The 115,343-nt window shown below is 45.4% G+C and carries 91 protein-coding genes and 1 tRNA gene (1 of these 92 running past the window's edge); 51 read left to right on the top strand and 41 right to left on the bottom strand.

The window, feature by feature from the left end; all coding sequences use genetic code 11:
- The 8 genes from QUB37_RS09595 to gatB all read right to left on the bottom strand — a co-directional run.
- Positions 1–62, bottom strand: partial view of a type II toxin-antitoxin system RelE family toxin gene (locus QUB37_RS09595; RefSeq protein WP_216670338.1) — the beginning only. 70 nt of this gene lie to the left of the window's left edge; the window shows 62 of its 132 coding nt (coding positions 1–62); it begins with the start codon at positions 60–62; its stop codon lies beyond the left edge, outside the window.
- Positions 49–204 (bottom strand): hypothetical protein, encoded by a 156-nt coding sequence (locus tag QUB37_RS09590; RefSeq protein WP_333161332.1) that lies wholly within the window; start codon positions 202–204, stop codon positions 49–51. Before QUB37_RS09590 ends, QUB37_RS09595 begins: the two co-directional genes overlap by 14 nt.
- Positions 201–404, bottom strand: a complete 204-nt coding sequence (locus QUB37_RS09585; RefSeq protein WP_172186847.1) for a hypothetical protein — start codon at positions 402–404, stop codon at positions 201–203. The genes QUB37_RS09590 and QUB37_RS09585 overlap by 4 nt, the downstream gene beginning before the upstream one ends.
- A 187-nt stretch (positions 405–591) precedes the next feature.
- Positions 592–1,824, bottom strand: coding sequence for a pentapeptide repeat-containing protein (locus QUB37_RS09580; protein WP_333161284.1), 1,233 nt, complete (start codon positions 1,822–1,824; stop codon positions 592–594).
- Positions 1,825–1,932: 108 nt separating this feature from the next.
- A complete protein-coding gene (locus tag QUB37_RS09575) occupies positions 1,933–2,571 on the bottom strand; it encodes a Uma2 family endonuclease (RefSeq protein ID WP_333161282.1) in 639 nt (212 codons plus the stop codon).
- 97 nt (positions 2,572–2,668) lie between these two features.
- On the bottom strand, positions 2,669–3,253 hold the full coding sequence (locus QUB37_RS09570; RefSeq protein ID WP_333161280.1) for a Uma2 family endonuclease: 585 nt from the start codon (positions 3,251–3,253) through the stop codon (positions 2,669–2,671).
- Between the two features lie 43 nt (positions 3,254–3,296).
- Positions 3,297–4,463, bottom strand: coding sequence for a pentapeptide repeat-containing protein (locus tag QUB37_RS09565; protein WP_333161278.1), 1,167 nt, complete (start codon positions 4,461–4,463; stop codon positions 3,297–3,299).
- A 458-nt stretch (positions 4,464–4,921) separates the two neighbouring features.
- On the bottom strand, positions 4,922–6,424 hold the full coding sequence (gatB, locus tag QUB37_RS09560) for an Asp-tRNA(Asn)/Glu-tRNA(Gln) amidotransferase subunit GatB (protein WP_333161276.1): 1,503 nt from the start codon (positions 6,422–6,424) through the stop codon (positions 4,922–4,924).
- Positions 6,425–6,964: 540 nt separating this feature from the next.
- On the opposite strand from gatB, the gene QUB37_RS09555 reads away from it, so the two are divergent.
- The 4 genes from QUB37_RS09555 to QUB37_RS09540 all read left to right on the top strand — a co-directional run bounded on the left by QUB37_RS09555 (position 6,965) and on the right by QUB37_RS09540 (position 16,180).
- Positions 6,965–10,237 (top strand): PAS domain S-box protein, encoded by a 3,273-nt coding sequence (locus QUB37_RS09555; RefSeq protein WP_333161274.1) that lies wholly within the window; start codon positions 6,965–6,967, stop codon positions 10,235–10,237.
- 407 nt (positions 10,238–10,644) lie between these two features.
- On the top strand, positions 10,645–13,818 hold the full coding sequence (locus QUB37_RS09550; RefSeq protein ID WP_333161272.1) for an EAL domain-containing protein: 3,174 nt from the start codon (positions 10,645–10,647) through the stop codon (positions 13,816–13,818).
- A 541-nt stretch (positions 13,819–14,359) separates the two neighbouring features.
- Positions 14,360–15,949, top strand: coding sequence for a glycoside hydrolase family 57 protein (locus QUB37_RS09545; protein WP_333036521.1), 1,590 nt, complete (start codon positions 14,360–14,362; stop codon positions 15,947–15,949).
- A gap of 54 nt (positions 15,950–16,003) precedes the next feature.
- On the top strand, positions 16,004–16,180 hold the full coding sequence (locus QUB37_RS09540; RefSeq protein WP_333161270.1) for a hypothetical protein: 177 nt from the start codon (positions 16,004–16,006) through the stop codon (positions 16,178–16,180).
- A 26-nt stretch (positions 16,181–16,206) separates the two neighbouring features.
- On the opposite strand, the gene QUB37_RS09535 is transcribed toward QUB37_RS09540, so the two are convergent.
- Both QUB37_RS09535 and QUB37_RS09530 read right to left on the bottom strand, forming a co-directional pair.
- Positions 16,207–16,539: a type II toxin-antitoxin system PemK/MazF family toxin gene (locus QUB37_RS09535; RefSeq protein ID WP_333161268.1), complete on the bottom strand. Its 333-nt coding sequence runs from the start codon at positions 16,537–16,539 to the stop codon at positions 16,207–16,209.
- Complete coding sequence (locus QUB37_RS09530) at positions 16,524–16,718, bottom strand: hypothetical protein (protein ID WP_333161266.1); 195 nt, start codon at positions 16,716–16,718, stop codon at positions 16,524–16,526. The genes QUB37_RS09535 and QUB37_RS09530 overlap by 16 nt, the downstream gene beginning before the upstream one ends.
- A gap of 565 nt (positions 16,719–17,283) precedes the next feature.
- On the opposite strand from QUB37_RS09530, the gene QUB37_RS09525 reads away from it, so the two are divergent.
- From QUB37_RS09525 to QUB37_RS09510, 4 genes are all read left to right on the top strand, one after another.
- Positions 17,284–17,451 (top strand): hypothetical protein, encoded by a 168-nt coding sequence (locus QUB37_RS09525; protein ID WP_333161264.1) that lies wholly within the window; start codon positions 17,284–17,286, stop codon positions 17,449–17,451.
- A gap of 570 nt (positions 17,452–18,021) precedes the next feature.
- Positions 18,022–18,816 (top strand): ABC transporter permease, encoded by a 795-nt coding sequence (locus QUB37_RS09520; RefSeq protein WP_445299851.1) that lies wholly within the window; start codon positions 18,022–18,024, stop codon positions 18,814–18,816.
- 225 nt (positions 18,817–19,041) lie between these two features.
- Positions 19,042–19,905, top strand: a complete 864-nt coding sequence (locus QUB37_RS09515; RefSeq protein WP_333161262.1) for an aldo/keto reductase — start codon at positions 19,042–19,044, stop codon at positions 19,903–19,905.
- A 137-nt stretch (positions 19,906–20,042) separates the two neighbouring features.
- Positions 20,043–20,720 (top strand): GIY-YIG nuclease family protein, encoded by a 678-nt coding sequence (locus tag QUB37_RS09510; RefSeq protein ID WP_333161260.1) that lies wholly within the window; start codon positions 20,043–20,045, stop codon positions 20,718–20,720.
- A gap of 145 nt (positions 20,721–20,865) precedes the next feature.
- Here the strand turns inward: QUB37_RS09510 and QUB37_RS09505 are convergent, their stop codons facing one another.
- Positions 20,866–21,714, bottom strand: coding sequence for a DUF3598 family protein (locus QUB37_RS09505; protein WP_333161258.1), 849 nt, complete (start codon positions 21,712–21,714; stop codon positions 20,866–20,868).
- 18 nt (positions 21,715–21,732) lie between these two features.
- Between QUB37_RS09505 and QUB37_RS09500 the strand changes: the two genes are divergently transcribed.
- On the top strand, positions 21,733–22,542 hold the full coding sequence (locus QUB37_RS09500) for an SAM-dependent chlorinase/fluorinase (RefSeq protein ID WP_333161256.1): 810 nt from the start codon (positions 21,733–21,735) through the stop codon (positions 22,540–22,542).
- A gap of 102 nt (positions 22,543–22,644) precedes the next feature.
- Here QUB37_RS09500 and QUB37_RS09495 read toward each other — a convergent pair whose 3' ends face one another.
- Positions 22,645–23,649 (bottom strand): site-specific DNA-methyltransferase, encoded by a 1,005-nt coding sequence (locus QUB37_RS09495; protein ID WP_333161254.1) that lies wholly within the window; start codon positions 23,647–23,649, stop codon positions 22,645–22,647.
- A 171-nt stretch (positions 23,650–23,820) separates the two neighbouring features.
- On the opposite strand from QUB37_RS09495, the gene QUB37_RS09490 reads away from it, so the two are divergent.
- Complete coding sequence (locus tag QUB37_RS09490; protein WP_333161251.1) at positions 23,821–24,624, top strand: helix-turn-helix domain-containing protein; 804 nt, start codon at positions 23,821–23,823, stop codon at positions 24,622–24,624.
- Between the two features lie 82 nt (positions 24,625–24,706).
- On the opposite strand, the gene leuS is transcribed toward QUB37_RS09490, so the two are convergent.
- The 3 genes from leuS to aat all read right to left on the bottom strand — a co-directional run bounded on the left by leuS (position 24,707) and on the right by aat (position 28,910).
- Positions 24,707–27,262 carry a leucine--tRNA ligase gene (gene leuS / locus QUB37_RS09485; RefSeq protein WP_333161326.1) on the bottom strand — a complete coding sequence of 852 codons (2,556 nt, stop codon included), beginning with the start codon at positions 27,260–27,262 and terminating at the stop codon, positions 24,707–24,709.
- A gap of 250 nt (positions 27,263–27,512) precedes the next feature.
- Positions 27,513–28,214 (bottom strand): Uma2 family endonuclease, encoded by a 702-nt coding sequence (locus tag QUB37_RS09480; RefSeq protein WP_333161249.1) that lies wholly within the window; start codon positions 28,212–28,214, stop codon positions 27,513–27,515.
- 99 nt (positions 28,215–28,313) lie between these two features.
- The gene (gene aat, locus QUB37_RS09475) at positions 28,314–28,910 is read right to left on the bottom strand and encodes a leucyl/phenylalanyl-tRNA--protein transferase (RefSeq protein WP_445251267.1); all 597 of its coding nucleotides are present in this window, start codon (positions 28,908–28,910) and stop codon (positions 28,314–28,316) included.
- 46 nt (positions 28,911–28,956) lie between these two features.
- Between aat and QUB37_RS09470 the strand changes: the two genes are divergently transcribed.
- On the top strand, positions 28,957–29,286 hold the full coding sequence (locus tag QUB37_RS09470; protein ID WP_190740107.1) for a hypothetical protein: 330 nt from the start codon (positions 28,957–28,959) through the stop codon (positions 29,284–29,286).
- A 125-nt stretch (positions 29,287–29,411) separates the two neighbouring features.
- On the opposite strand, the gene rpsN is transcribed toward QUB37_RS09470, so the two are convergent.
- The 4 genes from rpsN to QUB37_RS09450 form a co-directional block, all read right to left on the bottom strand.
- Positions 29,412–29,714: a 30S ribosomal protein S14 gene (rpsN, locus tag QUB37_RS09465; protein WP_190740106.1), complete on the bottom strand. Its 303-nt coding sequence runs from the start codon at positions 29,712–29,714 to the stop codon at positions 29,412–29,414.
- A 260-nt stretch (positions 29,715–29,974) separates the two neighbouring features.
- Positions 29,975–30,637: an endonuclease III gene (gene nth, locus QUB37_RS09460; RefSeq protein ID WP_333161247.1), complete on the bottom strand. Its 663-nt coding sequence runs from the start codon at positions 30,635–30,637 to the stop codon at positions 29,975–29,977.
- 279 nt (positions 30,638–30,916) lie between these two features.
- Positions 30,917–32,011: an RIP metalloprotease RseP gene (gene rseP / locus QUB37_RS09455; protein WP_333161245.1), complete on the bottom strand. Its 1,095-nt coding sequence runs from the start codon at positions 32,009–32,011 to the stop codon at positions 30,917–30,919.
- 35 nt (positions 32,012–32,046) lie between these two features.
- Positions 32,047–32,208 carry a hypothetical protein gene (locus tag QUB37_RS09450; protein WP_333161243.1) on the bottom strand — a complete coding sequence of 54 codons (162 nt, stop codon included), beginning with the start codon at positions 32,206–32,208 and terminating at the stop codon, positions 32,047–32,049.
- A 57-nt stretch (positions 32,209–32,265) separates the two neighbouring features.
- Here QUB37_RS09450 and QUB37_RS09445 point away from each other — a divergent pair, with 57 nt between their 5' ends.
- From QUB37_RS09445 to QUB37_RS09425, 5 genes are all read left to right on the top strand, one after another.
- On the top strand, positions 32,266–32,943 hold the full coding sequence (locus QUB37_RS09445) for an ATP-dependent Zn protease (RefSeq protein WP_333161241.1): 678 nt from the start codon (positions 32,266–32,268) through the stop codon (positions 32,941–32,943).
- A gap of 115 nt (positions 32,944–33,058) precedes the next feature.
- Positions 33,059–33,610: a hypothetical protein gene (locus QUB37_RS09440; RefSeq protein WP_333161240.1), complete on the top strand. Its 552-nt coding sequence runs from the start codon at positions 33,059–33,061 to the stop codon at positions 33,608–33,610.
- 178 nt (positions 33,611–33,788) lie between these two features.
- On the top strand, positions 33,789–34,346 hold the full coding sequence (locus QUB37_RS09435) for a Uma2 family endonuclease (RefSeq protein WP_333161238.1): 558 nt from the start codon (positions 33,789–33,791) through the stop codon (positions 34,344–34,346).
- Positions 34,347–34,559: 213 nt separating this feature from the next.
- The gene (locus tag QUB37_RS09430) at positions 34,560–35,990 is read left to right on the top strand and encodes an MFS transporter (RefSeq protein ID WP_333161236.1); all 1,431 of its coding nucleotides are present in this window, start codon (positions 34,560–34,562) and stop codon (positions 35,988–35,990) included.
- A 1,040-nt stretch (positions 35,991–37,030) separates the two neighbouring features.
- The gene (locus QUB37_RS09425) at positions 37,031–39,388 is read left to right on the top strand and encodes a polysaccharide biosynthesis tyrosine autokinase (protein ID WP_333161234.1); all 2,358 of its coding nucleotides are present in this window, start codon (positions 37,031–37,033) and stop codon (positions 39,386–39,388) included.
- 364 nt (positions 39,389–39,752) lie between these two features.
- Here QUB37_RS09425 and QUB37_RS09420 read toward each other — a convergent pair whose 3' ends face one another.
- Positions 39,753–42,212, bottom strand: coding sequence for a CBS domain-containing protein (locus tag QUB37_RS09420; protein ID WP_333161232.1), 2,460 nt, complete (start codon positions 42,210–42,212; stop codon positions 39,753–39,755).
- A 268-nt stretch (positions 42,213–42,480) separates the two neighbouring features.
- Here QUB37_RS09420 and QUB37_RS09415 point away from each other — a divergent pair, with 268 nt between their 5' ends.
- The 19 genes from QUB37_RS09415 (at position 42,481) to urtE (ending at position 61,583) form a co-directional block, all read left to right on the top strand.
- Positions 42,481–43,155: a HEAT repeat domain-containing protein gene (locus QUB37_RS09415; RefSeq protein WP_333161230.1), complete on the top strand. Its 675-nt coding sequence runs from the start codon at positions 42,481–42,483 to the stop codon at positions 43,153–43,155.
- 177 nt (positions 43,156–43,332) lie between these two features.
- Positions 43,333–43,587, top strand: a complete 255-nt coding sequence (locus tag QUB37_RS09410; protein ID WP_333161228.1) for a hypothetical protein — start codon at positions 43,333–43,335, stop codon at positions 43,585–43,587.
- Between the two features lie 231 nt (positions 43,588–43,818).
- Positions 43,819–44,934, top strand: a complete 1,116-nt coding sequence (locus QUB37_RS09405) for an inorganic phosphate transporter (protein WP_333161227.1) — start codon at positions 43,819–43,821, stop codon at positions 44,932–44,934.
- 139 nt (positions 44,935–45,073) lie between these two features.
- Positions 45,074–45,415, top strand: coding sequence for a metalloregulator ArsR/SmtB family transcription factor (locus QUB37_RS09400; RefSeq protein ID WP_333161225.1), 342 nt, complete (start codon positions 45,074–45,076; stop codon positions 45,413–45,415).
- A gap of 104 nt (positions 45,416–45,519) precedes the next feature.
- The gene (locus tag QUB37_RS09395; RefSeq protein WP_333161223.1) at positions 45,520–46,224 is read left to right on the top strand and encodes an MIP/aquaporin family protein; all 705 of its coding nucleotides are present in this window, start codon (positions 45,520–45,522) and stop codon (positions 46,222–46,224) included.
- Between the two features lie 7 nt (positions 46,225–46,231).
- Positions 46,232–46,891, top strand: a complete 660-nt coding sequence (arsH, locus tag QUB37_RS09390; RefSeq protein ID WP_333161221.1) for an arsenical resistance protein ArsH — start codon at positions 46,232–46,234, stop codon at positions 46,889–46,891.
- Positions 46,892–46,955: 64 nt separating this feature from the next.
- Positions 46,956–47,351 (top strand): arsenate reductase, glutathione/glutaredoxin type, encoded by a 396-nt coding sequence (arsC, locus tag QUB37_RS09385; RefSeq protein ID WP_333161220.1) that lies wholly within the window; start codon positions 46,956–46,958, stop codon positions 47,349–47,351.
- A gap of 231 nt (positions 47,352–47,582) precedes the next feature.
- Positions 47,583–48,569: an arsenosugar biosynthesis radical SAM (seleno)protein ArsS gene (gene arsS / locus QUB37_RS09380; RefSeq protein ID WP_333161219.1), complete on the top strand. Its 987-nt coding sequence runs from the start codon at positions 47,583–47,585 to the stop codon at positions 48,567–48,569.
- A 119-nt stretch (positions 48,570–48,688) separates the two neighbouring features.
- Positions 48,689–49,414 (top strand): TVP38/TMEM64 family protein, encoded by a 726-nt coding sequence (locus QUB37_RS09375; RefSeq protein WP_333161218.1) that lies wholly within the window; start codon positions 48,689–48,691, stop codon positions 49,412–49,414.
- Positions 49,415–49,709: 295 nt separating this feature from the next.
- On the top strand, positions 49,710–52,268 hold the full coding sequence (locus QUB37_RS09370; protein ID WP_333161217.1) for an ATP-binding protein: 2,559 nt from the start codon (positions 49,710–49,712) through the stop codon (positions 52,266–52,268).
- A gap of 258 nt (positions 52,269–52,526) precedes the next feature.
- Positions 52,527–53,426: a methyltransferase domain-containing protein gene (locus QUB37_RS09365; RefSeq protein ID WP_333161216.1), complete on the top strand. Its 900-nt coding sequence runs from the start codon at positions 52,527–52,529 to the stop codon at positions 53,424–53,426.
- 136 nt (positions 53,427–53,562) lie between these two features.
- Complete coding sequence (locus tag QUB37_RS09360) at positions 53,563–54,291, top strand: HAD family phosphatase (RefSeq protein WP_333161215.1); 729 nt, start codon at positions 53,563–53,565, stop codon at positions 54,289–54,291.
- 120 nt (positions 54,292–54,411) lie between these two features.
- Positions 54,412–54,484 (top strand) — tRNA-Ala (locus tag QUB37_RS09355).
- A 539-nt stretch (positions 54,485–55,023) separates the two neighbouring features.
- The gene (gene urtA / locus QUB37_RS09350; RefSeq protein WP_333161214.1) at positions 55,024–56,343 is read left to right on the top strand and encodes an urea ABC transporter substrate-binding protein; all 1,320 of its coding nucleotides are present in this window, start codon (positions 55,024–55,026) and stop codon (positions 56,341–56,343) included.
- A gap of 332 nt (positions 56,344–56,675) precedes the next feature.
- Positions 56,676–57,830 (top strand): ABC transporter permease subunit, encoded by a 1,155-nt coding sequence (locus tag QUB37_RS09345; protein WP_333161213.1) that lies wholly within the window; start codon positions 56,676–56,678, stop codon positions 57,828–57,830.
- A gap of 27 nt (positions 57,831–57,857) precedes the next feature.
- Positions 57,858–59,000, top strand: a complete 1,143-nt coding sequence (urtC, locus tag QUB37_RS09340) for an urea ABC transporter permease subunit UrtC (RefSeq protein ID WP_333161212.1) — start codon at positions 57,858–57,860, stop codon at positions 58,998–59,000.
- Between the two features lie 186 nt (positions 59,001–59,186).
- A complete protein-coding gene (locus tag QUB37_RS09335; RefSeq protein ID WP_333161211.1) occupies positions 59,187–59,909 on the top strand; it encodes a TIGR00266 family protein in 723 nt (240 codons plus the stop codon).
- 135 nt (positions 59,910–60,044) lie between these two features.
- Positions 60,045–60,791, top strand: a complete 747-nt coding sequence (gene urtD / locus QUB37_RS09330) for an urea ABC transporter ATP-binding protein UrtD (protein WP_333161210.1) — start codon at positions 60,045–60,047, stop codon at positions 60,789–60,791.
- A 93-nt stretch (positions 60,792–60,884) separates the two neighbouring features.
- A complete protein-coding gene (urtE, locus tag QUB37_RS09325; protein WP_015175091.1) occupies positions 60,885–61,583 on the top strand; it encodes an urea ABC transporter ATP-binding subunit UrtE in 699 nt (232 codons plus the stop codon).
- A gap of 273 nt (positions 61,584–61,856) precedes the next feature.
- Here the strand turns inward: urtE and QUB37_RS09320 are convergent, their stop codons facing one another.
- The 6 genes from QUB37_RS09320 to QUB37_RS09295 all read right to left on the bottom strand — a co-directional run bounded on the left by QUB37_RS09320 (position 61,857) and on the right by QUB37_RS09295 (position 73,481).
- Positions 61,857–62,597, bottom strand: a complete 741-nt coding sequence (locus QUB37_RS09320; protein WP_333161209.1) for a pentapeptide repeat-containing protein — start codon at positions 62,595–62,597, stop codon at positions 61,857–61,859.
- 66 nt (positions 62,598–62,663) lie between these two features.
- Positions 62,664–63,140, bottom strand: coding sequence for a chemotaxis protein CheW (locus QUB37_RS09315; RefSeq protein ID WP_333161208.1), 477 nt, complete (start codon positions 63,138–63,140; stop codon positions 62,664–62,666).
- A gap of 207 nt (positions 63,141–63,347) precedes the next feature.
- Positions 63,348–66,239 (bottom strand): hybrid sensor histidine kinase/response regulator, encoded by a 2,892-nt coding sequence (locus QUB37_RS09310; RefSeq protein WP_333161207.1) that lies wholly within the window; start codon positions 66,237–66,239, stop codon positions 63,348–63,350.
- A 231-nt stretch (positions 66,240–66,470) separates the two neighbouring features.
- Positions 66,471–72,263 (bottom strand): PAS domain S-box protein, encoded by a 5,793-nt coding sequence (locus QUB37_RS09305; protein WP_333161206.1) that lies wholly within the window; start codon positions 72,261–72,263, stop codon positions 66,471–66,473.
- Positions 72,264–72,353: 90 nt separating this feature from the next.
- Positions 72,354–72,857, bottom strand: a complete 504-nt coding sequence (locus tag QUB37_RS09300) for a chemotaxis protein CheW (protein WP_333161205.1) — start codon at positions 72,855–72,857, stop codon at positions 72,354–72,356.
- A gap of 258 nt (positions 72,858–73,115) precedes the next feature.
- The gene (locus QUB37_RS09295) at positions 73,116–73,481 is read right to left on the bottom strand and encodes a response regulator (protein ID WP_333161204.1); all 366 of its coding nucleotides are present in this window, start codon (positions 73,479–73,481) and stop codon (positions 73,116–73,118) included.
- 930 nt (positions 73,482–74,411) lie between these two features.
- On the opposite strand from QUB37_RS09295, the gene QUB37_RS09290 reads away from it, so the two are divergent.
- Both QUB37_RS09290 and QUB37_RS09285 read left to right on the top strand, forming a co-directional pair.
- The gene (locus tag QUB37_RS09290; protein ID WP_333158602.1) at positions 74,412–75,146 is read left to right on the top strand and encodes a phosphoadenylyl-sulfate reductase; all 735 of its coding nucleotides are present in this window, start codon (positions 74,412–74,414) and stop codon (positions 75,144–75,146) included.
- Between the two features lie 294 nt (positions 75,147–75,440).
- Positions 75,441–76,418 carry a class II fructose-bisphosphate aldolase gene (locus tag QUB37_RS09285; RefSeq protein WP_333161203.1) on the top strand — a complete coding sequence of 326 codons (978 nt, stop codon included), beginning with the start codon at positions 75,441–75,443 and terminating at the stop codon, positions 76,416–76,418.
- A 53-nt stretch (positions 76,419–76,471) separates the two neighbouring features.
- Here the strand turns inward: QUB37_RS09285 and QUB37_RS09280 are convergent, their stop codons facing one another.
- On the bottom strand, positions 76,472–77,311 hold the full coding sequence (locus tag QUB37_RS09280; protein ID WP_333161202.1) for a Uma2 family endonuclease: 840 nt from the start codon (positions 77,309–77,311) through the stop codon (positions 76,472–76,474).
- Positions 77,312–77,473: 162 nt separating this feature from the next.
- Here QUB37_RS09280 and QUB37_RS09275 point away from each other — a divergent pair, with 162 nt between their 5' ends.
- Both QUB37_RS09275 and QUB37_RS09270 read left to right on the top strand, forming a co-directional pair.
- A complete protein-coding gene (locus tag QUB37_RS09275; RefSeq protein WP_333161200.1) occupies positions 77,474–79,681 on the top strand; it encodes a Tex family protein in 2,208 nt (735 codons plus the stop codon).
- A gap of 92 nt (positions 79,682–79,773) precedes the next feature.
- The gene (locus QUB37_RS09270; RefSeq protein ID WP_333161198.1) at positions 79,774–80,346 is read left to right on the top strand and encodes a Uma2 family endonuclease; all 573 of its coding nucleotides are present in this window, start codon (positions 79,774–79,776) and stop codon (positions 80,344–80,346) included.
- Between the two features lie 293 nt (positions 80,347–80,639).
- Here QUB37_RS09270 and QUB37_RS09265 read toward each other — a convergent pair whose 3' ends face one another.
- Positions 80,640–81,719 (bottom strand): PIN/TRAM domain-containing protein, encoded by a 1,080-nt coding sequence (locus tag QUB37_RS09265; protein ID WP_333161322.1) that lies wholly within the window; start codon positions 81,717–81,719, stop codon positions 80,640–80,642.
- Positions 81,720–82,118: 399 nt separating this feature from the next.
- Between QUB37_RS09265 and hemW the strand changes: the two genes are divergently transcribed.
- The 4 genes from hemW to QUB37_RS09245 all read left to right on the top strand — a co-directional run bounded on the left by hemW (position 82,119) and on the right by QUB37_RS09245 (position 86,086).
- Positions 82,119–83,462: a radical SAM family heme chaperone HemW gene (hemW, locus tag QUB37_RS09260; RefSeq protein ID WP_333161196.1), complete on the top strand. Its 1,344-nt coding sequence runs from the start codon at positions 82,119–82,121 to the stop codon at positions 83,460–83,462.
- Positions 83,463–83,689: 227 nt separating this feature from the next.
- On the top strand, positions 83,690–83,950 hold the full coding sequence (locus QUB37_RS09255; protein WP_333161194.1) for a hypothetical protein: 261 nt from the start codon (positions 83,690–83,692) through the stop codon (positions 83,948–83,950).
- Positions 83,951–84,051: 101 nt separating this feature from the next.
- The gene (locus tag QUB37_RS09250; protein ID WP_333161192.1) at positions 84,052–84,324 is read left to right on the top strand and encodes a DUF1830 domain-containing protein; all 273 of its coding nucleotides are present in this window, start codon (positions 84,052–84,054) and stop codon (positions 84,322–84,324) included.
- A gap of 196 nt (positions 84,325–84,520) precedes the next feature.
- A complete protein-coding gene (locus tag QUB37_RS09245) occupies positions 84,521–86,086 on the top strand; it encodes an FAD-dependent oxidoreductase (protein ID WP_333161190.1) in 1,566 nt (521 codons plus the stop codon).
- 84 nt (positions 86,087–86,170) lie between these two features.
- Here the strand turns inward: QUB37_RS09245 and QUB37_RS09240 are convergent, their stop codons facing one another.
- A complete protein-coding gene (locus QUB37_RS09240; protein WP_333161188.1) occupies positions 86,171–87,040 on the bottom strand; it encodes a lipid kinase in 870 nt (289 codons plus the stop codon).
- 223 nt (positions 87,041–87,263) lie between these two features.
- Between QUB37_RS09240 and QUB37_RS09235 the strand changes: the two genes are divergently transcribed.
- Positions 87,264–88,556 carry a HEAT repeat domain-containing protein gene (locus QUB37_RS09235; protein WP_333161185.1) on the top strand — a complete coding sequence of 431 codons (1,293 nt, stop codon included), beginning with the start codon at positions 87,264–87,266 and terminating at the stop codon, positions 88,554–88,556.
- A gap of 135 nt (positions 88,557–88,691) precedes the next feature.
- Here QUB37_RS09235 and QUB37_RS09230 read toward each other — a convergent pair whose 3' ends face one another.
- From QUB37_RS09230 to QUB37_RS09180, 11 genes are all read right to left on the bottom strand, one after another.
- Entirely contained in the window at positions 88,692–89,828 is a 1,137-nt protein-coding gene (locus tag QUB37_RS09230; protein WP_333161183.1) for a DegT/DnrJ/EryC1/StrS family aminotransferase, read from the bottom strand.
- Between the two features lie 180 nt (positions 89,829–90,008).
- Positions 90,009–90,620, bottom strand: a complete 612-nt coding sequence (locus QUB37_RS09225) for a sugar transferase (protein WP_333161181.1) — start codon at positions 90,618–90,620, stop codon at positions 90,009–90,011.
- A 61-nt stretch (positions 90,621–90,681) separates the two neighbouring features.
- Positions 90,682–91,914: an ATP-grasp domain-containing protein gene (locus QUB37_RS09220; RefSeq protein ID WP_333161178.1), complete on the bottom strand. Its 1,233-nt coding sequence runs from the start codon at positions 91,912–91,914 to the stop codon at positions 90,682–90,684.
- Complete coding sequence (locus QUB37_RS09215; RefSeq protein WP_333161176.1) at positions 91,889–93,031, bottom strand: glycosyltransferase family 4 protein; 1,143 nt, start codon at positions 93,029–93,031, stop codon at positions 91,889–91,891. The genes QUB37_RS09220 and QUB37_RS09215 overlap by 26 nt, the downstream gene beginning before the upstream one ends.
- Entirely contained in the window at positions 93,024–93,866 is an 843-nt protein-coding gene (locus QUB37_RS09210) for a methyltransferase domain-containing protein (RefSeq protein WP_333161174.1), read from the bottom strand. Before QUB37_RS09210 ends, QUB37_RS09215 begins: the two co-directional genes overlap by 8 nt.
- 113 nt (positions 93,867–93,979) lie before the next feature.
- The gene (locus QUB37_RS09205) at positions 93,980–95,149 is read right to left on the bottom strand and encodes a glycosyltransferase (RefSeq protein ID WP_333161172.1); all 1,170 of its coding nucleotides are present in this window, start codon (positions 95,147–95,149) and stop codon (positions 93,980–93,982) included.
- On the bottom strand, positions 95,139–96,512 hold the full coding sequence (locus QUB37_RS09200; RefSeq protein WP_333161170.1) for a hypothetical protein: 1,374 nt from the start codon (positions 96,510–96,512) through the stop codon (positions 95,139–95,141). The genes QUB37_RS09205 and QUB37_RS09200 overlap by 11 nt, the downstream gene beginning before the upstream one ends.
- Positions 96,513–96,569: 57 nt before the next feature.
- Positions 96,570–97,721 (bottom strand): glycosyltransferase, encoded by a 1,152-nt coding sequence (locus QUB37_RS09195; protein WP_333161168.1) that lies wholly within the window; start codon positions 97,719–97,721, stop codon positions 96,570–96,572.
- Positions 97,722–97,756: 35 nt separating this feature from the next.
- Positions 97,757–99,115, bottom strand: coding sequence for a lipid II flippase MurJ (gene murJ, locus QUB37_RS09190; RefSeq protein ID WP_333161165.1), 1,359 nt, complete (start codon positions 99,113–99,115; stop codon positions 97,757–97,759).
- Positions 99,116–99,168: 53 nt separating this feature from the next.
- On the bottom strand, positions 99,169–100,590 hold the full coding sequence (locus tag QUB37_RS09185; protein ID WP_333161163.1) for a DUF4832 domain-containing protein: 1,422 nt from the start codon (positions 100,588–100,590) through the stop codon (positions 99,169–99,171).
- A 105-nt stretch (positions 100,591–100,695) separates the two neighbouring features.
- Complete coding sequence (locus tag QUB37_RS09180; RefSeq protein WP_333161161.1) at positions 100,696–103,497, bottom strand: polysaccharide biosynthesis protein; 2,802 nt, start codon at positions 103,495–103,497, stop codon at positions 100,696–100,698.
- Positions 103,498–103,544: 47 nt separating this feature from the next.
- Here QUB37_RS09180 and QUB37_RS29820 point away from each other — a divergent pair, with 47 nt between their 5' ends.
- The 3 genes from QUB37_RS29820 to QUB37_RS09175 all read left to right on the top strand — a co-directional run bounded on the left by QUB37_RS29820 (position 103,545) and on the right by QUB37_RS09175 (position 106,635).
- The gene (locus QUB37_RS29820; RefSeq protein ID WP_445300012.1) at positions 103,545–103,832 is read left to right on the top strand and encodes a transposase; all 288 of its coding nucleotides are present in this window, start codon (positions 103,545–103,547) and stop codon (positions 103,830–103,832) included.
- A 311-nt stretch (positions 103,833–104,143) separates the two neighbouring features.
- Entirely contained in the window at positions 104,144–104,359 is a 216-nt protein-coding gene (locus QUB37_RS29815) for a transposase (protein ID WP_445300015.1), read from the top strand.
- A 59-nt stretch (positions 104,360–104,418) separates the two neighbouring features.
- Positions 104,419–106,635: a polysaccharide biosynthesis tyrosine autokinase gene (locus QUB37_RS09175; RefSeq protein WP_333161159.1), complete on the top strand. Its 2,217-nt coding sequence runs from the start codon at positions 104,419–104,421 to the stop codon at positions 106,633–106,635.
- Between the two features lie 20 nt (positions 106,636–106,655).
- On the opposite strand, the gene QUB37_RS09170 is transcribed toward QUB37_RS09175, so the two are convergent.
- Entirely contained in the window at positions 106,656–110,084 is a 3,429-nt protein-coding gene (locus QUB37_RS09170) for a PAS domain S-box protein (protein ID WP_333161157.1), read from the bottom strand.
- A gap of 591 nt (positions 110,085–110,675) precedes the next feature.
- Here QUB37_RS09170 and QUB37_RS09165 point away from each other — a divergent pair.
- The 4 genes from QUB37_RS09165 to QUB37_RS09150 all read left to right on the top strand — a co-directional run bounded on the left by QUB37_RS09165 (position 110,676) and on the right by QUB37_RS09150 (position 114,900).
- A complete protein-coding gene (locus QUB37_RS09165; RefSeq protein ID WP_333161155.1) occupies positions 110,676–111,650 on the top strand; it encodes a LysR family transcriptional regulator in 975 nt (324 codons plus the stop codon).
- A gap of 121 nt (positions 111,651–111,771) precedes the next feature.
- A complete protein-coding gene (locus QUB37_RS09160) occupies positions 111,772–112,836 on the top strand; it encodes an anthranilate phosphoribosyltransferase family protein (RefSeq protein ID WP_333161153.1) in 1,065 nt (354 codons plus the stop codon).
- 159 nt (positions 112,837–112,995) lie between these two features.
- Positions 112,996–113,601, top strand: a complete 606-nt coding sequence (locus QUB37_RS09155) for a molybdenum cofactor guanylyltransferase (RefSeq protein ID WP_333161151.1) — start codon at positions 112,996–112,998, stop codon at positions 113,599–113,601.
- Positions 113,602–113,724: 123 nt separating this feature from the next.
- Positions 113,725–114,900 carry an aminotransferase class V-fold PLP-dependent enzyme gene (locus QUB37_RS09150; protein ID WP_333161149.1) on the top strand — a complete coding sequence of 392 codons (1,176 nt, stop codon included), beginning with the start codon at positions 113,725–113,727 and terminating at the stop codon, positions 114,898–114,900.
- The last annotated feature ends 443 nt before the right edge of the window (positions 114,901–115,343 follow it).

Below are 115,343 nucleotides of genomic sequence, written 5' to 3'. Positions count from 1 at the left end.
AAATAAAAACCTATTCGATAGTCGCCAACCCGAAACCGATACGCATTATCATCGCCTTTCAATTTTTTTTAAGTTAACTATTGTCTGTAAATCATTAACATTGGGAATTTCCCCAAAAGCAAACTCCTTGATTTGCTGAAAAACAGGCGTACTTTTAAGAGTTTTTAAATCCTTCACAAAACTGGGCAGATATTCTACTTTCATTCTGTTTCCAGTTCTGCAAGCGCTTGCCGTAAATTTAACGGCTTTTCATTTTTTACTTCGCGCATAGCCAACAGAAGTCCTCTATCTTCGATAGCTTCTAGGAAATACTGATAGTCGGTATAATCTAGAATGACTTGACTAATGTTGCCTTCGGCATCTAATATTAATTTTTTGGCAAGTGGATAATCTTCTATCTTCATATAATTTTATGTTGAGATGAGTTGGGAGGAAATGATGGTTCTATTTTAACAGCGATTTTTTTTACAAGGTTTGATGATGGTCGATTCCCTACGGGATAGCTACGCTTCACGCTTTTTTTGAACCGCAGATGCAGACGGATAAACGGGGATGGACGCAGATGGATGAAAGGGATATCGTACTTACGGACTAAACCTCCTCAAAAATCGCGCCTCGCTGCTGTAGATTCACCTGCGTCTCCTCATCGATTCCTGAATTGTTCCCAAATCGGGCTGACTCGACATTCGCACCGCTGAAATTAGTATTTGTTAAGTTCACTTCCAGCAGATTGGCGCCGCTCAAATTGGCACCGCTGAGGTTAGCTAAAGCTAGACTTGCTTTGTGCAAATCTGCGCCACTTAAATCAGCATTTCCTAAGAAAGCCCCACTCAAATCTGCACCGCCGAATTTGGCATTTTGCAGGTTGGCGTCGCTGAAATCGGCATCGCTTAAGTTTGCACCCCGGAAATTTGCCCGATCGAGATTTGCGCTGCTAAAATCCACTGCACTTAAAGTCGTTCCGCGCAAGCTGCTACCCGCGAAATCTAGTGCTGGATTGAGATTGGCGATTTGGGCCAACTCCACAAAGTTGTCGGTTTCAGCGGAGATTATGCGATCGACCATTTCCTGCAATTGAGATTCAGCTTCCGGGACTATTTCCACTTGGCGCGGTTCAACCGGAGGCAAATTGTAGGACAATAGCGCCCAACTGAGGGCAGGTTGGAGTTTATTTGCTTGCAGGTATATAGTCAGGATTCTTTCTAAAACCGAATGTTGATTTGGCGTAATATCGTGCGGCCACAAACCCTCCGCATCTGTGAGATTAATATCTTCTTTAGCAACTTCAAAAGCCGCCGCCATCCGAAATTCTTTGCCAGCCAATTCTCCCAGCTTAGCACTTTTTAGCAAACCTTTTAATACTGATTTGCCCTGTTCTACTGCAAAAATCCAAGCTGGCGTTTTATCATCGCTGATTGTGGAAACGTGACAAAATATGCTCTCTGTTTCCTTAATTTTTTCCGCCTTCTCCCCGCCCTCAACTCCCCGCTGACTTTCAGTTACTAAATTTTCTGCACTGCTTTGAATGGGCAGGCTTTCTCCTATCGGCAAAAGCTTGAAAGAACCGACTAACTGACGTGATGCTACGGGAATTTCGCAGTTTTCTAGATAGAGTTTGAGCGTCCCGCCTTGCAGACCAAATTTGACGCGACCACCTAGCAGGGGTTCCCAATGCTCGTTAAAATTCAGGCTCAAGTGAATGTCTAGCTGCTGGGTTTGGGGTGCAACCGATGGAACTGGGATTGCTTCTAATTGCATCCACAAGCAATCTGGGTATTTGTTGTGAGACTCTAGCGATCGCATATCGGGTAGAATTGCTGGCACTACCAGCCTGTAATTGATATTTAAATTAGTTTATCATCTCTATTTTATCACAACACAGTTGTTTTTATGGGGCTAAAATTGTAAATTTTGTTTAATTCTCTCCGCCCTTCATTGGTTTTGCTGAATTTGGCTTTTTACCCAAGTGCGAAATGCTTTCACTAATTCCAAATAGTCCATTGTTTCTGCTTGTTCCAAAAATCTGACAATCTCTAATATCGGTAAGCTGGGAAAGGCTAAACTGATCTCGCCCTCAACGTATTCTCCATTTTCTAATCTGTTGATTCTGAGTCGCGATCCATTATAAATCCAAACTTCCGGCACTCCCAGATCCGCATAAACCTGCAAGCTATTTTCCGAACGGCTGGTAATATCAATTTCCACCACTAAATCCGGCGGCGGATCTTGAGCCAGGTCGATTCTTTTTTTGCCTTTAACTGCACTAATATTCTGGATGTAAAAACATTCATCAGGTTCTGCACCGCTAAGTTCAGGATGCTTGAATGTGGTAGATCCAAGAGGTTCAATTTTCACATCTAATTCTTCAGCTAAGGTTTCAACAAATCGACCCATTATTGTTTTGAAGCGTTCGTGTTCTGGAGAAGGTACTATAATTTTAAGATTGCCGCGATTATATGTCAGTCGAATTTGCCGATCGCCGATTTCGGCAAGCAAATTTTCGTAGGTTTGCCAACTGATACCCGATAGCTGGACGCTTTGTTCTGGCAGAGCGAGAGTTTGAGCAGTCATAAGGCTACTTTGGTGAAGAGTTCAATCGCACTTTTGCATTATATCATCAATCCGGGCGATGGCTACGCCCCGGCCCCGGCCTACGCACTCCTCACCTTCACTCACCCATCTGCGCCGGAAATACCGCAGATAAATCGAGAGACAAATCTGGGAAACCTGGAATTACCACAACCTCATTCAGCAAAACCACTCGTTTGACTCGATAATCGAAACCACCTCTTTGTTTTTGATAAGGTTCGCTGTGCATTTCCAGTTGAATATCTACCAAATTAAATATCCAATAATCAGAAATTCCCGATTCAGCATAGAGAGATAACTTGGTTCTCCTGTCGTATTTCAAAGTAGAATCAGAAACCTCAATTACCAACAAAATATCAGCGGCTAGAGGGTGAGGAGATAAATAATTGTCAGAACGGCGGGCAATAACTAGATCGGGTTCTGGTTCGCTATCATCAGACAAAATAATCGGTTCCTGTACACGCAGGCGAGCGCGTCTTGCCAGTAAAAGGATTAACTCCTCAACTAAAAGAGTATTGCACTCCGAGTGAAACCTACCTTTAGCAGCCATTTTGATAATTTCTCCACGAATCAATTCAAATCGGTTATCGGACTCAAAAAATCCCAGTTCTGCCAAACGGTGATATTCGGCGATCGAGAATCGTTTTGCAGTTACGGCACTCATAGCTTTTCTTACCCTCTACAATTACCAACCTTTCCAATTAATTCTACTCAAAAATCCCGCCCCGTGCCATCAATTCAACCTTCAGGGCTTCCGAAATTCCGACACAACCAGAAAAATTGGCATTTTTAACCACCGTATTTTTCAAATCAGCGCGGCTCAAATCAGCACCGTTTAAATTCGCACCACTCAAATTAACACCGCTTAAATCAGCATTTCTGAAATCAGTATTTGTCAAATTTGCATTTACTAAAAGCGCATTCGGTAAATAAGCACTGCTCAAATTGGCCCCGGTTAAATTTGCACCGCTCAAATTCGCCCTGGGCAGCTTTGTCCGCAAATCTGCACCGCTTAAATTCGCGCTGCTGAGTTCAGCATCCCGCAAATTAGCATTGCACAAATTAGCATCAATTAAAATAGCAGCGCTCAGCAAAGCACCGCTGAGATCGGCTAAAGTCAAATCTGCGCCTCGGAGGTTGGTTTCGCGCAAATCCGCACCGTTAAAATCAGTGTAGTGCAAGTCAAAACCGCTTAAATTAGCCCCAGCAAAATCCTCAATCAAATTCAAACCAACTGTTTCTGTCAGTTGTACAAAACTCTTATTTTTATCAGTTAAAAACAGTTCCCGGACGATCGCCAATTGCTCCTGTCGGTACTGGTTAGCCTTCTCGTAATCTGCTAAATACTTGTAACCGAGCTTCAAATACTTGAGAGCATTGCGCTCAATGCGATCGTCCTTGCTGGTGCGGGCGATCGACAACTGCTCGTGATAGCATTCGATCGCACCAGGCAAATCACCCTTAGCATCGTAAGCTAGCGCCAAATTGCCCAAAGTTTCCAATTCAGAGCGCCCGTCGCCAGTGTCCCGCGCGATCGCCAAACGCTGTTGCTGGTAATCAATAGCACCAGAAAAATCCTCAAGAGCACAGCAAGCATTGCCCAGATTTCCCAAAGCATTGGCCTCGCCCCGGCGATCGCCAATTTCGCGCGCTAACACCAAATGCTGCTGGTAGCAGTCGATCGCCTGAGCGTAATTTCCCAGGGCTTCGTAAGCTACGCCCATATTACCCAGCGCCGCCCCCGATCGCCGCTTATCGTCCATTGAGCGATACAGCCTCAGCGCTTCCTGCCAAGAATCCAGCGCCGCCTCAAATTGACGCGCCTGATATTGCGAAATCCCCTGCTTGATTAGCTCGCTAGCTTGTTCGCTCATACTGTCAAAATTAGTTAATAACTAAAGTTGATATTAATCGACTCAAAGCGGTAATTGCTAATCGGTAATCGGTAATCGGGGATCAGTATGGCCAATCCCCCTCTCCCCTCCGTATTTTCACATCCGTGAAAAAAAAAAGACAAAAAAAAGAGAGAGCTACCTAAGTAACTCTCTCTGCCATCAGGGTGCATCTACATAACACAATATAACACGCTCGGCATGAGGGGTGTCACCCCCAAACGTGAAGATGTTGTAAAGAAATGTAGATTAATTATAAAGTTACGAGCCAGCGAGAAGGGTAATTCGATTTTAGATTTTAGATTTTGGATTTTGGATTGACCCCACGGATAAATTCGGGGGCTTGTACCATCAAGAAATTCTTGGCCAGAGGGCGGCGGGATCGGGAAAAACCGATCGCCCGCCGCTGTATCCGCTACACGAGTCCCTTAACGAGTTGCTTAGCCTGGGCCGTTAAGCTTCGCCGTCAGCAGCTCATTCGTCAATTTGGGATCGGCTCGGCCGCCCGTTTCCTTCATCACCTTGCCGACAAAAAAGCCCAGCAGCTTAGTTTTACCGGCTCGGTACTGTTCGAGCTCCTTGGGATTGGCTGCCAACACGGCATCGATCGCTCGATCGATCGCCCCAGTATCCGAAATTTGAATCAAACCCTTGCTCTCAACGAACTTCTGAGGCGAACCACCGTTTGCCAGCAACTCTGGCAAAATATCCTTAGCGATTTTGCCGCTGATGGTGCCGGCATCAATTAGCGCCAGCAGTTCTGCTAAATCCTGCGGTTGGAAAGGAATTTCTGCGATCGCCAGCTTTTCATTTTTCAGATAAGCAGTGATATCGCCCATCACCCAATTCGCAGCTTGTTTCGCACCAGCACCGGCGGCGATCGATTTTTCAAAATACTCCGCCACCGCTTTGTCGTCAGTCAGCACCCGCGCGTCGTAGGGAGAAAGACCCAGCTCAGTTTCGTAGCGATTGCGCTTCATTGCCGGCAATTCCGGCAGGTGAGCCTTCCAATCCTGCAATTGCTGAGCCGAAACTTTGATCGGAGGCAAATCCGGTTCCGGGAAATACCGATAATCGCTCGCACCTTCCTTAACCCGCATACTGAAAGTACACTGCTTGTTTTCATCCCACAGCCGGGTTTCTTGGATGATGGTTTCGCCATTTTCCACAGCTTGAATTTGCCGCTCGATCTCATAATCGATCGCCCGTTCGATCGCATTAAAAGAGTTCATATTTTTAATTTCCACCTTCGTGCCGAACTCTTTTCTGCCAACGGGGCGCACCGAAATATTCACGTCGCACCGGAGCGAACCTTCCTGCATATTCCCGTCGCCAACACCGATGTAGCGCACGATCCGGCGCAATTCTTGACCGTATTCGGCAGCTTCCGCGCCCGATCGCAAATCCGGTTCCGAAACAATTTCGATTAGAGGCACACCGGCGCGGTTGTAATCCACCATTGAATAAGTTGAACCGCTCAACCGATCGCTGCCGCCGTGAACCAATTTTCCGGCATCTTCCTCCATGTGCAAGCGAGTGATACCGATTTTTTTTCTAGTAGAATTTCCAGTCTCATCCACGAGTTCAATTTCTAGCCAACCGTTAGTTGCGATCGGCAAATCGAACTGAGAAATTTGATAATTTTTCGGCAAATCGGGATAGAAATATTGCTTGCGGTCAAACTTACTGTAAGGTGCGATTTCGCAGTTGAGAGCCAGCCCTGCTTTCACCGCATACTCCAGCACTTTTTGATTTAATACTGGCAACACTCCAGGCATTCCCATACAAATTGGGTCAATGTTAGTATTTGGAGCATTGCCAAATTCTGTAGAAGAACTGGAGAAAATTTTAGTATTGGTACTTAATTGACAATGAGTTTCGAGGCCGATAATGGCTTCGTACTGAGTTTGGTTTTTTATCGAAGAGGGTGCAGCAGCAGTCATAAGCAATTTTAAAGACTGAATAACTTTAGATTTTATTTTAGCTTTTTATTGACCAAAGTGATTGAAGATTATTTGTAGGTAGGGGCGGTTTCATTGGTGTCAACAAGCGCGTCAAACCCTTTGTTCGGCAGGTTTAAACCCCTATCGGACTTTGAGAAAGCGTGTTTAGTTGAGACATATGGGGTTCTGCATACGCAACACCCTGCTACAGATTCGCGATCGACCCACGCCTGCAGCGACGCCGATCTCCTTTTGATAGCCCGCAAACAACAACCCTGTGCAAAAATATATTTAGCGCCAGCTCCGGCCCACACCCTTCTTTCGGGAGACTTTTAGATCGAGATCGACCAGGATTGCCGATCGATCTGCACCCCAAATCCTTTGACTGGCAGTCTTTAATAACGCCCGCCGCCTCCAACGATCGGCTCCACGCACAGACTAAAAATTAAAAATGTATAATTTAACAGGAAATTACATATTTTTATTTTTTAAACTTTAATTTTGAATTCTCAAAGTAACACTTGCCTAAGTGTCAAAACTATGCCTGAAATTCCAGTTGAAAGTGCCACACTGTTTCAGAACAGCACCACTGAGCTAGAGCAGGCGGAATCAGCCCTCGAACTAGCTTGGAACGAACTCGAAAAACAAACAGCAGAAACCATTGCTCACATTGCCAACCTCGGCTCAGCAAACACACAGGAAATCAGCGATCGCTTGGCCGAGGCGAAGCAACTGCGCCAGCAACTTCAAAGTCAAATAAAACAAGCCAACTCGCGGCTGGAATTTCACCTAAAAAACTCGCCAATGGCAGTTATAGAGTGGGACAGGGAATTTCGGGTAGTGCGGTGGTCGCCAATGGCAGAACAAATATTTGGCTGGAGTGCAGCAGAAGTAATCGGCAAATACTGGCACGAATGGTCAATAGTTCATCAAGAAGACTTCGAGGAAGTGTGCGCCGTCACAAATCAACTGTTACAGCGCAGAGAACCCCGCAACATTTGCCGCAACCGCAACTATACCAAAGATGGCTCGGTAATTTACTGCGAATGGTACAATTCTGCACTAATCGATGAATCGGGAGTAGTTTCAATTCTCTCTTTTGCCAGAGACGTAACGGATCGCCACCGCATTCAAGAAGAACTGCACAGCCGCGAAAAAGCTTTCAGCACCATAGCCGAAAATGCGACCGATATCATCGCCCGGTTCGATCGACAATTCCGCCACCTTTACATCAACCACGCAGTAGAATCAGCAACCGGAAAATCCCCCGCAGAATTGATTGGCAAGAGCAACAGAGAATCAGGAATGCCACCACACTTGTGCGACCTGTGGGACAAGACTTTTTTGAAAGTTTTTGACACCGGCAAACAAGAAACCATAGAATTTGAGTTTCCCACTCCCGATGCCATAAAACATTACCACTGTCGAGTCATTCCCGAGTTTTCTGAAGACAATTCAGTAGAAACAGTTTTATCCATCGCCCGCGACATCACAGAACTAAAACAAGTCGAATCACAGTTGCGACAAAGCGAATCCAAATTTAAAGCCATAGTTGATTCTAACATGATTGGCCTAATTTTTTGGGATCTTAACGGCAGCATTACAGATGCCAATGCCGCCTTTTTAAACACGGTAAACTATACGCGGGACGCTCTGCTTGCAGGAAGAGTTAACTGGCAAGAAATGACACCACCAGAATACGTGAGTATAGATACAGAAAAAGTTGCCGAACTGAAGGCTAGAAATACGGTTGTTCCCTTTGAAAAAGAATTTATACGTTCGGATGGTAGTCGCGTTCCGGTGCTGCTGGGCAGCACATTTTTAGAAGGAACGAAGCAGTTAGGCGTCAGTTTTGTGCTGGACTTAAGCGAGCGCAAGCAGGCAGAAGCCGAACTGCACAAACATCAGCAACTTTTAGAGAGTATTGTTACAACAATACCTAATTTTCTCTACATTTACGATGCAGTAGAAAACAAAAATATTTATGCCAATGAATCGGTCACAGCCATGCTGGGATACACTCCCCAAGAATTGCAAGATTTGGGTACACACGCTGTCGCTAACTTAGTTCATCCCGATGATCTGTTAAAGCTAATTACAGGTATGGAGCGACTAAAACAAAGCAGGAATCCCTATGAAACGAATGACAGAGACTACAGAATCAAACACAAAAATGGGGAATGGCGCTGGGTGCACGCTCGCTCTAAAATTTTCAAAAGAACCCCAGACGGAAAAACGATGCAAATTATCGGTTCCGTACTCGATATCAGCGATCGCAAACAAGCCGAAGAATCATTAAAACAGCAAAAAGAACTGCTGCAAACTATCTTCGACAACGTGCCGATTATGCTCGCATTCTTAGACCAAAACGGTCAAATAAACTGGGTAAACTCCCACTGGGAACAAGTGCTCGGCTGGAGTTTGGCGGAAACCAAAGACCGCGATATCTTGGCGGAATTTTATCCGCAGCCAGAATATCGTCAATATGTTTTGGATGAAATCCAAGCAGCAACTCAGAAGTGGAGCGATTTCAAAACACAAGTTAGAGACGGGCGAATTATCGACACTTCTTGGGCAAATGTTCGCCTTTCCGACGGCAGGTGTATCGGCATTGGTCAAGATATCACCGAACGCAAACGAGTAGAAGCTGAACTCAAAGAACTCAACGAAACTTTAGAGGCTCAAGTTGCCCAGCGTACCGCAGAATTAGAGACTTTTTTTGATGCTTTGCCCGACTACATTTATGTTGTAGAACGGGACAATATGCGCTTGTCTTTTGTCAACCATCCCCTTGCCGAATTTTCTGGCTTCGACAGCAGGCAGCAGATGCAGGGCAAAACTATTTTTGAGTGCTATCCCAGCGAACTCACAGAACGATTTTGCCGCGAAAATTTGCACGTCTTTGAATCAAGTAAAACTCTGCATTACGAGGAAAAATTTGTAAGACCGGGTGGCAATGCTTACTTCGACACGTTTAAAATTCCGCTGAGAAATCTCAACGGCGAGGTTTATGCTTTAATTGGGACTGCTCGCGATATCACTGAGTTGGTAGAGACAAAACAAGCTTTGTCAGAACGCACAGAGCAATTAGAAGCTGCCAATCAAGAATTAGAATCTTTTTCTTACTCAGTTTCCCACGACTTGCGCGCACCTTTGCGACACATTTCAGGTTTTGTAGAAGCTTTGAAGCAGCGACTAGAATTAACTGAGGCTTTGAGCGATCGCAAAATAGTTCACTATATGGAAGTAATTGAAGACAGCAGCCAAAAAATGAGCCTGTTGATTGACGGTTTGCTCGCCCTGTCGCGGGTGAGTCGCACCGAGTTGAGGCAAATTCCGATCGATCTGAGCCGTTTGGTACAAAATGCGATTAAATTGACTAAACCACCAACTGTCGCAGATCCGGCCCAAACTCCCCACAGCGTTGAATTTGCCGTCGGAGATTTGCCGAAAGTAATGGGAGATCCAACCTTGCTGCAACAGGTGTTCAGCAACTTGATTAGCAACGCCGTCAAGTTCAGTCGCGGACGCACTCCAGCTACAATAGTTATTGAGGGTTTACCGGATGGGACGATTTTTGTCAAGGATAACGGGGTGGGTTTTCCGATGGAATATGCCGATCGCCTGTTTGGAGCCTTTCAGAGGCTGCACTCCCAGAGAGAATTTGAAGGTACGGGCATCGGTTTGGCGATCGTCCAGCGGATTATTCACCGCCACGGCGGCACGGTTTGGGCCGAAAGCCTACCTAGTCAAGGAGCCACCTTTTACTTTAAACTAGGGCAAACAATCTCAAGCGGTAATATAGATTCATAAGTTAAGTGTATAAGAGTTTTAAATTCAAAATTTAAAACTCTTATACACTTAAATAAGTCACAATCGGTGAGAGCATCAGAATTTTGGTATGACAGGAGTGTTCACTGTTAGGGATGGAAGCGAAAGATCTAGGCTTGGCTGTGCAAGATGCTCGTACTCCTAAAAAACGCTCTTTTAAAAAGAGGGATGATCCCCAATCGGTTCGATCCGCCCTCGACTGCCGGTGCTAAATAAAGGTCTGGCGAGTAGAGTATATAATTGATTTTGCTAAAAAGAACTAAAAATATCGAGATAAAATTAACAACCAAATTCAGTCTAAAAAATTAGTAGCAAAAACACGAATAACCAATTGAAAACGGCCCCACTACCTTATGTTAGATATAAATCAGACTAACTATCTACTAAAAATGGTTGCGGAATCAACATTAAACTTGTTGATTATCGAAGACATGGCAGAAGATATGGAATTAATAGTGCTTGCCTTAGAAGCGGGGGGGGTAAATTTTAAGTGCGACACTGCCGAAACAGCAACAGAGTGCAGAAAACTGCTCGAAAATTGCCAGTACGATGCTGTACTCTCAGATTACCGCCTCCCCGGCTTCAACGGTTTAGAAGTGTTGAAATTAATGCAGGAATTAGGGCAAGACATACCCTTGATTTTAGTAACGGGAAGTTTGGGAGAAGAAGCGGCAGTTGAGTGCATCAAAGCCGGAATGACCGATTACGTATTAAAAGGGCGACTGTTTAGGTTGCCAACAGTTTTAGAACGATCGCTCCAAGAATACAAAATGCGGCGCCAGCAACAAGAAGCGATCGCTCAAATTCAGCGGCAAGCTCAGCGAGAAGCGATCGTCAACCGCATCCTCCAAGCGATGCGCTTCACCCTTGTACTCGACGAAGTGCTGCAAACCACCGCAGATCAACTGCACGAAGCTCTAGACATCAGCGCCTGCGCCATCTTGCAGCCAGATGCTGAAGGCGGCATCAGAGTTCGCTACATCAGTAAAGCATCCGACAGAGAACGGTTTGTCGGGCTAAATTGCCAAGTGGCCGAGCACTACAGATCGGGGCTCGCGGCCGGCGAAACCCTGATTATCGACGAGGTATCGACCCTGTGCCCGTCACTGGAAGAATCAGCAGGGTTGGTAGGGTTTCGCTCCGTCGCGATCGCCCCACTGCTCTACCAGGAGTCATTTTTGGGAGGAATTAGCCTCTATCAGTGCGATCGGGCGCGCTCTTGGAGCGCAGAAGAACTGTCGCTACTCAAAGCCATAGCCGATCAGTGCGCGATCGCGATCCACCAAGCCGAACTCTACCAACAAGCCCAAACCGAACTTGCAGAACGCAAGCGCGCCGAAGCAGCAGTCTGCGGCATCCAGCAGCAGCTAGCCACAATGGCAGCCAACATTCCCGGCTCAGTCTACCGCACCGTGCTGCATCCAGATGGCACAATGTCCCTGCCCTACATCAGTCCGGGCGTGCGTGAAGTTACTGGGATCGGGGCCGAAGAAGTGATTTCGCACCCGGAACTCTTGACCGAAATCATCCATCCAGAGGACAAAAGCTCGTGTGACAGCAGGGTAGCAGCATCGAAAGCGAGTCTTTTGCCGTGCGATCGCCAGTACCGCATCGTTCTGAGATCTGGGGAGGTCAAGTGGGTGCAAGACAGCGCTAAATTTTCCAAAAACGAAAACGGCGACGTAATTATAGACGGAGTAGCCCTCGACATCAGCGATCGCAAACAAGCAGAATCAGCCCTGCGCCAAAGCGAACAGCGATTTCGCTCGCTGATTGAAAACGCCACAGACATCACGATCATTCTCGACGCCGAAGGAATCTTCCGCTACATCAGCCCTTCCGTCAAGCGAATTTTAGGATACCCGCCCCACCAGGCGATCGGCCGCAGCGCCTTAGAAATAGTTCACCCCGACGACAGCGCCACGATCACCGAAACCCTCCACAAAGCCATTGAAAACCCCAAAAGAAGCCAGTGCCCAGTTGAGTACCGAGTCCGCCACCGCAACGGTTCCTGGTGTTATGTAGAAGCTGTAGCCACCAACTTGCTGTACGATCCCGCAGTCAAGGGAATCGTGATTAACTGTCACGACATCACTCAGCGCAAACTCGCCGAAGAACAACTGCTGCACGATGCTTTTCACGACGCCCTCACCGGATTGCCCAACCGATCGCTATTTACCGATCGGCTGGAACACGCTCTGAGGCTGGCCAAACGGCGCAAAGACTACTTGTTTGCCGTGCTGTTTCTCGATTTAGATAGATTTAAAGTAGTCAACGATTCCCTCGGCCACGCCATCGGCGATCAATTGCTAGTATCGATCGCGCGGCGTCTGGAAGCTTGTCTGAGACCCGGAGATACAGTGGCCCGCCTCGGAGGAGACGAGTTTGTGCTGTTGCTAGAAGACATCGAGGGCATCAATGAAGCTACCACCATTGTCAACCGCCTGCAAAAGAAAATCACCTCCCCTCTTCTTTTAGACGGACACGAAGTATTTATCACTGCCAGCATCGGCATAGCTTTGAGTTCTAGCGAATACCTGGAACCGACAACCCTGCTGCGCGACGCCGACACAGCAATGTACCGCGCCAAAGAACTCGGCAGAGCCCGACACGAAGTTTTCAACAGTTCCATGCACGCCCACGCTTTGCGGCTGTTGCAGCTCGAAAACGACCTGCGGCGGGCGATCGAATCAATTAGAGAGCCGGTCAGAGAAGAAGACTTTCCCTCATCCCCCGAATCAGCCTTACCTCCCTTATCCGCAGCGCCCCAGTTTATTATTCACTACCAGCCGATCGTGTCGATCGCCAATAACACAATTACCAGTTTTGAGGCCCTAGTGCGCTGGCAGCATCCAGAACGCGGCTTAGTTTCCCCCGGTGAATTCATCACCATCGCGGAAGAAACCGGCTTGATCGTACCCCTCGGCCGCTGGGTACTCCGCACAGCTTGCCACCAAATCCGCCAGTGGCAGCAGCTATTTCCCAGCAATCCCCCCTTAAGCGTTAGCGTCAACATTTCTGTAAAACAGTTTTCTCAGCCAGATTTAATTGAATACATCGACCAAGTTCTTCAAGAAACTAACCTCGACGGCAGCAGTTTAAAACTCGAAATTACCGAAAGCGTACTCATAGAAAATTCCGAATCAGTAACAGCAATGCTGGTACAGCTCAGAACCCGAAACATACACTTGTGCATTGACGACTTCGGCACCGGCTATTCCTCGCTCTCCTACCTGCACCGCTTCCCCACCAATACCTTAAAAATAGACCGCTCTTTTGTTAGCAGGATGGGAGGTGAGTTCGATTTCAGTAAAGGAGGCATTGACCCCACAGAAATTGTGCGGTCGATCGTTACTTTGTCTCACAATTTAGGCATGGATGTAGTAGCCGAAGGAGTCGAAGAATCCTCGCAACTATCTATACTAAAAGGGTTAAAATGTGAGTACGCCCAAGGATTCTTTTTCTCAAAGGCAGTAGACTCTCAAACAGCAGCAGCCCTAATCCGACAGCAAGCAGAAAATCAGAATTTGCTGACATTTAGTTTGTTAGAGAAAGGCCATTAAAAAAACACGGCATTTTGTGAGTCCCGTTTCAGCATAAAATCTTAAAATATTTTAAAGCTGTCCCTAAATGGCGTCAGTTAATAACTACGGCATCCAAATCACTGTCAACGACCCATGTCTAAAGATACTGGGCTTCCAGCCTCAGACTTAAACGATAGTTGACCAGATGTGTAGCTGCGTACTACGTTAACGGTAAGAGTTAAAGACCTACCAGGGAGTGCGAAGCTAGTTCCTGGCCAAGCGAAATTTAGGATTAAATAGACTTATTGGGTTAAATCACTGTCCTAAATATAGTATCGGCCCTTAACTAAGGCGCCAGCTAACATTACCCCTCTCATAGAGGCTCCTTATGGAGCGAACATTATGCGTACAGGATTGCGAGGTTGGATGTGGTAATTGTCCCACTGAAAGTACATTACAAAAGTACACTCCCATCTAGCAATCCTCGTGTAATGGAAAGATTCACGGCGGTTGAAACCGCCTAGCCGTTGCCCACGAGCGGTCTAAAGACACGCTCGTTTCCCACTTACCAAATTTTTTTATGACTATTGGCTACCTCGCACTCGTTCTCCACGCCCACTTGCCTTTTGTCCGCCACCCCGAAAGCGACTATGTTTTAGAAGAAGAATGGCTGTTTGAGGCGATCGCGGAAACCTACATTCCCCTGCTGCAAGTCTTTGAAGGGCTCAAGCGCGACGGCATCGACTTTAAAATTACCATGAGCATGACGCCGCCGTTGGTGGCAATGCTGCGCGACCCCTTGCTGCAAGACCGCTTCGACGACCACTTGGCTAAACTCGAAGAATTAGCCGATCTCGAAATCGAACACAACAGCGGAAACGGTCACCTCCGCTATTTGGCAGAACATTACGCCGCCCATTTCTCTCAAGTCCGCAACTTTTGGGAAAAGTACGATCGAGATTTAGTCAAAGCCTTCAAAGAACACCAAGATACCAACAACCTCGAAATCATCACCTGCGGTGCCACCCACGGCTACCTACCGCTGATGAAAATGTACCCCGAAGCAGTTTGGGCACAAATTCAAGTAGCTTGCGACAACTACGAAGCAAACTTCGGCCGCCGACCAAAAGGCATTTGGCTGCCCGAATGCGCCTACTATGAAGGCTTAGAACGGATGTTAGCCGACGCAGGCCTCCGCTACTTTCTCACAGACGGTCACGGCATCCTCTACGCCCGCCCGCGTCCCCGCTACGGCAGCTACGCCCCAATTTTCACCGAGTGCGGAGTAGCAGCCTTCGGCCGGGATCACGAATCCTCGCAGCAGGTTTGGTCTTCCGAAGTCGGCTATCCAGGCGCCGCCGAATACCGCGAATTCTACAAAGATTTGGGCTGGGAAGCTGACTACGATTACATTAAGCCCTACATCATGCCCAACGGCCAGCGGAAAAATACCGGGATTAAATATCACAAAATCACCGGTCGCGGATTGGGTTTAGGCGATAAACAGTTGTACGATCCTTACTGGGCAAGGGAAAAAGCAGCCGAACACGCCAGCAACTTTGCTTTTAACCGGGAACGCCAAGTCGAACACCTCAACGGCATTATGCAGCGTCCGCCGATTATTGTTTCGCCTTACGACGCCGAACTTTTCGGTCACTGGTGGTACGAAGGGCCTTGGTTCTTAGATTACCTGTTCCGCAAGAGTTGGTACGACCAAAATACCTACGAGATGACGCACTTAGCCGATTATTTGCGGGGAAATCCGACTCAGCAAGTGTGCCGCCCGTCTCAGTCTAGCTGGGGTTTCCGGGGTTTCCACGAGTATTGGCTCAACGATACCAACGCTTGGATTTACCCGCACTTGCACAAAGCAGCGGAACGGATGATTGAGTTGGGAAGCATGGAACCTGCGGATGAATTGCAGTGGCGCGCTTTGAACCAAGCCGCGCGGGAAGTGCTGCTAGCTCAATCTTCTGACTGGGCATTTATCATGCGTACAGGGACGATGGTGCCCTATGCGGTGCGCCGGACTCGATCGCACTTAATGCGCTTTCACAAGCTTTACGATGAAGTGAAAGAAGGGAAAGTTGATTCGGGTTGGTTGGAGAAGGTTGAGGAGATTGATAATATTTTCCCTGAAATTAACTATCGCGTTTATCGATCGCTTTAAGTCTCGTTTCCCCTTCCATCCTGTCCCCCCAGCCCTGCTTAAGAGAGGGACAGGATGTTAATTAAAATTATAGGTGATGCGGCGATCGCCATGAGTGGAATGAGAAAGGCGATCTGTGGTTTAGAGTGTGAGGGCGATCGCATTTTGGGATGGAAAGGTCGATCGCACTTTATCTCTTTTTCTCAACGCGCCGGCGATCGCACAACACAATCTAGTCAAACAGCATTTTGAGCTGAGGAACGCTGGACAATAGAGAATTACTGGTGAAGAATTTCAACTATCTTGGCGATCGCCTCGTTCAACTTCTCAGGTTTAAGCTTACCAGCTTTATAAAGTATAATTTCTCGATCGGCGGTAAACAAGCGATTAGGTCTAATGTTGCTCGTTTGGTTAAGTCCGCCCTCGCTAAAATCACTACTTTCAAGGGTAATAGCATAGCGATCGGCGAGCGTCTGGCTAGTAATCTGACAAAGAATTAGATCGTCTCCTGCCAAAGTTGCTATGACTAAAGCCGGTCGGCGCTTGGCTTGTGTTAAATCGGAAAATGGGAAAGGAACAACTATCACATCACCTTTTACAAATTCTGCCATGCTTCATCCTCCTCTGACTTTAACCAGTCTTTTTGCAAAGAAGATTCACTGAGCAGGATTGCTTCTAACTTATCTTTATCATACTTTGCTTTGAGGAATTGCAGAAAATCCCAAACTTCTTCTAATATAAATTCTGGAATATTATCCACTTCTTTAAGGAGCAATTCTTTAGCGTTCATGTCATTTACCTATAAAGACATAGTAACTGTTAATCTATGATAGCATCCTTGAGATTAACAGCGCTTAGTTGCGATCGCTCCCAATCTTCATGACCGACGGACAACCGCAAGCAGCCCGCCAAATTCCGACCGAGAGGTAGCTCCATGCAGACTACTAATCTAGAGCAATTATCTGCTGCTGACGCTCAATCCATCCTCGCTTACCTACCCGATCGCATCCGCATCGCCCTCATTACCCGCGCGGCTGCTATTTAGTATCCCATAGAAGCTTTCGTAGAAATGGATCTCGCCAGTTTTCTTGACTCGCTTAGCGTTGGGGTTTGCAGACTGTAAGCCAGGGCGCGGTAAGTAGTTGTCGATCGAGACAGATTTTAACATTTAGTTGGTAACGGCATTTTTTTGGCGAAAAGTAGAGCGAGTGCGCTCGACTAACCTACTAATTCAACGCGCAGGCGATCGCATTTTGGGATGGAAAGGTTGATCGCACTTTATGTCTTTTTCTCAACGCGCAGGCGAGCTCCTTTTTGGTATGGAAAGGTCAGTGCGATCGCGAACAAATAGAATTATGCAAGCAAAAGGAACAATAGCAGAAAGATCGCGATCGAGAACAAATGGAAATCGGCAGGAAGAACGAAGACAAAGAGAAAAGCAATATCGCCAAATTGAGAATATCATCTTTTTGTCGGAACTGCGATCGGCGGTGGACAAATCTTTTGGGTTAGCTATCCCCTAATCAAAGCTAAACCCATTAAATGGCAACCCGATTTTTTGTCTTCCGCTTCATTCCTTAACGGCAACGATTATCTGGAGTTTGCTTTTCGGTTTAATATTTGGCCGATTGATACTGGGTATCCGGCCGCTGGCGAGAAAAATATCCCCCAGAATTCTGTGGCTGGTAAGAAAAATATTATCCAGGTAAAGCGGTGCGTGATAGTCAATAGTAAAGGGCTGCGGTGCAATCATTGTTCACCGTCACCCACCCTATGGTTAGATATTTGTCAAATTATTATAAGATTAAGAATTGTAACATATTAGTCTTTCCAATCAATCAATGGATTGTTGGTGTAAAAACATCAATTATTCTTAATAATTGCCAAAATATATGGGCTTATGATTGACTTAAATTAATAATTGTAATTTTTGTTTAAATATTGTTAGATAAGTTAATACTGCGTGTTAGTAAAACAACTTAACTAAGGGGGCTCAATAATTTAAAATTATAGTGAAAAGAGCAGCCTGTACAGCAGTTAACTTAACACAAGCTTTACAATAGGATGAAATCTAAGTATTTACACCGCAAAAAATGGCTATAAACATGGGACGATATTTGCACGTACTGAAATTGTTCTGGGGTGCGGCGATCGCAGCGGAACTAGAATACCGCATCAACTTTGTCCTCGCGACCATCAGCAGTCTCGGAAATCTTGCGGGCAGCTTGTTTGGGCTATTTTTGTTCTATCGTACAGGCTACACTTTTTCGGGATGGAAATGGGAAGAGGCTTTAGTTGTACTCGGCATTTTCACGATTTTGCAGGGGTTTTCGTCAACGTTTCTAGCACCTAATCTCAGCCGTATTGTCGATCGAGTTCAGCAAGGTACTCTCGATTTCGTACTCCTCAAACCGATCAGTTCTCAATTTTGGCTATCTGCAAACACAGTTTCGCCTTGGGGAATGCCAGATTTAATCTTGGGCACTGTATTGCTGCTGTATGCTGCTAACAAATTGGGAGTAGCAATCGGCAACTATTTTTTAACAGCAATACCGCTGTTATTCGGAACTATTACTCTTTACAGTATATGGTTTATGTTAGGGGCAACCAGCATTTGGTTTGTCAAAATTTACAATGTTACCGAAGTTCTCGAAGGATTGTTAGAAGCGGGTAGATTTCCCATGGCAGCTTATCCTGCAGCTTATCGATTTTTCTTCACTTTTGTGGTTCCCGTTGCCTTCTTGACGACTGTGCCAGCAGAAGCCATGCTGGGGAGAGGTGAAATCGTTTGGATCGCAGGGGCGGGAATATTGGCGATCGGGCTGTTATTTTTTTCCCGCTACTTCTGGCAATTTGCACTCCGCTTTTACACCAGCGCTTCCAGCTAGTTAAGCAGGTAGGTAGGCTGCTGCCGATCTAGATTGTCTATTATGTTTGAGAGGGAGAGGATTTGACACGTGCGGAATAGGGAAGTGAAATATACATTCTCAAGACAAAACAGCTTATCTAAAAAATATTTGTTTCTATTTACTTAGATAGTTAAATAAATGTAAGATTTCAACTTATCCTTGAAATGTAAACTGGAAATAAACCACGCAAACGCAGGCAAACCAATGAAAAGAAAAAAACTGGGTAACAGTAATTTTACTATCAGCGCGATCGGTCTTGGAGGTATGCCAATGTCCTTAAGCGGCCGGCCGCCAGAAGATCAATCAATTGCAGTAATCCACCGCGCCCTAGATTTGGGTGTCACCCTAATTGACACCGCAGATTCCTACTGCCAAGATCAATCCGACAAACACCACAACGAGCACCTGATTGCCAAAGCTTTGGAACAGTATAGCGGAGATGTTAGGGCCGTTACTGTGGCAACTAAAGGCGGCTTAATGCGGCCTCAAGGTGCTTGGACGCGGAACGGCAACCCTCACCATTTACGCAAGACAATTCGCGAAAGTTTTGAAGCATTGGGGGGCAAGGAACCGATCGACCTTTGGCAATATCACTCGCCCGATCCCGCTTATACCATCGAAGCAGCCCTAGCACCTGCAAAAGAAGCAGTAGAAGCAGGAATGATTCGATTTGTTGGAGTTTCCAACTTTTCTGTAGAGCAGATCAAACGCGCCCGCGATACAGTAGAAATTGTCTCTGTTCAGAATCAATATAATCCGTGGCACAGACAGCCGGAATCAGACGGCGTGCTGGAATATTGCGAAACCGAAAAACTGACATTTTTTCCCTGGAGTCCTTTGGGAGGAAGCCGCCGCGTCACCAGCTTGCAAGATATGCCCGCGATCGCCAAATTAGCCGCAGAAAAAAACGTTTCTGTTTACTGTATAGTATTAGCTTGGTTGATGGCAAAATCGCCCTGCATTGTTCCCATTCCCGGTGCGACCAAAGTATCGAGTATTGAGGACTCTGTGCGGGCGCTCGAAGTTAAATTGACTGACGAGGAATTGCAACAAATTGCCGTAAGTTAAGTATATAAGGGCAAAAACACCATAGAACAGGCTTTTCGGCCTGTTCCACAAGAACTTTATTGTGGGTGGGCATCTTGCCCGCCCTTGAAAGTGGGATTTAATGAGTAAAGTTGACATTTTTTGAGGGATTGAATTTAATGGAAGCTAATCAAGTGAATGCCGATCGAGACGTAGCAATTGAACATCAAAACGTACCTGTCGCCCATGAAGGACTGCACAACTTTTTATACAGTTCCGACTCAGAACACAGCGCAGCAGCCGCTATTTCTGAATTAGAAAATGACGGCACGCAAGTAATGTCGATCGATACCTGGCGCGATTTGGCAACTAACGCGAAAGTCGCCGGCGTTTACGCTGTCATGGATATTTCCCGCAACACTCAGTTTATCGGTTATTCGCGAAATATCCTGCTTTCAATCAACGGTCACATCGCCCAAAACGGCGTCGAAAATTGTGCTTTTCTGCGCGTGCAAACTTTCAAATTCCCGAAGCGGGAAGAAATGGAAAGTTTGCGGGATGCTTGGATAGCAGAAATTGGCAGCATTCCACCTGGAAACGGTGCTGAAAGCGAAATGTGGGCGGCTACGGTAGGCCAAGCAGCGCGCGCTGCTATGTCTGCTGAGGAACAAAAAGCTTATGAGGAAAAGAAACTGAAATTACGGAAAGCAATGGCAGATTCCACTCTTACCAAAGAGTTAGAAACAGCGGCCAAAAGTGACGGCGAACAGGCTAAGGATTTGGAAGCGGCTGTTAACAATGATGACTGGAGTGCGGTGATTCAATCACAAACCCAGGAAACAAAATCCGGTTCCTAAATTGGAAAAATGTTTGTAGTGCTGATATCTTGTACTATTTTTAGAACGGGCAAGATGCCCGTTCCACAATATATCAATCTTATGGTGGGGCGGGCATCTTGCTTGGGCAAAAGACTCAATCTTAATCCTCAACAACTGCTCGGAATTAATGACTAACTTTGCGTTCAGTAACTAAAGTCAAACTTACCCATTCACCGCGCTCATTGTAACTGCGAATCATCCGAAACCGCAAGTCAGGTTCTACTAACCAACCAGCCTCGAAAAATATAGGTTTTCTGGATTCAATCTTAACAGGTAAAGTGCAAGAACCGCCGTCAGGAAGGAGCACAACTTGCACGGGCGAAGCACCTTCGTTAAAATTTAATACAGAACCGTCAATGCTGGCGCTAGAACTGATAACAGTAGCATTACTGCCAAAAGTAATTTTCTGCACTAGGCGATCGCTACTTTCCAAATGCAATTGCATTTTGGTTGAATAAATGTCAGGAGAACGCCCATCTGGATACATTGTCACGGCTTCACCCTGCCACTCTCCCAGCAAATCTTCAACAGTTAAATGCGGACGTTCGGGGACATTTTTATCAAGCTGTTTTTCCCGAATTAATGTAAGTTTGGATAAATTGCCGTCGGTATTGTAGATCATAGGGAAGCGCAACCGGCGATAATTGTAGATAAAACCAAACTCGGCACCGCACTCAGAATAAGGCGCTAGTTGAATAGTTCCCTGACAAAAAGCTCCATTCTCAAAAAACAGGATATCTCGTCCCAAACTTTGAAATTCTCGAACAAGTTCGTTGACTTCCGGTTCGCCGACACCGCTAGGATTTGGGTAAAACCGACGGAGTTTTAATCGCACTGTTTTGTTGTCATTGAAACCTTCGAGAGAAATAATGCTAGGAGTATCTTGAAGTACCTCTCCTCGCGGCGATAACTGGGTAAAGGAACCGTGCCATTCTCCTAAGTTTTGCAGAAAGTTTTCCCATTGTGATACCATATTTTAACCTTTGGATATATGTCTAAAAATAGAATTATAACTCTGCTTACGGATTTTGGATTAACCGATGTTTATGTGGGAGTGATGAAAGGTGCGATCGCCCAAATTAACCCGCAGTTAAAAGTCATTGACATTACGCACCAAATACCCTCTCAAAATATTGCGGCGGGGAGGTTTTGTTTGATGACTGCTTTTGCTTATTTTCCGCCGGAAACCGTACATATTGCTGTCGTCGATCCGGGGGTGGGAAGCAAGAGACGCCCGGTTGCGATTAAATGTGCTAATTGCTTTCTTGTCGGGCCCGATAACGGGTTGTTTAGCGGGGTGTTGAGTCGGGAAAGCGCGATCGCCTGTGTCGAACTCACGAATTCTCAATACTGGCGCACACCTCAACCCAGCAGCACTTTTCACGGTCGGGATATTTTTGCAGCAGCGGGCGCTCACTTGGCCAACGGGGTGGCGTTGGAAGACTTGGGGGAGGATCTCGACCCTGCGAGTTTAGTGCAGTTAGAGATACCAAATTGTGCCGTTATAGCCACAGGTATAGAAGGCTGTGTTCAATATGTCGATCGCTTCGGCAATCTCATTACTAATATCCCGAATAATTGCATTATAGGTAACAATTGGTCATTGACAATTAGCAATAGTTCTGATGCAATTCGCATCCCCAGCGGTAAAACCTACAGCGACACCGAACCGGGCGATTTAATTGCCATAACTGGTTCTGACGGTTGGGTAGAAATTGCCGTTAATGGCGGCAGCGCTCAATCTGTATTAAAATTGGAATGCGGAGCGATCGTGCAATTGCTTTTTGAAACTAACAATTAAAACCATCTTTTTCAGTCCCTCTCTGCTGGAAATTGGTTCGTGTAGAAGCGATTTCAATATACTGTTTAATATCTGAAATAAAAATTCGACTCTTTAGCCAAATTAAAAACAATAATTATTAACTTCAAAAAGAAGCCTATTTTGAGGTAAAATCACTCCTGATGCTTCCTCAGTTAACAATTGGTTGTATATTGTATTCGCTTCACCAAAAGATTCTTGAGGCAAAAATCTAAATATTGATGCAGCAACATATTGTTTTTCTTTTTCAAAGCTTATCCAGTTTCTTGATAATTGTTCTGCTGCATAACCCGTAGTATTAGAACCCGAGAAAATATCTACTACCAAGTCTCCCGCTTCAGTAAGAAAATTTATAAAAAATGACGGTAATTTTTGGGGAAAACGTGCCGGATGCGCCTTAACATTAAACTCTTTGCACCAACGCAAGTATTGAGAATTACTTTCCGAATTAGAAATTTCTAGCAAATTAGATGGAATAGCACCTCCGTTATCTTTGGCAAATCGATCGCTAATATTGTGACCGGAAGGACGTTCTTTGGGGGTGTAAAATTCATCAGCATTTTTTAAAAGTTTTTTCATTCTCTCAGAATACTCTACTTTGACTTTAGTAATATTCGCTTGAGGCTGATTAGTTTTGGAAAGCCACCAAACAGTATTCACCGAATCTTTAGCCCGGATTTTCTTTTTATTCACCCACTCTATAGGAGAAGGAAGTTTGGAAGGATTAAACCAGAAAAATTCTTGAGCAAGTTTAAACTCATATTCGTCACATAACCTAATAAGTACGCGGTAATTATACAGCGAGCGTACAGGTATCCCTTTTTGATAAGCACCTCCAAGGTCTATAACAAAACTTCCAGTATCCTTAAGAACTCTTTTAATTTCCGGAGCAAAGCCCAGCAGCCAATCAACATATAAATCTTGATCTTCATTTCCATAACTCTTTTGGCGTTGCAATGCAAAAGGAGGGGATGTAATCACCAAATCTACAGAATTGCTAGCAAGACTATTCAGGAGATGAAGAGAATCTCCCAAATAAGATTGACCGTATTGGGTGGTGTAAATTGGGGCGGGCAAAAAGTTACTCATGCTTAATTTAGATTAGTTTAAGGTACAACAGACACAGCCTACTGTCATTATATCAAAATCCGTACTTTCAGTCATAGTAAATCCGTACTTTCAGTACGTGGTGTTGTGTATAAATTCTTCGTACCATTCACAAAGCGAACTTTCAGTTCGTTTTTATCAATTGTGAGGGATATGAATTACAAAGAAGCCAGACAACAATTTGCGGCCAAGGTAAGTCAGTTACGCAGAGAAAAAAGGATGACACAGGACGAGTTAGCAGAACTCATAGACAAGACTACTGACTATATCAGCTTATTGGAACGCGGTGAAAGATCGCCATCCTTTGAAGTTATTTTCGCTCTAGCTGAAGCGCTCGATGTACCCGCTACTTATTTAATCAGTTTTAGCCAAAGCGGCGAGAGTACACCTCTCATTAGCACCCTGATAGCTGAACCAGTTTCTCCGTCAGTTGTAGAGCCTGTTGAAGAGGCTGTTACCACGGAAGCAGAACGCATTTCAGATGCTAAACGGCTAGAAAATGCTATGAAAAGCATCCAAGAATTGCAAAATCTGGCTAGTGAATATGGTATTGCGGATATTTTTCAAGATAACGGGGGAAAGACTTTACAGTTATTAATCCTTTTAGGGCTGCGGATATCACCTGGACGTGAAGGAAACGATGCTATTGATGCTGAAGGAAAAGAATATGAACTTAAAACAATAAATATTGCTCTCAATAGAAGCGGTGGGGTCACTACTCACCATCATTTGAATGAAATTATACTTGACAAATATCGCAGAGTGGAAGCTTGGTATATTGGACTGTATGAAGGCATAACTCTCAAAGAGATTTATAAACTTACACCTGAAATGCTGGAACCTAAATTTAAAGAATGGGAAGAAAAGGTAAGGTTAAGGAACGAGCCGCTAAACAATCCTAAAATTCCCTTAAAGCTAGTAAAAAAAGGGCAACTTGTCTACTCTTACAGTAAATAACAGTTGCCCGATAGTGTTTAAAGGGGATTAGGTTGTGTTTGTGTAGAAAGGATACGTTGCCTACAGGTAGCGACTTTTACACTCAAGCTACCACGAAATTAACCAACTTTCCAGGCACCACAATTACCTTTTTAATCTCCTTACCTTCCAGATGACGCTTGGCCAATTCCGACTCGCGAGCAAACTTTTCCAAAGCAGCTTTATCAGCACCAGAAGGGACTTGAATTGTGCCGCGAGTTTTGCCCATAACTTGAATTACCAGCGTAATTTCATCGGTAATTAACGCAGATGGATCGACACTCGGCCAAGTTTGCGTATGCACCGATTCACTGTTACCAGTATTGTGCCACAATTCATCAGCAATATGCGGCGCAAAAGGCGCTAACAAGCGAATCAAAGTGTTAATTCCTTCTGCATAAATTGGCGAATCTTTACATTTAGCATCATTCAAAGCATTACTGAGTTTCATCATTTCAGAAACAGCAGTATTGAACTGATAATCACCCTCCAAATCTTCGCTCACTTCCTTAATTGCAGTGTGAATCGCCCGCCGCAAATCCTTCTCAGGTTTACTTAAAACCTCTTTCTCCCCCCCTTCGCAAGGGGCGGCTGGGGGGGGTGAACCAAACTCTGTCACTACGCGCCAAACGCGATTTAAAAAGCGAAATTGCCCTTCCACATCAGCGTCGTCCCACTCCAAATCCTTCTCTGGTGGCGCTTTGAATAAAATAAACATCCGCGCCGTATCTACCCCATATTTGCCCATAACTTCCAAGGGGTCAACGCCATTGTATTTTGATTTGGACATCTTCTCGTAGAAGACTTGCAAAGCTTCGCCAGTTTGAGGATCTTTGGGATTTGCGGGGTCTATATCTGCTGGGGGAACGTATTTGCCAGTAACGGGGTTTTTGTATGCCATTGCTTGTACCATGCCTTGAGTTAACAGGCGTTTAAATGGTTCGTCACAATTGATCAAACCCCGATCGCGCAAAACCTTGGTAAAGAACCGCGAATACAGTAAGTGCAAGATTGCGTGTTCGATGCCGCCCACATATTGGTCTACGGGCATCCAATCATTTGTCTTAGCCGTATCGAAGACTTGCTCTTGATTTTGAGCATCGGGATAGCGCAAGAAATACCACGAAGAATCGATAAAAGTATCCATCGTATCTGTTTCTCGCTTCGCCGCAGTGCCGCAACTCGGACAAGGAACGTTTACCCATTCTTCCATCTTTGCCAAGGGCGAACCTTTGCCCGTAAATTGTACATTCTCCGGCAACAATACGGGCAAATCCGATGCGGGGACGGGGACTGTCCCGCAGGTGGGACAGTGAATTACGGGAATCGGAGCGCCCCAATAACGCTGTCTAGAAATTAACCAATCTCTCAAGCGATATTGCACTCGCGCTTTGCCATAACCTTGATTTTCGGCATGGTCAATAATCGCTGCTTTGCCTTTAATTGAATCCATGCCGTTGAAGCTTTCGGAATTAATCATAATTCCTGGTTCTGTGTAAGCTTCGGTCAGCGGAATCTCATCATCATCTACAATTACTACTTTAATTGGCAGTTGATATTGATTGGCAAATTTGAAATCTCGCGTGTCGTGGGCGGGTACTCCCATGACTGCGCCGGTGCCGTATTCGTACAATACATAATCGGCAATCCAAATGGGAATTTCTTCGCCGTTGAAAGGATTGATTGCTTTGCCACCTGTGGGGATGCCGCGCTTTGGTTTGTCTTCGGCTGTGCGATCGATCTCGCTTTGGGCGGCGACTTCTTTGATGAAGGTTTCTACGGCGGCTTTTCTGTCTTCCGTTGTCACGCGCTTAGTTAGAGGATGTTCCGGCGCTAAAACAAGGTAACTGACGCCGTAAACTGTATCGGGACGTGTGGTAAAAACGGCGATTTTTTCATCCATTCCGACAATCGGAAATTCTAAGTAAGCGCCGACTGATTTGCCGATCCAGTTGGCTTGCATTAATTTGACTCTTTCAGGCCAATCTGGCAATTTGTCTAAGTCGTTTAATAACTGTTCGGCATAATCGGTAATTTTGAGGAACCACTGCCGCAATAATTTGCGCTCGACTTTGGCACCGGAACGCCAGGAACGACCTTCGTTATCTACTTGTTCGTTTGCTAAAACTGTTTGGTCGATCGGGTCCCAATTAACTGCCGCTTCTTTTTGATATGCTAATCCTGCTTCTAAAAATTGCAAGAAAATCCATTGAGTCCACCGATAATAATCGGGAGAACAAGTTGTAACTTCTTTTGTCCAATCAAATGAAATGCCCAAACGCTGAAATAAGGCTTTCATTTGGGAAATGTTTTGATAAGTCCATTGTGCAGGTGGAATTCCTCGCTCAATAGCTGCATTTTCTGCGGGCAAACCAAAAGCGTCCCATCCCATCGGATTCAATACCCGATAACCTTGCATTCGCTTGAGTCTGGCAATTACATCGATGATTGTGTAGTTGCGGACGTGGCCCATGTGCAAGTTTCCCGACGGGTAGGGGAACATGGATAAGGCATAAAATTTAGGCTTTTGGGTATCTTCTGGCATCTGGTCTAAGTTTTGCTCAGCCCATGTCTGCTGCCATTTTTCTTCTATGGATTGGGGGTTATATCTGGAATCCACAACAATTGCTCCGTGCATGGTTTAGTAATGTTTGCTTCAGTATTTTTACACATTCAAGGGGCTTCGATTCTGATTTTTCTGAGCTCCAAGGATTTTGGCTCAAATCTCTGTATTATATATTGTAGTATATGTAATTTTAGCTGGGGGGCGATCGACCCAATATCCCCATTCGCCCTGAAAAAAGTAAATAACTGCAATCCCCAGAAACCCGATTTCTTTGACAAACCGGGTTTATTCTCCTAGTTCGAGCTTAGATGCTATCTGGATCGATGTTCAATTCGCGCAGTTTGGCGGCTAAACGTTCGGCTTTTTGAGCTTCTTGTTCGGCCCGCTGCGAGGCTTCTTCTGCGCGCTGAAATTCTTGTTCTGCGCGCCGTCGCTCTAATAGCCGCTCTGCATTTATTTCGGAATAGGAAAGAAACTTTTCTCCATCAGGGCGATAGATTTCTAACCCTTCTTCTGGTAACTCAAACCGCACTCCCAGTCTGGGACTTATCCATCCCTCCATCGGTTCAATTGGTTCTAAGATTCCTTCAATTCTTTGCCAACCTTCTAACTGATTTCTTTCGGGATCGTAAAGGTAATACTCCTCGACTCCGTAGCGATTGTAAAATGAAAATTTCTTGTTCATTTTTATTTGGCTGTCGCTGAAAGAGCGAATCTCAAACACGACTTTGGGAGGGATATTATATTCACGAAATTGGAGGTAAGAACGCCGATCGCCCTTTGGCCTCCCAAATACCACCATTACATCGGGCGCTTGAGAAATATCTGTTCTACCTTCAACCGGATACCACAGTAAATCGGCGGCTATAAACACGTTTGGGTCATCTTTCAACAGCGACTCGCAACCTTCTTTGATTGTGACAATTAATTTGTATTGAATTGTGCTATCTGCCAGAGGTTGACCGTCGCTGCATGGATAAATAATTTCTTCGGTTGTGACTTGCATTGTGGTTGTCTCCGAGAAGTATCTCAGCTTAATTATAATATTGTTTGAAGCAACTCTACGCGCGAAAATGGCAGTGCAGTTTCCCTAATTACAGAATATTCAAAATAGCGTGCAGCGGCGCTTCAAAGCTGCTTGCAAAAGAGTGTTGTACAGTTTTTCCTTAACAGTATAAGCTCCGAATCTTTCCAAGTGCGGATTGTTCATTTGAGCGTCGAAAAGTAGATAAGATCGATCGCGCAATCTCTCCACCAACTTCACCATCGCCACCTTAGAACCCTCGGGAATTCGGTAAAACATCGACTCCCCAATAAACGCACCGCCGATCGACAATCCTAAAATACCGCCCGCCAATTCGTCCCCGCACCAAGTCTCGAAGCTGTAAGCCCAACCGGCCTCATACAAACCCCAGTAAATCTTCTTGAGTTCCTTAGAAATCCAAGTCGTTTCGCGATCGGCACAACCCTCAACCACCGCCCCAAAATCGCGGTTCACAGTCACCGAAAATCGATTTTGATTGATTTGGCGACGCAGGGATTTCGGATAGGTAAATCTTTCATCCAGGGGAATCAGCGCCCGCTGCCGGCTGGAATACCACCCCAAACTTTCCTCGCCCTCATTTGCCATCAAGAAGTAGCCTTGGGCATATCCTTGTATAATTGTCGGTATATCATATTGCATATATTTATCAGTTGTCATTTCTCAGTTAACTTTTCAAAGTCAACATTAGCAATTAGGAATAATCATGTCTGAAACCATTGAACCTATTACCTTACCGCCCGCCAAAAACCCTGAACAAGAAGGCCAATGGCTCCAACAAACGCTGCTGGCATGGCTAGACTCCGAGTTTATCCCAGAAGCAGCCAACCAGCAAATAGCTAAAAGAGCTGCCCAAATCTATGTCCGCCAGCGCATGGAAGGCGAAAATGACGTGGGCAGCCTCGTAATTGCGATCGTCACCGAAATGCAGGCCTATGATTTTTCTAAAAGCTTCTACGGCGAATTTGCGATCGCCAACGCCGTCAGCGACTTGTTACTCGAAAGTCTCGGCATTGATAAATGCTGCGGCCAGTGAAGCAAGAAGGAGGAAAATTTAACTCATAAGTCTGAAACAAAAATCAACCCCAAACCTAATCCTGCCGATTAATTGTGAGTTTTTTTCTTCCTTCTTCCTTCTTCCTTCTTCCTTCTTCCTTCGTGCTACCAGCTAGACTTCACAACACCGGGCAAAAGACCTTCGTGAGCCATTTCTCGCATCATGTTGCGAGACAGTCCGAAGTCACGATAGACACCTCTGGGGCGTCCAGTTGCCCAGCAGCGGTTCCGCAAGCGAGTCCGTGAACTGCTGCGGGGTAGCTGTTGTAGTTGGCGGTGAATCGCCATTTTGTCCATCTGATTGGTAGCTTGGTCAAACTGGTCTTTCAGGTCTTCCCGCTTGTCGGCGTACTTGTCTACGAGTCTCTGGCGCTTTTTCTCGCGCTCGACCATGCTCTTTTTAGCCATAATCTGTTGATATCCTTAGATAAATCACAATCTACTATTTTACTATATTTTGGTGATTTCGGCTCGCTTTTATTTGAATTATTTCTTTTGTCAACAAGATTTTTAGCAACAGGCAAGATGCCTGTTCCACAATAACTCAACATTTTTGTGGTACAGGCAAGATGCCTGTACTTAACATTGGTGCAACACCTAACTATTAGCAAAAGGACACAAATCTGCAATAACTCAACATTTTTGTGGTAAAGGCATCTTGCCTATACTTAACCTTGGTGCAACACCAAACTATTAGCAGAAGGACACAAATCTGCAAGTTCGCAAATATTGCAAGCCGGATTTCTCGCATTACAAACGGCCCTGCCGTGATAAACCAACCGAATCGACCAATTTTCCCAATCCGGCTGCGGCAACAATACCATCAAATCTCGCTCGATCCTTATAGGATCGGTATGTTCGGTCAATCCCAACCGTTGAGTCAAACGTTTGACGTGAGTGTCTACCGTCACGCCCATATTAATACCAAAAGCGTGGGCGAGAACGACATTAGCCGTTTTGCGGGCAACTCCGGGCAATTCTAGCAGCAGTTCCATCCGCTGCGGCACTTGATTGTTAAATTTATTGACGATCGCCTGACAAGCACCTTTAATATTTTTAGACTTATTGCGGTAGAAACCAGTCGATCGCACCAGACTTTCGAGCTCTTCTAAATCAGCATTTGCCAAAGCAACCGCATCGGGGAAACGCTCAAACAAAGCGGGCGTTACCAGATTTACTCGATCGTCCGTACACTGAGCCGAGAGAATCGTCGCCACCAGCAACTGCACGGGAGTTTCGTAGTTGAGAGTGCAAGGAGCTTCTGGATAGAGGCGTTTGAGGCGAATCAGAATTTCGAGCGATCGTTGTTTTAAACTGAACTTTTTAGTCATTAGTCATTAGTCATTAGTCATTAGTCAGTAGTCATTAGTCATTAGTCATTAGTCATTAGTCATTAGTTTTTAACTGGTTCCCAGGCACGACCGGGGAACCCATAACCAGAGGCTCTGCCTCGCTTGCGTAGGAAAAAAAGAGAGGGAAAAATAGGAAAATAGGAAAACGGAAAACTAGACATAATTCTTCCTTCTTCCTTCTTCCTGAAATCCGTTACATCCGTTACATCCGTTACAGAATCCGTTGCCGAACTTCCTTCTTCCCTCTGCCTTCATTTACTATTGCATGAAATTTCGCAAATCAAAGCCAGCCAAATTAGCAGTATCGCGAATAATCAAGAAAACTCCCAAACCCAGCAACAACACCAAACCAGTCTGCATGACATTTTCCTGAATGCGGTTCGGCAGAGGCTTGCCCCGCAGTCCTTCTATTAACAGAAAAGCTAGCTGACCGCCGTCCAAAGCAGGTAAAGGCAAGATATTAATCACAGCCAAATTGACGCTAATTAACACCGCATACTGAAACAAACTCGCAGCATCCGATTTGGCAATCCCTGCACCAATCGCCACAATCGCCACAGGCCCGGACAACTTGTCGGCAGTCTGGCTGAAATTGCTAAGTAACTGCCCGAAACCTTGAACCGTCAGCACCACAACCCGCTCAAATTCTTTGGCGGCCTTGCTAAACGCCTCTACAAATCCGGCCCTCTGCCGCACCACAGTGCCGTTAGAAGTTAGCTGCACGCCAATGCGACCTTTGCCGTCGGGCGACTCTTCAGGAGTTACTGTCACCACAAATTTTTGTTCTTGGCGCTGAATTTCCAACGCTAGGGGTTGGTTGGGATGATCTTGGATTGCTGTGACCAATAATTTGATTGCTTCGCGGGAAGCGCCCAATTCCTTGCCGTCAACAGACAGAACAACGTCGCCCGATCGAATTCCCGCTTGTTTGGCGGCCGAACTGACTTCCGCAGCGACTTCCGGGACTTTAACTCCCGGTAGGTAGTTCATTTCTGCCGCGCCGACAGTACCCAATTGCACCACCAACAGGAAGTAAGCAAAAATTAAATTGGCAATTACCCCTGCGCTAATGACGATCGCCCGATCGAGCACAGGGCGATTTTTGAGCAAATTCGGGTCATTTGGGGGAATTGTACTGTCTGGATCGTCGTCCGGGAAACCCACGAAACCTCCCAGGGGAAAGGCGCGGAGGGCGTATTCAGTTTCCGGGCCTTGGTACTTCCAGAGGACGGGCCCGAAACCGATAGAGAAGCGGTTGACGTGGATGTGTTGAAGTCTCGCCGCCAGGAAGTGGCCGAGTTCGTGAACGACAATCAAGATACCTAAAACTGCGATCGCTGCCAAAACTGACATGAAGGATTCCACTAACACTTTTACTGGACTTTGATTTATTTTAATATCTTTTTAATATCGGTGGCTTCGGAGAGACAATTTTCAGTCAAACTGGAAGGTGGTGTTTTTGTCGGAAGTCCCAGGTGCTGCGCTCGACCCGACGCTGCCAAACCGATCGCGCGATCGTACCTGAGTTTACCTCTAAAACCAATTCCCATTACCAATTCCCTATTACAAATTACCCATTACCAATTCCCAGTTACCAATTCCCCATTATGAAAGACACTTCTTTGAATATTATCGCTATTTCTATCTTTGCCATCACCATTTCAATATTGTTGGGGCCCCTATTCAACTTGCCAGAAGCCGTACCTGCGATCGCCACTTTTTGCCTGTTGGGGCTAGCCACCCTCGACAGTTTCCAGTGGCAAGGTCAAGGCGGTACAATTTTATTAGATTGGCTGGGAGGAACTTCCAAACAAAAGCGCGATCGAATCCTTCACCACGAAGCAGGACACTTCCTAGTTGCCCACCTTTTAGGAATTCCCGTAACCAGCTACGCCCTCAACGCTTGGGAAGCATTTAAACAAGGTCAAACAGCCCAAGGCGGCGTCCGATTTGAAGACGAACAATTAGCATCTCAACTCCAAAGTGGCACACTTTCCGCCCAACTTTTAGACCAATATTGTACCGTGTGGATGGCCGGAATAGTCGCCGAAAAATTTGTTTACGGCAGCGCACAAGGAGGAGCAGAAGACCGTACCAAAATTAGTGCAATTTTAACACAACTGCGCCGTCCCAGTTCCGAAATTCAACTTAAACAAAACTGGGGTTTGCTGCGAGCAAAAAACCTGATCGAAAGCCACAAATCAGCTTATGAAGCCCTAGTAGCAGCAATGAAAGAAAGAGCAACTGTTGCCGAATGCTGCGACATAATCCAGCAAAATTTATAGAAAAAAAATTACGCACTCTTGCCTTATCAACCCGGTTCCTCTGTAGATTTCTCACAAAAACAAAAGAATTGCGTAGAAACCGAGTTTAAGAGCGTATTATAGGGATTAAAAATTCATGTCAGAACCAAATATTTTCCCAACAACACTGCAAACAGCGAGCCCAAATACAGAAAAATTGTTGTGGCTGTTCGGTTTCCGGATCGACCCCGGCACCGAAATACCAAATCTATATACTCTAATTGTCTATGGAGAACAAGAGCCGCCCTTAGTAGCCGGCGGTCAACTTGTATTTTTTACCCGTCCAGAACTAGCGATTAACGCTCTCCAATTGTGCAATATCGATGTCAGCAAACTGGGAAAGCCACCCACAGAAATAGACGCTATTTGCGACATTGCAGAAACGCTGTACTTGCTCGATGCCGAAGATTTTGACGAGTCAGCTACTATCCTCAACTGTTTGAACGCGCTTTTCGATTTAGTGAAAGCTACTTTAATACCTATGCCAACTGAATACAAGCGCATACTTTATGATTTTGCCGATCATTTGAATATTGAGGAAGAGTTTGCAAGTTTTTTAGACGCAGAAGATATTCAGCGATCGGAAATTGTCAATGCCATTTTGTGGTGTGTGGGAGCAATTACAGCTAAATCTAGATTGCTGACCTAGCAATTTTAGATTTTAGATTTTAGATTTTAGATTGGGGATTTGGGATTTAAAGTCGTCCGGGAATCTACCAAAGAAACCGGGTTTTTTACCAGTGTTAAAGTCTCTTATCCAGTATTTTGATAAAAAAACGGTTTCGGCTTTTAGGATAATAGATAATATCGCAAAAGGAAATTGTGCCATGACTGTAACAGATTTACGCTTGTGGACTGTAGAGGAATATCGCCGCATGACCGAAACAGGTATTCTCAATCCCGATGAACGAGTCGAATTAATTGACGGGCAAATTATTTCAATGAGTGCAAAAAATCCTCCCCACGCCGCAACTAATCTCTGTGCAGCCGACTATCTGAGAAATCTGCTGGCAGGACTTGCTTTAATTCGCATCCAAGACCCGGTTACTCTAAGTATAAATTCAGAACCAGAACCGGATATTGCTGTAGTGCAAATTGACCCTCGGCTGTACCAAGATTTTCATCCCGCACCAGACAATATTTTCTTATTAATAGAAATAGCTGACACGACTTTAGAAACAGACCGCAAGCGAAAAGCACCGGCTTATGCTAAGGCAGGAATTACTGATTATTGGATACTTGATGTTAACACGCGGCAAGTTTATGTTTTTCGCGAACCGGGCGAGGCAAACTACCGACAAGAAACATTATTTAATGAAGATGATGTTTTGTCAATGCTGGCATTTCCAGAAATAGAAGTTCAGATTTCGCAACTTTTTCCTTAAGTAGGGGCAGGTTTTACCAAGCATAATTGCCTAAGACAAATAATCTGGTAAACCCGCCCCCACTAACCTATCAATTACCAATTACCCAATTATCAATTACCAAATGTTCAAGCTTATCCCGATCGCTACAAAAAACTTAGTATTAGGGCGTAGCGCGAGTTATACTCCTACTGGAAAGACTGTGACTGCCAAAAAATCTCGAAATCAAAGTTTATGACCAACACTTCCGGGCCTCGACCAGCCGCCGACAACCCCAAAACACAAAAACTCAGTTTCTCAACAAAATTAGCTTACGGTGCCGGCGACCTCGGCCCGGCAATTACCGCTAATGTTTTGGCATTTTACCTCCTAGTTTTCTTTACCAATGTCGCTGGTTTACCTGCCGGCTTAGCCAGTAATATTTTGGTAGTTGGCAAGGTTTGGGATGCCATAAATGACCCGATTGTGGGGGTTTTGAGCGATCGCACTTCTCACCCTTGGGGCCGCCGATATCCTTGGATAATATATGGTGGAATTCCCTTCGGCATATTCTTCTTATTGCAGTGGATTGTACCTAGCACGGATCACACAGTGTTATTTTGGTACTATGTTGGGATCAGCATTTTGTTCAACACCGCCTACACGGCTGTCAATCTTCCCTACACTGCCCTGACTCCAGAACTTACTCAAGACTACAACGAACGCACTAGCCTTAATAGTTTTCGGTTTGCTTTCTCCATTGGCGGCAGCATTTTTTCATTAATCTTAGCCCTAATTATCTTTCGTGTATTTGAAAATGACCCCAATCAACAATATTTAGTATTAGGTGCAATCTGTGCAGTTATCTCTGTCTTGCCTTTGTACTGGTGTGTTTTGGGAACTCGCAAGCACGTCGCAGCCCAACTATTAGAAAACGCCGAACTAGATAATTCTACATCTTTGCCACTAAAAGAACAGTTGCAGATTGCTTTTAGCAATCGCCCTTTTTTGTACGTAATTGGAATTTATCTTTTTTCTTGGCTGGGAGTGCAGTTGACTGCTACTATTATTCCCTACTTTGTTGTTAACTGGATGCAACAGCCACAGTACGTTTTTAGCTTGGTGGCGATCGCAGTTCAAGGCACTGCATTAATCATGCTATTTGTTTGGAGTAAAGTCAGCGAGAGATACGGCAAAAAAGCCGTATATTTTATGGGTATGAGTTTGTGGATTATTGCCCAAGCTGGACTATTTTTTCTGCAACCAGGACAAGTATTGCAAATGTACGTATTAGCAGTCATGGCAGGTGTCGGAGTTTCCACGGCTTATCTAATACCTTGGTCAATGATACCGGATGTGATCGAACTCGACGAACTGCAAACAGGAGAAAGACGCGAAGGCGTTTTCTATTCGTTTATGGTACTGCTGCAAAAAATCGGATTGGCAGGGGGTTTGTGGTTGGTAGGCCAAGCATTAGAAGGAGCTGGATTTCTATCTACAGTTCCGGGACAGCCTGCACCCGTACAGCCAGAGTCGGCACTGTTTGCGATTCGAGTTGCGATCGGGCCGCTGCCCACAATTGCTTTAATTGCTGGCATGATTCTTACATATTTTTATCCTATAACCCGCGAAGTTCATGCAGAAATATTGCTGAAACTGCGAGAAAGAAAAGCACAAAATCAGTAAGCGCTAATAATGAGTAGTTGGTAAGTAGTCAAATCAAAAAACAACAACTACCGATAGCTAATCTGATCAAGATCAATAGCAATCCTCCCACCCTGTGCGAACTCTTTTTTTTCTTTAACAATGTGTCATCTTCTTATGGCATTGGTTAATTTCCCAAAAAGCCCGTTGCGCGTTTACCGAAAGGATTGCTATAGCTTGCTTGGAGGGCGAATAACAGGGAGAGTTTTAGTAATAGCCCCGCAACCCAGAAACCTAGTTTTTTTACGAAAATACATAAATCGCGCCGCCCCATCCGCCCCGGTAGAAAAACCCCGAATGCTTGAGTTGTTCGATATGTCGATCGGGCTTGAGAACACAAATTATTAAATTTTATGTCTGTCGCGCACTATAGAGAGTAGTTTGTGATATAATTATCACTATCAGTAAATATATATACTTAATCAGTCATCCAGCCCCTCAAAAAGTTTATAATTAAAAGAAGAAACAGATTTTTATCGGAAATTGATTGGATTAGTTGCCGTTCCAAAAAATCTCCTGAATGTGGCTAATTATATCTACATGGGAAATGCAAAACCTTTTAGCCGGTCAGTTAGCGGATAAGTTAACAAATGCTTCTGCCCTGGACTGCGAACCGAAAAATGGCATAGAGGATAAACCAATATCAGCGCCAGCAGCGGCTGAGGTGTTACGGTCAATTGTAAAAGTTTGGTAAAGTTATTGAACCCCCTGTCGCGAAGCTGAGCAACACCTGCAAAAGTTGGCTTCGTCGCCCGGAAACCCGAAATACAAGCACAACGCAGCAGAGCCAAATGCAGTCTGATATAACTCTCCAGCAGTTGTAAAAGAAGTTTTACTGCCTGCCTAGCATAGGGATTTAACTATTTTTGTATACTATGTGAAAGTAGTGAGAAATATTAGAAGGAAGTGGGCTCAACCAACCAATAATTTCGTGTGATATCCTTAAGCCAATGCTCAAAGTATCAACCCGAAGGCTCGCAGAAGAAAGCTGATTTTACCCACAAAATATCCAAGAGGTCAACATGGAAAGAGAACAGGACGCTCATATCGTACCCATTAGCAACCAGAGCCGACAGGTGCAGCAATTTTCCGTTGACGAGGGAGAAGAGTTAAGCGCGCAGCCTCAGAAAGGATTGAATGTAAAGCCGTTGTTGAGGACTTTTCAGCGACAAGCCCTAATCATTATTGGGATTATAGGTCTAGTAGGCGCTGGAGCTGTTTATCAGATCAAGGGAGGCAAGAAAACATATCAAGGCGATTTTCGGATGCTAGTGGAACCCGTGACAACGGAGGCCAGAATTGCTGATCCATCTGCCCTAGCCAATCGCAGTGAGGGGGGAGGAGTACCTAGTAGAGATTTTTTTAGTTTGGACTACGCAACTCAACTTGAAATTCTCAAGAGTCCTCAGATGCTGTCGGCTATTGTTAAACAAGTCCAAAAACGATATCCAAAAGTTACCGAAAAAATTCTTGAAAAAGAATTAATCGTTTTGCGGATAGGAGAAGATGAGAGGACGCTGACTAAAATTTTGGAAGTTCGCTTCATGGCGAATGATACTAATTTAGTTGAGTTCGTTTTACAAGAAACTAAAAAGAAATATTTAAAGTACAGTCTTGATGAACGCAAGACTCGGATTGGTGAAGGTGTTAAATTTATTGAAGACCAGCTTCCGGGACTCAATAAGCGCGTAAACGACCTGAAATCGGAGTTACAGTTGATACAGCAGCAGCAAAAGATTACCAATCCTCAAGAACAAGGCACGCAATTAATCCAGCAAGTTCGTACCGTAGAAACTTTAGAGTTAGAAACTCAAAGGCTACTGCAAGAACAGAAAACGCTGTACGCTAACTTGCAAAAACAATTAGATTTTACACCAAATGAAGCTATTGCCGCTTCAGCTTTAAGCGAAGAGCCTCAATATAAAGAGTTGCTGACCAAGGTTAAGGAAGTAGAAGGTCAGATTGCTGTAGAAACAGCTCGTTTTAAATCTGCTAACCCTATAGTGGAAGCTTTAGAGCGCAAGCGGGCAAATTTAGTAGCTTTGCTCAACCAGCAAACTGATCGAATTTTGGGGCAAAATTTAGTCGGCACCCAAGCTAATTCTAAAGTTCAAAATTTTCAAAATTCTATTCGCATAGGCTTGATTAAACAATTGGTTGATACTGCTAACCAAGTTGAAGTCTTAGAAGCTCGCCTTCAGGCAATCACTCAAACTAAAAACAATTTAAACAGGCAAGCAACAGAATTCCCCACCATAGCCCGCCGCTACAACGAACTGCAACAGCAATTAGAAGTAGCCGCCCGCACCCGCGATCAACTTTTAAGCCAGCGGGAAACTCTGCGCGTCCAAGCAGCTCAAAGCCAAGTACCTTGGGAAATAATTTCTGAACCACGGATACCGCGAGATGAGAAGGGCAACCTGATACCAGTTCCATCGAAAGCTAAAAACAAATTAATGATGGCAGTTATTGGAGCGCTAGTTTTGGGTCTGGGAGCTGCTATCCTCATTGAAAAGTTTCGCAATATTTTCTACTGTGCTGATGACGTTAAAGATGCGGTTGATGCGCCTTTATTGGGAGCAATTCCTCTGGACAAAAATGCTAGAAAATTGCCGCCTTCTATTGCTAGTGCCTATGCTTATCTTGAAGGAAAAGAGGGTAATAAGAAAAATGCTGCGGAATTTATAGAAGCTTTTGACTCTCTTTATACTAATATTCGCTTTCTTTCTTCAAATCGAACGATTAGCTCTTTGGCAATTGGTTCGGCTAAAGTTGGCGAAGGCAAATCTACCGTTGCTTTAAACTTAGCTTACGTGGCAGCGCTGGCGGGTCAGCGAGTGCTGTTAGTAGACGCTAATTTGCATTCGCCCAGCCTGCACTTGCTGTTGGAACTCCCTAATGTCAAGGGATTGAGCAACTTGCTCGACCATAAAAACGAACCCAATGAAATTATCCAACGATCGCATCTAGCAGATAATCTTTTTGTATTAACTGCTGGTGTCCCGAATCCTGGTACTGCCCGACGGCTGGCATCATCTCAGATGCAGTATTTAATGGAAGAACTTCACGCAAAATTTGACTTAGTTATCTATGATACGCCGCCGCTGGCGGACAGTAAAGATGCGAATTTTTTAGCGGCGCGCACCGATGGCATACTGATGGTTGTAGCAATTCAGCAGGTTCCCTTTTCTTTAGTCCAAAAAGTTTTCAGTCAATTAGAAAATTTTGGCATACCATGCTTGGGAACAGTTGCGAATCATGCCCCTAAACGCAAGAAGTATCCAGCATCTCGATCATCAGTTGTTGAAGATAAAAATGAATATTTGAATTTGACACCAGCACCGTCTCGTATCCGCAAACTAGCTCCTAAGAAAGAGTGACAACCAACAAAGATGACCTCAAAAAAAAGGATACCAGCCCCCGACAGGAGTCAATCGATTTTAGATTTTTGATTTTCGATTTTAGAGGCGACCCCACGGATAAATGCTCTTTCTTGAGGATTTTTGATTTTCGATTTTGGATTGATTCCACGGATAAATCACGTGGCGGGTACCACCTTTGAAATTCGTAGTCATGGAAATCCCAAAATTTTAGACTCTAGTTCAATCTCCCAGATTTGTCTGTGGAGTAAATCGAAAATCTAAAATCGTTCGACTGAGCGCGACTTGACGCTCGCGCTCGCCGAACCTCTTACGCCGAAGTCTAGAATCTCAAATCTCAAATCTAAAATTGACTGATGGCGGACTAATTTCCATCCGGGTTGGTAGGAAATGTGACGATAAAATTAGTCCAGCCATTCCTACTTTCAACCTCAATTTTTCCTTGCAACTGTTCCACAAGTTTTTGAACCAAAGCTAAACCCAAACCTGTACCTCCTTGTTTCCAAGGATCTGCGTTGGGAACTCGATAAAATTTCTCAAAAATTCGAGGCAATTCCTCTATGGAAATGGACGATTGATTGCTGAGTGTAAATTGGATTTCTGAAGCCACAGCACTTGCTTCTCGCGAATTTTTCCTTTGTCCTCCTTGTTCCCAGTCTCCGTTTTTGCACTCAACTTTCAGAAAAATTTCGCCGTCATTGGCAGTATATTTGCAGGCATTGTTGAGGAGTTCGGCTAAAATTCGTCCCAAACTAGCGCGGTTGGAACTGATCGTGGGGAGGTGGCGAGCGCACTCTACTCGCAAATCCTGGTGGCGGTCGTGGGCCCGGGTGTAAAACGGGTCGATAATAGTAGGCAGCCAGACTTCTAAGTTTACTGGTTCGAGGTCGATCGGACAAGTTGCGGCTTCGAGCCGCTGCAAATCTAGCAAAGCATTAATCAAATCTGTTTCTCTAGTACATTCTGTTTCTAAAATTTCTAGGTAAATCTGGCGTCGATCGACTGTGGGAGAAATTCTCAGCATATGAATAGCCATTTTTATATTAGCTAAAGGCGTCCGCAGTTCGTGAGAAACTGTGCTGAGAAATTCATCTTTGAGGACATTTAAATGCTGGAGTTCGTGAACTTTTTGCTGCAATTCTGCGGTGCGTTCTTGGACTTGGCGTTCGAGGTCGGTGTTGAGATTTTGGACTTGCTGATAGAGTTGGGCTTGCTGAATGGCGATCGCGATTTGAGTTGCCAGTTGCAGCAGCAAATCCACTTCCGAAGGCTGCCACTGACGGGATTGGGAACACTGATGGACACACATCATCCCCCACAAATTGCCGTCTTGCAAAATTGGTACAATCAAATAAGCTTTGATTTGCGCTTGCTGAAACCGCGCATATTTTTCGGGGATCAAACAGGCTTGGTCGATGTCGGGGACGGCATAAATTTCCTGTTCAATCACCGAAGCAGATTCTTGCCAAATATTATCCGGCATGATTTCTCCCAAGATTGAAGGCCAATTTTCGGCAACGGATTCTGCGACTACAATGCCGTAATTGCTGGACTCTAAATGCAGGATTGCTACTCGGTCAGCTTGCAAAACTTGGCGGACTTCATCGACGCTGGCGTTGAGAATTTCTTCGAGGTTTAAGGATTGGTGAATCCGCAAGGAAATGTGAGTTAACAGGCGATCGCGCTGCAATTGTTCATGGAGTTTTGCAGTCCTTTCCCGCACCTGCTGTTCCAGTTTGGCATTGCGGCTTTGCAGCAGTTCCACTTTTTCGGCTTGCAATTGATAAACCGACTGCTGCAACTGTTTGACAACTCGGTACATTTCGGTGGGGTCGAGGACTCTGAGCAAGCTGGTCTGAGTAATAATCCCCAACAGTTCTCCGCGCCCGCCGCACACGACCAACCGCTGCACTTGTTGCTGCTGCATTTCTTTGTGCGCCGTCCATAGGGAATCGGAGGGTTGAAGAAATTGCAGGGGAGTTCTCATGACTTTTTGAGCTGGGGTTTGCTGGAAATTTAGTTCGAGAAACTGTGCCTGCACAAGGTCATATTCGGTAATAATTCCCAGGGGTTGGTGAAAGGAATAGTGAAAAATGGAGGTATAGTCATCTTTGGGCTTCTCCATTGTTAATTCTTTGTTTTTTGTAATCACTACGCAACTGACTTGATGCTCTGACATCAGTTCGGTTATGCTCTGCAGCGAGGCGGTGTGGGGCGCTGTAATTGGCGTAGTCATTAATTCTGCTACCCGCCGCAATTTAAGAATGTTTGAAGGCTGCAATACTTGGCGAATTCTTTCCCGCGTCAGCACTCCTACCAAGTGGCGAAATTGATTGACGATCGGCAAATAGCGAATCTTGTGCTGGCGAAATAAGGATAAAGCGGTAAACACGTCTTGGTCATCGGATTCTGTGAGGGAGACCGACACCGGGGACATCACTTCGGAAATTGGTATTTTGTGCAGGCCTACTTTGTGCTGGCTGTCTATTTTGCCAGAAGCTATCAGCCTCACTAGGTCGGCGGGAGTTAATATGCCGATTAACAGTCCGCGGCTGGGGTTGTCGGATAAGTTGCCTGTGGTAATAGTCTGCTGGTTCTGTACGACGAACACGCAGCGGGCCCGCACCTTTTCCGGCGCGGATGTTTCGGTTATCGCCCCCCGGTCTGAGGGTACAGGTGTTTTGACTAGGGGACAACTGTTTTGCAACTGACTCATCAGGGCGATCGCCACTGCTAAGGAAGTTTCTGGCCCGGCAGTGAGGGGGTAGCGATCGATCGCTTGTTCTAAGGCTGAGGAGTAAAAGGGCGGGTGGTAGAACGGCATAGTTGATTGCAGGTTGTCAGAGGGCGGCTAACTATCGGGCAAAGCCTTAGGGAACGGCAGAAACACCTCGCCTGTGCTTGGGATTTAAATAATAAACTTTCTCTTTGATTATTTCCACGCAATCTGAACTTTAGATTAATCGTGCCACTAATTCGCAATCTCACTGATCTCAAATTCTTGGGCGGTTTTTACTGCCTGCTTTTCTCCTGAGACTCCCCTATAATCAAAATAACCCGAATGTAAAGTTTTACTACAAGATTTATCCATAATGACAACTTTAAGCTTAGAGCAAATTGCAGCCAAGTTAGAAAGCCAAAATTCAGCCGATCGAATGGTGGCTTTGGCCAACTTGCGGAACGTGCCTGCTGCAGAGGCGGTGCCTTTGATTAAAAAGGTCTTGAACGACGAAAGTTTGCAGGTGCGATCGATGGCTGTGTTTGCTCTCGGGGTCAAACCGACAGCAGAGTGCTATCCTATTCTAGTCAAATTGCTAGAAACTGACCCGGATTACGGCATTCGCGCTGACGCTGCGGGTGCTTTGGGCTATCTGGAAGATATCAGAGCTTTTGATGCTTTGGTGCGGGCTTTTTACGAAGATACTCAATGGCTGGTGCGCTTCAGCGCTGCTGTTTCTCTGGGAAATCTCAAAGATCCCCGGGCCCGCGATGTGCTGCTGAAAGCTCTCGACAGCGAGCAAGTAGTGATCCAGCAGGCGGCAATTTCGGCTTTGGGGGAAATTAAAGATCTTGGGGCGATCGATCGCATCCTCAATTTTGCTCAGTCGGAAGATTGGCTGATCCGCCAGAGGCTGGCTGAAGCTTTGGGCAATTTGCCGAGTGTTAAGAGCGTTTCGGCTTTGAAATACTTAGAAAAAGATAGTAATTCTCAAGTATCTGAGGCTGCAACAATTTCTCTCGATCGCCTGTCAAAAGCAGAAGCGTGACATAAAACTTTTAGTATAATGATTAACCCGGTTTATTGAATAAACCGGGTTAATCAGTATTTTAGCAATCTTAATAAAATTTATAGAGTATTCAGTAAAACCCGAATGTATTATTTAAGCTGCGAGGCTAAATCGCAAGTTAAAATAGTTGTCGAGCTCCTTTAACCTAAACTAACCATGAATCAAGCGCCCAATCCCTTTAACTCAAATCCCTCCAATCCGCTAGACCCTTTGGAGCAAGAAGTTGACGAGCAAGGTGAAGAATTGCCGAGACAGTACCACCCGGCAACTAAAAAAACTCTGCAAAAAGTCTTTATTATCCTGGTAGTTGTCGGAGCAATTATTGGGGGAATTCTATCTATAGGGGTGATTTCGCTGATGCAGAAAGCTGGACTCACTGATGTGCCTGCGCGGGTACAAAATCCTAAGTGAATGGGTGGGTTGAGCGTACCTGAAGCGATCGCCGCCCCTTAATTATAGTATCCTTCAATATCGCGCCCATGTTGCGCGAAATTAAGATGCGCTCGCTCGCCTAGTCCCCAACAAATCTTAATATTTTTATTTTTTTTTTTGATGCACCTGTGTCTATACAATCAAATTCGGTGCTCTAGGGGCTTGAGCAAAAAACGGTTTCAAATAAACCACACTTATTCTTAGTAAGATATGTTACTTATTGGGCTATTTCTCGCCACCTTTTTTTTAGCATACTGCAATGGTGCTAATGATAATTTTAAAGGCGTGGCGACACTGTTTGGCAGTCAGACGACCAACTATAAAACAGCAATTGGTTGGGCAACGATCACAACTTTTGCAGGTTCAGTATTTTCTATTTTTATAGCACAAACCCTGGTAAAAAGCTTTTCTGGAAAAGGGCTAGTTCCAGACGATATCGCCAATGGCACAGATTTTCATTTGGCAGTCGCGATCGCTGCGGGTTTAACCGTTATTCTTGCTACCTTAACTGGATTCCCTATTTCCACAACTCACGGTCTTACAGGTGCTCTTGTCGGTGCAGGTTTAGTAGCACTTGGTACTCAAGTTAATTTGACTGCATTGCAGAAAAATTTTCTAATGCCTTTGTTGCTGAGTCCCATGATTGCGATTCTATTAGGAGCTTTAATTTATGCGCTGTCTCGCTACCTGCGAGTTTATTTAGGAATCCAGAAAGAATGGTGTATTTGCGCTGGTCAAATTCAACAGATTATTCCCATTCCCCAGCCCGATGCAACTAACATACTGAAGTGCATCACGACGGCTGATGTCGCGGTTGATTCTCTAGAAAAATGCACGCAAAGGTACCGGGGAAATTTCTTACAAATTCCCAGCCAAAAATTAGTGGATGTTTGCCATTTTATGAGTGCTGGAATAGTCAGTTTTGCCAGAGGATTGAACGATACTCCGAAAATTGTTTCGCTGATGTTAGTCGGTCAATCAATATCAGTTCAGTGGGGAAGTTTAGCAGTAGGTTTGGGAATGGCGATAGGCGGTTTATTGAATGCTAAAAAAGTTGCCGAAACAATGAGCAAAAAGCTGACAGCCATGAATACCGGTCAAGGGCTTGTGGCAAACTTAGTGACGGGATTTTTAGTTATTGCTGCCAGTCGCTATGGACTTCCAGTTTCTACTACCCATGTTTCGGTAGGTTCAATCTTTGGTGTAGGATTGATTTCAAAAAAAGCTAATGTGCGCGTTTTCTATCAGATTCTACTATCATGGATGTTGACCTTGCCAATTGCTGCTGCAATCAGCGGCTGCGCTTACTGGGTGTTGCATCGGTAAGAGAATTAATCGTTAGTCCTAGAAGAGAAAGAGTTCGCAGTTGGTTTGGGATTGTCATCAAATGATAACCCGCTCAAATCTAACGGTAAAAACAAGAAATCGCACTGGGAGTTTTTGAATAAAAAATTAAGGGTAATTTATGGTTAAAAATTCTCCGATCGCGCCACCTGTTGCAGATAAATTGATTGCTGCTGGCTTTCACGCACTTTCTGACCCCCTGCGGATTCAGGTTTTGGAGTTGCTGCGGGAACAGGAGTTGTGCGTGTGCGATTTGTGCGATCGACTCAATGTCCCTCAGCCTAAACTCTCTTTCCACCTCAAAGCCTTGAAGGATGCAGCTTTAGTCCGCAGCCGCCAAGAAGGGCGCTGGATTTACTACAGCCTCAATTTAGGCCAGTTTGTCGCCCTCGAACAGTACCTCGCCGAATACCGCCGCTTCAGCCAGATCCTGCCGGCGCGGCCTTGTTCCGACGCGGGTTAACCCATCAACATTTCTTAATCACTCAAATACTGATATGGCTGTTTTGATGATTGACATATCAAATTTTATTGATATGATGTGATGGAACCAATTAGTTGAGAGCGATGGATGCAACAGCTCATAGGTTAGCTTGTGCTCGGCCCGATTGCAGGCGAGAGGCGATCGCCGAATTTCTAGGTACATTTATTTTGGTTTTTGCAGGCACCGGCGCGGTGATGGTTAACAAAACTAGCACTGGTTCCGTAACTCATTTAGGCATCAGTTTTGTATTTGGGGCAGTAGTAACTGCGATGATTTACGCCCTAGGACACATCAGCGGTGCACACTTTAATCCGGCCGTAACTTTAGGGTTTTGGGCGAGCGGTTTTTTCCCAAAATACAAAGTTTTGCCTTACGTTTTAGCGCAGTGTGCGGGTGCGATCGCAGCTTCTCAACTGCTGCTAATTACCCTAGGAAAAGTAGCAAATCTCGGTGCAACTCTCCCTCTCAATGGTAACTGGTTGCAGTCTCTAATTTTAGAAACTGTTTTGACCTTTATCTTAATGTTTGTTATCCTCGGTTCAGGACTTGACAGACGCGCTCACATCGGATTTGCCGGGATAGCAATTGGGTTAACTGTAGGGTTAGAAGCTGCATTTATGGGGCCGATTACCGGAGCGAGCATGAATCCGGCACGCTCTCTCGGCCCGGCTTTAATTGGCTGTATTTGGGAACACCACTGGGTTTACTGGGTTGCTCCTATTTGGGGAGCACAATTAGCAGTCGCAATTTATCGGGAAATATCTAACGGATTTCGGGATTTTAATTGAAAGCATTATGGCAAATTTTACGCACAAACCGAGAATTTTGTTTCTATACGGCTCGTTAAGAGAGCGTTCTTACAGCCGCTTATTGGCAGAAGAATCGGCTCGAATTATTGAGGGCTTCGATGCCGAAGTTAGGTTTTTTAATCCTCTAGAATTGCCGATTTATGGTAGCGTTCCCGATACGCATCCGAAGGTTCAAGAATTACGGGAATTGAGCCTGTGGTCGGAGGGTCAAGTGTGGTCGAGTCCAGAAATGCACGGCAATATTACCGGCATTATGAAAAATCAAATTGACTGGATTCCTTTAAGTATTGGGGCTGTCAGACCGACTCAAGGCCGAACTTTGGCGGTGATGCAAGTTAGCGGTGGTTCGCAGTCTTTTAATGCTGTCAATACTTTGAGAATTTTGGGTCGCTGGATGCGGATGTTTACGATTCCGAATCAGTCTTCGGTTGCTAAGGCTTATCAGGAGTTTAATGAAGATGGGACGATGAAGGATTCGCCTTATCGCGATCGCGCGATCGACGTGATGGAGGAACTGTACAAGTTTACGTTGCTGTTGCGGGAGCAAACCGACTATTTGACCGATCGCTACAGCGAACGCAAAGAACAAGCCGCTAAAGAGGCGATCGCCCTAGCAAATCGCGCCCTGGAATTACCGGGCCCTTAGAAACCCCTGGAACCCCGACAACAACCAATAACCAACAACTCACAACTAACAACCAACAAAAAGCATGAAAAAAGTAATGTTTGTTTGCAAAAGAAACTCCTGCAGATCGCAAATGGCTGAAGGATGGGCTAAAACCATCGGAGCCGGCAAGATTGGAGTCACCAGTTCCGGGTTAGAATCAAGCAGAGTTCATCCGACAGCAATTCAAGTCATGTCAGAAATCGGCATTGATATCACAGATCAAACATCAAACCCATTAAGCGAATTCAATGCAGAAGACTACGACGCCGTAATTTCTCTGTGCGGCTGCGGCGTGAATTTACCCGAAGCGTGGGTATTGCGAGAAGTGTTTGAAGATTGGCAACTCGACGACCCCGACGGACAACCCATCGAAACTTTTCACCGCGTTCGAGATGAAATTAAAGCACGAGTTGAAACATTAGTTGACTCTCTAAAGTAAGATTAAGTAGACGGGCGGGCAGGATTCCCACCCCACAAGAAAATTAACTTTTGTGGAACAGGCCGGAAAGCCTGTTCTTAAGAATGGTGCAAGATGTGAGTTTCAATTAAATTTGTTGCCAATCATTCAAATTAGTCGCTGTCGCATCCAAAGAATTAGTGCTAAATTATGAGAGGCGTTCCGCCGGAACGCCTCTACATTCGTTGCGAGAACAGACCAAAAGGTGAGCACATGATTCAGACAGCAGTCACGCCTTTCAAAAACAAAATTAACTCAGCTTTAACTAAAAAGCAGATTAAAGTTTTACAAATTAATCTCGGCAAACGCTGCAACCTCGCTTGCACTCACTGCCACGTAGAAGCTAGCCCGAAACGAACAGAAGAACTTTCCCCGGAAATTTGCGACCAATTAATTGAAATCATTCGCCGCTTTCCTCAAATTAAAACAGTTGACCTCACCGGCGGTGCTCCCGAAATGCTTTACGGTTTTAAACCGCTAGCGGAAGCTGCCAGGGCGGCAGGTAAAGAGGTAATTGTTCGTTCTAATTTGACGATTTACTTTGAAAAAGGTTTTGAAGATATTCCCGAATATTGCGCGCAGCACCAACTCAGAATTGTGGCGTCGCTTCCCTGCTACCAAGCTGACAATGTGGACAAAATGCGCGGCAACGGTGTTTTTGACAGTTCGATTCGGGCGCTGCAAAAGCTAAATCTGTTGGGATACGGGAAAAACCCAAATTTAACTCTGGATTTGGTGTACAATCCACAAGTGCCTGCAACAGACAAGTTTTCGCTAACACCGGAACAAGGCAAGTTAGAGCAAGATTACAAGATTTATTTAGCAGAACATTTTGGGATTTGTTTTAATCAATTGTTCGCGATTACTAATTTGCCGGTGGGACGGACTAAGTTTCATTTGGAACATAAGAAACTGCACAAGCCTTATCTCGGGTTTTTGGAGGAGAATTTTAACCCCGGTACTCTGGAACATTTAATGTGCCGTAACGAATTGTCGATCGACTATTTGGGCAATGTCTACGACTGCGATTTTAACCAAATGGAAAATTTGCCCGCGAAAACTGGCAGCGGGGAAAAGATAACTGTTGCTAAATTGCTCGAATCTGGCAGTTTAGATGTGATTCAAGAGGTGCAAACGGCTGCTTATTGTTACGGCTGTACGGCAGGTTGCGGTTCTAGCTGCGGCGGTACTTTGATTTGAGAAGGAAGAAGGAAGAAGGAAGAAACTATGCTTTTGGGCCCGATTCCCGATTCCCGATTCCCCATGCTTTTGGGCCAAATGCCCCATGCCCATATTATTGAGAGTGGAGAGTTGAGGTAATGAATGATTCGCGCTCGCCCGGTGAAAATCCCCCAACATCAAATAGGTGGAAGCTGATTTTAGCGATTGGTTTAGCTGTGGCTTTAATTGCAGCGACTAGGTTTTTTAACTTCCAAGGAATTTTGAAAAATGCGCTGGAGTCGATCGCGAGTCTCGGCCCTTGGGGCCCGGCAGCTTTTATTCTAATTTACATTGTAGCAACGGTTCTATTTATCCCCGGTTCTTTGCTGACTCTTGGTTCTGGCGTTTTGTTCGGAGTCGTTGGCGGTTCGGTTTGTGTTTCCATCGGCTCGGTTTTAGGCGCAACTTGCGCTTTTTTGGTAGGGCGGTATTTAACTCGCGACTGGGTTTCCAAACAGATAGAGGGCAATCAAAAATTTAAGGCGATCGACTCCGCAGTTGCTTCTGAAGGATGGAAAATTGTGCTGCTGACGCGACTTTCTCCCATTTTTCCGTTTAATTTGCTTAACTATGCTTTTGGAGTCACGCAGGTATCTCTAAAAGACTATTTTTTCGCATCTTGGATCGGCATGATTCCCGGAACTGTCATGTATGTTTATATCGGTTCCCTGGCTGGGAGTTTGGCTGCACTCGGATCTAGCGGACGATCGCGCACTGCTGCTGAGTGGACTCTCTATGGCATTGGTTTGCTAGCAACGATCGCCCTCACCGTTTATGCAACCCGCTTGGCAAAAAAAGCTTTAGACGAAAAAATTTCCCATTGAAACCACAGCACAAATTAGTAAAATTGTCAAGAGAGTTTTGCTCATACATTATAATACATTGGTAATCTAAAAAACTCCGTATTTTCTCTGTGTTATTTACAATTATTTTGTTATACAAACGAGATAGATGTTAAAGATATCGTAAAGCACAAACCTCCAATAGGTAAATCGAAGGTCGAAATATAAAATTGATGCCAAAATAGAAGGCGAGTGCCCAACCATAAGAAAAATTGTTTGCAATCCGGAATGTAAGTCATATTATTTTAAATTTTAGATTTTAGATTTTAGATTGCGAATGACTGATGACTACGAGGGTTTGAATCTTGGCTACAGTTGCATTCTTTTCTTAAATTGTCTCACTACTTGCCTGATATTAAATCTGCCGAATGACGAAGACCGTTTGATGAAGTTGACTCTGAGGGAACATTTGATGATGCAAAACCCAGCAAATCAAGCCGGATCTGTGTCTGCGCCGCCACACCAAGCAAAAAACCTGCGCCACTTTTGGGACAACATCAGCAATTCTGCTCAATCGCAGTGGCAGCAAGCGCACAGTCTTTGGCAACACAGACGGCAGCGCCGCCATTTGCTGACCCTGCTAATTCTGGGCACCACCGCTTTAACCATTAGCACAACTGCTTGCATCAGCTATTTTTTCGTGCGCGGACTAATCCTTGATAATTTAAAGCAAATAGCACTATTAAAACTAGAAAAAGGCACCGATGAAATCGACCGCTGGCTAAGCAGCCGCAAAGCAGAAATAGAAACCATTGCTTACGATCCTACGGTTGGCACTCTCAATTGGCAATTAGTCGAGCCCCGGTTGCAAGGAGAAATATACAGATTAAAAGAGTATTTCGTCCTGTCCTTAACTCAACGCGACGGCTTATTTATCAACACTTTAGGCAACCGCGCGAACAGCAAAGACCGCCAACACTTTCAAAAAGCAATGGCCGGACAGATCAACGTTTCCGACCCGCTGATCGGCCGCAGTACAAAAGTTTCTACAATTATTATTTCAGCTCCTATTTGGGCCTTGCCTCCCGCTCCCAATAAAGTAATTGGAGTCCTCTCAGGCAGCATTAAATTAGATCGAGTAACATCTGTCGCTAACAGCTTGCTGTACGGTTCCGATAGTTATGCTTTTGCTCTCAATTCACAAGGAGTGCCAATTGTTCATCCCAACAATAACTTAATCGGAAATATCGACCGGGAGGCCCCAAGCTTTTTACAGTCAAAAGACCCCGCACTCTCCACAATTGCGCGGCAAATGATCAACCGCCAGACGAACATCGAACTCGTAAAAATAGATAACAAATGGGTGTATGTGGCTTATGCTCCACTCAAGGAAGTTAACTGGTCGATGGCTTTAGTAATTCCCCGCGAAAATATTGAATCCCAACTGCAAGCATTAAATTTGCTGACATCCGTAGTCGCCGGACTGCTCATCCCGGCAATGCTAGCAGCCATTTGGCTAATTTACTCCTCCGAAAACAATCGCGCTCAAGCGGAGCGCGAAGCCATGCTCAACCGGATTGCTGGACGCATTCGCGCTTCCCTGGAATTAGACAAAATTGTGCAAAGTACAGTCGAAGAAATAGTAAGTTTGCTGCACCTAGAAGGGGCGGCTTTTGGTTGGTACAAACCGCAAGAAAAAACGTTACAAATCCTGTGGGAATGTTGCCCATCTCATTCTGCGACACAAGGCATAAAGTTTGAGTCTTACTTTCTCGAAAATGTGTTAGTACGGAGTGGTCAAGGCGAACCAATTATTCTTTCGAGCGACACTTGGGCGAAGGGTGTAATTCAACCGCCGGAACTTAAAGCTAATAGCTATTTAGCCGTACCTGTCCAGACTCAGAACCAGCCGCAGGGTTATTTAATTTGTAGCCACGCTACTCATTGGCTTTGGAGCCGGGAGGAAATTCAACTGTTAAAAGCTGTAGCAGACCAATTGGCGATCGCAATTACTCAAGCTCACCTTTACAGTCAAACCCAAGACCAAGTAAAGCTGCTTAATAGTGCCTTAAATGAACTGAAAAAAACTCAAACTCATTTAGTGCAGAGCGAAAAAATGTCATCCCTAGGTCAAATGGTGGCTGGAATAGCGCACGAAATCAACAACCCCGTTAACTTCATTTCGGCTAATTTGCCTCACACTAGCAAATATACTAAAGATTTATTAGAATTGGTGAGTTTATACAAAGAAGCCTTCCCAGAGGTTCCCCAGGAAATCGCAGATTTTAGCGAAGAAATCGAGTTAGAATTTATCGAGGAAGATTTGCCGCATATATTGAATTCTATGAAAATAGGAACCGAACGCATTCGCAGCATAGTTCTTTCTTTGCGAAACTTTTCTCGCCTGGATGAATCTGACAAAAAGCTGGCCGACATTCACGAAGGTATAGAAAATACCTTGCTGCTGCTATCTAACCGGATCAAAAATAGAATTTATATAGTCAAGAAATACGGAAAAGTGCCTTCAGTCGAGTGCTATCCTTCTCAGCTCAATCAGGTATTTATGAACTTGCTGAGTAATGCGATCGATGCTTTGAATGAGATCGATCGCCTGGATAAAATTATTACTATTTCCACAGGAGTAGTTCGCGAACATGGCGGTAAATTTCTGAAAGTGGCGATCGCCGACAACGGCCCCGGCATCCCCGACAGCGTTAAAGACCAAATTTTTAACCCATTTTTTACTACTAAAGAGGTGGGCAAAGGCACGGGTTTGGGGTTAGCAATTAGCTACAAAATTGTAGTAGATGGACACGGCGGCAGCATCAAAATTTCTCAACCTCCGGGCGGGGGTACGGAGTGTTTGGTAAAAATTCCTATTACTAACGGAAAGTAATACGATTTGAGATTTGAGATTTGAGATTTGAGATTTGAGATTTGAGATTGGGGAATGACTGATGAAATAAGAGTTTAGAGCGTGTCTATAGTTGCATTTTTTAAACTCGTATAAGCAGGAAGTGGGAAAGGAAGCCCACGGATTTTGTAACGGAGGTAATGGATAGAGGGAAGAGGGAAGAGAGGCTCAACACTTTTAATTAATGCTAAATTTACGGCCGTTGGCTAAAATTAGAAGAGTTTTTGTTAAAGGTGTTTTATGGCTGTTGGCAAGGATACAATTTTCGAGCGCTTTTTGTCGCCCCTGATTCGACTGGCGATCGACGAACAAGCACTGAAACGACTCTACGAAGGTATCGACTGGGAAACAGCGGGCGATCGCTACCGACAACCCGACTTAGTTTATCCCGAATATTACAGCAGCCAAAACTTTCACGGCATTAAACGCGGCTACCTCAACCCCAGTGCCGCCGTTTCCTACGATCCAATCACGCAATATGTTTTGCCTCCCCACGAAACAGTCGTCAGGCAAGGCTTAATTGACGCTGTGCGGGTGAAACCGCGCCGAATTATCGATTTGGGATGCGGCACGGGTTCGACAACCCTCATGCTCAAGCAAGCCTTTCCCGAAGCGGAAGTTGTCGGCTTGGACTTGTCGCCTTATATGCTGGTAGTTGCCGACATGAAAGCGCAAAAAGCCGGCTTAAATATCCAGTGGTTGCACGGAAATGCCGAAAGCGTTGCTTTTGGCGATGCCAGCTTCGATTTAGTCGCAGCTTCCTTGCTGTTTCACGAGACGCCGCCTGCTGTATCGCGGGCAATTTTGCGAGAAAGCTTCCGACTGCTGAAGGTTGGGGGACAAGTGGCAATTTTGGACGGAAACCAAAAAACTTTGCGGCAGACACAGTGGCTGACTGATATCTTTGAGGAGCCTTATATTAAGTCTTACGCGGCTGGCAGCCTCGATGCTTGGGCGGGGGCGGCTGGATTTGCGGCGGTGCAAACTCACGAACACTGGTGGACTAATCAGGTGACGCAGGGCGTGAAACCTTTGCCGGGGGAAGATTTGGAGCAGGCAAAGGTGGCGAGGGGGTGGAATTGGGGCGATCGAACTCCTGATTTTGATGGCGATTTACCAGGCATTCCAGCTCCCGCTTGATGTATTGTTGAGGTGTATTTTTCGCCCTTTGGGGGCGGGTTTTATAGATGGTTAGTTTTAGGTTGAGATGGTTGGTAAAACCCGCCCCTACTAACTTGCTAATGACTGATGATTAATGACTAATGACTAATGACTAATGACTCTAAAAGCAGTTTTATTTGATTTTAATGGTGTGATTGTTAATGACGAGCCGATTCACGAGAAAATAATCGATCGATTGATGCTCGATGAAAATCTCCAGCTCAAACGTGGGGAGGTTCGAGAAGTTTGTTTAGGAAGGAGCAATCGCGCTTGCATTACCGCACTGCTAGAGCGCCGGGGACGATATCTAACAGAAACATATCTCGATCGGCTGCTGCGGCGCAAGGCCGAAGCTTACAAAGCTCAAATAGATACTTTGGAGAAACTGCCGATTTATCCGGGTTTGGCAGAATTTATTGACAAAATTCGGGTTGCCGGACTGAAAATGGCCGTAGTTAGCGGGGCCATGCGATCGGATATAGAATTGGTGTTAGATCGGGCCGGTTTGGCAGCAAACTTTGAGTTAATTGTCGCAGGCGACGACTTGACGGCGAGCAAACCAGCACCCGACGGCTATCTATTGGCTGTGGAACTTCTCAACCAGAAATATCCCGACTTTAACCTGCAACCGATCGAGTGTTTGGCGATAGAAGATACTTTTGCGGGGATTGAAGCGGCGAAAAAAGCGGGGATTCAGGTTGCGGGTGTGACTCACACTTACCCGTTTCACATGATCCAGCGCCAAGCTAATTGGACGGTGGACTATTTTGCTGATTTAGAGTTGGATAGAGTGGCGGCACTTTGCTCGATCGCTCCCACTGACTCGGCTGCCGAAAAAACTTGACCTTTTTAGCAGTTACGTGCTAGTGTAGGTGACGGTCTGCGAACGTGAGAGCAAGCAAGACCTGTAAACCTTTTAGATCCGGCAATCCGGCATCTAAAATGCTAAATTAAAACTCAATCAGGGGAATTAGCTCAGTTGGTAGAGCGCTGCGATCGCACCGCAGAGGCCAGCGGTTCGAGTCCGCTATTCTCCATAAATCAAGGGCATTTCTACAGGTGACGATCTCACTTCGCTTTGAGCTCAAAGCGAAGTGCGATCGTCACCTGCTTTGATACTCGCCTATGAGTGTGCGATCAACCCGGTTGCTGCCTAAGTTTTAGCATCAATAACCTGTGGAGAGCGAGAAACCCGCTTTCTATTTTGTGCGATCGACCCGGTTGCTGCCTAACTGGTAGCATCAATAAGATAATTTATGTAAAGAAACCCGGTTTCTAATTACACACTAATTACTGAAAAGACGTATTTTGGTGTCTAAACCAGGTTTCAGAATAGAATGCAACGGTAGGTAAACTCCAAAGCCTTATGTCATCAGTCAATCTTAAATCTAAAATGGTATCCGCCCAGTTTTTGCAGCAGTAGCCATCAATCCCCAGAAAAGCTTCATTTTGTCAACATATCATAATTTTTGTATCTAAAAATACAACAGTATTCTGAAGCGAGTCTTAATATCAAGTCGCTATGTGTTATTATTCTCAATCATCTGACTCATCTATTCAAGAGTAACAAGAAAAAATGACAAAGCGATTCGATAGACGGAAATTTCTTTTATACGGTTCTGCTACCCTCACATCAAGTTTATTTCTAAAAGCTTGTAGAACTCCCACTCCAACAGGAACTCCCGCCGCTTCTCCCACATCAACAGGAACTACACCAGCCGCAGCCGGGGGCGGAAACACAATCAAAGTAGGAATTTTGCATTCCTTGAGCGGCACGATGTCAATCAGCGAAAAAAGCGTTGTTGATGCCGAACAATTAGCGATCGAAGAAATTAATAAAGCTGGTGGTGTCCTCGGAAAACAAATCGAAGCAGTCATAGAAGATGGCAACTCAGACTGGCCGACTTTTGCCGAAAAAGCCAAAAAATTGATCGACCAAGATAGAGTGGTCACCGTCTTCGGATGCTGGACTTCCGCCAGCCGCAAAGCAGTATTACCGGTATTTGAAGAAAAAAATCATATGCTCTGGTATCCCGTACAATACGAGGGTCAAGAGTGTTCCAAGAATATCTTTTATACTGGGGCGGCGCCGAACCAGCAAATCGAACCAGCAGTTGACTGGCTGCTAGAAAATAAAGGCAAGAAATTCTTCTTAGTCGGGTCGGACTACGTTTTCCCCCGCACGGCAAATACCATTATCAAGGCACAGCTAGCAGCCAAAGGCGGCGAATTAGTTGGGGAAGATTACATTCCTTTGGGCGGGACAGAAGTCACGCCAATCATTAGTAAAATTAAGGCTGCTTTACCAGACGGCGGCGTCATTTTCAATTCCCTCAACGGCGACAGCAACGTAGCATTTTTCAAACAGTTGCAGGGTGCAGGTTTGGGCCCGGACAAATATCCGTCAATGTCGGTCAGTATTGCGGAAGAAGAAGTAAAGGCGATCGGCGTAGAATATCTTAAAGGCCATTACGCCGCCTGGAATTACTTCATGACTGTAGAATCTCCGGCCAATACAAAATTTGTGGAAGCTTTCAAGGCAAAATACGGCAAAGATAGAGTGACCAATGACCCGATGGAAGCAGCTTACATCATGGTTTACCTGTGGAAGCAAGCTGTCGAAAAAGCAGGGACAGCCGACGATTTGGAAAAAGTACGGGCTGCCGCTTTGGGTCAAACCTTTGACGCGCCGGAGGGCAAAGTTACGATGGAAAACAACCACCACATCTCTAAATTTGTGCGCTTGGGCGAAGTGAGAGAAGACGGTTTGTTTAACATCGCTTATGCTACACCAGAAGCAGTGAAGCCGGTGCCTTGGAATCAATTTGTCGCTGAAACACAAGGCTTTGCTTGCGATTGGTCAGACCCCGCAAAAGGTGGCAAATTCAAAGCTTGATAAGTAGGTAATGCCAATTTTGTTCAGGTTGGCAACGTATCTTTTATCCCCCCCAATGGCGTGTTTTTAAACCCGGAGATCCCCCCCAGCCCCCCTTAATAAGGGGGGAGTAAGAGCATTCTTTCGTCAATCCCTACTCCCTTAATCAGGGGGAACTGGACTCTTCAAAGTCAACCCCTACTCCCCTTATTAAGGGGAATTTAGGGGGATCGAGACTCGGCTACAAGCGAGATATACAGAGAGTTTTAGTTCTAAGTTGGCACTAATGGGGTAAAACCAGCCCCTAATTATCCGCGAACAAACTTAACCGACTTGATGCAGGAGGAACAAAATTGGCGATATTAGATGGTTTATTTAACGGCATTAGCATCGGCGCAGTTTTACTAATTGCAGCCCTGGGATTAGCAATTATTTTCGGGCTGATGGGCGTGATTAATATGGCTCATGGCGAGTTGATGATGCTGGGGGCTTATACAACTTTCGTGGTGCAAAATGTCTTCAAAGGTATGGGAGGATTTGCCTTTGAAACCTATATTTTATTTGCGATTCCCCTAGCTTTTTTAGTAGCTGCATTGGTAGGATTGATTCTCGAACGCGGAGTGATTCGCTATCTTTACGGGCGGCCGCTAGAAACTCTGCTGGCAACTTGGGGTGTAAGTTTAATTTTGCAGCAGTTTGTCCGCAGCGTTAGTTGGGTTCTGGTAATTGGGATTGCGGTGTTTTGTTTGCTGTTTTTTGGCGGTTTGCGGTTGCTGAAATCTCGCCTGGATTTCGATCGCATTCGCAGCAAAGTTATCGCCATAATTTTGCCTTTATCTTTGGGTATTTCCTGGGCGGTGAGCGCTTTTTTAGGGCAAACTTACAAACTGGCAGTAACTCAACCTTGGTTTGGTGCTCAAAATGTGGATGTAACTGCACCGAAATGGTTGCGGGGTGGCATACCGCTGGGCAATTTTCAGTTGCCCTACGCCCGAATTTTTATTATTGTGCTGACAGCAATTTGTTTGGCGGGAATTTACCTATTTTTGCAAAAGTCTGTGTGGGGATTGCGGATTAGATCCGTGACGCAAAATCGCAGCATGAGTGCGTGTTTGGGAATTCCTACCGAACAAGTAGACGCGCTGACTTTTGCTTTGGGTTCGGGGTTGGCTGGTGTGGCTGGGTGCGCGATTAGTTTGATCGGTTCGGTAGGGTCAAATACTGGACAAAATTATATAGTCGATACCTTTATGGTGGTGGTTGTGGGCGGTGTCGGCAAGATTGTGGGGAGTGTAGTTGCTGCGATCGCGATCGGCACTGCAAATTACCTGATCGGTTCTGGAACCTTAGCATTAATGTTCGCTCCTATCAAGCCTTTAGCCGACTTCTTCACATTTTTCGCCACAACCAGCATGGCAAAAGTAATGGTATTCGCCTTAATTATGGCTTTTCTGCAAGTGAAGCCGGGAGGGATTTTCCCGCAAAAAGGGCGGACGGTAGAAAATTAAAAATTACAACTGCGAGTGTAGCGAAAAATGCAGAAAAAACATCAAAAACCCTGGGTAAAAGAAGCGGCAATTGTCAGCGCGATCGCCCTCACATTCATATTACTCGTCCCAGGAATACTCCCCGACGTCCGGCTCAATCAATTGGGGCGATTTTTAGCACTAGCAATTGCCGCCCTCGGCATAGACTTGATTTGGGGATACACGGGTTTACTTAGTTTAGGGCATGGGGTGTTTTTTGCGATCGGCGGCTACGCTTTCGCCATGCACCTAAAATTGCAAATTCCCCCAACCGCCAGCAGTCAATTGCCAGAATTTATGAACCTCTACGGCGTTACCGAACTCCCCTGGTTTTGGCAACCATTTTATTCATTTCCCTTCTCAGCATTAGCAATAGTTCTCATCCCCGCCATCTTGGGTGCACTTTTAGGTTATTTAGTATTCCGCAATCGAATTCGAGGCGTTTACTTTTCAATTCTCACCCAAGCAGCAACCATTGTATTTTTCAACTTCTTTAACGGTCAGCAAAAACTGATTAACGGAACCAACGGACTCACCGACTTTAAGACCTTGTTCGGAGCCACAGTTAATGACCGAGATACTCAATATATTTTCTATATTCTCACCATACTCTTTCTAGCAGCAACTTACGCCCTGTGTCGATGGCTGACGAGCGGGCGTTTCGGCCGCCTGCTAGTAGCAATTCGCGACGACGAAGTGCGCCTACGTTTCTCAGGTTACAATCCCACAGGCTACAAAGTTTTAGTCTTTGCAATTTCCGCCGGTTTAGCCGGGATTGCAGGCGCATTATTTACCGTACAAACCGGAATCATTTCGCCAAAAGCAATGGATATTGCCTTTTCAATTGAAATGGTAATCTGGGTCGCAGTGGGAGGTCGCGCCACATTATCGGGAGCAATATTGGGAACACTGCTAGTCAACTTTGGCAAGAGTTTCTTGAGCGAACAGTTTCCCGAAGTGTGGCTATTTTTCCAAGGCGCGCTATTCCTAATAGTAGTCACAGTGCTGCCCGACGGCTTAGTCGGATGGCTGCAACATCAAGGTTTCGACCAAATCCGCAGCTTGTTCAGAAGACCGAAGTACGCATCTACTTACCCCAGCCTGGAACAAGACCCGCAAGTGCAGCTCGAAAAAGAAGAACTTGAACATTGATTGCAAAAATATCGTGTAATTTATAAGTAGGTGGAAATAAAATAATTTCACTGGCAAGAGACAAACAAAACAATCCCAATAAACTTGGGAAAAGCTGCGTTTCTCTCTGAGGAGACGCAATATATATGTCCACCTACTTAGATATCCCTAGCAAACAGCTTTGTTCTTGAACTTGAGGGTCAACATATGGCAGATATTATTGACTACAAAATCTACGGCGACGATTTGCAACTCATCGAGATTGAACTCGACCCCAAAGAAGGCGTCAGGGCGGAAGCTGGAACCATGACATACATGGAAGGCGACATCCAAATGCAAACATCCACAGGCGGCGGCTTATTTCAAGGTTTCAAACGAATGCTGACAGGAGCGGGTTTTTTCATTACCACCTTTGTCAACGCCGGAAATCGTAAGGCCCGCGTCGCTTTTGCCGCCCCCTATCCGGGTAAAGTAATTCCCCTCGATTTAGGCCAACTTGGCGGTAAATTTTTGTGTCAAAAGGACTCATTTCTCTGTGCGGCAAATGGCATTGAAATTGAGGTAGCTTTCACCAAGCGACTAGGTGCCGGTTTCTTTGGCGGAGAAGGTTTTATTCTGCAAAAATTGCAGGGTGACGGGCTAGCTTTTGTTCATGCGGGAGGAACAATAGTTGAGAAAAATTTGGGAGTTGGCGAAGTGTTGCGAGCGGACACTGGTTGTTTGGTAGCTTTTGCGCCGACTGTAGATTACGATATTCAGTTTGTTGGCGGGTTTAAAAATGCTCTATTTGGCGGCGAAGGCTTGTTTTTAGTCAAGCTAACCGGGCCTGGAAAAGTGTATTTGCAAAGTCTGCCACTCTCGAAGTTAGCTGAGCGAATTATGGCTGCCAGCCCTACTGCCATCCCGAACAGTCCTAGTAGTTTTACTTGAGAGTAAACTGCCAGCCAAAAGTAGAAACTAGGGTGCCACGGAAGGAGATAAACTCTGCTTAATAAGGAAGGATATTTGCGCTACGCACGTACAAAGTGTATCGGTTGTTGTCCATTAGTGAGTTAATTACTAATTATGAATGGAAAAGTATTAGAAATAGAAAACTTGACTGTTAGTTTTGATGGTTTTAAAGCCATCAACGGTTTAAATTTCAGCATGGATGCGGGCGAACTGCGAGTTATCATTGGGCCCAACGGTGCGGGGAAAACAACTTTTCTCGATTCGATTACCGGGAAGGTGCAGCCGACAGAGGGCAGGGTGTTATTTAAGGGACAAAATTTACGCAAGTTGTCGGAAGATAGGATTTCGCGCTTGGGAATTGGCCGCAAGTTTCAGACGCCGCGAGTTTACTTGAATTTAACGCCACGCGAAAATTTGGAATTGTCTTGCAGCCGCCATAAAAATGTTTTTTCGACTTTGTTCAAGCCTGCTTCTGCTGCTGAAAAACGCACGGTGGCCGGTTTGTTAGAAACAATTGGTTTAGTTGCTAAGGCTGATATTTCGGCTGGTTTGCTTTCTCACGGGGAAAAGCAATGGTTGGAAATTGGAATGTTGGTGGCTCAATCTCCTGATTTGTTGTTGGTAGATGAACCTGTGGCGGGTTTGACGGATGAGGAAACGGTGTTAACTGGAGAGTTGCTGATTTCGTTGGCGGAAAGTCATTCGGTGTTGGTAATTGAACACGATATGGAGTTTGTGCGGCAAATTGCGCGGCAGGTGACGGTGTTGCATCAGGGTGCGGTTTTGTGCGAGGGGACTATGGATGAGGTGCAAAATGACGATCGAGTAATTGAGGTATATTTGGGAAAACCTGAAGAATAGTTATTAGTCAACAGTCAACAGTCAACAGTCAACAGTCAACAGTCAACAGTCAACAGTCAACAGTCAACAGTCAACAGTCAACAGTAAATAATTATGCTACAAGTCTCTAATTTGAATGTTTATTACGGCGAAAGTCACATTTTGCGCGATGTCGATTTAAGCGTCATGGCGGGCCAAATGGTTTGCTTAATCGGCCGCAATGGTGTGGGCAAAACTACTATGCTAAAAACAATTATGGGGTTGCTGCAACCGCGCAGTGGCACTATTGCTTTTGGCGGAGAATCTATTGCTTCTAAGTTGACTCACCAGCGGGCTAGATTAGGCATTGGTTATGTGCCTCAAGGGCGTGAAATTATTCCACGTTTGACGGTTAAAGAAAATTTATTGTTAGGTTTGGAAGCGAAACCAACCAAAATCAAAAATCCTGAAGTTCCTGATGAAATTTTTGATTTATTTCCTGTTTTGAAAACTATGCTCGATCGCCTGGGAGGTGATTTGAGCGGGGGACAGCAGCAGCAGTTAGCTATTGCTAGGGCTTTGATGGGTGAGCCGCAGTTGCTGGTTTTGGATGAACCTACGGAAGGGATTCAACCGTCTATTATTTTAGACATAGAAGCTGCGGTGCGCCGTGTGGTTGCGACTAGGGGAATTTCTGTTTTGTTGGTGGAGCAACATTTGCATTTTGTGCGGCAGGCTGACTGGTATTATGCTATGCAAAAAGGCGGGATTGTGGCTTCTGGAAGCACTAGCGAGTTAAGTGATGAGGTGATTCAGAGGTTTTTGGCGGTTTGATTCAGAAGGAAGTTCGGCAACGGATTCTGTAACGGATGTAACGGATGTAACGGATGGAAGGAAGAGGGAAGAGGGAAGAAGGAAGACGGAAGAGGGAAGCTGGAAACGAGGAAACGAGGAAACGAGGAAACGAGGCAGAGCCTCTAGATATTTATTCCCAGGCTCTGCCTGGGAACAAGGAGGCAGAGCCTGGGAAAAAGGCATTCCGTTCGGGCACCATCCCCACTTTGTTGGACAAGAAGCGATTTCAATCGCGCCGGAAACGAGACTATATTATTGATTTTTTCTGCCGTCTGGCATTGTGGTGCCGGCCATACTTGCTCGATCGATACTAGCGCCATCTATATTAGCATTGCGGAGGTTGGCATCGGAAAGATTGGCATCTCTCAAGTCGGAAAATCGCAGGTCTGCACCGTCTAGATTTGTCTTTGTCAAGTTAGCTTTTCTGAGGTTAGCGTTGCTGATTCTCGCTCCTACTAATTCGGCTCCGCTTAAGTTTGTGCGAGCTAAATTGGTGTTGACAAAATCTGAGATCTCGAAGCGACTACCGCTGAGGTTGGCATCTGATAAATCTGCTCCTGTAAGGATGGGATTTTTTAAGTTAATGTTAACTAATTTTACGGCTCGGAGGTCGCAGCGGGAGCAGCTTTGAGTTAGCAGCAGCGTTTCGACGTTGGCGTTGATTTGGTCGATTTGTTGCTGGGAGAAATTTTCGGCAAATTCTGGGGAGACGTAGCCGAGGTTTTTGGGGTCGGCTGGTTTTGGTTGGGGTGTTTGGATTGGAGGTGTTTGGATTTGTTGGGGTGTTTGAATTTGTTGGGGTGTTTGTGGTTGGGGTGTTGGGATTGGTTGGGGTGTTGGGATTGTTTGGGGTGTTGGGATTGGTTGGGGTGTTGGGATTGGTTGGGGTGTTTCTATTTGCCCGATCGCACTTAGTTGCAGCCCCACCTTCGGCAAATCGAGAGTTGCTGCAAAAATTAGTAGGGCGATCGACATTATTGTGAGTTTTTTCATAAATCAATAACTTTTTGTTTGCAAAAATACCATTTATATGGTATAATACCTCGAAAAGTGAACACCCTACATTTCGCTAAATAAATCAAAATTCAGATAAAAAACTTCGGAACCATCAGGTGCGCGAATTAACTTTTCTATTACCGGAGGCAGTTGCTGTTGACGGTACAATTCGGGAATCTCGCAGAAGCTTTCTTCGGTAATTTCCAAAATTTTTGGCATATCAGGAAGGGGAATCCCCAACCGATCGCTTTTATTTAAGGTACAAATAATCAGGTATTTGCAGTCAGCCATGCTCGGACTGCTGGGAAATATTTTGGATAAATTAATTATGGTAATCAGTTCTTCTTGATGCCGCAGTAAACTATTACCGTTAGGTAAAGTGCCGTAGGCATTAAAGTTTTTAACAATGCGCTCCACTCGTTCTATAGGAACAGCATAGTAAATATTTCCAAGTTCAAAAGAAACAAATTTTTTAGGGGCAATTCTAACAGTGGCTTGTTTCTTGCTCCGAAAGCGGCGATTGTAATTGGCGTGAGTCATTCGATTTTAGATTTTAGATTTTAGATTTTAGATTGAAGAATTATTTGATTGAATATTGAAGATTATTTGATTGAAAATTGAAAACTATTGGATTTTAGTAGTGATTCTGCTGCGTAGCTTCCCACTCTAATTCGCGGGTGGAATTATTTTTAGCCTAAGTTTTGTTGGAGATTAGGGATTATTTGATGAAAAATTTGAGATTGTCGATTAAATTATTGATTGGTGGATTAATTTGGGGATAGCTTGTAAAAGTTGGGCTTCGCTGTAAGGTTTCGTGAAATATTGATTTGCGCCTAATTCCATTGCCATTTGCCGATGTTTTGCCCCGCTACGGGATGTCAGCATAGCTACAGGAATCTTAGCAAACCGCTCAGTCGATCTGATCGATCGCAACAATTCAAATCCATCCATCCGGGGCATTTCAATATCCACGATCGCCAAACTGCAATCAAGACCATTTTGCAACTTTTCCAGGGCATCCACGCCGTCTTTCGCCTGTACCACCCGGTAGCGAGCACGAGTCAGCGTCAGAGACAGCAACTGGCGAATTGTATAGGAATCATCCACTACCAAAATCTGCGGTGACTTACTCGCACTCGGCGGTATCTCCTGCAGTTTACCGGAGACAGCGGCGATCGAACTATTTACCACAGGTTGACCCACCAAATCGTCCACATCCAGAATATTCACCACGCGCCCGTCCCCCAAAATCGTAGTCCCCAAAACGCCACGAGGCTTGGATAGAGGCGGTGGCAAAGGTTTAACCACAATTTCCTGCTGACCGATCAGCCGTTCCACGGCCACCGCCAGCATTCCTTCAGTAGAAGCCAAAACCAGGACAGGAATTTCGTCTTGGGTCAAAGGGTCAGGAGAGGGGGCATCCGGCGGGAGGACGCTGTATTCTAGCAAATCTTGCATTCTCACCAAACGAATAAATTCCTCCCGCCACCACAGCATCGGCTGATTGCCAGCAAGGTGAACTTCCGAGGCTTTAATGTGCAGAATTTCCTCGACTGCATCCAGCGGCACCGCTATTTTATTGTGATCGGTCTTCACCATCAAAGCATCAGTAATCGACAGCAGCAGTGGCAGTTTAATGATAAAACTGGTACCTTTTCCCAGGCGAGAGTCTACCTTCACAGTCCCCCGCACAGTCCGCAAATTTGTTCGCACCACGTCGAGCCCGACTCCGCGCCCCGAAAGGTCGCTGACGCCTTCTGTAGTGCTGAAACCCGGCCAAAACAGAAAATCGTAGAGTTCGGCAATGGAAAATTCTTGAGCTTGTTCCTCCGTCGCCAAACCCTTTGTGACAACTTTACGGCGAATGATTTCCGGGTCAATGCCTTTGCCGTCATCGGCGACAGTAATAATAGTTTGGCCGCCTTGGTGGCGGGCTTCTATTTCTATTTGACCGCTGGCCGGCTTGCCGCTTGCTTGCCGAACTTCGGGCATTTCGATGCCGTGGTCGAAAGCGTTTCTCACTAAGTGTATTAAGGGGTCGCGCAAAGCATCGAGCAAACTTTCGTCAATTTTGGTATCTCTTCCCACTAGCAGCAGGTTGACATCTTTATCATATGTGAGGCACATCTCCCGCAGCGCTCTGGGCAAGTGATCGACGGCGCGACTGAAACTCACGACTCGCAACTGCATGACGCGGCTGCGTAGTTGTTCGGTAATGCGGCGCAGTTGGTCGGTACTGCGCTCGAATTTTATGGCTAAGGTGTCTAATTTGGTGGCGGAGTGAGAAATTGCTTGGGCAGTTTCGATGACTTCTGCGGCTGTCGAGTGGAACTCTGTATAACGATCCATCTCTAAGATATCGAAGTGAGCATGAACCGGAGAGGATTTGCCGTTAGCAATCATGGGGAATTCTGTTTCTACTGCTGCAACTTTTCCCAATCCAGAGCTCCCGTTTCCCCCTCTCCACTCTGCAAAGCTCAGTCTGTCGTATTCTTCTCGCAACTGACCGCCGAATTGGCTTAAATCTACGATATTGCGGCGGATGCGCTTGACTTCGCCGCGCAGTTCGGATTCTTGAAGTTCTAAATTTGTACGGTTGATGACTAATTCCCCGACTAGATTCACCAATTCAGTTAAGCGTTCTAAGTCTACCCGGATTGTCGGCCTTTGCGGGTTGGCGACTGGGAGAGTCGGGGAGGGGGGGACAGTCGGGGAGGGGGAGGGGGAGATTTCCGGGGGAGTCGGGGAGTCGAGGAGTCGGGGGGAGTCGGGGGGAGTCGGGGATGGGAAGTTTTCCGGGGGAGTCGGGGAGTCGGGAAGTCGGGGGGAGTCGGGGGGAGTCGGGGAGGGGGAGGTTTCGGGGATGTCGATCGCCCTTCCTTCCAATATTTGTTGGCGTGCGGTTTGCAAGTTTTGGGCGATCGCCCAACCCTCGGATTGCAAGCGTTGTAGAGTCAAGTCGGGAGAGTCGATCAAAGCGCTGAGGGCTGCGGCGACTTTCCCAAAATCCGGCAATTGCAGCATTCCAGCCAAACCGGAGAGTTGGTAGTAAACCTGGTTGAGGGCGGTGACGCTTTTTGCCAAATCTGCCTCGGAAGCTTGGGAAAGCTCGGTTTCTAGGCGATTGAAGAGTGCCGGCACTTGCTGTTCAAAAATCAGTTTCAGGGTGTCGGGGGCGGGCGATTGGCTGACTGCGGGGACTGGTGGCTGTTCTGACTTGCCGTACTTAGCCTGGAACTGATCGAAAATTTGGGCGATCGCCTCCAAGTTTTCCGTTTGATCCGGAGTTGTGATATCGGAGTGTTGAATTGATTCGAGCGCAATCTTTTTGAGAGCATCCACCCCTTGCAGCAAAACACTCACAGTAGTCGGTTCCAGGGCCGACAAGTCTGTGCGATCGCGCAAAATGACAAAACAATCCTCCAGCGTGTGAGCCGCCGCCGATACGTTTTGAAAGCCCAACATCGAACCTGCACCTTTAATCGAGTGCGCCGCCCGAAACATTTCTTTAACTGCAGCTTGTCGCTCTTTCAAACCCGCAGCTTCCATCGCCAGCAGATTCGTCTCCATTGACTGGAGAAACTCTTCGCATTCTGCGGTAAAAGCATCTATTAATTCGTTTAAATCGTCATCATTCATATTAGTTTGTTGTCTGTTGTCTGTTGACTGTTGACTGTTGGCAGTTAACAGTTGTCTGTGGGCAGTTTTTTTATATATGTACCCCGTTATTTAACTGTAATTGTTGTCAGGGTGGGTTCACGATTATCTATAAATTCGCATTCAGGATATTCGTCAACTCGCCCCGGCAACAACGATAGTTATTAGTGATTCGTATAACTGTCAACTGTCAACTGTTAACAGTCAACGGAACTAACTGCGGAAATTCGCCACCGACTTTTGCAATTGGCCCAGAGAACCAGACAACTCGTCCAAAGATGCTTTGACATCCGCACCTTTTTGGGCAGTCGTATTAGCAATCTCGTTGACTTGCTGCATACTGTTAGCAATTCCCTCAGCCGAAACAGTTTGCTTGGCAGATGCGATAGTAATATTCTGCACCAAAGCATTCATTTCTCGACTAACTTCGATGATGGCATTGAGGTGAGTTTTAGCTTCGCTTGCCAGCTTAGTGCCTTCCACTACCTCCAGCGTCCCCGATTCCATTGCCTTCATCACGCGGCTGATTTCTTCTTGAATTGTACCGACAATTTCCGAGATTTCCTCAGTAGCGCCGGCGGATCTTTCTGCTAATTTCCGCACTTCTTCGGCAACAACTGCAAAGCCTAAACCTTGTTCGCCGGCTCGCGCCGCCTCAATAGTAGCATTCAGAGCTAATAAATTAGTTTGCGAAGCAAGTTGAGAAATCGAAGTCACAATTTTGCCAATTTGCTGCGAAGATTCGCCCAAACGCTTCATCATTTTTGAGGTAGAGGCGATCGTCAACCGGAGCCCGTTAATACCTTCGACAGCTCGATCGACCGCCATACCGCCGACTTCAGCCGTTTGAGAAGACTGCTGAGCCACTGTTTCGGCGCGCACCGAAACATCTCGCACGTCGCGGATCGAATTCACAATCCGCTCGATTTCGCGCATGATGGCAGATATTTTTGCTGCTTGAATTTCCGCCTGTTGAGTGAGTTGACTGGTATTGTTAATTGACTCGCCCGTGGCAGATGTTACCTGTTCGGCTAAAGTTTGAATTCCAGTTACCACTTTCCGCAGAGAACCGATTAAGAAGTTGAAAGAGTCGGCGACAGCACCTAAAACGTCGTTAGTCACTTCCGCCCTGACTGTCAAGTCGCCTTGAGCCGCCCCTTTAATTTCTCCCAACAATTTGAGGACTTGCTGCGTCAGAGAATCAGCTTCAGCTTTACGTTCGGCTGCCAATTTTTCCAGTCGTTCTTCTGCTTCTTTGCGCTCGGTGATGTCAAAGCGAATGGCGATATATTTGACTATTGTGCCGCTGGTATCAAAGATGGGGGAGATCGTGGAATCTACCCAGTAAAACGAGCCATCTTTGCGTCGGTTTTTGATTTTCCCTTTCCACACCAAACCGCGAGAAAGTGTCACCCACATTTCTTCAAAAAATGATTTGGGATGGTAGCCGGAATTGATAAGGCGGTGGTTGCGGTGCAGGAGTTCTCCCATGCTGTAACCGGAGATTTCAATGAATCTGTCGTTGACGTAGGTAATCATGCCTTGGACATCAGTTTCGCTGACGATCGCCGATTCGTCTAGGGCATTCTGCCGAGTTTTGAGTTCTTGCAGCAAGCGTTCCTGTGCCTCGGCTAACTGCTGCATTTGCTGCTGAGATGCTCTTTGTTCGGTGACGTTGCGGCAAACGACTACGCCGCCTTTAAGCGCCCCCGTTTCGTCTTTGAGCGGCCGGCCGTTAATTTTCACCCACAGGCCCTCTGGCTTCCCTCTGTGGCGGGTGAAAAGCTCTACTTCGTCAGAGGCTTCTCCTCGAACCGCCCGCGCTAAAGGTATGTCCGCTGGGGGATAGGGAGTTACGGTATCGGGCAAGAATAAACCGTATCTTGCCGACCATTCGTCGGGAAGAGTATCTGTCGAACCCGTGCCAAAGATATCTTGGGCGGCGGGGTTGAACAACACAAAATTGTTATTTTCGTCCGCAGCAATTATGCCGTCGCCAATGCTATTTATTAGCAGTTGCAAGAGATTGCTTTGCTGCCGCAATTGGCCTTCGGAACTGGCTAATTGGGCTGTTGTTTTTTCCAGTTGCACCATCGCCTGTTTGCTTTCGGTAACGTCGCGAGCAACTGCATACATAAGCTGTTGTTCGGTTTCAGGTCGCACTTTCCACGACAGCCATCTGTAGGAACCGTCTTTGCAACGGTAGCGATTTTCAAAAAACTTTATTTCGATGCCCTCGGTTATTCTTTTTGCTGCGGCTATGCTTTCTTCGCGATCGTCTGGATGGAGGAAATTGAGAAAAGATTGGTCTTGCACTTCTTCTAGGGTGTAGCCGAGGGTGGTTTCCCAAGCGGGATTGAGGCGCTTGAATGTGCCTTCAAAATCTAAAATACAAACCAAGTCTAGGGAAAGGGTAAAAAATCGATCGCGCTCTTCTTCTGCTTTTTTGCGATCAGTAATTTCGATCGCCACACCGCCGACACCGATGGGTTTGCCGTCAGATCCGGGCAAAGGAAAGTATGAAGCCAGCCAATCTCGCATGACACCTGGTTGGTTGACGGTTGTGCCCGACACCTCAATGTTTAAAAACGGTTGGTTGGTGGCGAGAATCTGCTCCAACATCGGCTGTAGGGTATCGAGCCTTTCGGGTACAACTTCCCTCACCGTCTTGCCGAGGTATTCGGCAACTGAGGCGCCGAGGGTTTCCGCTAATTTCTCGTTAACTTGGACGAAGCGCAACTGCTCGTCAAAAATAAACATTGAGGCCGGGGCGGCTGTGAAAAATGCGTCAAAGCGGGTTTGACGCAAAACTAATTCTCGTTCTAGGGCTTTGCGATCGCTGATGTCGCGAGCTTCTGGAATCAGCAGCACGACTTTGCCGCTGTCGTCTACGATCGGCTTGAGGGAGAAGTCCACAGTTATCACAGCACCCCCAGCAACGAGCACGTCGGCTTCGTAGCGGACTACCTCGCCGGCGGCAGCTTTTATGAGCGCTGCTTGCACTTTTTGCTTGGCTTCTGGGGAAATTTGCCACCACAAATTATCTGCAAACTGCGTGCCTACGAAGTCTTCGCGCTCCAGTCCGGCGATGTCGAGGGCTGTTTGGTTGGCTTCCAAAACGGTTCCGTCTGGTTTTAGCAGCCCCACTAATTGGAACGATTGGTCAAAAATGGCTCGGAATAGTCTTTCGCGCTCGCGCAGCATCTCTTCTGCACGCTTGCGATCGCTGATGTCGCGAGTAACTGTTGCCAACCCGATAGGCTCGCCGGTTTCTGGGTGTTTGACGGTAAATATGGTGAAGTCAACCGGAATGTTTTCGCCGGTTTGAAAGTTCCTCAAGCGGAATTCACCCTGCCAAAAACCGTCTCGCACAGTAGGGGGCAGGATTTCTTGTTGGAAAAACTTAACATCTTCTGCACAGAAGAACTCATAAACACTTTTGCTTTTGACTTCTTCAATATTTGGCAATCCTACTAGGTTCATTCCAGCGGGATTCAGGTATGTTGCCTCTCCCTCCAGGGTGGCAGTGCCGATAAAATCCGAGCTGCTTTCTACGATCGAAATCAATCTTTGCTTTTCGATTTCGGCTTGCTTGCGCTCCGTGATGTCGTTGTTCGTTTCTAAAATTGCTTTGGGTTTTCCCTGTTCGTCTCGCTGCAAATTCCAGCGACTGAATACGGTAATTTTTGTGTCATAATTGGTGGTGTGAATTAATTCACCTTCCCAATAATCCTGCTCTTCTAACTGTGCCAAAATAGCGGCTAAAGGCTGGGGAAAAATGGTGTGCAATATAGTATGGGTGACTTTCCCCAAAGCTGCTTTTTTTGTCCAGCCGTACATCCGTTCGGCTCCCTGATTCCAAAAATTAATCGTGCCGTCAATATCCCGAACGATCAAGCCATCGCTGGCAAGATCGAGCATTTGCAAGTTCTGCTGCAAGGTTTGTTCTACGCGCTTGCGTTCTGTAATGTTGCGGGCGATGGTTGAGAGAAATTCAATTTCTCCCTTTTCGGATTTGTGAGCAATAATTACTTGAGAAACTGGTATTTCTTTGCCGTCTAAAGTTTGCCAAATTGTCTCACCGCTCCACGCCCCGTCCCGGCAAGCTGCGGGGATGCCGACATTCATAATAGTGTCAATACTTTTGGGCGATGTCAGGTCGGAAATGTTGACTCCGGCTACATCTGCGTTTTCGGCAACTTTCAGCATTTCTCTGGCGGCACGGTTGAGATAAATGGTGCGCTGTTGGGTGTCGGCTATGCCTACCCAGTCTGTTGTGGTTTCTAAAATTGCTTTGAACCGCAATAGTTCTTGTTCAGATTTGCGACGATCTGTGATGTCGCGCGCGAAGCCGACCATTCCTAAAATGTTGCCTTCTGCATCTTTGAGGGCCAATTTCTGGGTGTCAAAGGTGTGTACTTGGCCGTCGGCTAAGGTGGCTAAGTCGTTGGAGGCCGGCGCGAGGTGGTTGCCGCCCCGGAAGTTTTGGATTTGGTTCTCGGAATCGGTTTCGGCGTGGAAGTTGGCGAAGATTCGATCGACCGATATGCCTATTTCTGTGTCGTCTTTGCCGATAATTTCTGCTTGAGTTTTGCCGAAGGCGGCGGCGAAACCTGCATTGACTAGGGTGTAGCGCAAGTTTCGATCTTTGACGAAGATGCAGTCTGGCGTAGCATCAATGACTGTTCGCAGCAAGTTTTGGGAACTTTCTACTTCTGCCAGTGTCTGCCGCAGTTGTTCTTCCATTTCCACGCGATTGGTGATATCTCTAATCGCGCAAACGAGAAATTTCCTGCGGTCGGCATCTACAAAGGTACATTTTTTGGCGGAGAGAAAGCGCGTCTTTCCTGCTCGGTCTGTGATGGTTTTTTGGATTTCGGTGCTGGTATTTGTCAAGAAAACTAATTCGTCTTTTTCTCGATATGTCTGTGCTTCCTGTTTGGACAAGAACAGGTCGTATGATTTGCCAATTAGTTCTTCTCTGCTGTGATTTATGTATTGACAAAAGGCATCGTTTAATATTATCCAGCGGTGCTGTTGGTCTTTGACATAAATCGGGTCGGGGATGCTGTTGAGGATGTTGTTTAAGAATTGTTCTGAGGCTTTTAATTGCTCTTGGGCTGCGGTGCGATCGCGAATTTCCTGTTCCAATTGTACGTTAGTTTGCAGGATCTGCTCGGTTCTTTCATTCACTCGCTGCTCTAGTTCTGCGGTTAGCTGCTGCAATGTGGCTTCTGCCTGTTTGCGCTGGGTAATGTCGCGGCCTTCGGCGAGGATTTGAAATACTTCTCCTGTTTCATTTAACAGCGGCTTAAACGACACGTCCATTACTGTCACATGGTTGTTGGGGCCGGTGATTTCGTATTCTTCCCGGACAAACTTGCCGGCGGAGACTTGTTTTATGTTTGTTTTTAGGCGCTGCTGGTTGGTTGGAGATGATGCCCACGAAGGTGTCAGCCAAAATTTCAGCCCCAAGACTTCTGATGGTTGCAAATCGCCCAATTCTAGCGCTGTCTGATTTGCTTCGATCAGAGTACCGTCTGGCTCCAATAATGCGAACACTTGAAAAGCTTGGTCGAAGATGGCGTGAAATCGCTGGTTAGTTTCGCTCAGTGCTTGTTCTGTTTCTTTTTTAGAACTCAGGATTTGCTTGGAACCTACTAAGAATCCGTAGCGGTTGGACAAACTCAAAAAAACGAGCGCCGCCATTACAGTTATCCAATCGAAGACAGTTTGTGCCACCGGAGAGTGCGGCAGCCCTAGGTATTGGGCGGCGTGGCCGCTGTGGCCGAAAGCGCAGCTCCAAAATATGGCTGCTGTGGCTGTGGCGAAGATGTCGAACCCGAATTGACGGTTTCGCCACAAACCTAAGCTGATTATCCAGGCGATGGCAAAGTAACACACACAAATGATGCAATTAGCAGCTCCAGCTACCACCGATTGGGAGAAGTCAGGCAACGTCAGAGTGAATGTCGTTGCGATCCAGGTATAGAGAATTTTGATCATAAAATTAAGGATGGGCAAATCGGATGCGGGCGATCGTTAGTTAAAATTATTGATGCAAAGCCGTTGCAGACTTATCTGTATTGTTGATTTTTACCAGCGTTCGGAATGGGCGATCGCTTCTACATCGACAATCATTAGCAAGCGTCCTTCGGAATTGTACAGACCTTTTAAGAATGGAGCTAGGTCGGGACTCACATCTAGTGCTGAGACAATGCGATCGGGATTGAGAGGTAAAACTCCTTCGACGCGGGAGACGGCTAATCCCAGGCTGATTCTCGACAACAATCTCACGTCTCGCGGATCGGGCGCTTCTACCACTAAGATGCGGCTGTTTGAGTGGTAGGTGTCAACCGACTCAATACCGACAAACAGTCCGAAGTCTGCTGCTGCTAAGATTTCGCCCCGCAAGTTGGTTAATCCCAGCAAAAATGGCTGGGTGTTGGGAACCAGGGAAATCGGTTGTTCATTGAGGGAAAGGACTTCCCGCACTGCATCTAACTCTATGCCGAACAGACTCCCTCCTTGACCGAACAGGAGAAATTGCTTTGTTGCACTTGTCTGATTCCCCCCAGCGGGGAGAGTCGTTATTTTCATGGATTATTTTTAGTTTCTAGTGTAGCTTACAAATTAAAGTTTTGCTTTGACCCTAAAGCCGATCGCCGATCGATTCTTTCAGCATCAGTTTTGGTGCCTCAAATGTTTCCGTTAGATAAATCGCGGGTTGAGCAAATAAGCAGGTCGCTATCATTAAACATAAAACTTTTAGGGGTTTCAAAAACCCAGTTTCTTAAAAAAAAAGGGGTTTGTCTGTATAATGTTTTTTGAGAAGCTGCCGATGACTTTATATTTTGTTTACGCCGAAAGCAGGCGCTGCACTATGTGGACGAGTTGCTGAGGTTCAAAGGGTTTGCTGACGTAAGCATCGGCCCCTAAATCTGTTCCCCAAGCTTTATCAATCTCGGTGTTTTTATGAGTACAAAATACTACGGGCAATTTTGCAGTTGCGCGATCGCCCCGCAATTCTCTGATCACTTCAAACCCGTTCATTCGTGGCATCACTACATCTAAAACGACCAAAGCCGGAGGGGTTCTGCGGATCATGGCGATCGCCTCTTCGCCGTCGCCTGCCCGGATCACATCCAATCCGGCATCTTGAAGAATTCGGCAGATGATTTCTAGTTCGCTCTTAACGTCGTCCACTACTAAAATTTTTGACATAATTCCACACTTCCTTGCTCTTATTGACAGCGGACTACGTTTATTCAGAAGCTGGCGCGATCGGCGGCGATGGGACTAGACCGCTTTACGGACAAATTAATGTACTTCCAAATACAATATAGCCGATCGTATGGCTGAAGGTTGGCGGTCAGCGACAAAAAGCGATAAAAATTTACTTTACTAACTAAATTGCTCTGAATAAATTAATCGGCAATTAGTAATTGATTCGTGGTAATTCGCTGTTTTAAAACCAACAGATATCAGGAGAAAGATCGATGACCGGACCAAAGCCGGATTTTCTACGTATTTTTTTAGCTTTATTCCCAATAAGCTAATCTAGTGCAGTGCCTAAATGATGTTATCTAAAATATTTAATTAGCGGTATTTACAGCGATTTAAAAGGATCTATAGCGGTGTCAATACTGGTATTAAAATAATTTTTTTCCGTTCAAATACAGCACAATATCGCTTAGCAAGCGCTATTATTTAATTAATAAGACAAGTCAAATTTTAGGATTGTAACAATGACATTTAAATGATTTTATTGTGTGTGATTTATAATTGGGGCGCAAATTCAATGGATCGCGCGGCAGTCCCATTTTAGCCAGTAGAGGAGTGTTGGGTTCACCAAAACTGCTACCAGCAGGCGATCGCCATCCTTGAGCTTGATTGTGGGTTCAGCCGCAAAGACTGCTGCAAGATGCGGTCAATCGATTTTAGATTTTAGATTTTAGACTTTAGAATTGAAGAAGCGCTCCCACTGATAAATCCGGGGGCTGGTGATGAGCAGTCGGAGTTTTTTTCTCTCTTCACGGATGAATCCGGCGGCCCCGGACGAAATTGCTTGATTGTCAAATTAGCCGCTGAGAGAGAGACGGCGATCGGCTATAATAAAGGGCTAGAGGAAAAGAACACCGAAAATCCGAAAATATGGTTGCCATCCAAAGAAATCTCAACATTGCCGCGCTAGAAGCAGAATACAGTCAAAAAACACCGCGAGACATTCTCAAATTTGCCCTAGAAAATTTTGACAATATCTCCATTTCTTTCAGCGGGGCTGAAGATGTAGTTCTGATCGATCTTGCCTCAAAAATCACCAAGAATTTCCGCGTTTTCACCCTAGACACCGGACGATTGCACTCAGAAACTTATCAGTTTTTGGATCAAGTCAGAAAACATTACGGCATTAAATTAGAAGTAATGTTTCCCGATGCAGCAGAAGTACAAGCCCTAGTAGAAGAAAAGGGATTGTTTAGTTTTTATCAAGACGGTCACAAAGAATGCTGTGGCGTGCGGAAAGTCAAGCCGCTGCGCCGCAAATTGAATACTCTCGATGCTTGGATTACCGGTCAGCGCAAAGACCAAAGTCCCAGTACCCGCAACGGTATTCCGGTTATTGAAGTTGACACTGCATTCTCAACTCCTGATCATGAATTAATTAAATTCAATCCCTTAGCAAACTGGTCTTCGGCAGAGGTTTGGGAATACATTCGCGCTTTGGATGTGCCTTACAACAAGTTGCACGAACGCGGTTTTGTAAGTATTGGTTGCGAACCTTGTACCAAGCCGATTTTGCCGAACCAACACGAACGCGAAGGTCGCTGGTGGTGGGAAGAAGCGACCGTAAAAGAATGCGGTTTGCACGCTGGTAACGCACAAACATAGTAAATCACTCAAGGAGTAAGGTGCGCTAGGCTCACCAAAAAAATAGTAGGGTGCGCTAGGCGCACCTTACCCAAGAATAAATGCACTTCACATAAATTCTAGCCGAAGAATTCGCAATTAAAATAAACACAAATTAAGCTGAGCTTGCCCTTGAAATTTGATATAATGATCGACATTCAGAATAAAAGCTAGCGGAAGAATTCGCAATTAAAATAAACACAAACTAAGCTGAGCTTGCCCTTAAACTTGGATAGAATGATCAATATTCAGAAAAGTTTTTAAAGTAGGTACTATATGCTCGCGTCAACTAGCGAATTGCTGAACACGGCTTTGAGAAATGGTTATGCGATCGGCGCTTTTAACGTCTATAACCTCGAAGGAGTAACAGCCGTCATCAAAGCGGCAGAAGCGCTGCACAGTCCTGCTATACTGCAAATTCATCCCAGTGCCCTCCAATACGGAAAATCGCCTTTAGTCGCGCTGTGCATCAAAGCGGCCCACAAATCTTTAATGCCGATCGCAGTACACTTAGATCACAGCACCTCAGAAAAAGAAATTCACCTCGGCTTAGCCGCCGGCATCAAATCCATTATGGCAGACAGTTCTTTTTTGCCATACGAACAAAACTTAATATTTAGCCGAGAAATGACTAAATTAGCCCATGCTAACGGTGCGGCAGTTGAAGCAGAAATCGGCAGAATTAGTGGCAGGGAAGACGGTTTGACAATCGATGAGAAAGCTGCAAAAATGACCGATCCAGCGGCAGCAGTAGAGTTTATCAAAGAAACTAATGTGGATTTTTTAGCCGTAACAATTGGTAACGTTCACGGCAAATATTTAAGCGAACCAAAACTAGATTTTCCGCGTCTGGCAAAAATCAGGGCTGCTGTTTCAGTGCCGTTAGTGATGCACGGTGCTAGCGGTTTGCCGGGATCAATGATTCATGAGTGTATTAAATTCGGAGTATCGAAATTTAATGTGAATACCGAAGTTCGCGAAGCTTATATGGACGTGTTAAGAAGTAGCATTTCTTTGTCAGAGCCGGATTTGTTGGAAATAATGGAAAAAGCTATCAATGCCATGCGATGGGTCATTTCTGACAAACTGCAACTTTTCGGTTCTGTCGGTCAAGCTTATTTGCATCAATCTCCCTACGCGGATGACTTGACCGCAAAGATTACCAGCAACAAACAAACAAGCCACAACCAATCAAGTTGCGATCAAATGTTAAAGCCTGTGTATAGTGAGGCCTTCAGTCTTATGGTGAAGTAAAAAAACTAAAGTCCTGACTGCGAATCAGTTTTTAGTCAGGACTTCAGTCCTCTCTAACCGTTTAAAAATCGATCGGGATCTATGCCAGATTCCCGCAGTCGCCGAATTAAAGATTGCAATTGAGCTTCCGCTGACTCGGCCCGCTGCCGTTGCTGTTCCGCTTCAGTCAGAATCCAATTGCCATCAACATCATACCAGCGCAACCACAATCGATCGATTCCCTGAAACTCTCCTTGCCACAAACCCAAGCCCAAACTTAGGTCAGGAATCCACACTCGCGACTCGGGCAATTCTAATTCTTGATAGTGTCCGCCCTTCAATTCAAACACTCGCAATTTGTTAGTATAGCGGCTGAAAACGGCATAAATAGGAACCCGCAAAATTTGCTCGTAAACCTCCCATTTTCGGGGCGGTTCCTCCTTCGTCTCTGCCTCTAAAACTTGCCCGTTATCCGTAGTGCTTCCCGACTGAGGTGGCAACTTTTCCTCATCGGTATTTTCGCCTAAATCTTCTTTTTCCGTTCCCGGCGAAAGGAGTTCTACAATTACAAAAGGATTCACGCCTTCCTGCCAAGTAACATAACTCATCCGCAGTTCGGATCGATCGTAAAGTCGGGGAACTCCCACAACTCCAAACCAATCCGGCTGCTTGTGCCACAGAGTGTGATGCACGTCATAATAAAGGTTCATGTCGGTGCCGCTAAATATCTCAGAAGCTGGATAATTCCGAGGTCGAAACGTCAGGCTCAACAACTGCGGCTGCAAATCGTGAAATTCGTCAGGCAAACCAGGTTCCTCCGGGTCTTCGCTGGGTAAATCGTACATCGTCGGCAGCGTTTCTCTGGGCGATCGCGGCGGATCGGTTTGCGGCACAGGATATTTAAAAGGAAACATATAATATTGAGAAATGACTGCATTTATGCTAACATCATTTTTATACTTGCCAGACGATCGCAAACACCCTGTAAAACGTTGATTTCAACCTTTTCTTCCTCTCTTTTGTGAAGTCAATCTCACCTCTCAAATCTAAAATCGACTGATCCGAAATTCTGCACTATGATCGACATTCCTCAACTGATTGCTCAAGAACTTTCCATTAATCTGTCTCAAGTCAATAATGCTCTGGAACTTTTCGCAGAGGGAGCAACAATTCCGTTTATTGCCCGCTACCGCAAAGAACGCACGGATTTGCTGAATGAAATTCAGTTACGGGATATCTCCGATCGCTTCACCTATTTGACGGAAATTGAAGAGCGCAAAAAGTCGATTTTAGAGACGATTAGCTCTCAGGGTAAACTCACTGAAGAACTGCAAGCTAAAATCGAATCGTGTTTGCAAAAAAACGAACTAGAAGACCTTTATCTGCCTTACAAACCCAAGCGGCGGACGCGAGCCACAATTGCTAGGGAAAAAGGTTTGGAACCGCTGGCGAATTTTATCAAATGTCTGAACTTACCGACGGCTAAACCAGCAGATTTTGAGGCGGAAGCAGCTAAATACATTTCGGAAGAAAAGGGAGTTAAAACAGCAGAAGAAGCTCTCAAAGGTGCTGCGGATATTTTGGCGGAAGCGGTTTCGGAAAAAGCCGAATTGCGGGCTTATTTGCGAGAGTTTTTGATGAAAACAGGAGTTTTTATCTCGAAAATTAAAGAGGATTTCCCGGAAGGAAGCACTAAATTTGAAATGTACCGCAATTATCAAGTTGCAGCGAGAAGCGTTCAGTCGCACAATATGTTAGCGCTGTTTCGCGGGGAAACGGAAGGAGTCTTAGATTTGGAACTGGCCTTTGATGAATCCGCAGTGATGGCTTATTTGGAAGGTCAGGAAATTAGAACTAGGATACCGGAAGTTAAAGAGTTTTATCGATCGACTTTGAAGGATGCCTTCAACCGACTGATGAAGACTTCGTTAATTACAGAAGTGCGATCGCACAACAAAGCCGTCGCTGATATCGAGTCGATCGCCACTTTTGAAACCAACCTCCGCGAGTTGCTGCTGTCGGCGCCGGCGGGAATGAAACCGACACTGGCGATCGATCCGGGATTTCGCACGGGGTGTAAAGTTTCCGCCCTCGATGAAACCGGGCAATTTTTAGAATATCAAGCCATTTTCCCCCACCAAGCGGTCGCTCAGCGACAGCAAGCTGGTAAAATTGTCAAGCATTTAATTGAAAAATATAAGATTGAATTAATCGCGATCGGCAACGGTACAGCTTCCCGCGAAACAGACGAATTTGTTTCGGAAGTTTTGGCCCAAATGGACAGGAAACCGATTAAAGTCATGGTGAATGAATCCGGTGCATCGATTTATTCAGCCAGCGATGTGGCGATCGCCGAATTTCCCGACCTCGACATCACCGTTCGTGGCGCAGTCAGCATCGGACGGCGCTTGCAAGACCCCCTCGCCGAACTCGTGAAAATCGACCCGAAATCAATAGGAGTCGGCCAATACCAGCACGATGTTGACCAAAAACTGCTCAAAAAGAAACTCGACGAAACAGTCGAAAGCTGCGTTAATTATGTCGGAGTTGACTTAAACACAGCCTCGAAAGAACTGCTGACATTTGTGTCAGGAATGACGGCAACAGTGGCCAAAAATATCGTTAATTACCGCAACGAAAACGGCGCATTTAAAAATCGCCGCCAACTCCTGAAAGTTCCCAAACTCGGGCCAAAAGCTTTTGAACAAGCAGCCGGATTTCTCCGCATTCGCGGCGGCGAAAACCCCCTGGACAATACCGCAGTTCATCCCGAAAGTTATCCTGTCGTGCAGGCTATCGCCAAGGATTTAGACTTGCCGCTGACAGGAATAACACAAATATCGGAAAAAATCAAGACTGTAAACATCAAGAAATATGTCACGGAAAAAGTCGGAGAACCAACACTCCGAGACATTATTTCCGAACTAGAAAAACCGGGAAGAGACCCGCGAGCCGAGTTTAAATATGCCACTTTCCAAGCAGGAATTAAAGAAATCTCCGACTTGCAAGTTGGGATGGAATTAGAAGGCATAATCACGAATGTAGCTAACTTTGGAGCCTTTGTTGATGTGGGAGTGCACCAAGATGGTTTGGTTCACGTTTCTCAATTAGCCGATCGATTCGTAGATGACCCCAACCAGATTGTTAAAGTCGGACAAGTTGTGAAAGTGCGGGTTTTGGAGGTGAATGAGAAGTTAAAGCGGGTTAGTTTGACGATGAAGCTGCAAGAAAAACCGCAACCGCAAAATGGCGAACGCCGGCTTCCGGCCCCGCGCCGACGTTGAAACTTTGGGGAAAGGTGAAAAAGGGCGATGGCGTCCCGCCCTCGCCCGTGCTACGGCTATAATTGTGTAATCCTCACCAACCTCCAAATTATATGGTTGCAAGTAAAAGTGACACCTACGTCTCCCCCGAAGATTATTTAGCAGGCGAGAAAGTCAGTCCGATCAAACACGAGTACAGGCAAGGTGAAATCTATGCAATGGCAGGGACCAGCAAAGCTCACGCCATCATTAGTCTCAATGCAGCAATTTTGCTGAGAAATCATCTTCGGGGAAGTGGCTGCATACCTTACGTAGCAGACATAAAAGTTCGGATTGAGGCAGCAGGTTGTTATTACTATCCCGATGTAGCGGTGACTTGCGATGAACGGGACAGAAATACTGCTGAAGATTTCATTATCTACCCGCACTTAATTGTGGAAGTTTTATCGCCGACAACAGCGGCTTTTGACAGAGGTGAAAAGTTTGCTGATTACCGCACTTCTGAAAGTTTGCAAGAGTATGTGTTAATCAATCAAGAAAGAGTTAGTGTAGAGTGTTTTCGCCGGAATGCAGAGGGTTTGTGGGTGCTTTATCCTTACACTCAAGGACAAGAAGTTCAGTTTGCTAGCGTTAATTTTAGCTGTGCGATCGAGACATTGTATGAAGATGCGATCGAGATTGGTTGATTTTAATTACTCCTGAATCACTGATATTGATATGATTGAACCGCGAAGACGCTAAGGACGCGAAGGAAGAGAAAAGAAGAAGAAGCTGGTAATTGCTATTTTTTCTTGCTGGCTTTCCAAGTGCCACCGTAGAAGTAAAAAGGATTGTTTTTACTTACCGATTCCCAACATTTAAGACACAAAAAAAACCACTGCCCCGACTCGTCATACCGGGCGCGGTAGAGAGTCGGGGCAGATTGGGAACACCGATCGCAATATTTGATTCTGATTGCCCTGGCCATTGTTACTCTGTTTCAAACAATAACGGATTCTTGAGGGCGGGCGAATATCATGCGGCCGGCGCTTGTTTGCAGGGCGCTGGTGACTACGACTCTGGCTTCGCCGCCGACATAGCTGCTTCCTGCTTCTACGACAACCATTGTGCCGTCATCCAAGTAACCGATTCCCTGAGAGGGTTCTTTGCCTTCTTTGCGGATTTTTAGTTCGATCGTATCTCCCGGCAAATAAGTCGGGCGCACCGCATGAGTCAAATCGTTGATATTCAAAACCGGCAGTTTTTGGACGGTAGCTACTTTCGATAAGTTGTAATCGTTGGTGAGCAAAATGCCGTCGATATCTAAAGCAAATCGGACTAATTTCGCATCGACTGTGGCAATATCTTCGTAGTCAGCCGAGTGAATTTGAATCCGTTCTGGATATGTTTCTTTGATGCGGTTGAGTACATCTAAGCCGCGGCGTCCGCGCACTCGCTTTTGATCGTTGGCGGAATCAGCTACCAGTTGCAGTTCTTGGAGCACGAATTGCGGCACGATAATTTGACCTTCGAGGAAACCAGTTTCTAGCAAGTTTTCAATTCGGCCGTCAATAATGCAGCTAGTATCGACAACTTTGGCAGTTGCTGGTTTGAAAGTACCTTCGGCTACCAACACCGTGTCAAAGCTTTTGGGGTTGATCAGCCGCAAGAAAGCGCGGCCGTGGGTGTCGGTCAAACTGACGCCTGTGAAGCCGAACATGACGCTACCCAAGACTGCGACTAAAGGTTTGATGAAGCCGAACTCGCGGGGAATTGGCAGCAGGAACAGCGGAGCCAGCATTAAGTTCGCTACTAGCAGTCCGATGATTAAGCCGATCGCCCGCGTCAGCAGCATCTCGACTGGCATATCGCGGACTTGTTTTTCCAAGCGCCGATAGGTTGTTTGAGCCACTAATCCCATCACGAAGCCGATTAATGCTCCAAAGGAACCTAGTACAGAACTTAAACCTTGTATATTTGTAACTTGCTCCAGCAGCTCGATCGGCAGGAGTTCGACTCCGTAATAGCCGATGCCTCCGCCTGCGATTATGAATGAGATTATTATGATTGCGTCTAGCATTAGTTCTAGGTTAATGAATTTATTCACATTATATCTTTGCAGTGCTGATACTTGTTTTCATGCTTTGGTCGGATATCGCCATATTTACTCAGGGACTTTCATAAACTTATATTTCGCGGTTGTACCCTTTGGGGGATGTGCCAGCGAGTCGCTCGGAATTTACCACGCCCCGCCGAAAGCAGGCACGAGGTGCGAATAGACCGCGCTGCGGGCTGTTGGGGAATTGTGGTCGATCAAAATCGTACGAGGTTAAATTATAAAGAGCCGTAGCACGGGCGAGGGCGGGACGGCATCGTTCGCAGCGCTTTTTTGCTAAGAAAATGTCATAATATACATAATTATTCATGATTGTTTAATTAAAACTTTAGATTTGAAGTTGCGCTTTCGGCTTGAAATGTAATGAACCCCCCCACAGATTATTTAACATTTGAATTAAAAAAAAGTGTGCAAGCGACAAATTCCGGCATTCCGAGTTCGGCTTACCTGCACATACCTTTTTGTCGCCGCCGCTGTTACTACTGCGATTTTCCGGTTTTTGTGGTGGGCGATCGCAAAAATGGCGAGAATTCCGGCACCATAGTCCAATACGTTGCTGTACTGTGTCAAGAAATTCAAGAAACTAAAAATTTAGGCGCATCTCTCAAAACAGTTTTTTTTGGTGGCGGCACGCCTTCACTGCTTTCTGTCAGTCAGTTGAGCAATATTTTAGAGACTCTCGACGGCCAATTTGGGATTGCTGCTGAGGCGGAAATTTCTATAGAAATAGATCCGGGTACGTTTACTTTAGAACAATTGCGGGGATATGCAGCGGCGGGAGTAAATCGAGTGAGTTTGGGAGTGCAAGCTTTTCAGGATGAATTGCTGCAAGCTTGCGGACGATCGCACTCTGTCGCTGATATTTTTGAAGCAGTGGAAATAGTGCGATCGGCTGGTATTGTCAATTTCAGTTTAGACCTAATTTCGGGACTGCCACACCAAACTTTAGAAAACTGGGAAGCTTCCCTGAAATCTGCAGTGGAAATTAGCCCGACTCACCTGTCGAGTTACGACTTAATTGTTGAGCAGGGAACTGCTTTCGGGCGCTACTTTGAAGCAGGCGCGCAGCCGCTACCAGCAGATGACACCGCTGCTCAAATGTACCGTTTAGCGCGGGAAATTCTGACCGGTGCTGGATACGAACATTACGAAATTTCTAATTACGCTCGATCGGGCTATCAGTGCCGCCACAACCGCGTTTATTGGGAAAATCGCCCTTATTACGGTTTGGGAATGGGGGCGGCAAGTTACGTGGAAGGCCGCAGGTTGACAAGGCCTCGCAAAACTCAAGAATATTATCAGTGGGTGCGATCGATCTCTGGCCTAAATTCCCCTGCTACTCCTCAAATTGGGGTGGAAACCCAGCCAGATATTTACCCAGCAATTGAGCCAAATTTTCAAGTTTCAGAAAATGACATTTTGTTAGAAACGCTGATGCTAGGTTTGCGTTTAGCAGAAGGAGTTAGCCTGTCGGCGCTGACTCAAAAGTTTACTCAGCAAACGGTTGATAAAATTTGGCGTTGTTTGCAGCCCTACTGGCGACAAGGATGGGTGGAAATTGGGCGATCGGATGGATCGATCTCAACTTTAGGCGAGGGCGCGAAACTGCCGCTTGCGGGAAATTTGAGGTTGAGCGATCCCGAAGGTTTTTTATTTTCTAATACAATTTTAGCCGATTTGTTTAGCAAGTTAGGCGAGGATAATTAGCTATGTCTGAGGAAGTATACCCCCAGGCAAGCGCGATCGGCACTAAAGCCGGGGCCGCCAATGCGATCGGAAGGAAATTCAATTGCTCCCTAGCTTGATCATCTCAAAAATAATATATTTTATATCGATCCCTAAACAAAACTTAAAGGCGAACTAAGCCTTGAGATAGAGGCCACGACTGCACTCCAGCCGTCATACTTAAGACTGAACATTTAAAAAGTAATTTAATGAACACTTTAACTATTGATCGCAACCAAACCCAAACGCAGCCCTGCGTTGTAATTAGCGAGCGCGGATGCAATCCGGCTTCCAAGTGTAATTTTTGCGGTCACTACCAACAGGCAAGAGGTTCTGTCGGTCACTGTCAATTGTTGAACGCACCTGTTAAGGGAGGATGGAAATCTTGCACTTTAGCAATGCCGGCTTTTGCACCTTCTTGGGAATACGTGGAAGGCGCTGATGTTTCCCAGGCGAAATTTATTAATTAACCCAAATAATGTAAAAAAAATGTGTTTTAACGGGTAATATGCTATATTAAGTTTAGGCTTGTCGCCGATCGCTCGCACAATTGCACAAACAAGTTAAAAAAATGAATTTGACACTAAATCAGGTACTTTCCGAAGGTCATACGCGCATTTTGTGTTGGTATCTTAATAATACTAGCAAAGTGCAAATCGCTCGCATTACAAATATTCCTAATTGGTATTTTGAGCGGACAGTGTTTCCGGGGGAACGTTTTTTGTTTGAAGCGCTGCCGGAAGCTCAGTTAGAAGTTTGTAGGAGTGCGGAGACGGGTGCGATTGTGTGCGAGCGAATTTTGTGCGATCGGCTGCGAGTTGAAGAATTAAGCACGGCTGATTAAAGATAATTCCTTAGACTTACCAACGAGAGGTAGAAACCCGGTTTTTTTTCATAAACCGGGTTTCTCTTTATGATTATTTGTATGATGATAAAAACTCCGTGATTCTCGCCACCCCATGCGTCAGCCCTAAAACTGTCGCAAATGTTAATCTAAGCTAAATTATAAAAAATCCACCACTCTTCAATCCTAAAACCCGATGTCCCTCACCGAACAAATCCTCTCCCAACTACCAGGAGACGCCCTCGGAGGCCTGAGAAAAGTCGATCGACTCTGGGAAAACCTCAAACAAAACACCGCACCAGCACCCCAAGCAGTCCAACACAGCCAACAACCCCTGGAAACCCTCGACTTCGACATAGTTATCAGCGGCGGAACCCTAGGAATATTAATCGGTACAGCCTTAGCCGTGCGGGGTTGGCGAGTAGCCCTGCTTGAACGCGGCACCCTGCGAGGACGCGATCAAGAATGGAACATTTCTCGCAAAGAATTAGACGCATTCTTAGAACTAAATTTGCTATCTGTTGAAGAGATAGAAAAAGCCATAGCTACCGAATATAACCCAGCCCGCATCAGCTTTGCCAACACCCCCGACATTTGGGTGCGCGACGTACTCAACATCGGAATAGACCCAGTTTACCTCCTCGAAACCCTCAAGCAGCGATTCCTCCAATCAGGAGGAAAACTATTTGAAAACACCCCCTTTAAAATTGCCACAATTCACCCAGATGGAGTCCTTGTTGAATCGGAAAAAACCGATTTACAACTTGCTAAAAATTTATTTAAAACCCGATTATTATTAGACGCAATGGGGCATTTTTCGCCCATTGTCCGCCAAGCAAGACAAGGCAAAAAACCCGACGCCGTATGTTTAGTAGTCGGCAGTTGCGCTCAAGGATTTCCCCAAAACGACACCGGCGACATATTTGCATCCTTCACCCCAATGCAAAATCAGTGCCAATATTTTTGGGAAGCATTTCCAGCCAGAGACGGCCGCACCACCTACTTATTTACCTACATAGACGCCGACACAGAAAGATTCAGTTTAGAAACATTATTTGAAGAGTATTTGCGCTTGCTTCCCCAATATCAAAACGTCGAACTCGAACAGTTAAAATTCCAAAGAGCACTCTACGGATTCTTCCCCTGCTATCGCCAAAGCCCTCTAAAAACGCCTTGGAATCGCATACTCCCAGTCGGAGACAGCAGCGGTAGCCAATCTCCCCTCAGCTTCGGCGGTTTCGGCGCAATGGTGCGCCACCTCAAACGCTTGACTCTAGGAATTGAGGAAGCTTTGACAAGCGATAGTCTCAACAAAAATTCCCTGGCACTTTTGCAACCCTACCAGCCGAATCTATCAGTTACCTGGTTGTTTCAGCGTTCGATGAGTGCTGCGATAAATCAAAAAATAGACCCAAATCAAATCAATCAACTTTTGGCTGCCGTATTTCAGGTAATGGAAGAGTTGGGAGAACCGGTACTCAAACCGTTTCTGCAAGATATCGTGCTGTTTCCGGCTTTGTCCCAAACCCTGTTTAAAACAGCAATTAGCCATCCCGGATTAGTTATGAAAATTATCCCGCAGGTTGGAATAGCTAATTTGCTAGATTGGATGGTTCATTATGTAAATTTAGGAATTTATACGGGTTTGCAGCCTTTGGGGAAAGCCGTAGAACCGCAGGTAAAAAATTTAGCACCGGAACAGCAATACTATTTTCACCGATTAGTTGAAGCGTGGCAATATGGCGCTGGAGGCGATTATTAAGTGAACAGGCTCTCCGGCTTGTTGCACAAGAAAATTACTGGTTACCAGGCTCCAGCCTGGTAACCAGTTAATTGATATATTAGTTTATGAAGGAGCTATAACTGCTAAAGCTTGGGGAATCACTCGGAATTTTGCAGGGGTATAAGTTGTGATTTCACCGTCAGTATTAATCGGACGGCGTTTGCTAGTATTAACCTCAAATTCTTGAGCTTGCAATGTGCGAACGTTATGCCGACTGGTATGATTTCCTTGCTTCATAGCCGGCAGCAAAGCAATGATTTCCCACCAGTGTTTTGTTTCCAAACTGTACAAATCCAGTCGCTTGTCGTCGATTGTGGCATCCTCGGCAACTGTCATGCCGCCGCCGTAATAGCGGCCGTTGCCAATGGCTATTTGAATAGTTTTAACATTAAAAAATTGGTTGTTTACCTTAATTTCTGCTCGGAACGGTCGCGCTGACAAAATTGTCTGCAAAGCAGTAAAAGCATAAGCTAAAATTCCCCAGCGCTGCTTCACATTTTTAGTCAGTCGCTGGGTAATTTGCACGCTCAATCCCAAACTCGCCACATTAAAAAAATGCTGGCCGTTCACCCAACCTAAGTCTATTAGCCGAACTTTACCGCTGGCAATTACTTGACAAGCTGCGGATAAATCTGTAGGAATTTTTAGAGTGCGGGCTAGGTCGTTAGCAGTTCCCATCGGCAAAATACCCAAGGGTAACTTGGTGTCTATCAAACCTTCTATGGCGGCGTTGAGAGTGCCGTCGCCGCCGCCGATTATTACTAATTCGACTTGATTTTGGTAGCGCCGAATTGTTTCGGGAAGTTCGCTGGCGTGGTCGGTAGATTCTATAATTAACTCAAAACCCAGTGCTTCTAATTCTACAGTGGCTTGAGATAATAGCTTTTGCCCTTTTCGGGAGTGCTGGTTTACTAAAAGTAGAGCTTTCTTCATTTGTTAATTTTTTATTGGGAATATGGAATATTTTAAATTACAAAAAGTATAGATCCATCGCTTAACTACATGAAATTAATGCTTTAGTTCGATTTAACCGGTTATGATGGATTGACAAAAATGTCAAAAGATGGATAATTGTAGCAAAAGATTCCTAAAAAGTACCTCCGGTCTGGGCTAGCAGCAAACAATCTCGCTTCTAGATCGAAGCAAAACTAAAATTATGTATAATTTTTTAGAACAAGCGCAAGTCGCTGCCGATCGCCAAAACTGGCCTGGGTTAGTCGAATGCTTGCAGCAAGTGACAGCCAAGGGCACCAAGCCGCAGGAACAACACATTTTAGATCGAGCTGTCAGTTTAGCAATACAAGCCTTAGAATGGGGAGATTTTCAAGACCGTTGGGAAATTGCTAAAGTATTGCCCAATCTGGGAAATGGCGCGATCGCACCTTTAATTGCCGTACTCGAAGACGAAGACGCAGACACGGAACCCCGGTGGTTCGCCGCCCGCATTCTCGGAAAGTTCGATCGCCCGGAAGTGATTCAAGCTTTAGTAGAATTAGTCAAAAATTCCGAGGAAGAATTGAGCCAAATCGCCGCCGAAACCCTAGGGAATTTCGGCCCGACAGCCATAGAATCCCTCGCAACTCTCTTGCAGCAAGAAGACTCGCGACAGTTTGCAACAGCAGCACTCGCCCAAATTCGGCGCAGCGAAACCATCGCACCGCTGTTGAGCGTAGTCGGAGACTCTCAAGTTGCGGTGCGGGCGCACGCAATCGAGGCCCTGAGCTGCTTTCACGACTCCCGCATCCCGCCGGTACTGGTAGCAGCACTCAAAGATCCGGCGACAGCAGTCAGAAAAGAAGCCGTGCGAGCTCTCGGCGCGCGCGCCTATTTAGATGCAGAATTAGATTTAGTTAACTTGCTCAAACCTTTGCTTTCGGACATCCGATTAGAAGTTTGTCAGCAAGCGGCGATCGCGATCGGGCGAGTGAAAACCGATGCTGCAGCGGCTGCTTTATTTGAATTGCTGCGATCGCCCACAACTCCGGTTGAATTGCAAATCGAAACAGTGCGCGCCCTAAGCTGGATGGAAAATGCAACCGCTTTAGCATATTTGCATCAGACATTAATGGCGCCATTTAACAACAAAAATCCTACTGTTTATCAAGAGATAGTCACTGTTTTAGGGCGAGTAGAGAAGCCAGAATTAAAAGCTGTAGCTGCTGAAATTCTGATTGATTTGTTGAAAAGAAATCATCCTGCCGTGCAGGAGGCAGTTGGCAAAAACTCTTTAGCTTTAGGTTTAGGAAAATTAGGAGATATGAGAGGGCTAGATGCTCTGATTTTAATGTTGGGCGACGCAGACAGCAGCGTCAGGCTGCACTGCATGGCAGCGCTCAAACAGCTAGGTGCTGCCGAGGCGAGGCAAAAATTAGAAAACTTAGTTAAGCAAGAGAGTCTCGAACCAAGATTGAAACAAGGAATTGCGATCGCCCTGCAAGAATGGCAATAAAATTAATCAAAAGACAAAATACCCAACTCCCCAACTTCTTGAAGAAGTCGGGGATCTAATCGCGATCGCATCTTTCTTCTTCCTGCCTCCGTTACATCAGTTACAAAACCCGTAGCCGAACTTCCTTCGGCTATATCATCGATTTTCTTTGTGAATTTGGGCGATCGCACTTGTCACCCGCTCTAAATCTTCATCTGTTAAATTAGAACCCGAAGGCAAGCAAAGTCCGTACTCGAATAACTCTTCGGCCACCGCACCCCCCAAACATTCGCAATCTGCAAATACTGGCTGTAAGTGTAAAGGTTTCCAAACCGGACGCGCTTCTATTTTCTCTTGAGCAAGTGCTAAACGAACTTGTTCTCTATCTGCACCGAAAGCTGCCGGATCGATCGTCAAACAAGTCAGCCAGCGAGTAGATTTTCCAAAAGCAGCTTCCGGCATAAATTCAATTCCCGGCAAGTTTCCTAAAGCTTGTTTGTAAAAGTCAAAATTGCGTCGTCTCGCTTCAACTCGCTCTTCCAAAACCCGTAATTGACCGCGACCAATTCCCGCCAAAACATTGCTGAGACGATAATTGTAGCCAATTTCTGAATGTTGGTAATGAGGAGCGGGGTCACGGGCTTGTGTTGCCAAGAAACGAGCTTTTTCTACAATTTTTTGGTCGTCGGAAACCAACATTCCGCCGCCGGAAGTGGTGATAATTTTATTACCGTTGAATGAAAAAATGCCTATTTTACCAAAGCTTCCAGGCGATCTATTTTTATAGCTAGCCCCTAGAGATTCTGCCGCATCTTCTATTAGCGGAATTTCATAAGCATTGCAAGCTTCTAGAATGGGGTCGAGATCGCAACTTTGACCGTAGAGGTGTACGATTACAACAGCTTTGGGTAATTTACCAATTTTTGCTCGTTTGTCAAGTGCTTCTCGGAACAAATCGGGGTTGAGATTCCAAGAAGTGCGATCGCTATCGATAAAAACTGGTTTGGCGCCAAGATAAGTAATCGGGCTAGCAGTTGCAATAAAAGTCAGAGTCGAGCAAAAAACCTCATCTCCCGAACCGACACCAATTAATTTTAGAGCCAAATGCAAAGCCGCGGTTCCGGAACTAACAGCCGCTGCGTGTTTTGCGCCAACTATTTCGCAGAATTCTTGCTCGAAAGCATCCACATGGGGGCCAACGGGGGCGATCCAGTTGGTATCGAAGGCTTCTTTGACGAACCCTTGTTCGAGCGAACCCATGTGAGGTGTTGAAAGGAGAATTTGTTTTGTCATTACTTTTAAGCTGGCTTGTCTACTACGAACTTGCTGTTATCGTAAAGCACGATAGGTAGGGAAAAATCTTGAATTTAGCAGTGTTGTTGATTTTAAATCAGGTAATATTGCCAAGCTTTCCCTGCCCGCACGCCATACAAATTATGAGAATAGATGAGATATTGGAAACTAAGATTGATACTAATCAGCCACCCGATTAGACCGAACGCCAATCGTTTCTAAAATATACTTTAAATCTTGCACCAAAGAACAACTTTCCATGTACTCCAAATTGATTCGCACTTTATCGGGATAAATTATTTGGTTGTTATACTGCACAGGATCGCTAACTTTGGCGAGTATTTCTTCTTCATTTCTGTAAGCTAGAGTTGCAGGTCCCGTAATTCCAGGTCGCAGCAGAAGCAATTTGCGATCATCACCTTGCAATTTGTCTGCATAACCCGGAACATCCGGTCTGGGCCCAACCAAACTCATTTCGCCAACGAGTACGTTCCACAGTTGTGGCAACTCGTCTAACTTCCAGCGTCGCAAATAACGGCCAATTGGTGTCACCCGCGAATCCCCTGCAACAGTAATCGAGCTATCTTTCACGGTTCGCACGCTCATAGTCCGAAATTTATTAACAGAAAAAATTTCTCCACCTTTACCAACTCTTTGTTGGATAAAAAGGATAGGAATACCCGATGTAATCCCGATCGATATAGCTATTATTGCCATTGGTACGGCTAGAATTATTAAACCTACAAACGCCACTGTAAAGTCAAAAAATCGTTTGCCAAATTGCAGGTACATACTAAAATACTCCCGGATAATCTTGCCTTTGAAATAACATAAGTATCCACAACCTAATAATTTATTGCATCATTTCTGCTGCCACAGGATTCAAATTTCCCCCCGATGCTAGGAAAGAGCTGCCATAGTGTGTTAATTCCATCAACAAAGGCAAAGGATCGTGCCAGCGAAAGTCATCGTATGTGCGTGGGCGATCGCTAAACAGTATCCGTCCTGCCGAAGCTAGCGGAGCCAGACGTTTTCCTGTGCGAAATTCAGCTACACCTGCTATAATCTCACCTACTATCCACAAACTGGCAACTGGTTGTAACAAAGGTTTAAAACAATCTGCATCTGGCTCGCCATTAGTTAACATAGTTACCAGCCCTCTCGGAAAATCAAAGCCATTCTGAACAGCCAGATTCAGCGCTCCCCAAAAGCGGGGATTCATTTCGATCAGATAGGCAGAGGAAAGCTCTGAATCGACAATAAAGTCAAAATGTCCAATTCCTGTCCAATTCAGTGCTTTTGCCATCCTTTGGGTATAGTCGTGCAGCAGCGGAAATTCGCAAGGTTCGCGCAGTACGCTCGTGCCAAAGCCTGCTTCTTTGCAGCGCAAGTAGCGTTCAACAAAACAGGCTTTGACTTCGCCATCCTTGGCAAGGAAGCAACTTCCAAATACACTGCCTTCTGCATATTCTTGTAGAATCGGCAACTGATTATTTGCCAAACCAAAATTTTCGACTACTTCGCGATATTTCTGGCGAGTTTCTGCTAAAGAATTGACCCGAAATACACCTTTGCCGCTATTGCCGCGCCGCGTTTTGATAATTAGCGGAAACCCCAACTCTTGCGCGCATGATTCTAGTTCTATGAGATTGGTAGGAGCAAGAGTTTTGGGGACAGCAACTTTTGCTTCAAAAGCGATGTTGATAATTTCGTATTTGTCCAAAACTCTAACGAGATCGCTGCGAGGAGGACAAGCAATTAGCAAATTTTCTGGGAGGAGAGCGCGATAAGTTTGTATGGCTACAGCATCCTCGTGGACTGGCAGTAAAACATCGATTTTTCGGCGCTTGACAATTGCCGATATGGCTGTTACATATTGCTCTGGTTCTTTAAACGGATCGGGAACGCGATCGAACCCGCGAACAAATCTTGAAACCCGCACCATGCTCAAAGCAGTAGAACCGCAGGCATAGACTTCAAATCCAGCGCTGCAGAGGCTTTCTGCGGCGATGTAAGCTGTGCGGCACCATCCGTAAGTAACTAAAATTCGCATCATATTCCTATCGTGTTTGTACAGCTTCGGCATACAGTTCTTCGTGCAATTTGATGATTTGCTGCAAATCGCAAGCAGTCATGCGCTCGCGTCCCCGCTTGCCCATTTCTCGCACCTCTTCAGGACGATCCAACATCCAAGCCATTGCCTTAGCAAATCCGTCTATATCCCCCACGTCAAAGAGAAGGCCACAGCCGGATTCTAACAATTCTTGAGTGCCGCGAATCTTAGTAGCGATCGCCGGAATTTCCAGTGACAAAGACTCCATAACACTTCTAGGCAATCCCTCCTGTTCCGAAGCCAGCAGCGTCGCCACAGAAGCTCGCATTAAAGTCGGAACGTCTCGGCGGTTTCCGAGAAAATGCACCTGATTTTTAATTCCAAAATCCGATGCTAATTGCTGCATTTGGGCCAGCATCGGGCCGTCTCCAGCAAAAGCCAAATGAACATCAGGTCGAGCCAGTTTAGCAAAAGCCTTTAAGACATCCTGCGGGTGCTTGCGCGGAATGAATTCGATCGCTGATAGAAACAGTCGATCTTCCCCGTTAAGCCCCATTTCCTGACGTACTTGTTCGACAGCAGCTTCAGCAACAGCATCGGGATTGTAGCGATCGAGATCCACTCCAATTCCCGGCATATAGCGGACTCTTTCAGGGGAAAGAATTTTGTAGCGCTTTGCTGCTGATTCATCCTCGCGATTAATCGTGACCAAATAATCAGTCCAAGACCCAGCCAGTTGTTCCAAATTCCGAAAAACAGCATTTTTTAATGGTTTTCCTAGAGGATGGAAATGAAAGCCATGAGCTGTATAGATTACCTGAATTTTTCGCTGTTTTTTTAGATCTTTGAGAGCGTATCTAGCGACAAAAGCAGCGACGGGCGTGTGGACGTGAATTAGATCGTATTGTTCTGTTTTTACAACCTCTTGAATCACTCGCGGAGCTACTAAAAAATTTCTCGGATCTAAAGGATTGCGCGACCATTCTACATCCCAGACGCGATCGAATGCCTGCAAACATTCAGCATTGTCTGAAATTCCGCAAGCCATAGCATCCACTCGCCAACCCCGCTCACGGAAGCGATCGGCAAAAGGCAATAAAAAAGCGCGGATAGTTGCTGGAATAGTAGTGATAATTAGAAGGCTATTCATGGTTGCTACTGGTGACTGAAGTAATTGGTTTAGCCTCCGTGATCAGCATCGATCCTTTTCTCAAAAGCGAGCCAGCTAATCCCAGCACCTTCACCATAAAATTAGGTGCAGAAGGTACGACAGAAGTTCCCATGTAGGAGGTAGAAATCCAGGTGGGAGTTAAACCAAAACGGCGGTAAAGCTCCTTGATAGAAACTTGATTAAAGCCATTGATGACGTAGGGAGGACGCAGAGGACCGTAGCGCCCCGTTTTTTGATAGTCCCTCCCCCAATTATTCCGCAGCAAAGCTGTTAAACTGTCTTGATTCAAAACATCCAGCAGCAAAAATCCATCAGGCTTGAGGACTTTGAGGCAAGAACTGAGAAAATCAACAAAATCAGGAATATTGTTCAAGACGTTCTTGATTTGTACTACGTCAAAAGTAGACGGTGCAAACTTGCAGACATCATCAGTAACTTCACCGTAAACACTAGCTTGCTTTGGTGCTGAAGCATCAATCTCGACACCGGCAACTGTACCAAATCCCATCGACTTCGCCGTCTGCAGATACTCGCCGTTGGCACAGCCAACATCTAAAAAGGAGCAATTTTGTAAAGAGCGCTCGCCCAGTGTTCGGGTCATTCGCTCCTGCAAGCCTTTAACATAAAGAGGCTTCATCTGCTCGAAGACATTTCTCAGAACCCGGTTGTAGTCGTAGTCCTGATCAGAAGGAGCCGCCTCTGGTTTTGCTAAATCGCTGCGGTCTACCCAGGTAAAGGTACATTCCCGGCAGCGCCAAACCTTGAAAAAAGCTCCAACTTTTGCGCGTTCTCGGATATTATTCGACTTGCACAAAGGACAATTTGTTGTTGCGACTACGATAAAATTACTCCTAATTACACCTGAAAAAAAATTAAATCTAAAGCCATGAGCCATGAGCCATAAGCCATAAGAGCTAACACACTTTGTTAAGATTTGTTACTAATGACATTTTCATACAAATCCTCAAACTGAGTCACAACTGCCTCCAAAGAAAAATTCTCAATGATTCTGGAACGTGCAGCCTTTCCTAAAGCCACTCTATCATCTAAACTCATTACAATTAACTCTTGCCACGCCTCAGCTAATGCCTGTGGGTTACGCGGCGGTACAACTCGTCCTGTGTTACTCACAATCCAAGCAGAATCACCGAGATCTGTAACTACACAAGGCACGCCACAGGACATTGCTTCTCCTACCACTAAAGGAAATGCTTCTCCATAAGCGGAAGCCGAAGTAGCAATATCTAGCGAGGCAGTAAGGCGATGCATATCGCTGCGTTCTCCTAACAAACGGACGCGAGCAACAATACCCAAATCCTGAATTAACTGATGTAAAGTGCTATTGTTTTCGTCAACTTGAGTTCCCGCTAAAACAAGGTAAACATCTGGATTGTTTTTTAGCAATAAAGCAGCCGCTTGCAGAAAATTATTATGATCTTTCATAGGATGATAACGACACATCAACCCAATTATAAACGCCTTTTCAGGTAAATTTAGCTCTTTTCGCAGATCTAACCGGGCGTCCTTTGATGGTTTAAATAGAGAAGTATCAAATCCGTTGGGAATTACGCAGTTTTTTTCAACCGGGTAAGACAAAGCTTCATGCTGCGCTTTGCTATTTTTAGAAACAAAGATTATCTTGGTAGTCTTTCGTGATAATAATGCACCCAATTTAATAATAAATTGGGTCATTTTTTTTTCGGATTTTAAGGCGGTTATTGAATGATGAATGCCCCATAAAACCGGTTTTTTGTTGACACAGAAAATACTAGCTAATTGTGCGGCTAGGTTGCCGTGATACATCCAACCTTGAATCAAATCGGGATTAATTTGACGTACTGTGTTAGCTAATCGCCAAATACCAGCGGGTGTAGGCATTCCCGGTTTCATGCCCGCAGTATAGACGGGGATGCCTAAAGCTTCTATGCGATCACCCAAAGTTCCCCGATCTATCAAAGAAACTACAATAGGGTCAAACCGAAGCCGATTAGTTTTAGACAGAACTTTGTAAAGCATCATTTCAGCCCCACCAGTTGAGAGTCCAGTGATAATATGTAGCACTACAATTTTTTTAGATGAAATACGGTCAATAAACATGACTTTTCCTTTTCCTTTTGGGTATTAACAACTCTTGATTAACTAAAATTAATAAAGCTAAAGTTGACATAATATACCAAAAATTGGCTACCAAAAATACTCTGGGGTCTCCAGACTGCTGATAGTCAACCCATACTTGCATGGTTAAAGCGTAAAGATATATTATCCAAGGGTTCTCAGCCATATTTTTTATTAAAATACTTTGTAAGTAGCGGCCAATCCATCCATAACAATAGGAAACTATTAGAAGTCCCGGCCAAGATAAACTATAAACAGCGAAAGCCAAAAAACCAGTCGGAATTTCATAGCTGAGACTTCCTTTGGTCGAAAGAATATATCGTGTATTAATAATAGAAATTGTTTCAGGTTTATTTATATTAAATATTTTTTCTGGTATAAAAGATAAAAATCCATATATCCAGTCAACAAAAAAACGAAAACTATAATATTGATCGAAAGCTGTATCTAGGGACTGGATGGGAAAGGCAAAGTTAGCCATCAACTTATAAATACTAAACTCTTCATCAGAGGAATCACTATTTTTAGCCTCTATGAATTTATCCACTACGGCATCAAAACCACTATCGATGGCGCTTAGGCTCCAAAAAAATTCTTTTCCATACAACAAAAATAAAGCACCAAAACCAAATATAGGGATAGTCTTCCAGGTAAAAGTCTTGCCTCCCTTCAAGACATAAATTAAATAAAACCCAAAAAAGTAATATATGAGTATGGCACGACCACCTGACAAAGTTGAGGCAATAAAAGCAACAATTACAGAGCTAAAAAATCCGACGCGCAAAAATATTTTAAATGGTTTACTTTTGATTTCTCCAAAAGCAAAAGAAGCTAGCAAATAGGATGCAAATAATGAGCAATACATAAAGTGTTTAACGAATACAAGCGGACCGCTGTCAACTCCAGCATTCGATCGAATCAAAGTTATGTTAGCCATAGCATTTAAAACACCACCATACTGAGCTCCATATATATAAATTGCCAGAGAAGATATTATTAGTAATAAAAATGAATACCAAAGAACATACTTATTATTACTTTTTTTAAAAGTGACCTTTTTTCCACAGCTAATCGCTGATTTTGTATAGAAGCCAATCAGCAAAACTAAATATCCTGTAAAAACAGCAAAAATAGTTTGTATATTACTCGTATAATTGAGTCCATTTAGAGTCATTTCATAGCTTGAGTTTCCCAAATTAGCTTCTAACAAAAAACCTGGTATAGCATAGGATAGAGAGAACATAAAATGACCTAAACTAAGAAAATCCAACTTTCCCGTTTTTTTGCGTATTATTTCTATAAAAAGCATGAAACCTAATAATCCCACGTAAGTTACTGCTACCATATATAGTTCTCTTATTTTAAATAATCCTCTTTTTATTATAGTATTCTATATCAATATTCAGATCGGGTTCAATAATGCCAGATATTCAGATATCGCTTTGTCTACACCAAAAGACATCCCTCGTTGCACGAGCATATTCCGATCGACGGGAATTTCAAGTACCTGCAACATAGCTTCAGACATTGCTACTTCGTCGCCGACTGGCACTAAATGTCCGTATTTTCCTGCTTCTAAAATTTCATCAGGACCACTCGGACAATCTGTGGCAATTACAGGGCAACCACAAGCCATAGCTTCAATTAACACTGTTGGCAATCCTTCCCAACGAGAGGAAAGTATAAAAGCACTAGCTCTGTTTAGATACGCATAAGGATTTTCGACAAACCCAGGTAAAGAAACATCTTCAGAAATTCCTAGACAAGCGATCGCTGCTTCTAGTTCACTTCGACACTCTCCTTCGCCTAAAACCATCAAGCGAGCGTGTTTCTGCTTTCTGAGCAGGGCAAAAGCTTCGAGCAGAGTTGAGAAATCTTTCTGCTGTGTTAATCGCCCTACCGCCAAAAATACAGGTACCTCTCCATCTTGAAACCACGGATGGTTGAGATCGGCTTTCGACTTGGCAATCAATTCATGATCGACGACGGGGTTATAAACAGTAATCACTTTCCCTTTTGAAAGTCCGAGCTGTAGTTCTAAATCACGCGATACGCCTGTGGAAACCCCTACAATGGCATCAGCGCTGGGATAAAGTAAGTTCATCAGCGGTGCAACCAATTTAGCCTGAATTAATTTCGACTTATTTGATGACATTGTGTTGTGTTCTACTACCACTAATTTGGTTTCTGTGCGAGCCAGCTTTCCGGCTAACAATGCCACTATGTTTGCATGACTGAGGTGCGACAGGAGGGCAAGTGGCTGATTTTGGCGCAGATATTTCGACAAAGGCAGGATAGCCTTGATGACACGTCCTGCTGAGAGATTGACAACGCGAACCCCATCAGGAACTTGGTTTAAATAGGGGCCCTCAGCAGTAGCTAATACTAGATCTAATGGAATATTCTGGGTTGACATTCCTTTGAGCAAGTTGACGGCAACCCGCTCAGCACCTCCACCATGCAAATTAGGAAGAAAGAAAGCTATACGTCTTGTACTTATTGGTTCTATTATCTCTGGTTTAGTTGTTAAGTTGAAACCGGGCAGGTGCTTCATTCTTTAATTTTCCCATGATAAATGATAATGTGATTTTACAATGAGTTATTTTTTATTTTTCTATGAACGAACCAAAGCAGCGACAAGGAAGAAAAAAAGTATACACAACTCGTAGACAAGGCAATTCCTTTAATTCCTATCCATTGCATAAACAGATAATCTAAGCCAATATTTATGAGTAAGCTACAGCCAAAGAACCCGATTAATAAATGATTTAGTTGCATTGAAGTGATCAACCTAATCGCCAAAATATTAATTGTATAAAAAGGAATTTGCAAAGCATATAAAGATTGAATATTAGCCACTAAATGTGTATCTTGCGTAGTAAATTTTCCTCTTTCAAATAGGATGTGAACTATCGGCTCAGAAAATACAATAAATAAAATTGTCATTGGCACAGTAACAATTAAAATAACGCCGAGCGATTGTCTAAGAGTACGATGCAAATTGAGCCAATCTTTATTAGCAACCATCTTTGAAAAGTAAGGAACCAAAACAGTACTCAATGCAATACTCATCAGGCTAATTGGCGAGGCAATCAACCTGTTACCATAGTTGAGTGCTGCGACACTTCCAGGCAATAAAATTGCTGCCATAGATTGATCTACTACACCAGCGCTACAAATTATAAATGCGGCTACAATCATAGGACTATACTGACCAGCTACCTGCTTCAGGTAAGTGTCAAATCCATACCACCTAGGGCGCAATGATATACCTTGGCGTTTCAATGCTGCTCCTATCACAACCATCTCTATTCCGGCTCCACAGAGTAGCGCTCCTGCCAAGGCATATATTCCCCAACTCTTGAAGATTAACAGAAACAATATGCCAACAACATGGCTAGTAACAGGAACCACGGATGCTAAAGCAAAACGTTCTCCTGCATTCAAAACCGCAGCCCAAGTGCTGGCGATACCACTGAGTAGAATAATTGGTGCAGTAATGCAGAGTAGAGAGAATGTAAGACTCAACTTTTGTGAGCTGAATCCTGATGCAATTAATGGTAAGTAAAGTGGCGCGGTAGATAAGACTATAGCTATTGTGAGCGCCAGTATTCCTGCACTCCAGATAGTTGCTCCGGAAAAAAGTTTTTGAGCAGCTTTTATGCCCTCTTGCTCTCGCACCTGAATATAGGTGGGTACTAGGGCAGAATTAAACGAATTAGCTATCACATTAATAATAAAAGCCGGAACCAGCAAGGCAATCAAAAATGCCTCTAAATCATCTCCTGTACCAAATCTCCATGCAATGAATAACTCTTTGATCACAGAGACAATTTTAACCATTGCTGTCAATAAAGCAACTGTCGTAGCCGCACCAAAGATTTTACGACTGAGAGATCCACTTGTTAGATTTTTCCAGATATCAATCAACTTCTGCAAGTGACGCATTTTAATTAGGATAAAATAGGAGAGCCATTCATTTATGAACTGTAAGGATTTTTTTACATAGGGGCGACAATAATGCTTTGCAACAAAGAGTTATAGCCCGTGGACACTTCCCAAATATCTTGATTAGCCAGCCTGATTGAATATTCTGGGCGCTTGTATAGCTTGGGAGTTGGATCGGGTAAATTTAACAATACATCGTATTCTCCGTATGGTGTATCTGCTGGGATAGTTTCTGCAAAGTTTATTAGTCTGGTCGTACCAGCCATCCACAGGCGGGGATCTTCATTAACAACCCAATGGTATTCTTTTTTTGTTTCGCGGTTGCGTAGAACCACTTCTACTTTACGAGGATTGTAAGGGCTAGCCCATCCTTCATTGATAATTTCAAAACTCATGGCCAAAGTACCATTAGGGTTGACAATTTTTGGGCATTTTGAATTAACAAGACGGAAGCGATATCCCAAACGACGCTTAATTTCCTCTATGCAGCCTTGCTTGATCCACCCCTGATAAATTTCTGTTGCATCAGATTGATTTGTTGACAGACTGCTCCAGTGCATCCTAGCCAAGTCAGTTAAGGCCCCTGGACAGTCATCGTATTCTGGAGGCTTACTTGGCCATGCAGGTTCACCTCCCTGTACTACATATTGCGTATCAAGGTTTAGCCACGTTTTCTCTTGCTCTATGATAGTTGGATTGGTACTACCATAGGTGCCAGCATCATCTATACCCGATCTAAAACCATCATTATGATGACCAGTTCTAGCTCGAACAGAACCATTAAATGCCTCTTCTATAGAGAGGGTATTTATGTTGTTAAATATTTGTTTTTTTTGTTTAGGGTAACGTATTGTAATCATCCGTTCAGTCGGTAGCACAGACAATATTTTTAGGAGAATTGCTCTAGCATCATCCGTAACATCTAGAGTCCAATTATCTACAAGTTTGTTAGTTGAACTATGCCACTCTCCCCAATACCCAACAAAACCTGCATCCATGTATGCGATCGCGTCGTAGTTCTCTGCCAAAATTGGCTGCAACTGCTCCAAGTGTGAGACAATTCTCTCGCGCGGAGCATCAGCACCACCTCCTAGCCAATTATAGGAAAATCGGACAATCAACTTCACCCCAGCTTGACGGGCTGTTTCGCAGTCCTGCGAAATCATCTCTAGGAAAGATTGTGATAGTGAATTTTCTCGAAATTCTGAAAGCAGGTAAATCCGGCGCACCAAAGTTATGTTCTGACTTTTTATTTGTTGCAAGTCAGAGAGCTGTAAGGGAGTAACTGGGTTATTACCAATAGGGTCAACGGCTACGAAGAAACCTCTTTCAGGATTGGGAAAATTCTCAGAACTGCTTTCATAGGTTAATGTGGTTTGAGTGAAAATAATAGTAGCAACAGTCGGTTGGCAGCAAGCTATCGCAAACCACAAGATTGACACCAAAGAAAACTTTACATATTTTGCCAAATCCATAATATTCGTGCCTTCCCCTGTTGATTCTGCGATCGCTAAGTCCTCCCACTCTGATTAACATACTCATCAACCTATTTTATGGGATAAAATGAGTAAAATTTAAAATTATAAGGTAAGTTTTTGTGAACTTTTAAAAGCCATAGCCCCCATCAATTTTTCTACCTGAGAGCCTTCTACAGGCTTAGAGAAAAAGTATCCCTGTCCGTAGACGCACTTCATAGATTTTAGCTGAGCTATTTGCCAGCTCGTTTCTACCCCTGTGGCAATCATGCCCATACCTAACTCTTGAGTTATGGCAAGAATTTTCTGAAGAATTTCTAAGTTCGGGTTGCTAGCATCTAGTCCGCTGACTAAAGAGCAATCTAGCTTCAAACTATCGAATTTCCCATACTTCAGCCGCGTCAATTGGTAGAGCTGAGTTAATGATACATCACTAAGACCGCAGTGATCAATTTGTACTTGCACTCCTAAAGTTTTAACTTGGACAAACACAGACCCAGCTAACTCGGAATTGTGCGTCACAACATCTTCAGAAATTTCTAACCTCAAACTAGAAGCATCGAGATTTGTTTCCTTCAATATTTTTGCAAGCGTCTCGATTAAGTCAGCGTGGAAAAACTGTTTTCTAGTCAGATTCACGCTGACTGTTAAAGGAGCGTTAAGACGAAATTGCGACTGCCAAATCCGCATCTGGCTGCAAGCTTGCCGCAGTACCCACTCGCCAATAGGAACAATCAAGCCGGTTTCTTCTGCCGCTGGTAGGAATTCGTCTGGCCAAAGCAAACCTCGATTCGGGTGCTGCCAGCGCAACAGCGCTTCAAAACTAATAATCTTATTAGTTTGCAGGCAGACGATCGGCTGATAGTGAATCCGGAACTCCTCATTTACAAGACCCACGCGCAAATCATTCTCTAACTGAATAGATGCTGTACTGCTAATCTTTGCCACAGCGGTTGTTTTTTGGGCTGTATTGGCGTGCAAATTGGCGGTTGAATAGCCTGGTACATACTCAGGCACTAACTGCTGTAGCATTGAAACAATTAAATTCGCATCATTGCGATCGCCCGCTTGACAAAGGGCTTCTACTTCCTGGTCAATATTTTCTTTCACTAGGCGGCTGGCATTGCCAAGACTGAGAATTTTTTCGTGTTTAGTGCGGTTGTATTTCTCGCCCGGAATAAACAGTTCTTCAAACAATTTTTCTCCAGGTCGCAGCCCTGTAAACGCGATTTCTATGTCTTTACCCACTGCATATCCTGAGAGCCGAATCAAATCGTTTGCCAAATCAACAATTCTGACTGGTTCTCCCATCTCAAGCATGAAAACTTCCCCGCCATTGCCGATGACTGCTGCCTGCAAAACCAGTTGAACTGCTTCGGGAATTGTCATGAAATAGCGAGTGATATCTGGATGGGTAATTGTAATCGGCCCGCCCTCAGCAATTTGTCGATTGAAAGTAGGTACGACGCTACCGCGGCTGCCAAGAACATTACCGAATCGAACCACTACAAATGGGTTTTTGCTTTTTTTGGCTGCTTGCAGCACCAGCATTTCGGCAACTCTTTTGCTAGCTCCCATAATGCTAGTTGGATTCACCGCTTTGTCGGTGGAAATCATCACAAATTGTTCCACATTGTATTTCAATGCCAGATCCAGCAGATTTTTCGTCCCCCGCACATTGTTAGTAATCGCTTCCGGAGGGTTTAATTCCATCATGGGTACGTGTTTGTGAGCGGCCGCATGAAAAATTATGTCTGGTCTCACTGTTAGAAAAAGGTACTCTAAGCGATCGCGAAAGCGAATATCGGCCATAAAGGCTGTCACGCGAGTAATATCTGTTGGGGTTTTGCTGGTTTTTTTAAGTTCTGACAGGACTTTTCCTAATTCTTGTTGAATGTTGAATACAGAATTTTCTCCGTGTCCGACGATGATTATTTCCGCAGGAGCGCACTTTAATATTTGCCTGCAAAGTTCGCTGCCGATCGAGCCGCCCGCACCAGTAATTAGAACTTTCTTGCCTCCAATCAATCCCAAGACTTTCTGGGTATCGGTTTGGATCGGGGCGCGGCGGAGCAAGTCCTCAATTTGTACTTCTCTGACGCTACCTAAACTGACGCGACCGTTGATGATTTCATTGAGGCCGGGGAGGGTGCTGGTTGGAATTCCAATTGACTGGCAAATTTCTACGATCTGCCTAATCTCTTTTCCCGGAGCTGAGGGGATGGCAATCATGACTTTGCCGATATTTAGCGAGCGAACTACTTCCGGAATGTTACAGCGATTGCCGACTACAGTAAGTCTGCCAATCTGCTTGGAGATTTTTTTGGGGTCGTCGTCAATGAAAGCGATTGGATCGAGTCCTACCTCTGGACTCCTCTCCATCGTTTGCATCAGAGATGTGCCTGCACTGCCCGCACCGACTATCAGGACGCGATCGCGTTGCTGAACTTTCCACGGTTTTTGGTTCCATCTTTCCAGGGCTGGAATGCTGAAACGAATCGCCGCCACTAACAAAAAGCTGATCATAGCGTCTAGTAGCGGCAGCGATCGTGGCAGATTTGCGATCGGCGAATTATTTAGCTGGTAGAGTTCTTGGAACAATATAATTTCCACTGGTAGGGATATACCTATCAGCATCGTTATTTGTGCCATTTCTTCCAGACCCGCATACTGCCAGTAACGGTTATATAAGCCGCCGACATAAAATACGGTAAGTTTGACTGCGACAAATAATACTGTAATTACAGCCAGACTCTGTAAGTATGGAAACAGATTGAATATACCATCTAAACGAATTTCCAAGGCTAAGAAGGGTGCGATCGCAAAACAAATTGCATCGATTATCAAAAAATGACGGATTCTTAATCCCACCAACACTTTACTGAGTTTTTTTATGTTCTTATTCATCACACGCTCTCATACAACAACTTTACCGTAACTAGATCCAGTACCTAATGCTGAGGTGTTTTTTTATACCGCCCAGCCCGCTGAAATTAATCACCCTTATTTATCGTGGCGCTTCACTCAACTACCTCCACCGCTCCGACCCAAAACGGGTAAGCCTGCGTCATAACCACCGACAGGTTGTGAATGGCATTCTGTGGATACTCAGAACCGGGGCTGTGTGCCAAGACCTGCCAGAAGGTTATAGCAAGTGGGTGCATCGTGGGAACACGGTTTTATCGGTGGCAAAAACCCGATATTTGGAAACAAGTCTTATAAGCCCTACAAGCCCATGCTGACCAACTCCGAAAGCTAAACTGTCCCGTTCATTACGTCGATCGAACCGTGATTCGTGCCCACCAAGAGGCAGCTATGGTGGAACAAAGGAGGGGAAGGAGAGGAAAAACAAGGTCGTTGGGATTGTGGTTTTAGCCCCAAAATACACATCCGTGGTGAGGGTAAAGGTAAACCCATAACTTTTGTTCTGAGTCCAGGTCAACGTAACGAGTCAATTTTTTTAGAAAAATTGATGGAACTCTAGACGAGTAAGCGCATTCTGGTGCCAATCGTCCGGGCCGGAGTCCCGAAAGAGTCGTAGGAGACAAAGGCGATCGCACGTCGGCGAGGTATCTGTTTTACGATCCCACGACTTTCAAATGAACTACGTCGCGGTCTTTCTAGCCGTGAAATCTACCCTCAACGCAATATAGTTGAATGTGCTATCAACCGACTTAAGCAATGGAGACCTATTGCTAGGCGATATGAGAAATTGGCTGGAAATTATACAGCCATGATTACGATCGCCTGCATTCTGTTGTGGTTATAGTTTGAAAACACGCCGTAGGGTGTTACTGTTTACAAAAAATCATTTTTCGGGAGTAACTAATGGAATCAACTGAAACAGGTATCGGATTTCAGGAATACTGGCAGATTCTCAAGCGCAGGTGGCTGCCCGCCTTAGCTGTATTCGCCTCGGTTGTTGCACTCACCACCTACAGCACGCTGAAGGAAAAAGCAGTTTATGAAGCAGAAGGAAAGCTGTTATTTAAGAAAACAACTCCTGGCTCTGCTTTAACAGAATTGGGAAAAGAAATCGGACAGTTGACTCCTGCGGCGGAGCAAAGTAACCCTCTGACTACCGAGATAGAACTGATTCGTTCTCTAGAAAATATCGAAAAAACTATAAATAGGCTTCAGTTAAAAGACGAAAAAAATAATCATATGAAAACAAAAGATTTATTAAAAAAACTGACAGTAGCTACTATTAAGGGCGCTGATATCCTAACGGTTTCCTACAAAGACAAAAACCCCAAAATAGCAGCCGATGTCGTAAAAACCCTGATGAATTTTTATATAGATAACAATCAAAAAGTGAATCGCCTAGAAGCTGTGTCTGTTCGACAGTTTATTGAAAAAAAACTGCCTAATTCAGACCAAGCTATGCGGAAAGCAGCGGCAGAATTGAGCAAATTTAAAGAAGATAATAAAGTTGTCAATCTTGAAGAAGAAGCTAAATCAGCAGTGGCAGTTATGGCGCAACTAGAAAGTCAAATCGACCAAGCTAAGTCGGATTTGCTCAAGGCCCGTGCTCAGTCTAAAGCATTTGAAGACGAATTACAAATGAATCCCCAGCAAGCATTGACAGCCAGCACTCTCAGCCAATCTAGCACTGTGCAGGAAGCTCTCAAAGAATACAAACAAATAGAGCGGCAGTTAGCAATTGAGCAAAATCGCTACCTGGATAATTCGCCTATAATAACTAGGTTAGAAACTAAAAAAGCTACTATGAAAGCTTTACTAGACCAACAAATACAACAAGTTTTAGGCGAGCAACAGGCGTTGCCAAATCAAAGTTTACAGATAGGAGAGGTGAAACCAAAACTGATCGAAGAATTTATCAAGGTAGATGTAGAACGCCAGGGTTTGGCTGAGCGAGTTACTATTCTATCAAATGCTCTAGCTGGCTACAAGCAGCGGGTAAAACTTTTGCCGAAGCTAGAGAAAGAAAAGCGAGAACTAGAAAGAAAACTCCAAGAAGCCGAAGCGGATTATCAGGAATTGCAAAAAAAACTCCAGCAAATTCGGATTACTGAAAATCAGCAAGTGGGGAATGCTCGGATTATCCAAAAGCCGAGTGTTCCGGAAGAACCAGTGCGTTCTCGCAAGTCTTTATCGCTGGTATCGGGCAGCTTGTTGGGAACTCTGCTGGCGGTAGCTGCGGCGATGCTTTTAGAGTCTCAAGATAAGTCTGTCAAAACTATTGAAGAGGCGAGGGAATTGTTTGGGTTTACTTTGTTGGGAGTGATTCCTTTTCATAAAAAACCTGACAAAAATACTCGGGGCAATTCCAGGTGGCTTAAATCTACTTCCCAGGATTTAGAGCCATCTCCCCGACAGATTGTTGTTAGGGATAGTCCTCATACTTCGAGCAGTGCTGCTTACCGAATGCTTCAGGCAAATCTGAGGTTTCTGAGTTCTGATAAAGAGTTGAAAGTGATTGTTGTCAGTAGTTCGCTACCGCAAGAAGGCAAGTCTACTGTATCGGCTAATTTGGCTGTAGCTATAGCTCAATTAGGACGGAAGGTTTTGCTGGTAGATGCGGATATGCACTGTCCTGTTCAACATCAGATTTGGGAGCTTCCAAATCAAGTAGGTTTGAGCAATGTGATAGTCGGACAAGCTGGGTTTGGGGATGCGATCGCCCAAGTCATGGATAATTTAGATGTGCTCACTTGTGGGGTAATTCCCCCTAATCCAATGGCTCTGTTGGATTCACAGCGTATCACTTTATTGATTAAGCAATTTGCGGCTACTTATGATGCAGTGATTATTGATGCTCCTTCTCTGAATGTTGCTGCTGATGCTCTGATTCTGGGGAATAAAGCAGATGGGATTTTATTGGTTGTGCGACCTGGAGTTCTTAATTCTGGTACTGTGGCTTTTGCGAAGGAGCTATTGAAGAAATCAAGCCAGCACGTTCTGGGCTTAGTGGTGAATGGAGTAAGTCCTAAAAACGAACCGCACAGCCATTACTATTTTACCAATGAATCTTACGCTCAAGAGCAGAGTCCTGGTATCAATAAAATAACGAATAACCAATAACAACAGTCAACAGTTAACAGTTAACTGTTGACTGTTGTTATTGGCAGCCGCACTCCGAAAGTCGAGCCGAGTCCTTCCCCAGGACTTTCGGCCCAGACACTGCCGCCGTGGAGTTCCACGAGATGGCGGACGATCGCCAATCCTAGTCCCAGGCCGCCGTAATTGCGAGTAGAAGAGCTGTCAGCTTGGCGGAAGCGATCGAACACAAAGGGCAAAAACTCCTTGCTGATGCCAATTCCCGTATCTCTGACAACGATCGAAACAGAGTGAACCGGAGACGGCCCAGACAACATGGCGTCACCCGCTGCTCCCGGTTCCCCATCCTCCGAGAGCGTGATTTCCACGCGACCCGACGGCGGCGTAAACTTAATAGCATTCGAGAGCAAATTAGACACCACCTGCTGCAAACGAGTAGCATCGCCCCTCACCGAGCTTACCTTTTCGCCACAAAAACTGACCAATTCAATTCCCCTAGCTTCAGCATCAGGGGTCAGCGCCTTCACCGCCGTTTCTACAATCCGCACCAAATCCACCGGGAACAGCTTCAAACACACTTTGCCACTGACAATCCGGGAAACGTCCAGCAAATCCTCAATCATCTGAGTCTGCAACCGGGCGTTTCGCTCAATAGTCTCCAAACCCACAGCCGTTTTTTCGGCACTCATCTGGCGCTGCCGCAGCATCTGGGCCCAGCCCAAAATGGCGTTCAGAGGCGTCCGCAACTCGTGAGAAAGCGTTCCCAAAAACTGGTCTTTAATCCGGTTGGCCTCCGCCGCTTCCCGGTAAAGTCGCGCATTGTCGATCGCCACCGCCGCATCCCGCGCCAAATCCTCCAGCAAAACCAAATCCTCCTCCCCGCAGCGGCGGCCCGACTCCCCGCACAGCAACGAAATCGCTCCCAGCGTCCGCCCGCGAGCGATCAGCGGCACGCAGATTGCCGACAGCACCTGGGATTGGGCTCGCAGCACCAACTGCAGTTCCCTGTCGGGCACAACCGCCTCGATCACCCATTCCGGTATTTCTGGGTAGAGCTTCGACTCACCAGTCCGTAGCACCTTTGCTACTCCGTGCCGTCCCTGGGGGTCTAGCGGCATACGCCGATCAATTTGCCACAGCAGAGCTACTTTGCTTGGATCTGAGTGAGCAACTGCTTGCAAGCGGATCGAGCCGTCGGCATCAAGCAAATGCACACAGCACCAATCCCCCAGCGTCGGTACTGTTAAATCTGCCAAACCTTGCAGCGCCTCCTCGTAATCCAGGGAAGCCGAGGACAGCACAGCCAAAGCTTGAGCACGAAAATATGCTGTTTGGGCCGATCGCTGGCGATCGTCAATATCAGTACAAGTCCCGAACCATTTGAGAATTTTCCCCTCAGCGTCCCGCACGGGCAATGCCCTGCCCAAATGCCAGCGGTAAGCTCCGTCAGATGCCCGTTTAAAGCGGTATTCCACCTCGTAAGTCTTCCCTGTCTCCACCGAGGTCTTCCAGCTCTCTACGGAATCTTCCACGTCATCTGGATGCAGGGCGAGCTGCCACCCCCAGCCTTGAGTTTCCTCCAGGGTCAAGCCAGTATATTCAAACCAGCGCTGGTTGTAGTAGTCGAACCAGCCGTCGGCTGTGGCAGTCCAAACTATTTGCGGGATGGCTTCAGCGAGGACACGGTACAACTGTTCGCTGGCTTCGGCTTCGCGACGGGCGGCCTGTTCCCGCGCCAATGCCCAATTCCGCTGTTGTTCGGCCTCTTTGCGAGCGGTGATGTCGCTAATCACGCCGATCCATTTGCAGGGATTACCTTGTTTGTCAAGCACTGCTTTGCCCCGATCAATCCAATGGAGCAAGCGGCCCCGCTGGCAATGAACGCGGTATTCCTGAAAAAATGGGGCCGCAGAACTGTCTGGCGCACTCAAATACCGATCGACTGCGGCCAAAACTCGATCGCGGTCGATCGGGTGCAAGATACTGTTCCAAGCTGCTCTTGTCCTCGGAAATCCGCCTTTTTCGTACTCCAAATGTTCGTCTACGTGACCGAACCACAGCACGATGTCGGTCTCGATATCCCATTCGTAAATCAAATCGCTGGCACTTTCTGCAGCAATCCGAAACCGCTCTTCAGACTGTCGCAGCACTTCCAGAAATTTAAAGCGTTCCGTCACGTCCAAAACCAGAGACAGTACCGATACCAACTGTCCCGAATCACTGTAAAAGGCCGAATTGTACCACTCGCAATGCACCAACGAACCACCCTTATGATAATTGCTGTTGCGAACTACATTGCAGCGACTACCTGGTTTTTTTAAACTATAAACTGCCGATTTTACCTCTTCAAAATCACCCTGATCAATAAATTTCCATTCGCTAAAATGCTTGCCTAAAACTTCTGTTTCCTTCCACCCAAAAATCTTCTCTGCTGCCGGCGACCAGCCACTAACCCTAAAATTTTCATCCCACTCAATCACCGCTAGGGGAGTATTTTCAAAATGAGAAGTGAGTTTTTGCAGCGCCTCGCGCAGGGATGCTTCTACTTGCTTGCGCTTAGTAATATCGCCAAAAGAAATAGCAATGCCGTCGCCCAATTTAACGGTCATAATCCGAAACCAGCCGACAATGCCTTCCCTGTTGTAATAAATCTCGGTATCGAGGGGAATTCCTGTTTCTACAACTTGCACGTAACGGTCGAACAAACTGCTATCTTTATGACCGGGCAGGACTTGCAGCAATCGCTTGCCGATTAATTCTTCAGGTGTATGTTGTTGAATTTTGGCCGCTGCGGGATTGACGTATTCCCATTCAAAATCCACAATTGTGGATTCGTCACGAATGCTGCGGAACACGTTAAATCCGTCTAAAGATAATTCCTGAAAAACGCGGAAACGTTCTTCACTTTCTTGCAGCTTTCCTAAAGCATCAAGCAGTAGTTCTTCGACTCGCTCGCGCTGGGTTATTTCTGCGAGCAATTGCTCGTTAATTTGCTGGAGTTCGGTTGTGAGCCAGGGGACGGAATTTGTAATAGCAGAGTCGGCTTGCCGTCGATCGACCTTTTGGGTTCCCAGCGCCGTATTTCCAGGAAAATAGGCCGGCCCAGCCAAAGCCAACACTTGAGAAATCGAGGGTATCAGGGACGCTAAAACCCACAAAGAGATGATCGCGGTCAAGGCGGCGATCGAACTTGACAGCCATTCGCTGGGATGCACCAGCATCCAAACTTGCATCAAGTGAGTTGTCCCGCCCCAGAAAAACCAGGCTCCCAATAGGATAAACCCCTTGCTCAAAGGCACGTCCCGCTGCTTCCGGGCATAGTATGTCAGAAGTGCTGGAATTGAATAATAAGCCAAGGCAATTAACACATCGCTGACCGCGTGCAGTCCCATCAACTGGGGTTGCCACTGGCAACAGCCATCTTGGGGAATAAAATTGTGGTTAAATGACATAATCTTAATAAAGAGCAGCATTTCGGCTTTCCTGTGCGATCGATCCTAGTTGCACTTGTGTTGCTGACCCGCTAATTTCTAGTTTATACACAAAAAAACATAAAACAAAAGTGACTTTAGTCCGGGGAGGAAAGTTCACAGCAGGCTTTAACCTGCCTGAAATATTCGTACATTTATTGAGAGGTTTAGGGAGAGTGAGGTACTAGAATTCCCAAGGAGCTACGAAATTCAATGCTATCTTTTGAATTCACAACTTACGGAAAAACAGAGCAATTGAGCGCACTTGATGAAGAGATTACTAGAGCGCCGTTCATTGAAACGGTTTAGCTAGAAGCTTGCAATATTCGATAAATTCATCTTGATTGAATCTATTTTTTGATAAGTTTGCAGATTCAGAAATCCCTTCAACATAGGAGAATCAACCTCTACTTGGAGGCTCAGAAATCCTGCCGGAGCAGATTGATACTTGGAGCGAAGCATCGCCGCCTCTGGCGCCGGAATCAAAACTAATCTGTACCTGTATCAAAGTCTACTAAATTCTGCTACTAAATCGGTTAATGTCACAGATTATCTTCCAGTAAAATTTCTGAAACCATCTCGAATTAAACATCCATGCGCTTAGAGCAGCTTCAAGCATTTCTTTCAGTTGCTGAAACTGGTAGCTTTCAGCAAGCGGCCCGGAAGTGTGGCGTTACCCAATCGACTATTAGCCGCCAAGTGCAGGGATTAGAAGCGGAAGTGGGTTTGTCGCTGTTTCACCGCACGGCCCACGCGAAACTGACCGTGGGAGGGGAATGCCTACTGCCTCACGCTCGCAAAATCTGTCAGACTTGGCAAAATGCTGCTGAAGAATTGGGAGACTTACGGGCGGGAAAGCAGCCGGAACTCTGCGTGGCTGCGATTCATTCGGTTTGCGCTGCTTATTTGCCGCCTGTGCTGCAAAAGTTTTGCCGCGACTATCCAGACGTGCAATTGCGGGTGACTGCCCTCGGGAGCGATCGAGCCCTGAAAGTTCTCAAAGATGGGTTGGTGGACATAGCGGTGGTGATGAACAACCGCTATTTTACTCAAGCCCCGGAAATGTTGGTTGAGGTGCTCTACAATGAGCCGATCGAGGTATTGATGGCGGCGGGTCATCCTCTGGCCCAGTACGATCGAGTACCTTGGCCGGAATTGATTTGTTACCCGCAAGTGGTGTTTAAGGATGGGTACGGAATGCAGCGGATGGTGCAAGAACAATTTGGACGCATCGGTGCTAAACTTCATGCTGTTTTGGAACTCAACACTCTTGATGCTTTTCGGGGTGTGGTGCGACAGGGAGAATTGATTGCTTTGCTGCCGCATTCAGCTTTGGTGGACGCGAAGGGCGATCGCACTTTAGCAATTCGGTCGATCGCCCAAGATCGGTCAACTTCCAAGGTTTCCGCGATCGGTCAATTGGCAGCCGATCCGACTTGGACTCGCGAAGTCGTGTTGGTGACAACTCACGATCGAATGCAAATTCCGCCGATCGCCCATTTCTGGAATCTGGTACGCGAATTTGTGCCGCCTTTTGATGTAATCAAGCTAGAAAAATCAGGGAGTTAATTCGATAATTTTGAAGTGAATTTTGGGAATTTTAAATTTAAACGGATTCAAATATTACCAATTACTAACTACCAATTACTAACTACCAACTACCCCTTACCAATTACCAATTTCAAATGTTATGAGTGACGCATTTAGAGAATTGCTGCGAAAAATTGGCAGCGGAGTACACACAGGAGAAAACTTAACTCGCTCCGAAGCAGCAGCAGCCACGCGGATGATGCTGCTGGGGGAAGCAACACCGGCTCAAATCGGAGCTTTTATGATTTCCCACCGCATTAAACGGCCCACTGGCGAAGAATTAGCCGGAATGCTCGATGCTTATGAAGAATTGGGGCCCCTTCTTGCCCCCCCAAACCGAGAAAAAGGGTTTTCCGTCTCTACCGTCGCCGTGTTTGGCATTGCTTACGACGGGCGATCGCGCACAGCTCCAATTAGCCCAATAACCGCCCTAATTTTAGCCGCTAGGGGCGTTCCAGCCGTCATGCACGGGGGCGATACCATGCCAACCAAGGAAGGCATTCCCCTGATTGAAATTTGGCGCGGTTTGGGAGTTGACTGGAGAAAACTGAGTTTAGAAAAAGTCCAGCAAGTTTTTGACAATACGGGTTTGGGTTTTGTTTACCTTCCCAAGCATTTTCCTCAAGCCGCCGCTTTAGTTCCCTACCGCCGCGAAATTGGTAAACGGCCACCTTTTTCGACAATGGAGTTGATGTGGTGTCCCTGTGCCGGCGACGTTAACGTCATATCAGGCTACGTCCACCCGCCCACAGAAAGTATGTTTCAAAAAGCCTTTGAGCTGCGGGGAATAAAAAATTATACCACAGTCAAAGGATTGGAGGGAAGCTGCGATTTGCCGCGCGATCGTACTGCGATTATCGGCATTTCTAAGCCGGATGCTGAGTTTGAACGAGTGCTTTTAGCTCACGGAGATTACGGTTTTAGCAACACAAATCCTGCCTTTGAATCAGCCCCAGAGTTATTCAAACAAATGCAGGAAGTGTTGCTGGGAAAATCCTCGGAATTCATGCAGTCCGCTATCTGGAACGGCGGATTTTATCTGTGGCGCAGCGGAGTTTGTGTGGATATAAACTCGGGTTTAATGGAGGCCGAAACTTTACTCAGCAGCGGTCAAGTCGTCCAAAAACTTGAGGAAGTTAGCCAAGCCGTTAGTGTTTTAAGTTGACAGTTGACAGTTGACAGTTGACAGTTGACAGTTAACTAATGACTAATGACTACTGACTACTAGACATCTCCAATAATTATTGTGGAACAGGCATTTGGCCTATTCAAAACAGGCAATTCTTGCGATGACAACTGACAACTGACAACTGACTAATGACTAATGACTAATCATAAAATTGCTGTAATTGTGCTTGCAGGCGGTCAAAGTTCGCGGATGGGTAGGGATAAAGCTCTACTGGAAATTGAGGGGAAATCCCTATTGCAGCGGGCGTTGGAAGTTGCCGCAGTTGTAACCCCCGAAGTTTATGTTCTGACTGCTTGGCCCGATCGCTATCGATCGACCTTAACCGAAACATCCCAATTTCTGGTAGAGTACAATCCGGGCTCCGGGCCCTTGGTTGCATTGACTCAGGGATTGACAGAAATAGCCGCCGAGTGGATTTTACTGTTAGCTTGCGATTTGCCTTTGTTGGATGCCCAGATTATTCAGAATTGGACAAGTCAGTTAACAGAATTTCCCCCATCAACTTTAGCAGTTGTGCCTTATCAAAATTCGCGCTGGGAGCCTTTGTGCGGCTTCTACCGCCAACAATCTCTGCCCAGCTTGCAAAGTTTTATTGACAAAGGGGGACGTTCCTTTCAAGTGTGGTTAAATCAAATCTCCGCAATCCCTCTACCTGTAGGGGAACGAGAAGCAGTAATGTTATCCAATTGCAATACATTAGAAGAGTTTGAGCAATTAAAAGGTAAAATGGTTAACGGTTGACAGTTGACTGTTGACTGTTAACTGACTAAGGACAACTGGCTCATGACAGTTAACTGACTAATGACTAATGACTAATGACTAATGACTACTGACTACTGACTAATTACTAATTACTAATTACTAATGATTAACCAATATTGGTTGCTAGATCGCGATATAACTTTCCTCAATCACGGCTCTTTTGGGGCTTGTCCGATTCCCGTACTCGAAGCGCAAACCATTTTTCGAGAACAACTGGAAAGAGAACCATTGCGCTTTTTACTGCGGGAATTTGAACCCTTGTTGGATAATGCGAGAAATCAGTTAGCAGCATTTCTCGGTGCGGCTGAGGATGACTTGGCGTTTGTCCCGAATGCCACGACGGGAGTAAATGCTGTTTTGCGATCGCTCTGTTTTTCTCCGGGCGACGAATTGCTAACTACAAATCAGGAATACAACGCTTGCCGCAACACACTTAATTTTGTAGCCGAGCGTACAGGCGCTAAAGTAGTAGTAGCAGAAGTCCCCTTTCCCATTGAGTCACCCGACCAAATTATTGAAGCAATAATTAAGTGCGTTTCACCGCAAACAAAGTTAGCTTTATTAGACCACGTTGTCAGCCAAACAGGTTTAATATTTCCCATCAAACAATTAGTCGGTGAGTTAGCTAACCGTGGCGTAGATGTATTGGTAGACGGAGCTCACGCGCCGGGAATGGTAGCACTGAATTTAGAGGAAATTGGCGCGGCTTACTATACGGGAAATTGCCACAAGTGGCTGTGTGCGCCGAAAGGTGCGGGCTTTTTATACGTGCGGCGCGACAAGCAAAATGCCATTCGCCCAACTACGATCAGTCACGGTGCTAACTCGCCCCGCGCTGATAAATCGCGCTTTCAACTAGAATTTGACTGGATGGGAACAGTCGATCCGAGTCCCTATTTGTGCGTACCTGTAGCTATTGATTTTATGGGTTCTTTGTTGAGCGGCGGCTGGCCTGAATTGAGGGCAAAGAATCATGCTTTAGCGTTGGCGGGGAGAAAAATATTGGCTGACAAATTAGATTTGCCACTACCTTGTCCTGATGAAATGGTGGGTTCGATGGCAGTTGTGCCACTGGCAGACTCTCAATCTGATGAGGTTGCAAAGGGAGGAATTCCACCTTTGCAAGAGGCGCTATGGGAGATTTTTAAAATTGAAGTACCGGTGATTCCTTGGCCAAATGCTAGTAAGCAGTTGGTGAGGATTTCGGCTCAGTTATACAATACTTTGCCGCAGTATCAATATTTAGCTAATGCCCTGGTTGAGCTGACGAGAATTTGAGCTGGAGCTTCCCGAAAAGAAACATCACACCCAGCTACAAACAGTTATAGGTTTTTAGTTAGGGTGTCGGTTCTCATAGTTTGGGAGAATACAGACTATTTATCCTTACTATAAACGTAGTAATGGTTATACAAATATTCACCCTAAGAGTAAAAATTCTGCAAGGAATCACCTTTGTTCCTATTGAATTGGGATAGTTTTTACATAAAATTTAAAAAACCAAAAAATAGATCTAAAGCCCCATAGCCCTAAACTTCGCCAATCCGCCGAAACCGAATAAAATTTGTAAATAACCCGCGAAAAATCCTAAGTTAAAACAGGGTTGTCAAAGCGGATAGCGCACAACTTCCGCGCAACAGAATATAACTGGAGTTTAGACTAAGCACAAATTGACTCAGCCTGAGCTGAGTGGAAAAAATGGTTAATCAGCGAGAGGTTCTCAA

Origin of the sequence: Microcoleus sp. AT3-A2 (assembly GCF_036705685.1) — a bacterium.
In the GTDB taxonomy this organism is placed as follows: domain Bacteria; phylum Cyanobacteriota; class Cyanobacteriia; order Cyanobacteriales; family Microcoleaceae; genus Microcoleus.
Note: the sequence above shows the minus strand (reverse complement) of the source record. Positions and strands in the feature narration are given on the sequence as shown.

Coding starts and splice junctions, on each gene's coding strand:
- QUB37_RS09550 (WP_333161272.1), top strand. CDS start 10,645: ATGGTTGCGGAATCAACATTAAACTTGTTGATTATCGAAGACATGGCA.
- QUB37_RS09470 (WP_190740107.1), top strand. CDS start 28,957: ATGTCTGAAACCATTGAACCTATTACCTTACCGCCCGCCAAAAACCCT.
- QUB37_RS09575 (WP_333161282.1), bottom strand. CDS start 2,571: ATGACTGCTCAAACTCTCGCTCTGCCAGAACAAAGCGTCCAGCTATCG.
- QUB37_RS09320 (WP_333161209.1), bottom strand. CDS start 62,597: ATGAAAAAACTCACAATAATGTCGATCGCCCTACTAATTTTTGCAGCA.
- QUB37_RS09270 (WP_333161198.1), top strand. CDS start 79,774: ATGGTTGCAAGTAAAAGTGACACCTACGTCTCCCCCGAAGATTATTTA.
- hemW (WP_333161196.1), top strand. CDS start 82,119: ATGAACCCCCCCACAGATTATTTAACATTTGAATTAAAAAAAAGTGTG.
- QUB37_RS09240 (WP_333161188.1), bottom strand. CDS start 87,040: ATGAAGAAAGCTCTACTTTTAGTAAACCAGCACTCCCGAAAAGGGCAA.
- QUB37_RS09500 (WP_333161256.1), top strand. CDS start 21,733: ATGTCTAAAAATAGAATTATAACTCTGCTTACGGATTTTGGATTAACC.
- QUB37_RS09410 (WP_333161228.1), top strand. CDS start 43,333: ATGAATCAAGCGCCCAATCCCTTTAACTCAAATCCCTCCAATCCGCTA.
- QUB37_RS09275 (WP_333161200.1), top strand. CDS start 77,474: ATGATCGACATTCCTCAACTGATTGCTCAAGAACTTTCCATTAATCTG.
- QUB37_RS09555 (WP_333161274.1), top strand. CDS start 6,965: ATGCCTGAAATTCCAGTTGAAAGTGCCACACTGTTTCAGAACAGCACC.
- QUB37_RS09290 (WP_333158602.1), top strand. CDS start 74,412: ATGGTTGCCATCCAAAGAAATCTCAACATTGCCGCGCTAGAAGCAGAA.
- murJ (WP_333161165.1), bottom strand. CDS start 99,115: ATGCGTCACTTGCAGAAGTTGATTGATATCTGGAAAAATCTAACAAGT.
- QUB37_RS09195 (WP_333161168.1), bottom strand. CDS start 97,721: ATGAAGCACCTGCCCGGTTTCAACTTAACAACTAAACCAGAGATAATA.
- QUB37_RS09250 (WP_333161192.1), top strand. CDS start 84,052: ATGAATTTGACACTAAATCAGGTACTTTCCGAAGGTCATACGCGCATT.
- QUB37_RS09415 (WP_333161230.1), top strand. CDS start 42,481: ATGACAACTTTAAGCTTAGAGCAAATTGCAGCCAAGTTAGAAAGCCAA.
- nth (WP_333161247.1), bottom strand. CDS start 30,637: ATGACTAAAAAGTTCAGTTTAAAACAACGATCGCTCGAAATTCTGATT.
- urtE (WP_015175091.1), top strand. CDS start 60,885: ATGCTACAAGTCTCTAATTTGAATGTTTATTACGGCGAAAGTCACATT.
- QUB37_RS09535 (WP_333161268.1), bottom strand. CDS start 16,539: ATGGCAGAATTTGTAAAAGGTGATGTGATAGTTGTTCCTTTCCCATTT.
- QUB37_RS09400 (WP_333161225.1), top strand. CDS start 45,074: ATGGTTAAAAATTCTCCGATCGCGCCACCTGTTGCAGATAAATTGATT.
- urtC (WP_333161212.1), top strand. CDS start 57,858: ATGCAGAAAAAACATCAAAAACCCTGGGTAAAAGAAGCGGCAATTGTC.
- QUB37_RS09425 (WP_333161234.1), top strand. CDS start 37,031: ATGGAAAGAGAACAGGACGCTCATATCGTACCCATTAGCAACCAGAGC.
- QUB37_RS09200 (WP_333161170.1), bottom strand. CDS start 96,512: ATGGTAGCAGTAACTTACGTGGGATTATTAGGTTTCATGCTTTTTATA.
- QUB37_RS09435 (WP_333161238.1), top strand. CDS start 33,789: ATGACTGTAACAGATTTACGCTTGTGGACTGTAGAGGAATATCGCCGC.
- QUB37_RS09525 (WP_333161264.1), top strand. CDS start 17,284: ATGCAAGCAAAAGGAACAATAGCAGAAAGATCGCGATCGAGAACAAAT.
- QUB37_RS09280 (WP_333161202.1), bottom strand. CDS start 77,311: ATGTTTCCTTTTAAATATCCTGTGCCGCAAACCGATCCGCCGCGATCG.
- QUB37_RS09285 (WP_333161203.1), top strand. CDS start 75,441: ATGCTCGCGTCAACTAGCGAATTGCTGAACACGGCTTTGAGAAATGGT.
- QUB37_RS09175 (WP_333161159.1), top strand. CDS start 104,419: ATGGAATCAACTGAAACAGGTATCGGATTTCAGGAATACTGGCAGATT.
- QUB37_RS09540 (WP_333161270.1), top strand. CDS start 16,004: ATGTTAATTAAAATTATAGGTGATGCGGCGATCGCCATGAGTGGAATG.
- QUB37_RS09520 (WP_445299851.1), top strand. CDS start 18,022: ATGGCTATAAACATGGGACGATATTTGCACGTACTGAAATTGTTCTGG.
- QUB37_RS09495 (WP_333161254.1), bottom strand. CDS start 23,649: ATGAGTAACTTTTTGCCCGCCCCAATTTACACCACCCAATACGGTCAA.
- QUB37_RS09215 (WP_333161176.1), bottom strand. CDS start 93,031: ATGAATAGCCTTCTAATTATCACTACTATTCCAGCAACTATCCGCGCT.
- QUB37_RS09230 (WP_333161183.1), bottom strand. CDS start 89,828: ATGACAAAACAAATTCTCCTTTCAACACCTCACATGGGTTCGCTCGAA.
- QUB37_RS09585 (WP_172186847.1), bottom strand. CDS start 404: ATGAAGATAGAAGATTATCCACTTGCCAAAAAATTAATATTAGATGCC.
- QUB37_RS09205 (WP_333161172.1), bottom strand. CDS start 95,149: ATGTTTATTGACCGTATTTCATCTAAAAAAATTGTAGTGCTACATATT.
- QUB37_RS09480 (WP_333161249.1), bottom strand. CDS start 28,214: ATGCAAGTCACAACCGAAGAAATTATTTATCCATGCAGCGACGGTCAA.
- QUB37_RS09490 (WP_333161251.1), top strand. CDS start 23,821: ATGAATTACAAAGAAGCCAGACAACAATTTGCGGCCAAGGTAAGTCAG.
- QUB37_RS09245 (WP_333161190.1), top strand. CDS start 84,521: ATGTCCCTCACCGAACAAATCCTCTCCCAACTACCAGGAGACGCCCTC.
- QUB37_RS09300 (WP_333161205.1), bottom strand. CDS start 72,857: ATGAAAATAACGACTCTCCCCGCTGGGGGGAATCAGACAAGTGCAACA.
- QUB37_RS09160 (WP_333161153.1), top strand. CDS start 111,772: ATGAGTGACGCATTTAGAGAATTGCTGCGAAAAATTGGCAGCGGAGTA.
- QUB37_RS09545 (WP_333036521.1), top strand. CDS start 14,360: ATGACTATTGGCTACCTCGCACTCGTTCTCCACGCCCACTTGCCTTTT.
- QUB37_RS09305 (WP_333161206.1), bottom strand. CDS start 72,263: ATGATCAAAATTCTCTATACCTGGATCGCAACGACATTCACTCTGACG.
- QUB37_RS09310 (WP_333161207.1), bottom strand. CDS start 66,239: ATGAATGATGACGATTTAAACGAATTAATAGATGCTTTTACCGCAGAA.
- QUB37_RS09335 (WP_333161211.1), top strand. CDS start 59,187: ATGGCAGATATTATTGACTACAAAATCTACGGCGACGATTTGCAACTC.
- urtD (WP_333161210.1), top strand. CDS start 60,045: ATGAATGGAAAAGTATTAGAAATAGAAAACTTGACTGTTAGTTTTGAT.
- arsC (WP_333161220.1), top strand. CDS start 46,956: ATGAAAAAAGTAATGTTTGTTTGCAAAAGAAACTCCTGCAGATCGCAA.
- QUB37_RS09450 (WP_333161243.1), bottom strand. CDS start 32,208: ATGGGAATTGGTTTTAGAGGTAAACTCAGGTACGATCGCGCGATCGGT.
- QUB37_RS09420 (WP_333161232.1), bottom strand. CDS start 42,212: ATGCCGTTCTACCACCCGCCCTTTTACTCCTCAGCCTTAGAACAAGCG.
- QUB37_RS09185 (WP_333161163.1), bottom strand. CDS start 100,590: ATGGATTTGGCAAAATATGTAAAGTTTTCTTTGGTGTCAATCTTGTGG.
- gatB (WP_333161276.1), bottom strand. CDS start 6,424: ATGACTGCTGCTGCACCCTCTTCGATAAAAAACCAAACTCAGTACGAA.
- QUB37_RS09565 (WP_333161278.1), bottom strand. CDS start 4,463: ATGAGCGAACAAGCTAGCGAGCTAATCAAGCAGGGGATTTCGCAATAT.
- urtA (WP_333161214.1), top strand. CDS start 55,024: ATGACAAAGCGATTCGATAGACGGAAATTTCTTTTATACGGTTCTGCT.
- QUB37_RS09505 (WP_333161258.1), bottom strand. CDS start 21,714: ATGGTATCACAATGGGAAAACTTTCTGCAAAACTTAGGAGAATGGCAC.
- QUB37_RS09255 (WP_333161194.1), top strand. CDS start 83,690: ATGAACACTTTAACTATTGATCGCAACCAAACCCAAACGCAGCCCTGC.
- rpsN (WP_190740106.1), bottom strand. CDS start 29,714: ATGGCTAAAAAGAGCATGGTCGAGCGCGAGAAAAAGCGCCAGAGACTC.
- QUB37_RS09225 (WP_333161181.1), bottom strand. CDS start 90,620: ATGTACCTGCAATTTGGCAAACGATTTTTTGACTTTACAGTGGCGTTT.
- QUB37_RS09295 (WP_333161204.1), bottom strand. CDS start 73,481: ATGTCAAAAATTTTAGTAGTGGACGACGTTAAGAGCGAACTAGAAATC.
- QUB37_RS09155 (WP_333161151.1), top strand. CDS start 112,996: ATGACTAATCATAAAATTGCTGTAATTGTGCTTGCAGGCGGTCAAAGT.
- QUB37_RS09150 (WP_333161149.1), top strand. CDS start 113,725: ATGATTAACCAATATTGGTTGCTAGATCGCGATATAACTTTCCTCAAT.
- arsH (WP_333161221.1), top strand. CDS start 46,232: ATGGCAAATTTTACGCACAAACCGAGAATTTTGTTTCTATACGGCTCG.
- QUB37_RS09365 (WP_333161216.1), top strand. CDS start 52,527: ATGGCTGTTGGCAAGGATACAATTTTCGAGCGCTTTTTGTCGCCCCTG.
- QUB37_RS09530 (WP_333161266.1), bottom strand. CDS start 16,718: ATGAACGCTAAAGAATTGCTCCTTAAAGAAGTGGATAATATTCCAGAA.
- QUB37_RS09440 (WP_333161240.1), top strand. CDS start 33,059: ATGTCAGAACCAAATATTTTCCCAACAACACTGCAAACAGCGAGCCCA.
- QUB37_RS09445 (WP_333161241.1), top strand. CDS start 32,266: ATGAAAGACACTTCTTTGAATATTATCGCTATTTCTATCTTTGCCATC.
- QUB37_RS09170 (WP_333161157.1), bottom strand. CDS start 110,084: ATGCTGCTCTTTATTAAGATTATGTCATTTAACCACAATTTTATTCCC.
- QUB37_RS09510 (WP_333161260.1), top strand. CDS start 20,043: ATGGAAGCTAATCAAGTGAATGCCGATCGAGACGTAGCAATTGAACAT.
- QUB37_RS09590 (WP_333161332.1), bottom strand. CDS start 204: ATGAAAGTAGAATATCTGCCCAGTTTTGTGAAGGATTTAAAAACTCTT.
- QUB37_RS09235 (WP_333161185.1), top strand. CDS start 87,264: ATGTATAATTTTTTAGAACAAGCGCAAGTCGCTGCCGATCGCCAAAAC.
- QUB37_RS09360 (WP_333161215.1), top strand. CDS start 53,563: ATGACTCTAAAAGCAGTTTTATTTGATTTTAATGGTGTGATTGTTAAT.
- QUB37_RS09315 (WP_333161208.1), bottom strand. CDS start 63,140: ATGACTCACGCCAATTACAATCGCCGCTTTCGGAGCAAGAAACAAGCC.
- QUB37_RS09220 (WP_333161178.1), bottom strand. CDS start 91,914: ATGCCGAAGCTGTACAAACACGATAGGAATATGATGCGAATTTTAGTT.
- QUB37_RS09370 (WP_333161217.1), top strand. CDS start 49,710: ATGACTGATGACTACGAGGGTTTGAATCTTGGCTACAGTTGCATTCTT.
- QUB37_RS09570 (WP_333161280.1), bottom strand. CDS start 3,253: ATGAGTGCCGTAACTGCAAAACGATTCTCGATCGCCGAATATCACCGT.
- QUB37_RS09265 (WP_333161322.1), bottom strand. CDS start 81,719: ATGCTAGACGCAATCATAATAATCTCATTCATAATCGCAGGCGGAGGC.
- QUB37_RS09165 (WP_333161155.1), top strand. CDS start 110,676: ATGCGCTTAGAGCAGCTTCAAGCATTTCTTTCAGTTGCTGAAACTGGT.
- QUB37_RS09405 (WP_333161227.1), top strand. CDS start 43,819: ATGTTACTTATTGGGCTATTTCTCGCCACCTTTTTTTTAGCATACTGC.
- arsS (WP_333161219.1), top strand. CDS start 47,583: ATGATTCAGACAGCAGTCACGCCTTTCAAAAACAAAATTAACTCAGCT.
- QUB37_RS09395 (WP_333161223.1), top strand. CDS start 45,520: ATGGATGCAACAGCTCATAGGTTAGCTTGTGCTCGGCCCGATTGCAGG.
- QUB37_RS09375 (WP_333161218.1), top strand. CDS start 48,689: ATGAATGATTCGCGCTCGCCCGGTGAAAATCCCCCAACATCAAATAGG.
- aat (WP_445251267.1), bottom strand. CDS start 28,910: ATGACAACTGATAAATATATGCAATATGATATACCGACAATTATACAA.
- QUB37_RS09515 (WP_333161262.1), top strand. CDS start 19,042: ATGAAAAGAAAAAAACTGGGTAACAGTAATTTTACTATCAGCGCGATC.
- rseP (WP_333161245.1), bottom strand. CDS start 32,011: ATGTCAGTTTTGGCAGCGATCGCAGTTTTAGGTATCTTGATTGTCGTT.
- QUB37_RS09430 (WP_333161236.1), top strand. CDS start 34,560: ATGACCAACACTTCCGGGCCTCGACCAGCCGCCGACAACCCCAAAACA.
- QUB37_RS09180 (WP_333161161.1), bottom strand. CDS start 103,497: ATGAATAAGAACATAAAAAAACTCAGTAAAGTGTTGGTGGGATTAAGA.
- QUB37_RS29820 (WP_445300012.1), top strand. CDS start 103,545: ATGCTGAGGTGTTTTTTTATACCGCCCAGCCCGCTGAAATTAATCACC.